Genomic DNA, 109,651 nt, shown 5'->3' with positions numbered 1-109,651 from the left:
TGGGTGGTCGGCTATGCGGCCGGAGGGGGCTCGGACATCGTGGCCCGCACCATCGCAGAGTCCATGGGTGCCAGCCTGGGCCGCCCCGTCATCATCAACAACAAGCCCGGCGCGGGCACCAACATCGCGGCCGACTATGCCGCGCGCAACAAGGATTTCGGCAACCTGATCTTCTCGGCCGATTTCGCCACGCTGGCGGCCAACCCCTTCCTGTTCAGCAAGCTGAGCTACAACGCCGAGAAAGACTTCCAGCCCGTGGGCCTGCTGGTGCGTTTTCCGATGTTCCTCGTGGTCTCGAACAACGTGCCCGCCAAGAACCTCAAGGAGTTCATGGCCTGGGCCAAGGGCAACGCCGATGGCGTGAACTGGGCGTCGGCCGGCCCCGGCAGCCCGCACCACCTGGTGGGCGAGCTGTTCCGCGAGCAAAGCGGGCTCAAGCTCACCCATGTACCCTACCGCGGCGCGGCACCGGCCATCCAGGACGTGATCGGCGGCCAGGTGCCCGCGATGTGGATCGACAGCGCCACGGTCTACCCCTTCCTTGCCACGAACAAGGTGCGCGCCATCGGCGTGGCCAGCCCGCAGCGCGTGGCGACCATGCCCGACGTGGCCACCATCCAGGAGCAGGGGCTGCAGGGATTCGAAGGCTATGCATGGCAAGGGCTGGTGGCCCCCACGGGCACTTCGGCCGAGGCCGTGGCCCAGTTCAGCAAGGCGCTGCAGACCGCCCTGGCCGATACGCGCACGCGCGCGCGCCTGCAGGCCCTGGGTGTGGAGCCCCTGCCCGGCACCCCGGCCCAGATGGGCAGCTATGCGCGCGCCGAGCGCGAAAAGTGGGGCCGCGTGATTGCCAAGGTCGGCGTCAAGCTCGATTGAGCCACAGGCTCAGGCCTGGTCGCGCAGGGCGCGGGCACGCTGCCGGCGGCGCCCGCGTTGCAGCACGGGCGCGAGCCACAGGGCCTGCACCGCTGCATAACCCAGTACGGCGAGGACCAAGCCCAGCACCGGCAGGCCGACCAGCAGCGGCGTGCCCAGCGCCTGCATCCACTCGGCCAGCGCCTGCACGCTGAAGGCGCCTGCCGGGCCGGCCGCATTGAAGGCCGGCAGCGACTGCTCGCCGGGCAGCACCAGCGAGCCCACCTGGAAGGCCAGCACATACAGCGGCACGGTGGTCAAGGGGTTCGTATAGAAGGTGGTGACGCCGCCGGCCACCACGTTGCCGCGCAGCCAGGCGCAGGCGCCGACCGCGCCCACCAATTGCAGCGGGCCGGGAATGAGCCCGCAGAACAGGCCGGCGGCGACCCCGCGTGCCAGCGGCTCGCGCTGGAAGCGGAACAGCGCACGCTGCTCCATCCACGGCACGGCACGGGCCAATGCCGTGCGTGCCAACTGGTCTCGCACACTCGGCTCCAGGTGGCGCAGCTTGCGGCGCAGGGTGCTCAGCATCCGCATGGGCGGGCCGTCACCAGCTGAAGGCCGCTGCGGTGGCCAGGCCCCACAGCGTGGCCAGGGCCGTGAGCAGGCCCACGTCGCGCCGGTCGTTGCCCAGGCGCCAGGCCATCAGGGCCGTGCCCGCCAGGGCCACCATCAGGGTGAGCATCACCGATTCGATCATGTCCATGGCCGGTCTCCTTCAAGGCTTGGGAGGCTCAGCAGCCGGTGGGCTGCCGGCCGAGCTGCGCAGCGACAGGACGATGGAGCCGGCAATCAGGCCCGCGGTGACCAGCAGAGCGTAGCCGATCGGGATCTTCACCAGGTCGATGAGCAGCATCTTGCCGCCGATGAACACCAGCACCAGGGCCAGGCCATAGGCCAGCAGGTGGAAGCGGTCGGCCAGGTCGGCCAGCAGGAAGTACAGCGCACGCAGGCCCAGGATGGCGAAGATGTTGGCCGTGAGCACGATGAACGGGTCGCTGGTGATCGCGAAGATGGCCGGGATGCTGTCCACCGCGAAGATGATGTCCGTGGTGCCGATCAGGATCAGCACCACGAACAGCGGCGTGTAGTGCTTGACGCCGTTGATGCTGGTGGTCAGCTTCTCGCCGTCGAACACGTCGGCGATGCGGATGCGCTTGCGCAGGAAGCGCAGCACCGGGTTGGTCGCGATGTCGGGCTCCTGGCCGGCGGCGAACCACATCTTGGCACCCGTGAACACCAGGAAGGCGCCGAACACGTAGAGCAGCCAGTGGAACGAGGCCAGCAGCCAGGCGCCTGCCAGGATCAGCAGCGTGCGCAGTACGATGGCGCCGATGATGCCTATGATCAGCGCGCGCTTCTGGTGCTGTGGAGGTACCGCAAAGTAGCTGAACAGCATCAGGAAGACGAAGATGTTGTCGATGGACAGGCTCTTTTCCACCAGGTAGCCGGTGATGAACTGCATCGACACGGTGTTGGCCACCTCGCGGCCCTGGCTGCCGTCCAGGTACCACCACAGGCCGGCCACGAACACGAAGGCCAGCGAGAACCACAGGGCGCTCCACTTCAGGGCCTCCTTGGTCGTGACCTTGTGCGCGCCCTGGCGCTCCATGACCAACAGGTCGATGCCGATGGCCACCACCACAAAGACGGCAAACCCCGCCCACATCCACCAGGTTCCGATTGTTTCCATGATGTTCTGATCCTTCGCGCGATGGCGTCAGCGCCGCGAACGCGGCAGGGGTGGCAGGCCCGGGGTCGGGGTGGACAGGGGACGGGGGGCGGTGTGGCGCATGGGCTCTCTCCGGTGCGGTCAGTTGGGAATTTCAGGGCAAGCCCGCACTGTAGGGATGCTTTTGCATCTTAAAAACCTGTCTTCACGGTACTATGGGTTCGGTTTTTACGAACCAAATATTCTCCACGCCCATACCCCTTCAGCCTGTTGGGATACGCAACACCATGAGCCAGAGCTTCAACTACCGCCACCTGTATTACTTCTGGGTGGTCGCCAAGGAGGGCGGTATCGCGCGCGCCGCCGAGCGGCTGGACATGGCCGTGCAGACCATCAGCGCGCAGGTGCGCCTGCTGGAGCAGGCCTTGGGCACCAGCCTGCTGCGCACCGAGGGGCGCAGCCTGGTGCTCACCGAGGCGGGCGTGGCCGCGCTGCACGAGGCCGACCAGATCTTTGCGCTGGGCGAGCAGTTGACCCACCGCGTGCGCGAGGCCGCCAGCGGCCGGACGCTGCGGCTGAACCTGGGCATCTCCGACGGCATCGCCAAGCTGGCCATGCACCGGCTGCTGACGCCGGTGCTCGACGAGCCGCACCTGCGCCTGCTGTGCCACGAGGGGGAATTCCAGCCGCTGCTCGGCGAGCTCGCGCTGCACAAGCTCGACGCGGTGCTGGCCGACCGCGCCGCGCCGCCGAACCCGGCCCTCAAAACCACCAGCCAACTGCTGGGCACGAGTGCCGTGGCCTGGTACGCGCCGCCTGTGTGGGCCGAAGCGGCGGCCCGGCAGTTTCCGCAAAGCCTGGCCGTGGTGCCAGTGCTGCTGCCCACCGACCACGCCGCCATGCGCGCGCGCATCGACCACTGGCTGGAGCGCGAACGCATCCGCCCGCGCATTGCCGGCGAGTTCGAGGACAGCGCCCTGCTGAGCACCTTTGCCGCCACGGGCATGGGCGTGATGCCGGCCCCCGTGACAGTGGGCGCACACCTGCTCAAGACCCACGGCCTGGTGCAGGTGGGCTCCACGCCCGACGTGCAGGAGCAGTTCCACTTGATCTACAACGCGCGCAAGGTCATGCACCCGCTGCTCACGCGGCTGCTGGAGGCTGCAGAGGGAGGAGCACTGCTCACCTCCTGAGCAGCGCGCCCCGCCTCGGAGCGGCTCAAAAACTCAGCGAAGCGGTTCTGGCTAGGCGCTGCGTCGCAGGCAGTCGGAGCCCGTCAACGGCCTTTTACGGGGTTGCGTTGCCTCCTCCGGGAGGATCAGGCAAGGCGCCCACCGCTGATGGACGCATGTCCATCAAGGATGGGCAACGCAGCATGGGCCTGCCGGAGGTGGCAACCCGAAGGGCATGCAGCCTACGCCCCGCCCCTCGTCGTTGCCCACCTTGCCCATGCCACCGGCATGGGCAGCGGCGCGCGCCTAGACAGGCGCGCCGTGGACTGCATGCGCATCCCCGTAAAAGGCCGTGGACAGGCTCCAGTACGACAAGACGCAGCAACGACGCCAGAAGAGTTTTTGAGTCGCTCCTACTTCGTGAACCGACCATCGCGCCCCATCATCAACAGGTCAACGAACTTGCCCGAGCTGTGCTGCGTGGCCGACAGCTCCACGGGGTAGCCGCCCAGGTTCACGCTCTTCATCGACTCCATGGCCTGCACCAGGCTGGCGCGCGTGGGCTTGGCGCCGGCGCGCTGCAGCGCCTCGACCAGGAAGCGGGCGGAGATGAAGCCTTCCATCTGGCTGAAGGTGTACTCGGTGATGCCCTTGGCCTTGGCCAGGGTCTGGAACTCGCGCGAGATCGGCATGCTCTGGTTCCACGGCGAGGGCACGACCTGCGAGACCACGATGCCCCGCGCGCGTTCTCCGAGGGCCTTGACCAGTTGCGCGTTGCTGATCACCGAGAGCATGTAGAACGTGGTGCGGTGGCCGGCCGCCAGGTAGGCATCGACGAAATCCACGCTGGGCTTGCCGGCGCTGATGACGATGATGGCCTGGGGCGTGGCCTTGGCGACCGCAGCCACGGCGTCGGCCATCTTCGAGCCGTCTACCTCCAGCGGGGCCTGGGCCACGAGTTCCACCTTGTGGCTCTTGACCGACTTCTCGACCGAGGCCAGGCCACCCGTACCGAAGGGGTTATTGAGGTAGACCGCCGCGATGCGCGCGATGCCCACCGAGGCCAGTTGCCTGACCGTGGCATCGAGCTCGGCGGCATAGCCGGCCTTGATGTTGAAGACGTAGCGGCTGCCAGCCTGTCGCAGGCCGTCAGAGCCCGTGAACGGCGCGATGAAGGGCACGCCGCGCTCCTCGGCAATCGGCAAGGCGGCCAGGGCCGGCGGCGTGCCGGCGTACTGGAACAGCGCGAGCACCTTGTCCTCGTCGATCAGCTTCTTCGTGTTCTCGGCCGCCTTCTTGGGGTCGTAGGCGTCGTCGATGGCGACCACACGGATCTTGCGGCCGCGCACGCCGCCCGAGGCATTGACGTGGTCGAAATACAGGGCCGAGCCCTGGCGCACCTCGCTGGTCAGGGCCGCGAGCGGGCCGCTCAACTGGCACGACTGGCCGATGACGATCTCGCCGTCGGTCACGCCCGCGCTGTCCTGGGCCCAGGCCGTGCCTGTGGCCCAGGCGAGGGCCATTGCAAGTGCGGTGCGTCGGCGGGCGGCACCCGCGCGTGAGAGGGGTTGAGCTCCTGCTGCTGCCATGTTGTCTTGTCTCCTGTCGTCTTTATGGTTTTTCATCACAACGCAAAAACCTTCCGGTGCCAGGCCTGGCATGCGGAAGGGTAGGAAAGCGGGGCTGCCGCCGCGTCACGCGACAGCCCTGGGAGCGCGCTGGCGCTCCCCGAAAGAAATCTCAGGCTACCTCGGCCGGGGCGTGCGCTGCGCCGCCCATGCCCAGGTAGGTATCGATGATGCGGCGGTCGTTGAGCAGGTCCTGCGCGGCCCCCGTGAGCGCGACGGCGCCCATTTCGAGCACGTAGGCCCGGTCGGCCACGCGCAATGCGGCGCGCGCGTTCTGTTCCACGAGCAACACCGACACGCCATGCGCCCGCAGCGAGGACACCACCTGCAGCACCTCGCGCACGATGAGAGGGGCCAGACCGAGCGAGGGCTCGTCGAGCATCAACAGGCGTGGGCGCGCCATCAGCGCACGGCCGATGGCCAGCATCTGCCGCTCGCCGCCCGAGAGCGTGGAGGCCAGCTGCGGGCGGCGCTCGCGCAGGCGCGGGAAGATCTCGAACACCTCGTCCATGCGCTGCGCCTGGTCGCGCTGGCCACGGCGCCAGCGCGAGAAACCGCCCAGGAGCAGGTTGTCCTCCACCGACATCTCACCGAAGAGCTCGCGCTTTTCGGGCACCAGGGCCACACCGCGCGCCACCATGGCCTCCACGCTGGGGCGCACGATGCGCTCGCCGGCCAGGGTGATGGAGCCGGTGGCCGGCAACAGGCCCATGGCCGCGCACAGCAAGGTGGTCTTGCCGGCGCCGTTGGGGCCGATCACGGTGACGATCTCGCCCTCGTTCACGTCCAGGTGCACCTGGTGGACGGCCTCCACCTGGCCGTACGACACGGAGAGGTCCTGCAGTTGCAGCAAGGCGGTCATGCGGTGGCTCCTTCGGTGGCAGTGGCAGCGGCAGCAGGCAGGTCGTCGTCGGCCCCGCCCAGGTAGGCATCGAGTACGCGCTGGTTGCTCTGCACCTGTGCGGGCGTGCCCTCGGCGATCACGGTGCCGAACTCCAGCACCGTGATGCGGTCGGCCAGGTTCATCACGAACTCCATGTCGTGCTCGACCACCAGGATGCCCAGGCCCTCGGCGCGCAGCTGGCGCAGCAGGTCGGCCAGGGCGCGCTTTTCCAGGTGGCGCAGGCCGGCGGCGGGCTCGTCGAGCAGCAGGATGGCCGGCTGGCCGGCCAGGGCGCGTGCGATCTCGACGATGCGCTGCTGCCCCAGGGCCAGCGAGGCGGCGGGCGCATCGGCATGGGCTCCCAGGCCGCAGCGCTCGATCTGGCGGCGCGCCTCGGCCAGCAGGGCGGCCTCTTCGGCGCGGTCCAGCCGCAGCATCGAGGCCAGCCAGCCGCGGTGGGCGCGCTGGTGCGCGCCCAGGGCGACGTTCTCGACCACGCTGCGCTGGCCCAGCAGACGCACATGCTGGAAGGTGCGCGCCATGCCCAGGCGGGCAAAGGCGCGCGAGGGGCGGCGCAGCATGGCCTGGTCCACCAGGCGCACCTCGCCCTCGGTGGCGTCATCCACGCCCGAGATCATGTTGAAGAAGGTGCTCTTGCCGGCACCGTTGGGGCCGATCAGCGCGTGCACCTCGCCGGCCTTCACGTCCATGGAGACATTGTTGTTGGCGACCAGGCCGCCGAAGCGCTTGGTCACGTTGCGCGCCTGCAGCAGCACGGTGCCGGCCATGGGCAGCGTGCGCTGCGCCAGTTCGGTGGCCTGGCCCACCGTGCGCGGCGCCTCGCGGCGCAGCCAGCGCTCGCCCAGGCGGTTCAGCGTGGGCCACAGGCCGTCGGCAAAGCGCTGCAGCACGAAGACCATGAGCAGTCCGAAGACGATGACCTCGAAGTTGCCGCTGGTGCCCAGCAGCGAGGGCAGCAGGTCCTGCAGCTTCTCCTTGAGCAGGGTGATCAGCGTGGCACCCAGCACCGCGCCCCAGAGGTGGCCGGCACCGCCGACCACGGCCATGAACAGGTATTCGATGCCGATGTTGAGGTTGAACGGCGTGGGGCTGACAAAGCGCTGCAGGTGCGCATACAGCCAGCCCGAGATGGCAGCCAGCAGCGCCGCCAGCACGAAGAGCTTGATGCGGTAGTGCGCCGTGTCCACCCCCATGGACTCGGCCATCACCCGCCCGCCCTTCAGAGCACGGATAGCGCGGCCCTCGCGCGAATCGAGCAGGTTGTGCAGCAGCCACAGCGACACCAGCAGCACCGCCCAGATCAGTACGCCGATGGCGCGTGGCGAGGCCAGCGAGAAGCCCGCCACCACCATTGGCGGCACGCCGGTGATGCCGGTCTGCCCGCCGAGGAACTCCATGTTGCCGAACAGGTAGTACAGCGACAGGCCCCAGGCGATGGTGCACAGCGGCAGGTAGTGGCCCGAGAGCTTGAGCGTGACCGAGCCCAGGCCCCAGGCCAGCGCGAAGGTGATCAGCAGGCCGAGCACCAGCCCCACCCAGGGCAGGCCGGCCATGCCGACCAGGCCCGAGAGCGCCTGCACCGACGCGGGCGCCGTGCAGACCCAGGCCGTGGCATAGGCCCCGACGCCCACGAAGGCCGCCTGGCCGAAGGAGGTCATGCCGCCCACGCCGGTGAGCATCACCAGGCCCGCCGCGACGATGGCGTACAGGCCGATGTAGCTGAGCACGACCACGGTGAAATCGGGCAGGAAGCCCCAGCACAGGGCCAGCAGCGCCACGGCGGCGAGCGTGAGCTGGGTGCGCGTGACCAGGCCGCGCGATGTGCCTGCATCTTGTGCGCTGGCGGCCGTATCGGTCTTGACGGGCGCGGTCATTCCTCATCCTCCACATGGCGGCTGTTGAGCGAGCGCCACCACAGCACGGGCACGATCAGGGTGAACACGAGGACCTCCTTGTAGGCACTGGCCCAGAACGATGCAAAGGCCTCCAGCTGGCCCACGATCAGCGCGCCGAGCAGCGCCATGGGGTAGCTGCCCAGGCCGCCCACGATGGCCGCGACGAAGCCCTTGAGGCCGATCAGGAACCCTGTGTCGTAGTACACGGTGGTGAGCGGGGCGATCAACAGGCCCGAGACCGCGCCGATCAGCGCGGCCAGGGCGAAGCTCACGTCGCCCGAGAGCTCGGTGGGAATGCCCATGAGGCGCGCCCCCACGCGGTTGAGGGCCGTGGCGCGCAACGCCTTGCCGACCATGGAGCGGCCGAAGAACAGGAACAGCAGCATCACCAGCGCCAGCGTGACGCCCAGCACCACCAGCGACTGGCCCGAGACGGGGATGCCGCCGAGGTCGAAGCGCGCCTCCGAGAACGGTGGCGTGCGCGAGCCTTCGGCGCCGAAGAACAGCAGGCCCAGGCCCACCAGCACGCCATGCAGCGCTACCGAGACAATAAGCAGCATCAGCACCGTGGCATCGGCCAGCGGACGATACGCCAGGCGGTACAGCAGCGGCCCCATGGGCGTGATCAGGATCAGCGTGGTGAGCGCCTGCATGCCCAGCGAAGTCGGACGCAGCCCGAGGATCAGTGCTGTGGCCAGCAGCGGCAGCACCAGGCACCAGACCACGGTGGCAGGCCAGTTCACGGGGCTGCCGCGCTGAAAGCGCACCACCTCGACCACCAGCACCACCGCGGCCATGCCCACCAACAGCCACAGCGTGGCAGGAATGCGCCCGCCCTGCATCATGGCCATGGTCAGCGCCCCGAAGGCCACGAACTCGCCCTGCGGGATGAAGATCACCCGGGTCACGGAAAAAACCAGCACCAGCGCCAGCGCCATCAGTCCATAGATGGCGCCGTTGACAATGCCGTCCTGCCCCAGCAGCAGGGCGATCTGCAAATCCATATTCGGCTTTCTGTCTATTGAAGGCAGGTATGCCGCAGGGCTGCGCAGGCAGCGGGCACTTCGTCAGCCCGCCGCCCTCGCATCTGCGCCATCAGACCTCGCTCTGCTCGGTCAGGGCTGGTACTTCCAGGTGCCGTTCTCGATCTTGACCATCACGCGGGCGCGCTGGTCCAGACCGAGGTGGTCGTTTTCGGACATGTTGAAGATGCCATGCGCGCCAGGCACTTCCTTGATCTGCTCCAGCGCATCGCGCAGGGCGGTACGGAACTCGACGGTGCCGGGCTTGGCCTTCTTGAGTGCGACGGGCACGGCGGCGGCCATCAGCACGCCGGCATCCCAGCCGTGGGCGCCGAAGGTGGAGACGCTTTCCTTGCCGTGGGCGGCCTCATAGGCGGCCACATAGGCGCTGGCCGACTTCTTCACCGGGTGCGAAGCAGGCAGTTGCGAGGCCACGAGCACGGGACCGGAGGGCAGGAAGGTGCCTTCCACGTCCTTGCCACCCACGCGCAGGAAGTCGGCATTGGCCACGCCGTGGGTCTGGTAGACCTTGCCGGTGAAGCCACGCTCCTTGAGCGCCTTCTGCGGCAGCGCGGCCGGCGTGCCGGAGCCGGCGATCAGCACGGCATCGGGCTTGGCCGAGATCATCTTCAGGGTCTGGCCGGTCACCGAGGTGTCGGTGCGCGCATAGCGCTCGTTGGCCACGATCTGGATCTTCTTGATGGCGGCGGCCTTGCCGAACTCCTGGTACCAGCCTTCGCCGTAGGCATCGGCAAAACCGATGAAGGCCACGGTCTTGATGCCGGCGTTGGCCATGTGGTCGACGATGGCCAGCGACATCATGATGTCGTTCTGCGGGGTCTTGAAGACCCACTTCTTCTTGGCGTCCATGGGCTCGACGATGCGCGCCGAGGCGGCCATGGAGATCATGGGCGTCTGCGCCTCGGCCACCACGTCGATCATGGCCAGCGAGTTGGGCGTGGTGCTCGAGCCCAGGATGATGTCGACCTTGCTTTCGCTGATCAGCTTGCGCGTGTTGCCCACGGCCGTGGTCGTGTCCGACGCGTCGTCGAGCACGATGTAGTTGACCTTCTGGCCGCCGATGGTGCGCGGCATCAGGGCGATGGTGTTCTTCTCGGGAATGCCCAGCGATGCGGCGGGGCCGGTGGCCGACACCGTGACGCCGACGGTGATGTCGGCCAGGGCAGCGCCGCAGGCCATGGCGGCAGCAGCAGCCACCAGCGCGAGTTGTGCAAAACGGAATTTCATGCTTTGTCTCCTGTGGATCATTGTGAAAGAAAGAGGTCAGCGCCGAGCATGGCTCCGGCGCTCAGCTGGCTCTTGGTGGCCGCTTGGGAATACACGACATGCGTGGTGCACGCATTGTCATGGACGGGGAGGCCTTTCGGCCAGTGGCGGGGGCATGCGCACGGCAGGAAACCCGCCAAAGAACAGGTCGGCCACGATGGGCGCCATGGTCTCGTAGTCAAGCTCGCCATCGGGCTTGAGCCAGGTGAACATCCAGTTGATCATGCCGAACAGCAGCATGGTCAGCGCCTTGGTCAGGCCTGCGGCATCGGTGTCGGGACGCATCTGCGCCAGCGCCTGGGCAAAAACGGCCACCACGGCGCGCTCCTTGCCGAGGATGCGCTCACTGTCCTCGGGCTGCAGAAAGCGCACGTCTTCGGTCAGCACACGGTGGGCATGCTGGGCCTCGGCGTATTCCTCGACGAAGCGGTGGATCAGCTCGCGCAGCCGCGGCTCGGGTTCGAGCTGCTTGCCCTGCACCTCGTCGACCAGGGCCTGCAGGCGCGAGACATGGCCGTCGGCGATGTGCACGAGCAGGTTGTACTTGTCACGAAAGTAGTGGTACAGCGTGGGCTTGGACAGGCCGCAGGCCTCTGCCACCTCGTTCATCGAGGTGGCAGGGTAGCCGCGGCGTGCAAACAGTTCGGCGGCATGGCGGAGGATCATTTCGCGCTGGTCGTCGTATCCGGGGGATCGTCCTCGGGCCATGGGCAGTTTTCCTTTGCATCCGGTAGTGAAGGGCCGCCATCTTGCCGCATGCCGACGCACAGGGGGCACGCTGGCGCCCATTCTCCCCAGGGAGAAGGCGCTGTACGGCACTTCGGCAGCCGGGTTCATCACCGCTCGTCGAACGACAGCACCACGCTGTCGGTCAGGGGCCGGCACTGGCAGGTGAGGACGAAGCCGGCGGCCACGTCGGCCTTGTCGAGCGCGAAGTTGCGCTCCATGCGCACCTCGCCCTCCACGCACTTGGCACGGCAGGTGCCGCACACGCCGGAGGTGCACGAGAAAGGCACCTCCAGCCCGGCCGCCGACGCGGCATCGAGGATGCTCGCCTGCCCGTCGGAGAATGGGAACTCGCGCCTGAGGCCGTCGCGCACGATGGCGATGCGTGCGGTCTTGGCATCGCCGGGAAGTGCCTCGTGCACCACGGCCCCCACCTGCCCGCCTGCGGGCAGGGCCACGCCGAAGCGCTCCACGTGGATGCGCTCGGCCGGCACGCCGCCCGCCAGCAGCGCGGCCTCGGCCTCGTCGTTCATCTGGAAGGGGCCGCAGATGAAGGCCTCGTCGATCTTCTGCGCGGGGACCAGAGCCTTGAGGAACTCGGCGAGCTTCTCGCGGTTGACGAAGCCCATGTTCAGCGGCGCATCGGTCTGCTCGGCCGAGAACACATGGTGCAGCACCAGGCGCGTGAGGTAGCGGTTCTTGAGGTCTTCGATCTCCTCCTTGAACATGGTGGACTGCAGCGTGCGGTTGCCGTAGATCAGCGTGAAGCGGCTGCCAGGCTCGCGCGCCAGCACGGTCTTCATGATGGACAGGATGGGCGTGATGCCGCTGCCACCCGCGATGCCCAGGTAGTTGCGCTGCGCCGCAGGCTGGATGGGTACGAAAAAGCGGCCCTGCGGTGCCATGACCTGCAGGGTGTCGCCCACCTGCAGTTGCGCATTGATCCAGTTGGAGAACACGCCGCCGTTGACCTTGCGCACGCCCACGCGCAGCTCGGCATCGTCGACGCCGGCGCAGATGGAGTACGAGCGGCGCAGGTCCTGGCCGCCGATGTCGGTGCGCAGCGTGAGGTACTGGCCCTGGGTGAAGCCGAACACCTCACGCAGCTCGGGCGGCACGTCGAAGGAGACGATGACGGCCTCGGCCGTGTCGGGCTCGATGGCGCGCACGCGCAGGGGATGGAAGATGACGCTCATGTCGGTGTCTTGTATGGGGGCGTGAAAAGGGTCTTCAAAGCGGCTTGAAGTGCTCGAAGGGCTCGCGGCAGGCCATGCAGCGGTACAGCGCCTTGCAGGCCGTGGAGCCGAAGGCCGAGAGCCGCTCGGTCTGCAGGCTGGCGCAGCGCGGGCAGGCCAGCGACGGCGCAGCGGCATGCGTGCGCGGCATGAAGCGCAGCGGCACCTCGGTGCCCGGCGGCAGCGGGCCCGGCGGCGCGATGCCATAGGCCAGCAGGCGCGCACGCCCCTGCTCGGTGATCCAGTCGGTGGTCCAGGCGGGTGCGCGCTGCAGGGTGGCGTGGGCCGGGCCCAGGCCGGCGGCGTCGATGGCTGCGAGCACGTCGTGCTCGATCACCTCGGTGGCCGGGCAGCCCGAATAGGTGGGGGTGAGCACGATCTCCAGGCCCTCGCCCGCCAGACGCACGTCGCGCACGATGCCCAGGTCGCACACGGAGACCGCGGGCACCTCGGGATCGGGCACGCCGGCCAGCACCTCCCACGCGCGCGCGATGCGTGCGTCGGTGGCTTGCGGGCGAGCAATGGCCTCGGCCATTATCACCACACGCCTCCGGGAAAGCTGCGCTGCAGGTGCTGCATCTCAGCCAGAATGAAACCCATGTGCTCGCTGTGCACGCCCTGCTTGCCGGTGCTGCGAAACGCCGACTCCTTGGGCGTGGCCAGGCTGGCGGCGGCGAGGACCTGCGCCATCTCGTCCGTCCAGGCGCCCTGCAGGTCGGCCCAGCGCGGGCCCAGGCCCGCGGCATGGGCAGCGTCCTCGACCGCGTCGGAGGCGAACAGCTCGGGCGTATAGCGCCACAGCGAAGCCAGGGCGGCCTCGGTGCGGCGGCGCGACTCGGCCGTGCCATCGCCCAGGCGCACCACCCAGTCGGCGCAGTGCTGCTGGTGGTAGCGCGCCTCCTTGAGGGCCTTGCCGGCGATGGCGGCCAGCTCGGTGTCGCTGGAGCTGGCCAGCCGCTCCCACAGCAGCTTGAGCAGGGTGGCGACCATGGTGTTGCGCACCATGGTGAAGGCGAAGTCGCCGCGCGGCAGTTCCACCAGGGTCACGTTCACGTAGTCGCGCTCGTCGCGCAGGAAGGCCAGCTGGTCTTCATCGTGGCCGCGGCCTTCGATCTGGCCGGCCCGCGTGAGCAGCGCGCGCGCCTGGCCCACGAGGTCCAGCGCCATGTTCGCCAGGGCGATGTCTTCTTCGAGCACGGGGCCGTGGCCGCACCATTCGGACAGGCGCTGGCCCAGGATCAGGCAGGTGTCGCCGATGCGCAGCAGGTACTGCACGGCCGGGTCCTGGCTGGTGTGGATGCTGGTGGCTTGCATGGCGGGCGCTCTCACATGTGGTCCACGGACGCGGGCAGCACGTAGAAGGTGGGGTGGCGGTAGACCTTGTCCTGCGCGGGGTCGAAGTACATGGCCTTCTCGCCCGGGTCGCTGGCCACGATCTGGTCGGAGCGCACCACCCAGACGCTGGTGCCTTCCTGGCGGCGGGTGTAGACGTCGCGCGCCAGCTGGATGGCCATGCGCGGGTCGGCGGCGTGAAGGCTGCCGCAGTGCTTGTGGTCCAGGCCTGCCTTGCTGCGCACGAACACTTCCCACAGTGGCCATTCGGTGGCCATGGCGGGATCGGCAACGGGGGTGGAGGGGGAGGATGGGGTCGTCATGGGGTCTCTTGAATGGGGAAGGCTCAGGCTGCAGCGCGAACCGGGGCGTGCTTGGCGGCATGGGCCAGGGCGGCTTCGCGCACCCAGGCGCCGTCGTCCCAGGCCTTGACGCGGGCGCCCAGGCGCTCTTCGTTGCAGGGGCCGTCGCCGCCGATCACGCGCCAGAACTCGCTCCAGTCGATGGCGCCGTAGTCATGCGCCTGGCGCTCTTCGTTCCATTGCAGGTCGGGATCGGGCAGGGTCACGCCCAGCAGTTGGGCCTGCTCGACGGTGGCATCGATGAACTTCTGGCGCAGCGTGTCGTTGGAGATGCGCTTGATGCCCCAGCGCATGGATTGGGCGGAGTTGGGCGACTGGTCGTCCGGGGGGCCAAACATCATGATGGACGGCCACCACCAGCGGTTCACCGCATCCTGCACCATGGCGCGCTGGGCGTCGGTGCCCTGCTGCATCATGGTGAGCAGTGCATCGTAGCCTTGGCGCTGGTGAAAACTCTCTTCACGGCAGATGCGCACCATGGCACGCGCATACGGCGCGTACGAGCAGCGGCAGATCGGCACCTGGTTCATGATGGCCGCACCGTCCACCAGCCAGCCGATGGTGCCCATGTCGGCCCAGGTCAGCGTGGGGTAGTTGAAGATGGAGCTGTACTTGGCGCGCCCGGTGTGCAGCGCGTCGATCATCTGGTCGCGCGAGGTGCCCAGGGTCTCGGCTGCGGCATACAGGTACAGGCCGTGCCCGCCCTCGTCCTGTACCTTGGCCAGCAGGATGGCCTTGCGCTTGAGCGTGGGCGCGCGGGATATCCAGTTGCCCTCGGGCAGCATGCCGACGATTTCCGAATGCGCATGCTGGCTGATCTGGCGCAGCAGGGTCTTGCGGTAGTGGTCGGGCATCCAGTCCTTGGCCTCGATGAATTCGCCGGCGTCGATGCGCGCATCGAAGGCTTCTTGGCGCTGCATCTCTTCGGCGCTGCGCAGGGCCTTGGCGTCGCCGCCGTCCTTGCCCATGGTGTCCATGGCCTGGGTGTACATGGTGGTGTCCTTTCGTGGGGGGTGCCGCTCAACGGGCGCGCTGGTCGATCACGCGGCGGGCCTTGCCCACCAGCGTGCGTTCGATGGAATCGGTGGCCAGCACTTCGACCTGGCAGGTGATGCCCACCAGGGTCTTGATGCGGTGCTGCACCCAACCGGTAAGGTCCGGGCGCTCGCCGTCGGCCACGCCGGGCTGCAGCTCGCAGCGCACGGTCACCTGGTCGAGGTTGCCGTCGCGCGCCACGAGGATCTGGTACTGACCCGACAGCTTCTCGTTCTGCAGCACGATCTCTTCGATCTGCGTGGGGAACACGTTCACCCCGCGGATGATGAGCATGTCGTCCGAACGGCCGACGATCTTGCCCATGCGCCGAAACGCGCGCGAGGTGGGCGGCAAGAGGCGCGTGAGGTCGCGCGTGCGGTAGCGGATCATGGGCAGCGCCTCCTTGCTCAGCGAGGTGAAGACGAGCTCGCCCTCCTGGCCGTCAGGCAGCACCTCGCCGGTTTCGGGGTCGACGATCTCGGGGTAGAAATGGTCTTCCCAGACGACCGGGCCGTCCTTGCTCTCGATGCACTCGCTGGCCACGCCCGGGCCCATCACCTCGGACAGGCCGTAGATGTCCACCGCGTCGATGCCCGACTTGGTTTCGATCTCGCGGCGCATGGCCTCGGTCCAGGGCTCGGCGCCAAAGATGCCGATCTTGAGCGAGCTTTCGCGCGGATCGAGCCCCTGGCGCACGAACTCTTCGTTGATGACCTGCATGTAGGAGGGGGTCACCATGATGATGCTGGGCGCGAAGTCGCGGATCAGCTGAACCTGCTTTTCGGTCTGGCCGCCCGACATGGGGATCACCGTGCAGCCGGCGCGCTCGGCGCCGTAGTGCGCGCCCAGCCCGCCCGTGAACAGGCCGTAGCCGTACGCCACGTGGATCAGGTCGCCGGCGCGCCCACCCGCGGCGCGAATGGAGCGCGCCACCAGGTCGGCCCAGGTGTCGATGTCCTTGCGCGTGTAGCCCACCACCGTGGGCTTGCCCGTGGTGCCCGAGGAGGCATGGATGCGCGACACCTGCTCGCGCGGCACGGCGAACATGCCGAAAGGGTAGTTGTCGCGCAGGTCCTTCTTGACGGTGAAGGGAAACTTCGACAGGTCGGACAGCTGCTTCAGATCGGACGGGTGCACGCCCTTGGCATCGAAGGAGCGCTTGTAGTGCGCCACGTTGTCGTAGGCATGCTGCAGCGTCCAGCGCAGGCGCTGCAGCTGCAGGGCCTGGACTTCGTCGCGGCTGGCGGTTTCGATGGGCTCCAGGTCGCCTGGGGCAGGTTGGCGCACGGCCATGGATGTCTCCTGTGGGTCTAGGTAGGGGGGTCAGCGGCCGGCGGCATCCAGCGGCACGGTGGGCTTGCCCTTCATGCAGTACGAGCGGCCGCGGAACACGGCGATCGCTTCGCCGCGCTGGTTGTGCACGTTCACGTCGTACACGCCGGTGCGGCCGGCGAGCGAGACCTCGGTGGCCACGGCCGTGAGGCGGTCGCCCTCGCGTGCGGGTGCCAGGAAGTCGATGGACAGGCCCGAGGCCACGGTCATCTCGTTGCGCGCATTGCACGAGAAGGCAAACGCCGAGTCGGCCAGCGTGGTGATGAAGCCGCCGTGGCAGATGTCGAAGCCATTGAGCATGTCGGCGCGCACCGTCATCTCGAGCGTGGCCTGCCCCGGGCCGATGGACGTGATGGCGATGCCCAGGCCCTGCGTGGCGCGGTCGTTGGCCAGCATGCCGCTGCGCACATGCTCGGCGATGGCCTGGGGTTCGAGCGTGGAAGTGGTGGAATCCATGGGGTACTCAGCGGTCTTTGAACACGGGAGCGCGCTTGCCGATGAAGGCTTCGACGCCCTCGCGGTAGTCGGCGGAAGCCCCCAGCGTGCGCTGCAGTGCAGCCTCGTGCGCCAGGGCCTGGCCGAAGTCCATCTGCGCAGCGGCATCCATGGCTTTGCGCGTGGCCACCAGGGCCTTCACGGGCATGGCGGCCAGGCGCTGGGCCAGGGCCTGGGCCTCGTCCTGCAGGGCCGCGTCGTCCACGCATCGCCAGATCAGGCCCAGGCGCTCGGCATCGGCCGCGGGCAGCTTGTCGCCCAGCAGCGCCAGGCCCAGGGCCTGGGCGCGGCCGACCAGACGTGGCAGCAGCCAGGTGCCGCCGGTGTCGGGCACCAGGCCGATCTTGGTGAAGGCCTGGATGAAGCTGGCCGAGCGCGCGGCCAGCACCACGTCGCAGCCCAGGGCCAGGTTGGCCCCGGCGCCCGCAGCCACTCCGTTGACGGCGGCGATGACCGGGATGGGCATGCTGCGGATGCGCTGGCACAGAGGGCCGTAGAACTTGTCGATCACCTCGCCCAGGTCCTTGGCCGGTGCACCGGGCGTGAGGTCGGGCGCCACGGCGGGGTCGGCCAGGTCCTGGCCGGCGCAGAAGGCCCGGCCCGTGCCCGTGAGTACAACGCAGCGCACCTCGGCGTTGGCCGCAGCGGCATCCAGGGCTGCCAGCAGCTGCGCATGCAAATCGGCGGTGAAGCTGTTCAGCGCGGCCGGCCGGTTGAGCGCCAGTGTTTGCACGGCGCCCGACTGCGTTACGAGGACCAGGGGTTCGGACATGGATGCTCCTGCCTGCCAGGGGTGAGGGAAAGTGGTCTTGACCGATCGTAAACATTATTGACCGACCGTTCGGTAGAGAATAAACTTTCCACAACCCTGATGCAAGTCAAACCCCTCAGGGCAAACCCTAAACGGAGACAAATACATGCCCCTGTTCGATACCCACCGCGCCCTGCTCGACGGTGCCCTTGGCGCCCTGGCCACGCGCGGCCACTGGACGCCCTTCCCCGAAGCGCCCTCGCCCAAGGTCTATGGCGAGACTGGCCAGGCCGATGGCCAGGCGGCGGTGAATGCCCTGCTGGGCAAGGACTTCCCGCTGCAGCAGCCCGGCGAACAGGGCCGTTTGGCCACGGAGCGCTCTCCTTATGGCGTAACGCTCGACGTGCGCTACCCCGATTGCGACGTGCACGCGCTGCTGGCCGCAGCCCAGGCCGCCGAACCGGCCTGGCAGGCGCTGGGTGCACGGGGCCGCGTGGGCGTACTGCTGGAGGCGCTCACGCGCATCCACCGCCGCAGCCACGAGATCGCGCATGCCGTGATGCTGACCACCGGCCAGGGCCCGATGATGGCCTTCCAGGCCGGCGGCCCGCATGCGCAGGACCGCGCGCTCGAAGCTATTGCCTACGCCTGGAAGGCCATGGCCGACGTGCCCGGCGAGGCGCTCTGGGACAAGCCCCAGGGCAAGAACCCCTCACTGGTGATGCAAAAGCACTACGAGATCGTGGGCCGCGGCGTGGCCCTGGTGATCGGTTGCGCCACCTTCCCGACCTGGAACACCTACCCCGGCCTGTTCGCGGCGCTGGCCACGGGCAACCCGGTCATCGTCAAGCCCCACCCCAACGCCGTGCTGCCGGCCGCGATCTCGGTGAACATCCTGCGCGAGGTGCTGGCCGAGCAGGGGCTGGACCCGAACACCGTGACGCTGGCCCTGAGCCCCCGCGCCGAAGACACGCAGGCCTTGGCCACGCACAGCGCGGTGGCCAGCATCGATTTCACGGGCAGCAACCAGTTCGGCCACTGGCTCATCGACAACGCCCGCCAGGCGCGCGTGTATGCCGAGATGGCCGGCGTGAACACCGTCATCATCGAATCCACCGACCAATACGCGGCCCTGCTGCGCAACCTGGCGTTCACACTGTCGCTGTACAGCGGCCAGATGTGCACCACCACGCAGAACATTCTGGTGCCGCGTGGCGGCATTGCCACCGACGATGGGCCCAAGAGCTTCGAGCAGGTGGGCGAAGACCTGGCCGCTGCGGTGACCGAACTGGCCTCGAACCCGCGCGTGGCCACCTCGGTGCTGGGCGCCGTGGGCTCGCCCGAGACCGTGGCGCGCATGCAGCAGGCGAGCAGCCAGGGCCGCCTGGTGCTGGCTTCGCGCGCCCTGCCCCACCCCGAGTTCGCCAGCGCGCAGATCCACACGCCGGTGATCGTGGCGCTGGAGCAGGCCGACAGCGCCATCTACGGCCAGGAATGCTTCGGCCCCGTGTCCTACCTGGTGGCCACCGATTCGGGCGCCGCCAGCCTGCAGGTGGCCGAGGCCACGCTGCGCACGCACGGTGCGCTGACCCTGGGCGTGTACTCCACGGACCGCGCCTACATCGATGCGGCCGTGGCCCTGGGCCGGCGCGCGCGCGTGGCCCTGTCCATCAACCTCACGCAGGGGGTGTTCGTGAACCAGTCGGCCTCGTTCTCGGACTACCACGCCACGGGCGGCAACCCGGCCGCCAACGCCAGCTACACCAACCTGGCCTTCGTGGCCGACCGCTTCGTGATCGTGCAGCGGCGCGAGCATGTGGCTGCGCCGGCCGCGCAGTAAGCGGCTTCAGCGCTGGGGCATGTCCTTGACGGAGTAGCCCAGGCTGACGGTCGCGTCTTCCGGTATGGCCGGCATGGTGGCGTTCCACGCCTCCCATGCCGTGCGCATGGCGGCCAGGCGCCCGGGGTCCACCTGGGCGCGGTTGGCGCGCTCGCGCTCGTCATCGGCCAGGTTGAAGAGGTAGTCGTTGCCGTCCACGCGCAGGTACTTCCACTCGCCTTCGCGCATGGCGCGCTGGCCGCGGTGGTTCATGCGCCAGAACAGCGGGCGCTCGCATTCCCAGTCGGCATCGCGCAGCAATGGCATCAGCGAGGTGCCGTCGAGCGGGTACTTCGCATCGGCGGCCACGCCGGCCGCGTCGAGCATCGTTGCGGACCAGTCCATGGTCATGCAGCTGTGCACGCTCTCGCCGCCCGGCGCGATCACGGCAGGCCAGTGGGCGATCCACGGAACGCGGATGCCGCCCTCGGTCAGGTCCATCTTGCCGCCCACCAGGGGCCAGTTGTCCGAGAAGCGTTCACCGCCGTTGTCGCTGGTGAAGACCACCAGCGTGTCGCGGTCGATGCCGTGGCGGGCCAGCGATTCCATGATGCGGCCGATGCCCTCGTCCATGTGGTGGATCATGCGGCGGTAGGTCTCGATGTTGCCGCCGTGCAGGTGGAACAGGTTGCCGCGCACCTCCTCGGCCAGCGCGGCATCGTCGCGTGTTTCCCAGGGCCAGTGCGGCGCCGTGTAGTGCAGGCTCAGGAAGAACGGCGTGCCCGCCTGGGCGCCCGGCGCCATGCGCTCCACGAAGTCCAGCGCATGGTCGGTGATCAGGTCGGTGAGGTAGCCGTCCTGCTGCGCCTCCTCCTCGCCCAGGTACAGGTCGTGCTGTCCTGCAGAGCTGCAGTGCGTGAAGTAATCCACCCCGCCCGACATGGGGCCGAAGAATTCCTCGTAGCCCGACTGCAGCGGCCCGAAGGCCGGCGGGTAGCCCAGGTGCCACTTGCCCATGAGCGCCGTGCGGTAGCCGCCCGCGCGCAGCAGCGAGGGCAGCGTGGGGTGCGATGGCGGCAGGCCCAGCGTGGTGCTGCCCCGGCTCTTGCTGTTGATGGGCTCCTCGGCCGCGCCGCGCAGCCGGTACTGGTAGCGCGCGGTCATCAGCGCAAAGCGCGTGGGCGAGCACACCGGCGAGTTGGAGTAGCCCTGGGTGAGCTTCAGGCCCTGCGCGGCCAGGCCGTCGAGCACAGGCGAGACCGGGCCGAAGGCGGCCTCGCGCCCGCCGTAGCAGCCCAGGTCGGCATAGCCCAGGTCGTCGGCGACGATGAAGAGGATGTTGGGACGTTGCTGCTGCATGGCGATCAGGGCTTGAAGCCGGAGCGCTGCACCACGGGTGCCCATTGCGCACGGTAGGCCTTGAGCATGGCCTCGGTCTGCGCCATGGTGCTGGCCACGGGCTCCATCTTGGCGGCCTCGAACTTGCGGCGGGTGTCGGGGTCCTTCATCACTTCGTATATCAGGCCGGACAGGCGCTCTGCCTGGGCCTTGGGCATGCTCATCGGCGCGAAGAAGGTGTTCCAGCCCGTGGCGGCCAAGTCCATGCCGCCTTCCTTGAAGGTCGGGATCTTGGGGTCCAGCGGGCTGCGCTTGGCGCTCGATACCGCGAGGATGCGGATCTTGCCTGCCTCGTGCTGGGGCAGCAGGGTGTCGAAGGTGTCGAAGGCCACGGGCACCTGGCCACCGATCAGGTCGTTGAGCAGGGGCGCCGAGCCGCGGTAGCCGATCACCTCGGCATTGACCTTGGCGGCATCGCCCACCATGAGGCCGAAGAAGTGCGGCAGGCTGCCGGTGGCGGGCACGCCGAAGTTGGCCTTGTCGGGGTTGGCACGCAGCCAGGCGATCAGGTGTGGCAGCTCGCGCACGGGCACGGCGCTGGAGACGGCCACGCCGAACTCGTAGCTGTTGACGTGGCTCACGGGGCGGAAGTCGCGCTCGGCGTCATAGCCCGCATCGGGGAAGACCAGCGGCGCCACCAGCATCACGGCCGGGTTGGCCAGCAGCAGCGCGGGCTGGTTGGCCGGCGCGCTCTTGACGGCCTGGGCCGAGAGGCGGCCACCGGCGCCGGTACGGTTCTCCACGATCACGGGCGAACCGAGCTTGGTCTGCAGCTTGTCGGCCACGATGCGGGCGACCCTGTCGCTGGAGCCGCCGGGCGCATAGCCGACGATGATGCGCAACGGGGCCTCCTGCGCATGGGCGACCAGGCTGGCCGACAGCGCGAGCGCGGCGGTGAATACTACGGAGGCAAGGGGTTTCCACATGGCGACGCTCCCGAATAACGATAGACGAAATGGCGCACTGTATCGGGCCCACAATGGATTGATCTAAACAACCATTGCCCGGACATACCCTCATGCCCGCACCCGCCACCCCTCCCCGGCTGGCCGACCCAGAAGCGGCCCAACACCTCCTGATGTACCGCCTGAACCGTCTTCTGGCCGTGGCCGGCAGCCTGGTGGTGCGCCTGTGCGAGGGCGGCTACGGCATCACGCGCCGCGAGTGGGGCCTGTTGATGTGGCTGGCCGAGCGCCCGGGCATGCCGCCGGCCGAGCTGGCCCTGCGCCTGGGGCTGGACCGTGCGCGCACTTCGCGCGCCATCACCTCGCTGCTGGCCAAGAAACTCATCACCCGCGATGCCATGCCGGGCGACCGGCGCCAGGCCGTGCTTTCGCTCACCCCGGCGGGCCTGGCGGTGCACGATGCGCTGTTTCCGCAGATCAAGGCGCTCAACCAGGGCCTGCTGGCCGGGCTGGATGCGGGCGCGGTCGAGGCGCTGGATGCCAGCCTGGCCCACCTGCAGCGCCAGGCCGAGGCCCTGGTGGCCACCCGCACCGATGTGCCGCGCACCTACCGGCTCAGGGGCGGGCGGCACATCGAGTAGGCCAATTCATTGGCCGATGTACAGGCAATCAAAGGGTTGTGCCACGCCAAAGGCGGCTGGTAACGCTATCCTGTGGCCACAGGTGCAGCGCGCACCTCCTCTCTACATATAAGAATCCACTCCGCATCCATGTCCACATCCACCTCGCTCTGGAGCCCCCTGCGCCAACCTGCATTCAGGGGCCTGTGGCTGTGCGGCGGGGTGTTCTTCATCGGCAGCGGCATGCAGACCATGGCGGCCGCCTGGCTGATGGTGGAGCTCACGGGCTCCTCTTTCCTGGCCGCGCTGGTGCAGACCGCGGTGTTCATGCCCATGTTCCTGCTGGCCCTGCCAGCGGGTGTGCTGGCCGACACCACGGATCGGCGCCGGCTGATCTCCGGCGCGCTGCTGGCGCAGATCGGCGCCTGCAGCCTGCTGGCCCTGCTGGTGCTGATGGGCTGGGGCGGGCCGGCCTCAGTGCTGTTCCTGGTGTTCGTGTGCGGCTGCTGCACAGCCGTGCTCACGCCGGCCTGGAACTCCTCGGTCATCGACCCGGTGCCGCGCGAGGAATGGCCGCAGGCCATCACCGCCGTGAGCATCGCCTACAACGCAGCGCGCGCCGTGGGCCCCACGCTGGCCGGGCTGGTGTTCGCACAGCTGGGGGCTAGCTGGGTGTTCGCCGTGGCGGCGTGCACCACCGTGGTGATGTGGGAATCCATCCGCCGCTGGCCCCCGCGCCCGCATGCCCCGACGCGGCTGCCGGCCGAGCGCCTGTGGGGCGGCACCCTGAGCGGCCTGCGCTTTGCCTGGCATTCGCGCATGATCCTGGCGCAGCTGGTGCGCGTGATGGCGTACAGCGCGGCGGGCTCGGCCCTCTGGGCGCTGCTGCCCGTGATCGCTCAGCGCCAGCTGGGCACGGGCGCCCAGGGCTTCGGGCTGCTCATGGGCTGCCTGGGCACCGGCGCCGTGGCGGTGGGCCTGGTCATCGGCAAGCTGCGCGCCCGTTTCAGCCTGGATGCCATCGTCAACGTGGCCTGCCTGGTGTTTGCCGGGGCGATGCTGGTGGCCGCGTTCTCGCACACCGCCTGGGTGGTGTACCTGGCCATGGTGCTGGGGGGCGCGGCCTGGATGTCGGCCATGTCCACCTTCAACACCGCTACCCAGGCCAGTGCCCCGCCCTGGGTGCGCTCGCGTGCGGTGGCCATGCACATGGTGGCGGCGCTGGGCGCCTTCGCCATGGGCTCGGCCTTCTGGGGTGCGGCCTCGGACATCGTGGGCCTCGCGCCCACCCTCTGCGTTGCTGCCGCCATCATGGGCGCCGGCCTGCTGCTGGCACGCCCCATGCCGCTGCGCATGGGTGCCCTGCACGAGGTGACGCAGGCAACCCCCTGGGATGAACTCTTCATCGAGGCCGAGCCCCTGCCCGAGGCCGGCCCGGTGGCCGTGGAGGTGGGCTACCGCATCGCGCCGGGCAACGACGCCGACTTCCTCGATACCATCAGCCGCATGAAGGCGCCGCGCCGGCGCGACGGCGCCACCTTCTGGCGCGTGTACAAGGACCTGGGCGAGCCCTCGCGCTATGTGGAGCGCTTCATCGTCGAGTCATGGGCCGACTACCTGCACCAGCGCGCCCGCGCCACCATGGCCGACCAGGCACTGGAGACCGAGGTGCGCGCCTACCTGGCGCCCGGCGAAGTGGCACGCATGTCGCATTACATCGCTGAACGGTAGCCTTCCACGCGCCCTGCGACAATCGGGGGATGAGCTTCGCCCCCCTCTCCAACGACACCTTCCTGCGCGCCTGCCGCCGCCAGGCCACCGATTACACCCCCCTGTGGCTGATGCGCCAGGCGGGCCGCTACCTGCCCGAGTACAAGGCCACCCGCGCCAAGGCCGGCAGCTTCATGGGCCTGGCCACCAATGTGGACTACGCGACGGAGGTGACGCTGCAGCCTTTGGCCCGCTTCCCGCTCGACGCGGCCATCCTGTTCAGCGACATCCTCACCGTGCCCGACGCCATGGGCCTGGGCCTGTCGTTCGCCGAGGGCGAGGGCCCCCGCTTTGCAAGGCAAGTGCGTGACGAAGCCGCCGTGGCCGCGCTGGCTGTGCCCGACATGGACAAGCTGCGCTATGTGTTCGACGCCGTCACCAGCATCCGCAAGGCACTGAACGGCCGCGTGCCGCTGATCGGTTTTTCAGGCAGCCCCTGGACGCTGGCCTGCTACATGGTCGAGGGCAAGGGCAGCGACGACTACCGCATGGTCAAGAGCCTGATGTACGCCCGCCCTGACCTGATGCACCGCATCCTGGCCACCAATGCCGATGCCGTGGCCGCCTATCTGAATGCACAGATCGACGCGGGAGCCCAGGCGGTGATGATTTTCGACAGCTGGGGTGGTGTTCTGGCCGACGGCGCCTTCCAGGAGTTCAGCCTGGCCTACACGGCGCGTGTGCTGGCGCAGCTCAAACGTACCGGCGTGGACGGTACGGACGTGCCGCGCCTGGTCTTCACCAAAGGCGGCGCCCTGTGGCTGGAAAACATGAAGCCGCTGGACTGCGAGGTGCTGGGCCTGGACTGGACGGCGAACCTGGCGCGCGCGCGTGCCCTGGTGGGGGGCGCCGTGGGCGGCCCGGGCAAGGCGCTGCAGGGCAATATCGACCCCAATGTGCTGTTTGCCCCGCCCGAGCAGATCGCCGTGCAGGCGCGCCGGGTGCTCGACAGCTTTGGCACGCCGCACACCGACCGCAGCAGCACCGGGCCCACGCACATCTTCAACCTGGGGCATGGCATCAGCCAGTTCACCCCGCCCGAGCATGTGGCGGCGCTGGTCGAGACCGTGCACCAGTATTCCCGCAGCCAGCGCGCAGGCTAAAAAAACCGCCCTCCAGCGCCAGGAATAGCCTGGGTTGTGCACACCAGCGGTGCATCTGCGAAAAAATCAATCGGGCCGTCTGCGTGACGGCCCTTTTTTTTCGCACTGCTGCAAGTGCTTGATTTGTATAGGTATTCACCGGGTGCACTTTTGCTGGGCAATCTACCGAAAGCACGGTTTTGCAAGGGTCGGCGGGCCAAACACCGGGGATATCAACAAAGTTATCCACAGAATTTCTGGATTTCTTGTGAAAACCCCGTGAAATCAAGCACTTGCAGCCGAAATGACATAAAACACTGGATATCGCCCCGCAGCACTAGCATAAAAACCAGGGCCAACCGCCCCTTGACGAACCGGGCCCACTGCACTTATGCACACAAAACGTGATGCGGCGCAGCAAAAGCCGCAGGCGTTGCCCTAGCACAAGAAAGCGCTGTAAAAATTCTCAGATGATTGATTCATATGGATTTTTTGACCCTGCCACTTTGACAGGCATTCTGTTGGAGCCCAGCACCCATGCGGCTTGCGGAGCCATGGAGACAGGATGTCAACAAAGTTATCCACAAAATCCTGGGATGACTTGGCAGAGTGCGGCGGAACCGACGGCCGGGTGATCCGCTCCGCCCCTGCGCCTGCACCGTGGGGTGCACCGGCCGAAAATGCAGCTGGCCCCCCCGGGCCCACTGATTTGGGTAAAAAAACGGTCAGAAAAGCCATCCCAGCACCAGGAATAGCCAGGGTTGTGCACACCGACAGCCCATCCTTGAAAAATTCTATCGCGCGGTTTCCACGGCAGCACTTTATTTTCACCATGTCGCAAGTGCTTGATTTGTATAGGCATCCACCGGTTGCACTTTTGGCAGGCAACCTAGCGAAAGCGCGGTCCTTCAAGGGCTGGCGGTCTGCGCACGGGAGATATCAACAAAGTTATCCACAGATTTCCTGAACTTCTCGGGAAACCCTTGATAAATCAAGCACTTGCGTGCGATATCGCAGAAATCAGTGGACATCTCGCCTTGCCGGCTAGCACAGAACGCACGCCCAATGTCCTCTTGACGAACCTAGCCAACTGCACTTATGCACACAAAACGTGATGCGGCGCAGCAAAAATTGGGTTGATGCCGCTAACACAAAAAATCGCCCAAAAAATCTTCAGATGATTGATTCATATGGATTTTTTGGCGCTGCCGGATTAACAGGCAATCTGTTCAGGCCCAGTATCCATGCGGCCTGTGCCGTGGTGAAGACAGGATGTCAACAAAGTTATCCACAGAATTGTGGGATGACTGGAAAAACGCAGCGCGATCATGCACTTGGCGCCCACATCGCCACAGGACATGAACTAGCGCACGCAAGCTGCGCAGGCCGCCCCGTGCGTCCGGCGACCTGGAGGATTCGCGTACGATTCCCGGTTGCCTTGCCGCTCCTGCGCGGTCGCCGCCCACCCCTGATTCCTTGACCTTGCCCCCCACCACCACCACCACCATCGTCCATGTGGCCCTGCACGCGCCCTCGCACAGCGGCGTGGGGGAGCTGCTGAGCTACGCCAGCCCCGAGGCCCTGCCGCCGGGCACGCTGGTGCGGGTGCCATTTGGCACGCGCGAGGTGCTGGGCGTGGTCTGGGACAGCGACGAAGCCACGGGCGAGCTGCCCGAGGGCGCCACCATGCGCGCCGTTGCCGGGGTGCTGGCCGGCGTGGCGCCGCTCGATGCACCCTGGCGCCGCCTGGTGGGGTTTGCGGCACGCTACTACCAGCGCTCGCTGGGCGAGGTGGCCCTGGCGGCCCTGCCGCCGCAGCTGCGCGACCTGGGACCGGAGCAACTGGCCCGGCGCCTGCGCCGCCCGGCCGCGCCCGTGGGTGACACCAGCCAGGACCTGCCCACCGTGGCCCTGACGCCCGAGCAGGAAAGCGCGCGCGCGCAGATCGCCGCCGAAAAAGGCCCGTTCGTGCTGTTCGGCAGCACCGGCAGCGGCAAGACCGAGGTCTACCTGCGCTGCGTGCAGGAGGTGCTGGACGCCGACCCCAGCACCCAGGCCCTGGTGATGGTGCCCGAGATCAACCTCACCCCCCAGCTCGAAGAGCGCTTCACCGCCCGTTTCGCGCCCCGTTTCGGCGCCCAGGCCGTGGTCTCGCTGCACAGCGGCATGACCAACCCGCAGCGCCTCAAGAGCTGGCTGGCCGCGCACAGCGGCACTGCGCGCATCGTGCTGGGCACGCGCATGGCGGTGTTCGCCAGCCTGCCCGGGCTGCGCCTGATCATCGTGGACGAGGAGCATGACCCGAGCTACAAGCAGCAGGAAGGTGCCCGCTACTCCGCACGCGACCTGGCCATATGGCGCGGGCGCGAGCAGGGAGCCAAGGTGCTGCTGGGTTCGGCCACGCCCTCACTGGAAAGCTGGTACGCCAGCCGCCCGCCTACGCCCGAAGACCCGGAGGGCGGCCGCTACCTGCGCCTGCACATGCCCAGCCGCATCGGCGCGGGCCAACTGCCGCGCGTGCGCCGGGTGGACATGAACCAGCAGCCCCGGCGCGCCGTGTTCACCGCCCCCTTGCTGGCCGCCATCACCGAGCGGGTGCAGCGCGGTGAGCAGAGCATGATTTTGCTCAACCGCCGCGGCTACGCCCCCGTGCTGCACTGCGCCGACTGCGGCTGGAAGAGCGACTGCCCCCACTGCAGCGCGCACCAGGTGTTCCACAAGACCGACCGCACCCTGCGCTGCCACCACTGCGGTTACACCGTGCGCGTGCCGCGCCACTGCCCTACCTGCGGTAGCCCCGACATCTTGTCCATGGGCCGGGGCACCGAGCAGCTGGAGGAGCAACTGGGCGGCCTGCTGTCCGAGGTGCTGCGCCCCGACGGCTCGCCCGCGCGCATCGCCCGCATCGACGCCGACACCACCAAGGCCAAGGGCGCACTCGAGAGCCAGCTGGCGCAGGTGCACTCGGGCGAGGTCGACGTGCTGGTGGGCACGCAGATGATCGCCAAGGGCCACGACTTTCGCCGCATCACCCTGGTGGCGGCGGTGCAGCCCGACGGCGCGCTGTTCTCCAGCGACTTTCGTGCGGCCGAGCGCCTGTTCGCCCTGCTGATGCAGGCCGGCGGGCGCGCCGGGCGCGACGCGGCCTACATGGCCGCCCAGGGCGGAGCCCCCTGCGAGATGTGGGTACAGAGCTTTCACCCCCAGCACGCGGTGTTCGAGGCGCTGCGCACGCACGACTACCCGGCCTTCGCCGCCCAGCAGCTCCAGGAGCGCCAGGAGGCGGGCATGCCGCCCTTCGCCTACCAGGCCCTGGTGCGCGCCGACGCCCGCACTCAGGAAGTGGCCCAGGGCTTCCTGACCGCCGCCAGTGCCGCCGCCCGGGAGCATGGCCTGCCGGGGCTGGACCATGTCACCCTGTACCCGCCGGTGCCGCTGACCATCCAGCGCATCGCCAACGTGGAGCGTGCCCAGATGCTGCTGGAAAGCCCGAGTCGGGCCGCCCTGCAGCGTTTTCTGGCCACCTGGCAGCCGGTGATGCAGGCAACGCGCAGCGATGCGGCCCACAAGGGGCTGATCCGCTGGCTGGTGGATGTGGACCCTCTGGCTATTTGATGCCCCCTGAGGCGCTTCGCGCCTTCCACCTCAGGAGGACGCCCCCAGCGCGGCGGGGCGGCCCTTGCGCGGGGGCACTGGCCTGGACTACCCCGCTTCATGGACCACAGGTGGCACCCGACACATTGACCCCCGGTACGATCAACCCCAAGCCCCTCCATTAACAGGAACTCGTCTTTGTTACGCGCCCCGGCACAAGCCCACCCATGCAGGGGGTGCCCCGGGAAAGGCGAACAAACTACAATGCCGGGTGGTGCCAGAACGCCCCCAGCCCGTGGCTGGACGGGTCGCGCAGCGCCCATGCCACAGGCCTCGGGCTGCTGGCAAACCCCTTTTCACCCCAAGTCCCCCGTGCCGAACCGGCCATTCCCATAGCAACTATGAGCAGTCTCCCCATCGGCACCGATGACGCCGGCAACCAGGAAGCAGAGCTTCTGGCCCAGTTCGCGCGCAACCTGAAGGTGCCGCTGCTCAACACCATGACGCATGCGCTGCAGGACGTGGCCCCCATCGAGGGGCTGTCGCCGGCCTTCCTGCGTTCCAACTCTCTGCTACCTTTCTCGGTGTCGGACGAGGTGGTGCACATCGCCTCCAGCGTGCCGGTGCAACTGGCGGCGCTGGATGCCCTGAAGCAGTTCTTCAGCGTGCCGACGCGCCTGCACCTGGCGCCACGCATGTGGATCCACTCTGGCCTGGACCAGATCTACCGGCCCGAAAACGCCAACCTCGCCGCCTTCGATGACGAGAACGCCTCGGGCTCCGACAACCAGGACGACGACCTCGAAACCCTGAAGGCCCTGGCCGAAGACGCCCCCGTGGTGCGCCTGGTGCAGTCGCTGCTGCTGCGCGCGGTGGAAAGCCGGGCGTCGGATTTGCACCTGGAAGTCTCGCAGCAGAAGTTTCGCGTGCGCTACCGCATCGACGGCGTGCTGTTCGACGCCGAATCGCCCCCCCGGCGCATGTACATGGCGTCCATCTCGCACCTGAAGCTGCGCGCCAAGATGAACATCGCCGAGCGCCGCCTGCCCCAGGACGGCCGCATGAAGATGGAAGTCGGCGGCCGCCAGATCGACATGCGCGTCTCCACCGTGCCCACGGTGTACGGCGAAAGCATGGTCATCCGCCTGCTGGACCAGGGCCCCGGCATGATGGGCATGGACTCGCTCGGCCTGAACGCCGAGGCGCTGGCCATGCTGGAGGCCGCCATCGTGCAGCCGCACGGCATGATCCTCGTGACCGGCCCCACCGGCAGCGGCAAGACCAGCACGCTGTACGCCTCGCTGGGCAAGGTGAACCTGCCGGGCAACAAGATCATCACTGTGGAAGACCCGGTCGAGTACCAGATCGACGGTATCAACCAGATCCAGGTCAAGTCGCAGATCGACCTGACGTTTGCGAGCGCGCTGCGCTCCATCGTGCGGCAGGACCCGGACATCATCATGGTCGGCGAAATCCGCGACCGCGAAACGGCCGAGATCTCGATCCAGTCCGCCCTCACGGGCCACCTGGTGTTCTCGACCCTGCACACCAACGATTCGTTCGGCGCACCCCACCGGCTCATGGAGATGGGGGTGGAGAGCTACCTCATCGCCTCCTCGGTGGTGCTCATCGTGGCACAGCGCCTGGTGCGCATGATCTGCCCGCACTGCCGGGAGGGCACCACGCCCACCTCGGCCGACCTCTTGTTCCTGGCCGAAGAAGGCGTGCAGGCGCACCAGGTGACCGAGCTGTTCCACGGCAAGGGCTGCCACCACTGCGGCCAGTCGGGCTACATCGGACGCACGGGCATCTATGAAATGCTGCCCATGACCACGGCGATCAAGGAAGCCATCATCCAGAAGCTGGCCGCCGAAGGCGTGCGCCGCAAGGCCATCGAGCAGGGTGTGCGCACCATGCGCGCCGACGGCATCAGCAAGGTGCTGGCCGGCGTGACCACGCTGGAAGAGCTGGCGCGCGTCACCCGCCAGGAGATGACGTGAGACCCCGCCCCAGTGCAGCGGGCGCCAGCCAGCCGCCCCTGGCCGATGCCGGCAGCCCGCTGCCTGCCGACACCGCCCAGCACCTGCCGCTCGCGGCCGACGCGAAGCCGGCCGCGTCCGGCATCTCCTGGACGGCCTCGCTCGGCGGCGGCAGCAAGCGCGTAGGCATCAAGCATGTGCTGGCCATGACGGAGCAACTGCTTACTTTGCTCGATGCCGGCCTGCCGCTGGACCGGGCGCTGCACATCTGCCAGAGCAGCATCGAGCAACCCTTCTTTCGCGGCGTGATGCAGGCCGTGGTGGTCGATGTGGAAAAAGGCAATTCGCTGGGCGATGCCTTCATGCGCCACCCCTCGGTGTTCCCGCGCCTGTACGTGAACATGGTGCGCGCGGGCGAGGAAGGCGGCGTGCTGCCCGTGGTGATGCAGCGGCTGGTGGAGTTCTATACACGCAGCATCGAGTTCCGCTCGTTCCTGGTCACCTCGTCCATCTACCCGGTGCTGCTGTTCTTCTTCGGCGTCAGCGCACTGCTCGGGCTCACGGTGTTCGTGCTGCCCAAATTCGGCCAGATCTTCACCGACATGCACCAGGAGCTGCCCATGGCGGCGGCCGTGCTGATCGGCACCGGCGAGTTCCTGAAGACCTACGGCCTGTACATCCTGGCGGTGATCGCGCTGGCCCTCACCGGCTTCGTGATGGCCCTGCGCGACGAGAAATGGCGCGAGCGCTGGCAACTGCTGCTGCTGCGCATGCCCGTGCTCGGCCCCCTGCTGCTCAAGATCCAGCTGGCCCATGTGTGCCGCACCTGGGGAACTCTATTGGCCAGCGGGGTTCCGATACTCACCGGCATGCGCATCGTGCGCGAGCTGACCGAGCACATCCCCCTGCGAAAGGCACTCGACCGGCTGGTGCGTGCCGTGCAGGAAGGCAAGGGCGTATCGGGCCCGGTCCGGGCGGACCCGTTCTTTCCCCGCCTGCTGGGCCAGCTGGCCGCGGTGGGCGAGGAATCGGGTGCGCTCGATGCCATGCTCGTGAAGGTGGCCGACCAGTATGAGAAAGACATCCAGAAGGCCACCCGCAACCTGGTGGCGCTGTTCGAGCCCATGATGATCCTGCTGATGGGCGGGCTGATCGGCACCATCGTGGTGTCGATGCTGACCGCCATCTTCTCGATCAACGACATGCCCCTGTGAATGAACAAGTGAAGTAGCAAGTAGGTTTTTTCAATGCATATCCCCTTCCAGATCCCTTCCCGCAAGCCCTCGCTGCGCCGCGCCGGCGGCTTCACGCTGATCGAGTTGCTGATCGTCATGGTCATCCTGGGCCTGCTGGCCTCGCTGGTCGGCCCACGCCTGTTCGGCCAGCTCGACGCCTCCAAGGTCAAGGCCGCGCGCACCCAGATCGAAATGCTGGGCGCCGCCATGGACACCTACCGCCTGGACATGTCGCGCTACCCGAACACCGACCAGGGCATCGCCGCCCTGTCGGACAAGCCGGCCGACGCGGCCGAGGCCGCCCGCTGGCGCGGCCCCTACCTCAAGAAGAAGGTGGACAAGGACCCCTGGGGCAACAGCTACGTCTACCGTTCGCCTGGCGAAAAGAGCGACTACGAGATCTCGTCCCTGGGCGCCGACGGCAAGGAAGGCGGCACGGGCGACGACGCCGACATCCGCAGCTGGGAATAAGCCATCCCGGAGCCAGTGCGGTTGCGCATGAAGAAAATAGTGCCCCCGCGCTCCGCCGCTGCGCGGGTCGCTGCCCCCCGAGGGGGTGGCTTTTCGCCTTGGGGCGGCCCGGCGGCGAAAGCATCCGCCGGTTTCACGCTGCTAGAACTGCTGCTGGTGCTGGTGCTCGTGGGCATCGGCACGGGCCTGGCCATGGTCTCGGTGGACCAGTTGGCCGGCCGCGCCGAGGAGCGCCGTTGGCTCGACCGCACGCAGCAGGAGCTCAAGCGCCTGCGCAACCGGGCCGTGCTCAGCGGCGCATCGGTCGAGGCCACGCTGTACTTCGACTCGGGGCGCATCGCCACAGCAGCCGGCAATGTGCTGGAGCTGCCCGGCAGCTACCGCTTCGTCGCCAGCCCCGACACCCGCCCGCGCACGGCTGCCACGGCCACCCGTGCCGAAGACGAAACATTGCAACTCCTGTTCTACCCCGATGGCACCGCACAGGAGGCGGCCTTCCTCGTGCGCACCCCCTCGGGCGTGCAGCAGCAGTTCCGCATGGCCCGCATCAGCGGGCGCATTGAAAGAAAAGATGCCGCGCCGACAGAGCAGTAAGCCCTTGCCGGCCCGGCCACGCCCCATGCAGCAGCAGCTCGGCTTCACGCTGCTGGAGGTGCTGGTGGCCATGGTGCTGATCGGCTTTGGCCTGGCGATCGCGTTCACCGCGATCTCGGGCACGGCGCGTCTGGACGACAAGATCAACGGCCACACGGCCGCCATGGCACTGGCCCAGGCCAAGCTTGACGAAGCGCTGGCGAGCCCCACCTTCAGCGTCGCCGACGACGCCGTGGACCAGGGCTATGCGGGCACCGATTTCGGCTACCGCATCCACCTGCGCCCGTTCGAGGCGCTCACGCGCGCCCAGCAGGAGCGGATTCCCGCCTTCCGGCAAAAGCTCGAAGAGGTGGAGGTCGAGGTCTTCTGGGGCCCCAAGGGCAACCAGCAGGTCTACCGGCTGAACAGCTACCGCCTGGCACCGCCCCCGCCGGGCGAGCGCGCGGCAGGCGGCGCGGCCCCCACGTCGTCGACCCCGCAGAACCCGCAAAACCCCGTGCGGCCCACGCCATGAGGAGCCAGCGCAGCCATCCCCTTGCAGGCACCCAGACCGGCTTTACGCTGCTGGAGTTGATGGTGGCGCTCGCCATCTCGGCCGTGGTGGCGGTGATCGGCGCATCGGCCATGTCCACCGCGCTCGACTTCTATGGTCGCAACAACGACCGCGCCCGCTCGCGCGAAGAAGTGCGCGGCGCCGAGCGCATCCTGCGCCATGAATGGACCACCCGTGGCATCGCCGTCAAGGGCAGCGCCACCACGCTGGAGTTCGACACCCTGCACCCGGTGATGGGCACGCCCGGGGCGGCTCCGGCCATTGCGCGTGTGGAATACGCCTGCGAAACCGCCGAAGGCGGCGGCACCATGGTGCTGGTGCACCGGGTCAAGACGCTGGCTGTGGCCACCACCAACAACAGGCAACCGGCCCCGACGCTGCTGGACACCAGCGTGCTGGCCTCGGGCCTGCGCATGTGCGCCTTCTCGTACCTGACCCGCATGCCCAACCGCGAAGGCAAGCCCATCCCGACCTGGCTGGCCAAGTGGGAACAACTGCGCCAGCCACCGGACCTGCTGCGCCTGGGGCTGTCGGGCGTGCGCGACGACATGCCGGCCCTGGTGTACAGCGCACGCGGCGAGGCGACTGCACCATGACCCCGCGCACCCTGCAACACATCAGGCACCTGCAGCGCCGCACCGGCCATGGCGCGGCCGAGCGCGGCTACATCCTGCTGTTTGCGCTGGGCCTGATGGCCGTGGTGACCACGGTGGTGCTGGGCGTCTCGGTCTCGCTGCGCCTGGACGCCCAGTTGCTCGCCCGCGAAAAAGAAGCACTGCAGGAAGGCTATGTGCTGCAGTCGGCCGCCGCGTACACCGCCCTGCAGCTGGGCGTTGCCTCGGCCGTGGCGGGCACCAACCCGCCCTTGCCCGAAGAAGTGCGCCGCAACTGGCCGCTTTGGCGCCTGCCCGAACCGGGTGCGCCGCCCGCCGCTGCACCGGGCACGGCCCCCTCATCCCGCGGCACGGCGGCAGCGGCCGCTGCCGGCACCACGCCCACGGCTCGCTACGAAGCCACGCTGGGCCGCCAGCCCTTCACGGCCGAGTTGCAGGACGCCAGCGGCCTGCCCGACGCCAACGACCTTACCGCACAGGAGTGGGAGCGGCTGTTTGCGCTGCTGGGCACGGCCCCGGAGCGTGCCCGCGAGCTGGCGCTGCTGACCATGGAGTTCAAGAACCGGGTGATGGATGCGCGCGGAACGACCGGATTTTCAAGCATGCGAGAATTGACGGATTGGAACGAGATACCGCGCTCCCTGGTGCGGGGCGGCACGACCCAGGTTCCCGTGGGTTTGCAGGACCTGCTGGTGGTAGGCACCAAGAACCGCAAGGTGCGGCTGGACACCACGCCCGTCGTGCTGCTGCGGACCCTGGGCAATCTCACGGACGACCACCTGCAGCGGCTGGCCACCATGCGCCGCTCGGGCACCCCCATCACGGCAGCGCTGGCCCAGCAGTGGACCGCCGGCACGGGCCTGATCGCGGCTGACATGGCGGGCCCGCCCACGGCCGCCAAGGCGCGGTTGCGCCTTGGGGGGCCCCGGCCCACGGGTGCGACCCTGGTGGCGACCCTGGTCCAGCAGGGTGGAAAGTACAGCGTGGTGGACTCCGTTGTCGATGTAAGCGCCCGCTGACCATTGCCGGCCCCGGGACCGACCGAACACCCGAAGGCAGCCCGAAAAGAACACCTCGATCAGATTGAAACCTCAACCGATGCGCAATTTTTCCCCCTCAGCCGGCTGGCGCCACCAGCTCGTGCTCTCCCTCTCACCGCACAGCCTGTGCATCCTGCATTTCTACCGCGGGCTGCTGGGCTGGAAGCGTGCGCATGAGCTCTCGGTGCCCCTGCCCGAGGGAGACGGGTTTTCGTCGCAACTGCAGCAGCAACTGGCCGACTGCGTGACGCGCTGGAAGATCCCGCCAGCCACGCGCACGCACTGGGTGCTGGCCGGTGACATCCTGGGCATCGTGCCGCCCAGCACGCAGGGCGCAGGCGCGCCGCCCTCGCTGCCCTTCCCGGCGAGCGACACGCGCACGCAGGTGGACGCCTTCGGCGGCGCCGAGGGCACCTCGCTGATGTGGATGCACAAGGACTGGGTGACCGAGATCGAGCGCATCAGCAGCGCCTGCCGCCTCGACCTGGTGGAGCTGTACGCCCGCGCCCAGCTGTTCCAGCGCATGGCGGCCAAACAACCCGCCTCGCTGCGCGCCGTGGTCGAGGCCGATGCCTCGGACCAGTACCTGCATGTGTACGGCGCCAACGGCACCATGCTGCGCACCCGCGTGCTTGACGCGGGCGACACCAACGAACACCTGGCCCAGACCCTGCAGGTGGAACTGGCCGCCCTGGGCGCGCCGGCCTACACCGCACCCGGCCGCCCGGTGCAACTGACCACGCCCAAGGGCTACGCCGCCGAGCCGCAGACCTGGGCCGACTACCAGCACCACGTACTGCCCGCGGCCTCCCACAGCGACCTGCTCGAAAAACTCTGGCGCTCGGACCAGGGCGGCATCATCGTGCGCCACACGCACAACGACATGGTGCAGGCGCTCAAGGTGCTCAGCGTGGGGCTGGGCGCCGCCGGCCTGGCGGGCCTGGCGCTCATGGTTTGGCACGACGGGCGCCTGGTGCGCCAGATCGAGGAAGGCCGCGACCGCGTGCGCAAGGACCTGCCCAAGGTCGAGGCAGCCAAGCTGCTCAAGGCCCGCACGCTGCGCATGGCCGACGCGGTCCAGGCCGTCAACACGGCGCGCGAAGCACCCTCCGCATTGGGCCCGTTCTCGCAATTGGTTGCGTATTTCCCGCCGCCTCCGGCCACTTTGCAGTACTTCAGCTCCGACAATGGCGTGGTCGCGCTGGCGGGCCAGGGCAATGAAGCGAGCGTGAAATGGCTGCAGGAGCGGCCGCTCGCAGGCTTTGGCGCCTGGACCGACTTCCCCGTGCCCGAATACCTGGCCGCCAGCACCCCGCAGATCCACCTGCAGTCGCGCAAGGAAGCGCCCAAACCCATTGTTCCCGCACCGGCACAGCCACCCGCATCGGGGGCCTCCCAACCATGATGAAGCGCGATCTCAAGCGGGTGCATGCCGCCCACGGCATCAAGTACTTTGCCTTTCCCGTCGTTGTGCTGCTGCTGATTGCCGCACTCGTGGACCAGCGCCTCACGGGCTACCTGGAGCACCGCGAGCAGGCCAGCGACCTGCAGACCCTGTTGGAAAGCAACCAGAACACCCTGGACCTGGACAAGAAGGTGCAGGCCAACGCCGAACAGGTGGGCGGCAGCTACACGCCCGTGCAGGCGCAGCTGTTCGTGGCCAATGACATCACCGACTCCGTCAACGCCATGCAGCAGCAGGTGACCAAGCTGCTGCAGGGGCTGTACTTCGACAACATCGACCTTTCGGACTTTTCGGATGCACCCAAGGGCAGCATCTCGCGCATGTCCCTCACGGCGCGCTTCAACGGCGTGCCCCAGCAGTTGCCGCGCCTGCAGATCGCCCTGGCGCAGTCGCCCACCCTGCTGGTCATGGACAAGGTCGAGATCAAGGTGGTGGACGACACCCAGCGTGGCGGTCAGCAACTGCACATCGTGGCCCGGTTTTCCGGCCTGCACATGAAGCCGCTGCCCGAGGCCGCCGCCCCTGCTGCGCCTGCAGCCGCTGCCCGAAAATAAATCGAAACCCAGCCGAACTGCTGAATTTCAGAGACTGCAATGAAAAAATCCATTCCTCCCATGCTGCGCAAACTGACCGCTGTGAGCATGCTCCTGCCCACACTGGCGGCCACGCAACTGGCGATGGCCCAGCAGGCACCGATCAACCCCTTCACCGGCCAGCCCATGCCTGCAGTGCCCAGCGGCAGCGGTACCCCCGTGCCCGGAGGCTTCAGCCTGCCCGGCATCACCATGCAGCCCCCGCAGGCGGGCGGTGCTGCTGCACCGGCCGCAACACCGGCAACGGCCCCTGCCGCCACGCCCGGTGCGGCAGCACCTGCCATGCCGGCCCCCATGGCCATGCCCGCCTCTGGAGTCGCCACAGCGCCTGCGGGCGGCAACCCCGGCGCGGTGCTGTCCAACACGCCCAACCCGGGCGTGACGCTCAAGTTCGACAATGCCGACATCTACGAAGTGATCCAGGTCGTGCTCGGCGAAGTGCTCAAGCTCGACTATGTGATCGACCCCACCGTGCAGGGCCGCGTCACGCTCAAGAGCACCGGCGCCATCAGCATGGCCGACATCTACAGCACGCTGGAGACGGCGCTCGCGGCAAGCAACATCTCCATCGTGCGCCAGGGCAAGGTCTACAAGGTGCTGCGCGACACCAATGCCGTGCGCGACAGCGGCATCGGCCAGGGCGTGGGCCCGGCCTCGTCGGTGATGCAGATCATTCCGCTGCAGTTCGTGCAGGCCAACCAGCTGGCCAACACCCTGCGCGGTTTCGTCGGCGCGCAGGCGGCCATCACCAACGACCCGTCCAACCGCTACCTCATCGTGGTCGACCGTGCGGCCAACGTCGAGAAGATCGTGGAGATGGTCAAGACCCTGGACTCCGACTACGTGAGCCAGGTGCAGATCAAGCTGTTCCCGCTGGCGCACAGCGAAGCGGCCGACGTGGCCAAGGAGCTTGACGCCATCTTCAAGACCTCGGGCATCTTCAACAAGGCCGGCACCGACGCCAATAAGACCTACTTCCTGCCCGTGGCGCGCATGAATGCGGTGATGGTGGCTGCTGCGAATCCGGCCCTGCTGCAGACGGCAGAGCAGTGGATCAAGACGCTGGACGCCGAGCCGCGCAATGGGCTGGGTTCGTTCGTGCATGTGTATCCGGTGGCCAATGGCAATGCGGCGAATCTGGCGAGCTTGGTGACGCAGATTTTTGGCGGGTCTGCTCCTACGCAGAACAATGCGAATACCGGCGCTTCGGGGTTGCCATCAGCATCAGGAACGGCCTTCGGTTCGGCTACGGGTGCAACCGGTAGCAGCACCGGCCTGGCAGGTGCAGCCGCCGGTGGCACCAACAACCAGAACAACAGCTCCGCAGCGCGAACCATCGAACGGGGCAACACGCCTTCGCAAGGCACAACGGGCACCGCCCCTGGCTTGGGTGGCTCGGTGCAGGTGATTGCCGACACCGAAACCAACACCCTAATCGTTCGCGCATCGCCACAGGACTACCAGCAAGTGCGGAAAGTGCTGGAACGACTGGATGCATCGCCGCGTCAGGTCTTGGTACAAGTGATGGTTGCCGAAGTCACCTTGACTGATGCATTGCAATACGGCGTGGAGTGGTGGATAAAATCTGCTTTGAGCACCGGAGGCAAAAGCTGGCCGGGCTTCTTTGGACTTGACGGCTCCCCTACTCCTTCAGCGGCAGGTGCGGTTTCCATTGCTGGCGCAACGCCGACAGTTACCGGTACCGGCTCTGGCCTGAATTACGCTGTTTTTGGCAGCGCTGGTCAAGTGATTGGTCTGCTCAACGTGCTCGCAAAAGACACCAACGTGAACGTGATGTCCACGCCACACGTGTTGGCGAGCGATGGAAAGATCGCCAAGATCGAGGTGGGCCGTGAAGTTCCAATCGTCACCCAAACTGTATCCACGCCTAGCAGCAGCTTGCTCGGCACTTCGAATTCCACCTCCAACTCCGTGCAATACCGCCCCACCGGCATCCTGTTGGAAGTCAAACCAAGCATTACATCCACAGGACGCATCACACTCAGCATCTCGCAAGAAGTGAGCAATCTGGGTGACCCGGTCAGGGCGGGCGGGGTCGACTATCCGAGCTTCCAGAAGCGCAAAGTCACGACGGATGCGACGATTGAAGATGGCAAAACCATCATGCTTGCCGGCCTGATTGAGCAGAGGCTTGAGAACACTGGCAACGGAATTCCTGTGCTCAAGGACATTCCAATGGTTGGTGGGTTATTCGGAAATACGAGCAAGAGCAAGAACAAGACTGAACTGCTGATCACGATTACCCCCTATATCATCAACAATCGTGAAGAGGCAGATCGTTTGGCGGGCAGCTTTCAGGAGAGCCTGCAAAAGCTCCGCGTGATGCTGCAGGACAAAGACAATGCGGGGATGGCTCCCAACCTAGGCCGCGACGCACCCGTACGCAGCCAGCAAAAACCTGCTGCCCTGCCAGCACCGCAGATCCAGAACAGCGAAGCCTTCGTCAACTGATCCCGCTGGTACCAAAAGCAAAACAGCCCACTTCGGTGGGCTGTTTTGCTTTGCAGGCCCTCAGGTCAACAAGGCCACCGCCCCTGAAAAGCTCAAAAACGCCAGCGCCGTAGACACCAGAATGATCCGCGCCACGCGCCCGTTGTTGGCGCCAAAGCGCTCGGCCAGCAGCGACACGTTGCTGGCGCTGGGCAGGGCCGCCACCAGCACCAGCACGGTAAGTGCAAACGGCGTGAGCGGCACGCCCATGGCCATGGCTACCGTGCCAGCGCCCCAGACCAGCACCGGGTGCACCAGCAGCTTGGCCAGTGCCACCGGCACGTACTCGCGCGCGGGCACCTGCTCGTGCTGGTTCATCTGCGAGCGGGCCAGCACCGCGCCGATGGTGAACAGTGCCACGGGCGAAGCCGCATCGGCCAGCATGGCCACGGTGCGGTCCACCGGGCCGGGGAGCTTGAAGCTGAGCGCCGATGCCAGCGCACCGAGGGCGATGGACCAGGGCATGGGATTCGCCACCATGCCCTTGAAGGCATTGCGCAGCGCCACGCCCACGCCATGCGTGCCCGCGCCGTCCAGGCGCGAGAGGGCGATGCACAGCGAGCTGGTGACCAGCATGTCCACCGCAATGGTCACGATGGCGGGCCCCGCGGCCTGCGCACCCAGCAGCGCCACCAGCAGCGGCACGCCCATGAAGCCGGTGTTGGGGAACGCAGCCACCAGCGCGCCGAAGGCCGCGTCGTTCCAGCCGATGCGCCCGCGGCGCGTGAACGCCACCGTTCCCACCACCATGACCAGCGCGCACAGCACATAGACACCGGCCACGGCCGGATCGAGCAGTTGCGCAATGGGCGTGCTGGCGCCAAAGCGGTACAGCATGCAGGGCAGCGCGAAGAACAGCACGAAGGCGTTGAGCCCCGGAATGGCCGGCTGCGGCAGCACGCCCCGCCGTGCGGCCAGGTAGCCACACAGCACCAGGGCAAAGAAGGGGAAGGTGATGAGAAGGACGGAGAGCACGGAAGATATTGTCGGGCGGCCCGGGGCATGCCGAACTGCACCGTCAGCGCAGAGTCAGGCGGGAGCCATCGCCTGTTGCGAGGCCGCGTGCGGAACCACTACCTACTGCTTGCGCTGGATGATGAGGTTGCGCTTGGCGTCTTCGGGGTAGGCAAACGTGATGGCGCCGTTCTTCACCGCGCCAATCACCAGCATGTTGCGCGTGATGGCGTCCTTGTCGGCGGTGCTGAAGGGCTTGTCGTAGGTGGCGACCACGCCGTAGTAGGTCTTCATCTTGCCCTCCAGCGATTCCTTGAGCGCCGGGCCATTGAGATTGCCGTCGCGGATGCCCAGGAAGGAGTACATGAGCAAATAGGTGGCATCGTAGGCATTGGCTGCCGCCATGGGCACGGCCAGCTTGCGCTGGAACTTGCGCGTGTAGCTCGACAGGAAGGAGGCGCGGCGCTCGTTGCTGGGCTCGGCGATGAAGGTCTGCACCATGAGGGCGCCCTCGGCCGCATCCCGCGCGCCATCGAGGAAGTACGGGAACGACAGGGTCCATGGCCCCACCTGCGGCGCCTTCCAGCCCAGGGTCTTCTTGCCGTTGGCGATGACGGCGTTCTCCTGCCCCACGGTGTAGCTGAAGACCACGTTGGCACCTGCCGTGCGCGCGGCGGCCAGCTCGGCGGTGAGGTCCTTCACCCCCAGGTCGAAGCGTGCCACGTGCACGGGTTTCAGGTTCTTGGCGGCCAGCGCGGCCACCACGTCGTTGTAGCCGCCTTCGCCATAGCCGGTCTTGTCGGCGAAGATGGCCACCTTGTCCCAGCCGCGCTTGACGATGTCTTCCACCATGAAGGGGGCCTGCAGTGCGTCGCGCCCCTGCACGCGAAAGATGTAGCTGTCGGCCGGCGGGTACTTGGCGGTGACGGCCGTGCCAGACGCGCAGGGCACGATGAGCGGCGATTTGGCGTCCTGGAACAGGTCGATGGCCTTCATCGCCACGCCGGTGTTGCAAAAGCCGATGGTGGCGACCACCTTCTCGGCCAGCAGGTCCTGCGAGACCTTGCGCCCCTGGTCGGGGTTGGCCGCATCGTCCTTGACCACCAGCTCGAGCGGCCGGCCCAGGTAGCCGCCGCCGGCATTGATCTCGTCCACCGCCATGCGGATACCGTTGAGCATGGGCACGCCGAAGTCGGCCGATGCCCCGGTGAACGGCCCCACCACGCCGATGCGCACCGGCGCCGTGTTGCCGATCTGCGCGCGGGCAGGTAGCGCAGCCAGGGCCATCGCCACACCGGCGCTCAGAATGAAAAACACCCCACCCCAGCTCGCGCGTTGCGGCGCGGCGGCGATGGGGCGCGATGGCGCGAGGCTCTTGGTCGGCATGGCACGGCCTTTCAGGCTTGTCTCGTTGGTCCGTGCAGTATCAAAGTGCCAACAGACCTGGGACAGCGGGGTTTCCCGCAGGAAGGCGCGTGCCAGCGCGTGCCGTCAGAATTCGATCAGCTTCTCGACGTCCTGCACCTTGCGACGGGCCAGGGCCAGGTTCGCGCGCGCCTTGTCGAGCACCATGTAGATGAAGATGCCTTCCTTGGTGGCCAGGGGGCGGATGATGTGGTACTGCTTGCCCAGCGTGATCAGGATGTCGTCGATGGTGTCCTGCAGGCCCAGCGCCTGCATGGTCTTGTTCTTGGCACGCACGACTTCGGTGTTGCCGGCGGCGGCCAGTTCCATGTCCACCCCCGTGCCGATGCTGCCCAGCAGCATGCCGCTGCCACTGTCCACGATGGCGGCGCACAGCGCACCTTCCACGGACTGCAGCTGGTTCAGGGATTCATTGAGAGTCGCCATTTTTTCGTTTCCTTGTCGTTCGTTCACACTGGCTGGAAAGGGGAGTGGGCGCAGGCTGCCAATGAACGCCCGCGCCCGGAAATCGGTTGAGCCTCAGAGGCTGGGAATTTTTTGGCCGTGTCCGAAGGGTGCGTCAAAACGCCTCGGATCTAGGCGCAAAGCACAGCCATAGCTCGGGCTATGGCGAGCATTTGCAACGACGAGCCGGGGTGTTTTGGCGTGCAAGGCGGGCATGGACGAAAGATTCTCAGCCTCTTAGGCCCGGGACATCTCCTGCACCACCTCACCCGCGGCCCACAGGGCGCGGCCGAGCAGGGCATCGCTGCCCAGCACCAGGCACAGGATGCAGGGCACCGGCGCATCGATGGACTGGAAGACCACGGTGCTGCCCTCGGCCTCGAAGGTCAGGCGCTTGCACTGGGGGCTCTGGATCTCGCGGCCCACCGCACGGGCCATGGCCATGAGCGAGCTGGCCATGGCCGACAGGCGGTTGGCCTGCAGGTCGCTGCGGTTGCGCAGGCAGGCGATCTCAAAGCCATCGGGTGTGGCCAGCAAGGCCAGCTGCAGGCCGCTGATGGGCGCGGCATGGGTGTCAAGAGCGCGCTGGGCCGTCTGGGCCAGTGCTTCGGAAATCAGGGGGGAACTGCTTTTCATGGGGACTCGCTGCGCAGGGACAACATCGACACCAGCACACCGAGCGCCTGCAGCACGTCGGCACGCTTTCTCACATCCACCTGCAGCACCGGCACCACGCCATGGCCGGCGGCCTGCAATCCATCGGCAAAGGCCTGCATGGTGGCGACAGATGCCGGGCGGGTGCTGAGCACCAGGGCCAGCGGCGGATGCTCAGCGGCAGCAGCCTCGGCCAGCAGGGCACCTGCGGCCTGCAAGGCATCGGGCGCATTGGCATCGACCATGACGAACACGCCCACCGAGGCGGACACGACCCACTGGCGCAGGAAGTCGAAGCGGTCCTGCCCGGGGCAGCCGCAGACCTGCACGAACTCGCCATCGCCCAGGTCGATCTGGCCGAACTCGGCGCCCACGGTGGTGAACTCCTTGGCATGGGCCTGGCGGTCCAGGTTCGGCACGTCGGAGGCGACCATGTCGTCGCCGCACAGCGCACGGATGGCCGTCGTCTTGCCCACGCCCATGGGGCCCATGAAGGCGATGCGCGGCATGGGGGCAGCGCTGGAATAGGTCTTTACCGAAGCATTCATGGGCGGTTGGCTCCTGTCAGCCAGTGGGACAGGCGGCGCACGAAGCCCTGGGACACGGCGCCGCCCGCGCGGGACGGCGAGGCCGCAGCGGGCACCGCCTGGGTGGGGGCAATCACCTGCAGCACCTTGCGGTGCGCAAGCTCCCGCAGCAGCACGGCCACCATGGCGGGCTCCAGGCCGCTGTGCGCCTGCAGCTGATGCGCCGTCACGGGCTGGCGGGCCAGCAGGGCCAGGGCGCTGACGTAGCCTGCACTGTCGAACGGCGCGCCCAGGAACACCCAGGAGCCCAGGCGGTAACGGCTGCCCTGCGCGGCGGCCATGGCGGCCGAACCCACGGCGGCAGGCGCTGCCGGCTGGATGGTGCTGTGGGCAAAGGATCGCGCTGGCTGTGCTGCAGGGGCAGGCGTGGGTGCCGGGGGTGCGGCCTGCACCGCCACGGCGATGGGGGCGGCATTCTGCCGCGCCTTCCAGTCGAGCAGAAAGACCGCCGCGCGGTCGAGGATGTCAATGAGGTCGGCCACCGTGTAGTCCTGCGGCAGGCGCCCCACCCAGGTCTGCGCAAAGCGGGCGCCCGGCTGTTCGTGGCCCACCCAGATCACGCACGGGGGCATCGGCTGCAGCCGCATCAGGTTGGACGATACGTCGAGCATGGCCACCTGCGCCTGGGCCAGGGGCGACTCGCGCCACGCGAACACCGATTTGCGGGCGGCCACGCCAAACAACTCTGAAAACCGCGTGCGCAGCGCGGGCGCCAGCAAGCTGGTTGCCAAATCCCCCCTCAGATTGGTCTTCACCCAAATACCCCGCAGTGCAGAAAGCAACTGATCAGTTTAAGTGAGCCCTCCATTCGCGACCAGTACAAAACCGTATCAGTCAGGTTTTGTGACAGTAGTTGACCTTTCTGTGGTCAATTGTTCACAACGGGGTGCGAGAGGTGCCCAAGGTATGATCCCCGGTCCCCTTGCTGAAAGCACGCCGCGCGCCCCTCCGGCGCTGTGCGCGTCACCCCCTCCCTGCCCGCTGCTTTCCCATGTCTTTCGGTCTCAACCTTGCCCAGCTCCAGGCTGTCCACTACACCGAGGGGCCCTGCCTCGTGCTGGCGGGTGCAGGGTCGGGCAAGACGCGGGTGATCACCCAGAAGATCGCGCACATGATCGAGCGCGGGCTCGATCCCAAGCGCATCGCCGCCATCACCTTCACGAACAAGGCTGCGTCTGAAATGCGCGAGCGCGCCAAGGGCCTCATCGGCCGGCGTGCCAAGGACGTGCTGATCTGCACCTTCCACGCCCTGGGGGTGCGCATGGTGCGCGAGGACGGCTCGGTGCTGGGCCTCAAGCCCCAGTTCAGCATCATGGATGCCGACGACGTGACCGGCATCCTCAAGGAAGCCGCCGGCGGCACGGTCGACATGGCCACCGCGCGCCAGTGGCAGTGGGTCATCAGCGCCTGGAAGAACAAGGGCCTCACTTCGGAGGAGGCGCTGGCGCAGGCGGCAGACGACAACGAGCGCAGCATCGCCGTGCTGATGGCGCGCTATGAGGAGCGCCTTGCGGCCTACCAGAGCGTGGACTTCGACGACCTGATCGGCATGCCGCTGCGCCTGCTGCGCGACTTCCCCGAGGTGCGCGCCAAGTGGCAGGCGCTGCTGGGCCACGTTCTGGTCGACGAGTACCAGGACACCAATTCCACGCAGTACGAGCTGCTCAAGCTGCTGGTGGGCGAACGCGCCCGCTTTACGGCGGTGGGGGACGATGACCAGTCCATCTACGGCTGGCGCGGCGCCACCCTGGACAACCTGCGCAAGCTGCCCATTGATTTCCCGACCCTGCAGGTCATCAAGCTGGAGCAGAACTACCGCTCCACCAGCGCCATCCTGCGTGCGGCGAACAACGTGATCGGGCCCAACCCCAAGCTGTTTCCCAAGACGCTGTTCAGCGAACTGGGCGAGGGTGAGCCCGTGCGCGTGATCGATGCCGACAGCGAGGAGCACGAGGCCGAGCGCGCCGTGGCGCGCATCATGAGCCTGCGCGCGGCCGCCAACCCGCCGCCGGACTGGAAGCAGTTCGCCATCCTGTACCGCGCCAACCACCAGGCCAAGCCCTTCGAGAAGGCGCTGCGCCGGCAGAACATTCCCTACAAGGTGTCGGGCGGCACGAGTTTCTTCGACCGCGCGGAGATCAAGGACCTGTGCGCCTGGTTCCGCCTGTGGATCAACAACGACGACGACCCGGCCTTCCTGCGCTCCATCACCAGCCCCAAACGCGGCATCGGGCACACCACGCTGGGCTCCCTGGGGGAGTTCTCCACCCAGCACAAGCAGAGCATGTTCGCCGCGCTGTTCAACGGCATGCTGCCGGCGGCCGTGCCCAAGCGCGCGCTTGATGGCCTGCACGAGTTCGGCCGCTACATCAACGACCTGGAACACCGCGCCCGGCACACGCACGGCGCCGAGGCCTCGCGTGCCTTCCTGGCCGACTGGCTCAAGGAAATCGGCTACGAGCAGCACCTGTACGACGGCGAGGACAGCGAGACCGTGGCCGCCGCGCGCTGGACCAACGTGCTCGAGTTCTGCGACTGGATGGCCCAGCGCGCCGGCGGCCAGATCGACGACACCTCGGGCACGCCCGTGGCTGCCGAGAGCAAGAGCCTGCTGGAGGTGTCGCAGACCATCGCCCTGTTGTCCACCATCTCGGAGCGCGAGAAGGAGCAGGACATGGTGGTGCTCTCGACCCTGCACGCCTCCAAGGGACTGGAGTGGCCGCACGTGATCCTGGTGGGCGTCACCGAGGGCATGCTGCCCTTCAAGCTCGATGACGACGAGGGCCGCCAGAAGGTGGTTGCCGAAGACACGCAGCAGCGCCTGCAGGAAGAGCGCCGCCTGATGTACGTGGGCATCACCCGTGCCCAGCGCACGCTGGCCGTGAGCTGGACCAAGCGGCGCAAGAAGGGCCGCGAGATGGTGCAGGCCCGCCCCAGCCGCTTCATCGCCGAGATGGGCCTGGACCGCACCACCACGCGCGAGGACCCGCGCGAGAAGCTCAGGGCCCTGCGCGCCGAATTCGCGGCGAAGGCCAAGGCCAGCAGCGACGCCGCATCACCATGAAATGACGCGCCCGCGCAACAGCAGCCTGCAGGTCGCGGTCGCCGCCGACAGTCGGCGGCCGCCTGATTCTGGAAGAATGGGCACCGACACGCAACCCAGCGATCTGGCCGGACAAGAACGTCCATGGCCATCGCGGCAATGAAATACCAGGCACATGCAACACGCTCACAGCACCCCTCTCCCGTCCCTTCGCCCCGCCCGAGCGCGCGCCACGGGCATGGCTGCGGCCCACCGCACGGCAGCCCTGGCCCTGGCGGTGCTGGCGCCGGCCGGCGCGGCTTTGGCGCAAGGGGCGCCCGCGCCCTCCATGGCCCCCGGCAGCACCAGCACGGGCGACCAGGCCGCCTGGCGCCGCTGCGCCGCGCTGCCCGACGACAACCAGGCGCGTCTGGCCTGTTTTGACCAATGGGCCGGCCAGCAGGCCTGGCAGTCGCCAGCCGCCACGGCCGAGGCGGCCAACGCCGTGCCGACTCCGGTGGACACCACGCTGCCCGCCACGCGCATCATCGAGGTGGCGCGCACCGAAGGCTGCCGCGACCCGCAGTACAGCGATCTCTCGCGCTTCTGGGAGCTGGAGTCGGGCAGCGACTGCGGCACCTTCAGCTTCCGTGGCTACCGCCCGATCACGGTATCGGTGGCGGCAGGCAGCAACGTGAACCGCATGCCCACGTCGACCGCAGAGGGCAGCTCGGCCACCGAATCCACCCCCTACCGCCGTACCGAGAACCGCATCCAGCTGTCGGTGCGCACCAAGGTGGCGCAGGGCCTGCTCACGCAGGGCCACCCCACGCTCAAGGATTCGATCTGGTTCGGCTACACGCAGCAGTCGTATTGGCAGCTGTTCACGCCCGAGCTGTCGCGCCCCTTCCGCACGACCGATCATGAGCCGGAAATGATGTACGTCTACCCCACCGACGCCAAACTGCCCTTCGGCTGGCGCTGGCGCTACAGCGGCATCGGCCTGGTGCACCAGTCCAACGGCCAGAGCAAGCCGCTGTCGCGCAGCTGGAACCGCGCCTACCTGATGACGGGGCTGGAGCTGGGCAACGACATCAACGTGCGCGCCCGCCTGTGGAAGCGCCTTTCCGAAAGCGCGAGCAGCGACGACAACCCTGGCATCAGCGACTACATGGGCCGTTTGGAACTGGCCGCCTTCTGGAACTACGACAAGGACAACACCCTGGGTGCCACGATGCGCCACTCGCTGGCCAACAGCGACCGGGGCTCGCTGCGGGTGGAATGGCTGCAGACCCTGGGCTCGGGCTTCCTGGGCAGCAAGAGCAACCTGCGCCTGCACACCCAGCTGTTCAGCGGCTATGGCGACAGCATGATCGACTACAACCGCAAGCGCACGGTGTTTAGCGTGGGCCTGAGCCTGGTAGATTTCTAAGCTCCCTCTGAGGCGCGGACGCGCGCTGGTGCGTCCGCCAGAGGCGGCCGCTCTTCGGGCACGCCCAAGTCTGCGCGGGCAGCCTGGGAGCCGCGGCCCTCAGCCCCCAGTGCGGCGGGCCGGCCCGTGCACGGGGGCAGGCCTTGGCCGCGCGCTTTTGACCATCGGCAGGCGATCTCAATCGCCGGTGAAAGTGGCTCGCCTCAGCCCCTCACAAACCGTTACTCAATTGCGGTCAAGTTTCATTTGCACATGCCGACGGGCCGCGCACAATGGCACGCGCACCGACTGGCATGGCTGCATGCGGACACGCTCCGATAAGAGCGGTTTTCCGGCCCCATTCCCTGCGATTGCCCTGTGGTGCGCCCTCGACAATGACCCCAGAGAGGAATCACCATGGACATGCAATACCAGCTCAAGGCCGGCAGCTACTACCTGTACGACATGCGCGATGAGCCCAGCGCCGTGACGGGTGAACGCAGGTTCAAGCTCAAGACCGATACGGTGGCCATCGCCTTCGATGCGCACACGGGCGAGGTGCACCAGCATGGCAGCCCCACGCGCATACAGTCCTGGGCCAACAACACGCGCCGCCGCCTGCGCGCAGCCGGGGCGCAGGACATGGCCAACGACATCGTGGTGGTGTCGGGCCCGCTGCCCGTGGATGAGCTCAACAAATGCCTGTGGGTCAACGGCTATGTACGGCGGATGTTCTCGCGCCTGGCCAGCCTGCCCCACGGCAAGCTGCAGCGCACGACTGAACCATTCCGCAAGGCGGCCTGACGGCCCCCTGCTGCATTCTCTCTGCCACAAGGGCCGCTCACGCGGCCCTTGGCACATGGAGATGTGCTTCAGGTCATGGCATCGGCCGTGCCGTCCTCCTGCTCAGGCTCCCCCTGCAGCGCCACGTCGGCATGCTTGACGATGGTCACGGGCACGAGGCTCGCGTGGGCCACCTCCTGCGACACCGAACCGAGCAGTGCGCTGCTGATGGCACCCTGCCCGCGCGCACCGATGACCACCAGGTCACAGCCGCTGCGCTCGATCATGTCCACCAGGGTGTGTGCCACGTCGCCCACGCCGATGTCGGTTTCGTAGGCAACGCCAGCGGCATCGAGCAGGGCACGGGCTGGGGCCATCAGGTGCTCGCCCGCTTCCAGGCTGGCGGCGGCAATCAGGTCCGCGTCGCGCGCCGTGACCATCTCATACAGAGTGGCGGGCTCCTGCACGTTGGCCAGCACGATGCTGGCCGACAGCCCCTGGCGCACGAGGCCCAGGGCATGGTGCACGCCGTCCAGGGAGAGGTCCGAGCCGTCCACGGCAATCAGGATCTTGAACATGGGGTTCTCCTTCCGTTGGTATGGGGTTCAGTGTACCGACACAGGGGCCTGACGGCACCCATGGCCTCATGCACCGCACGGTCTGGGACAATGCGGCCCATGCTGAAGTTTGACCTCCTCACCACCGACCCCGCCAGCCACGCGCGCCGGGGCACGCTCACGCTCAACCACGGCGTGGTGCAAACACCGATCTTCATGCCCGTGGGCACCTATGGCACCGTCAAGGGCGTGATGCCGCAGAGCCTGCACGACATGGGCGCGCAGATCATCCTCGGGAACACCTTCCACCTGTGGATGCGCCCGGGGCTCGACGTGATGGAGAGCTTTGGCGGCCTGCACGGCTTCGAGCAGTGGAACAAGCCCATCCTTACCGATTCGGGCGGTTTCCAGGTCTGGAGCCTGGGCGCCATGCGCAAGATCACCGAGGAGGGCGTGACCTTCGCGAGCCCCGTGAACGGCGACAAGCTGTTCATGTCGGCCGAGGTGAGCATGCAGATCCAGACCACGCTCAACAGCGACATCGTGATGCAGCTCGACGAGTGCACGCCCTACGAGACCAAGGGCCACTTGACCACCGAGCGCGAAGCGCGCCAGTCGATGGAGATGAGCCTGCGCTGGGCCAAGCGCAGCCAGGACGAGTTCCACCGGCTGAACAACCCCAACGCCCTGTTCGGCATCGTGCAGGGTGGCATGTACGAGAACCTGCGTGCCGAGTCGCTCTCGCGCCTGGTGGAGATGGACTTCCCCGGCTACGCCGTGGGCGGCGTGTCGGTGGGCGAGCCCAAGGACGAGATGCTGCGCATCATGGCGCACACGCCCCACCTGCTGCCGGCGCACAAGCCGCGCTACCTGATGGGCGTGGGCACGCCCGAGGACCTGGTGGAGGGCGTGGCCCAGGGCGTGGACATGTTCGATTGCGTGATGCCCACGCGCAATGCGCGCAACGGCACCATGTTCACGCGCTACGGCGACCTCAAGATCCGCAACGCGCGCCACAAGAGCGACCACCAGCCACTCGATACCAGCTGCACCTGCCACGCCTGCGCGGGCAAGAGCGGTGTCTCGTGGGAGGCCGGCGGCCGCGAGGGCTTCAGCCGCGCCTACCAGCACCACCTGGACCGCTGCGGCGAGATGCTGGGCCCCATGCTCACCAGCATCCACAACCTGCACTACTACCTGAACCTGATGCGCGAGGTGCGCGAGGCGCTGGACGCGGGCACCTTCGCCCAGTTTCGCGCCCAGTTCAAGGCCGACCGGGCGCGCGGCGTCTGACCTGACCCTGTCACGTCCACCGTGCCACCCATCCTGCGCAAGCTGTTGCTGTGGCCGTTGCGCCTGATCGCGGGCCTGGCCGGCTGGCTGCTGGCGCTGGTCATTGTCTTCGAGGAATGGGGCTGGGAACCGCTGCAGCGCGTGCTGGCGCGCATCGGCCGCTGGCCCGGGCTGCGCTGGATCGAGGGGGCCGTGCGCAGCCTGCCGCCCTGGGGCGCAGTGCTGGTGTTCGCCCTGCCCTCGCTGATGCTGCTGCCCATCAAGCTGCTGGCGCTGTGGACCATCGGCCAGGGGCATGTGCTGCTGGGCATGCTCATCATCGTGGCCGCCAAGCTGGTGGGCACGGCCGTGCTGGCGCGCCTGTTCACACTCACCCAGCCAGCCCTGCTGCAACTGCGCTGGTTTGCCTGGCTGTATGGCCACTGGACGCGCATCAAGGCCGTGCTGCTGGCCCGTGTACGTGCTTCCTGGCCCTGGCGCGTGGGCCGCGTGCTCAAGCGCCAATGGCGCCAGCGGTGGCAAGCATGGCGCGCCAGGTAGCCCGCAGCCACGTTCGGCCCGCCGGGAACCTACCCGCGCTGAAAGCGCAGCGGCCAGAGCAGCGTCACGGTGCCCCTCGATAATCGGCGCGCCACATCTGCGCACACGACTCCATGGACTTCCAGCTCGACCTGGCCACCGTTCTCCTTCTCTACAACACCTCTCTCATCGCCGGTGCCCTGAGCATCTTTCACATTCGCCGCCACTCGTGCCGACCGCAGGGCCTGGCGCCTCTGGCTACGGCCTATCTGATGCTGGCGGTGGGGGCGATCCTGGCCTGGCGCGGCGAGAGCGCAGCCCTGCCGATGTGGATGTGGACCCATGGCAGCCTGCTGCTGGGCACCGGCGGGTACGCCCTTTTCTGGGCGGGGGTGCGCGGCTTCAGCGGCCGCAGGCGGGTGCCCTGGCGGGCCGTGGTGCTGCTGCCGCTGGCATGCCTGGTGGCGGGCATTGCCACGGGCTTTCCCCTGCAGAACCTGCTGCGCGCAGGCGCCTTCCACGCCACGGCCACACTGGTGCTGGCCGCCTGCACATTCGAGATACTGTGCGACCGCCGCAGCGAGCCCCTGCCTTCACGTATGCTGATGGCCGCCTTTCTGGGGCTGAGCGGCAGCATCTATGCCTTGCGGCTCGCCTACATCCTCAGCGGCACGGCAGGCTCCACCGGCTTTGCCTGGGCGTTCTCCGTGCAGATGTTCTGCCACTTCGGCATGGCACTCATGGTGGCCGCACTGTCCAATGAACGCGCCGAGATCCGGCTGGAGCAGGCGGCCCACACCGACCCGCTGACCGGAACCGGCAACCGGCGCTGGCTGGAATCGCGGCTGCCCGCCCGGTTGCCACCCCAAAGCGCCATCGCCCAGCTGGACCTCGACCACTTCAAGCAGATCAATGACCGCTTCGGCCATGCCGTGGGTGACCGGGTGCTTGTGGAGTTTGCCCGGTGCCTGCAAGGGCAGTTGCGCAGCTCGGACCTGCTGGCGCGCATGGGAGGCGAGGAGTTCGTGGTCTACCTGCCGGCGGTGACGCAGGCGGAGGCCCAGGCGATTGCCGAGCGGCTGTGCGCCCAAGTCGCCCTGCTGCGCATCGAGGCACAGGGATCGCCGATTTCCGTCACGGTGAGCATAGGCCTGGCCTGGGTGCATGACACAGGCATCTCCGCGGACACATGGTTCAAAAGAGCTGACGATGCCCTGTACCAGGCCAAGCAATCGGGGCGCAACCAAGTCGTTCTGGCGGCAGGCACTGCCGCGCAGGCGGCCTGAGCGCCTGGAAATGTCCCACCCGGACACAATCTTCCACAGTTGCCGGCAGCGTTTGCTGCCGAGCCCCCTGGGGCGCTGAGAGATTTCGCGGCTACAGTGGGTCCAAATCGCCTTGGGCGCCCTGAACTTCAACGCATGCCGTCTTTGCTTCGTCCCCCTTCACCCGGCACCGCCGCTGGCCCGCTGACGGGCTGGGGCCTGTGCGCAGGCATCGGCCTGCTGGTCTTTGCCGCGTCGCTGTTGGGAATCGTGACCCGGCCGCTGGGGTTCATGGCTGCCTTCTGGCCCGCCAATGCCCTGCTGCTGGGTTTGCTGGTGCGCTACCCACGCCTGGCGGCATCGGGCACCTGGGCTGCGGCCACCCTGGGCTATGTGGCCGCGGACCTGGTGACCGGCACCGCCCCCCTGGCAACGCTTTGGCTGGCCAGCGCCAATCTTTGCGGCGTGGCCATGGGCTGGTGGCTGTTCGGCCAGGTGCCGGTGGCCACGCGCTTCCTCAAGCGGCAGATGTCGGCGGTGCTGATGTTCGGCATCTGCGTGGCCAGCAGTGCGGCGGCGGCGCTGGCGGGTTCGGGCACGGGCCCGCTGCTGTTCAACACCACCTGGCTGACGGCCCTGGGCATGTGGTTCTGCACGGAGCTGATCAACAGTGTGTTGATCCTCCCGGTGATCCTCAGTCTGCCGACCCCGCAGGAGGCGCGGCGCACGCTCAAGAAGCGCCGCTGGTCCCGGCGCCGCTGGAAGTACGCGGCGCCCCTGCTCGCGCTGGCGGCCAGCGAGGCGGCGGCTATCGCCATTGGCGGGCCCGGGGCGCTGGCGTTTCCGGTGCCGGCACTGCTCTGGTGCGCACTCACTTACGGCGTGTTTGCCACCAGCGTGCTGTCCATGCTGACCTGCTTTGGCCTGGCGATCGCGGCCGGCGCGGGCATGCTGGAGCTGGCGTTCGCGCCCAACCAGGCCTGGGCAGTGTTCTCGCTGCGCGTGGGGATCTCCTTGCTGGGGCTGGGCCCGCTTTCGGTGGCCACGGCCAAGGCGGCGAGCGTCGAGGCCATGCGCCGCCTGCACCGCGTGGCCAGCCACGACTTTTTGACCGATGCGCTGGCGCGCCGCGCCTTCATGGCCCAGGGCAGCAAGCTGCTGGCCCGCCTGGCGCGCGAGCGCAGCAGCGTGGCCGTGCTGATGCTGGACCTGGACCACTTCAAGCGCGTGAACGATACCCATGGCCATGCGCAGGGCGACAAGGTACTGCATGGCTTTGCCGCCACGGTCAGCGAGGCGCTGCGGCCCGGTGACCTGTTCGGCCGGCTGGGTGGCGAGGAGTTCGCCGTGGTGCTGCCTCGCATCCGCCAGGCCGATGCCATGGCGGTGGCGCGGCGCCTGTGCAAGCAGGTGCGCAACCATCCGTTCGCCGTGCCGGGGCAGCGCGACCCGCTGCACGCCACGGTCAGTATCGGCCTGGTCGTGTGCACCGGGGTGTCTCTGCAGGACTCGCTGGGCGCGCTAATGTCCGATGCCGATGCCGCGCTCTACGAAGCCAAGGCAGCCGGCCGTGACCGCGTGCAGCTGCATGAGCCCCGGCAGGCGCCGGGGCGCTGAAGGGGATCAGGACACACCGCCGGGCCCTGCAGGTACGGCAGGCGTGGACGCGATCACGGGCAGGATCTGCGGTGCCGGAGCGCCGCTCGCACCGGTTCCACAGGCGTGGCAAAAGCGGGCGAATGCGCTCTTGCGGGTGGTGCACACGCCGCAGTGGTCGAACAGGCCGATGCCGCAGTGCGGGCAGAAGTCGATCTTCTCGTTCTTGAGGTCCACCGGCCGCTCGCAGCCGGGGCACACGCTCTTGGCCAGGCGCGCCAGGGCCACGTCGTAGCTCAGCTCCTTGCGGCGCTCCTGGTCGGGCAGGGCCTCGGCCAGTTTCTGCCGCTCCAGGTAGCGGTTGAGGGCCACGATGGCATAGCGCCCCACCAACACCGTGATGCCGATGCCCACCACGTAGCGCACATAGCCACCGTAGCTGGGCAGGTAGGGCACCAGCTCCACAAAGAAGGCGAACAGCGCGAAGAAGATGAAGCCCCAGACGAAGGGCCAGTAGGTGCCCTTGCGCTTCTTGACGAACAGCCAGCCCGCAATGGCCAGCAGCGGCAGCGTGAGCGCCAGCCGGTACAGGAAGACGCGCAGCTCGAGCTTGCGCTGCTCGACGGACATGCGTGCATAGCCCTCGGACTCCATCTCGCTCTGGCGCTGCTGCGCGGCAGTGGCGCCCTGGTGCGCATCGAGCGAGGCCTGCTGCTGCGCCTCGACCGCCTGCTGGGTCTTGCGCTCTGCGAGCTTGAGCACGTCGAGCCGCTGCGTGCGCGCGATCACCTCGGGGTCCTGGTCGGCGCGCTGCGTGGCGCTGCGCGTGGCCAGCCAGTTGTTGAAGGTCTCGCGCTCGGCCGCGCTTTCGCTGCGCGCCTTGCTGCGCTGCAACTGGGCCTGCTGCAGCGCGGTCTCGGCGTCTTCCTCGGCCTTCTGCGCCGTGCGCACCTCGTTGCGCACCGCGTCGAAGGCGGCCTTGTCGACGAAGTCCTCGACCTGCAGGCGCTTTTCGACCTGGGGAAGGTCACCGACGAGGGTGCCGCCCAGCCCGATCAGGAAGCCCGCGAAGACGAAGGCCACCAGCCACAGGCCACGGCGGAACCATTTTTCGGACAGGCGCAGCGATTTGCTCATGGGCACATCTCCCTTGTGTTGGTGGCAGTCAAAGGCGTCTGGTGCGCAGACGCAGTCTCACGAAAACTTCAGTTCTTGAGTACCAGGGTGGCCGGCGCCGAGCCCAGCTGCGCACGCTGCAGCCACGCCAGCATCGAATCGACGGTCACGGTCTCGATGCGGTCCGAGTAGCGCTTGTCGTTGGGATGGTCGTCGAACGCGATGTTCGCCGAGCCCACGCGCCCACCCATGCGGGTCAGCGGCCCGATCTTGAGCGTGGTGGGCTCGTAGCCCTTGAACTTGAGCCAGGCCTGCGCCTGCTCGCGCGAGTTCACCGAGGTCGGCTCCATGGCGGCGGCCAGTGTCTCCAGCGCCCACTGGTTGGACTGCTGGTACTTGGTGCCCCAGGCGTAGCTGACCATGCTGTAGGCAGGCTGGTTCATGACCTTGGTGCGGCCCTTGTCCTGCAGCAGCACGAACAGGCGCTGCTGCACCTCGGGGCTGGGCACGGCCCATACGGCTTCGTAGCGCCACAGGTCATCGAGGAAGAACTCGCCCAGGCCCTGGCGGTAGACATGGCCCACGGCGGTGCCGCATTCGTTGAGCTTGTGCGCCACGCGCCAGGGGCCCTCGGGCGTCTTGTAGGCCCAGCCCAGGTGCGAGTAGCGCACGCCGTACTTGCCCAGGTCCTGGCCGGCGCGGCCCAGCATCACGACCTGGGCGCCCGTGGCGTCCAGCGCCTGGGAGGTGCGCTCGGCCAGCTGCATGCCGCGCTCCACACTCTTGGCCGATGGCGGCTTCTGGGCCTCGCACGAGCGGCCTGCATGGGCCTGGGTGGCCGTGAACACGGCGGCACCGGCAATGAGCGCTGCGCCCATGGCCCAGCGCATGGTCACGCGGCGCAAGGCGCTGCTGCTGCGGCGCGACGCGGGCTGCAGCGGCCACTGGATGGGCATCTGGATGGCGCGATGGAGGTTGGTTTGCATGGCGGCGGACCTCATCACAGGCGCTCGTTGTACAGCAGCGCGCGGCCGATGGCATTGGGCACGAAGGCCAGGGCCTCGCCGGCCACCGACAGCACCACACCCGAGCCGATCACCGTGCAGACCACGACCGTGCCGACGGCATGGGCCGAGGCGCCAACACCTTTGCCCACCACTTCGACGCTGACGCGGGCGCCGTCCGAGGCGCGCTCCAGCACGTACACCGTGCCGACGGCCGAAACTTCCACGGCCCGCACCGCCAGCACGGCACCGCCGACCGACAGGGCCGCAGGCAGGGCCACGATGGCACCCGCAGCCGCCGAGCCGACCGAAGCCGTGCCCACGACGGAGGCCACGGGCAGCAGAGACAGAGCGGCCGAGGCCTCGCTCTGCGCACGGGCGGGCAGGCTGGCCATGGCCGTGAGGAAGCTGGCGGCCAGCAGCATGCGGGCCAGGGTGCGTTGCAATGTCTTGTTCATCATGATGGATCACTCCTTCGGGTGGGGTGGGCCCGGCGCACACAGGCGACGGGCCAGGGATTCAAAAAGCCGGCGGCGCGGCTCAGCCGTTGTTGCCGGGCGCAACCTGGGCAGCTTCGCGGCGGCCTTGCAGGCGGGCATCGAGCAGGTCGGCCTCGTGGCGGTCGCGCAGCATCTTGGCCAGCGTGAAAGCGGTGGTGATCAGGTACAGCCAGCTCACACCGAGGAAGGCCTTGTAGGTCTGGTTGACCTCCATGCTGAACAGGCCCCAGCCCGTCAGGCCCATGGCGACCGCAAAGCCGCCCCACACCACCAGCTTCCACATGGGGGTGTCGCCAGCGCCACGGCGGCCAGCGCTTTCGTTGTCCCGCACGAACTTGGCCAGCACGAAGGCGGCCGAGAGGCAGAACACATAGCCCATCACCATGAACGCGCGCTCCAGCTGTTCTCCGGGCAGCCAGGCCAGGCCAACTGCGCACAGGAACACGGCAATGCCGAACGAGATCCAGACCTGGAGCTGCCAGGCACGGGTGTCACGCTGAACGACGAAAGGAGATGCTGACATATAGGCGGGTGGCCCTGGGGCCTTGGTTGAACACGGAACGAATAGTGGCAAAGCCCCATCCGGCTGTCCGCATTGAACCACCACAGTGGCATTGCGCAGGCTGCCGGGTATCGTTTTCCGGTACTTGGTCACACTTTGACACCCTTATCCAATCCGAAAGTTGCGCGCTGGAGCGTGCGCGGCAGAAGGCATCGAAGCGAAACGCCCGAAAACCGAGGATCGCTGGGTAGTACCTACAAGCCCAGGGTGGACCCCTGGGCGCCGGAGGTGATACCCGGCGAGACCGGTTTATCGGGCGTTGCAGCCGATGCTCCTTCTGCCGCACACGCTCCTGGTCACCCACCGAAGCGCCTGGGCGACAGCCGATGCCTTCCCCGTCTTCGACAATCCCGCCGATCACGGGCCCGCCCCGTACCCCCCGAATTTCCAGGAGCCCCCATGACCAAACCCTTTGACATCGTCGTCCACGGCGCCACCGGCTTCACCGGCCGGCTGGTGGTGGAGTACCTGCTGCAGCGCTACCCCGTCGGCAGCGGCCTGCGCTGGGCCATGGGCGGGCGCAGCGCCGACAAGCTGGCCGCCGTGCGCGACGAGCTGGGCGCCCCGGCCGATACACCCCTGGTGGTGACCGACAGCGCCAGCATGGAAAGCCTGCAGGCGCTGATGGCGCAGACCCGCCTGGTGCTGACCACCGTGGGCCCCTACCAGCTGTACGGCAACGAACTGGTGGCCGCCTGCGCTGCGGCCGGCGTGGACTATGTGGACCTGTGCGGCGAGCCCGCCTGGATGCGCCACATGATCGACGCGCACGAGGCCACGGCCCAGGCCAGCGGCGCGCGCATCGTGTTCTCGTGCGGCTTCGACTCGATCCCGTTCGACCTGGGGGTGTTCGTGCTGCAGCGCGAGATGAAGGCACGCTTCGGCCATCCCGCCAGCCGCGTGCGCGGCCGGGTGCGCAAGATGAAGGGGACCTTCTCGGGCGGCACGGCGGCGAGCCTGAAGGCCACCATGGCCGCCTCGGCCGCCGACCCCAAGGTGCTGGACCTGCTCAAGAACCCGTTCTCGCTCACGCCGGGCTTCGAGGGCCCGCGCCAGCCCACGGGCCACAAGCCCATGTTGGACGAAGCCCTGGGCATGTGGGTGGCGCCCTTCGTGATGGCCGCCATCAACACGCGCAACGTGCACCGCTCCAACTTCCTGCTGCAGCATGCCTGGGGCACGGATTTCGTCTACGACGAGATGCTGGTCACCGGCCCCGGAGAGAAGGGCGAGGCCATCGCCAATGCCGTGGCCGGCGACAAATCCATGGGCTCGGACAAGGGTCCCAAGCCGGGCGAAGGCCCTTCGCGCGAGGAGCGCGAGGCCGGGTTCTACGACGTGCTGTTCCTGGGCGATGATGGCCAGGGCAACACCCTGCGCGTGGGCGTCAAGGGCGACCGCGATCCGGGCTATGGCTCCACCTCGAAGATGATCGCCGAGGCCGCGGTCTGCCTGCTTCAGGAAGCCACCGGCACTCCCGGCGGCATCTGGACCACCGCGCCCGCCATGGGCGAGCCGCTGGTGGCGCGCCTGCAGGCAAATGCCGGGCTGACGTTCGCCGTCGAGACGGCTTGATCCCCGCTGCTGGTCACAAGGCCAGCGGCAGCTCCGTGGTGGACAGCACGTTGCGCAGCACCATGAAGGAGCGCACCTGCCGCACGCCCGGCAGGTAGATCAGTTGCTCGGCGTGCAGGCGGTTGAAGCTGTCGCTGTCGCGCGTGCGCACCAGCATGAAATAGTCGAACTCGCCCGTGACCACATGGCACTCCATGCAGCCCGAGATCTTCACGGCGGCCTTCTCGAAGGCCGCGAACGACTCGGGCGTGGAGCGGTCGAGCACCACGCCGATCATCACCAGCATGCCGGCCCCCACGGCCTTGGGGTTGAGCAGCGCCACCACCCCATCGATGAGCCCCAGGCGCCTGAGCCGCTCCACCCGGCGCAGGCAGGCGGGCGGGCTCAGGTGCACCTTCTCGGCCAGGGCCACATTGGACAGGGAGGCATCGCGCTGCAGCAGGCGCAGGATGGCCTTGTCGGTGCGGTCGAGCTCGTCCGTCATTCCAGCGCTGGCCGGCACGCTCTTGTCACGAACTTTTGTTGCGCACATGGTTGGTTTTGTGGAATCAATGAAAATCAATTTTCATTTTCACATACCAAAACTCTGAAATCCACTCCATTTTCACAACCACGTTAAACGCCGCTTTTCCTACGATGGAGGTACTGCAGGCAAGGCGCCACCGAAGCGCCCCTGCGAGTGATTCCTCACCCCTTCCATCGCACACGAGAGCCGCCATGAACCTGCAGAAATTCGCCCGCCACCCGCTGACCTTCGGGCCCTCGCCCATCACGCCGCTGCCGCGCCTGTCGGCCCACCTGGGTGGCAAGGTGCACCTGTATGCCAAGCGCGAGGACTGCAACAGCGGCCTGGCCTTTGGCGGCAACAAGACGCGCAAGCTCGAATACCTCATTCCCGAGGCGATTGCCGGCGGCTACGACACGCTGGTCTCCATCGGCGGCATCCAGTCCAACCAGACGCGCCAGGTGGCGGCCGTGGCGGCCCACCTGGGCATGAAGTGCGTGCTGGTGCAGGAGAACTGGGTCAACTACTCCGACGCGGTGTACGACCGCGTGGGCAACATCGAGATGTCGCGCATCATGGGTGCCGACGTGCGCCTGGACGCCGCAGGCTTCGACATCGGCATCCGCCCCAGCTGGGAGCAGGCCATGGACGACGTGAAGAAGGCCGGCGGCAAGCCCTTCCCCATCCCCGCTGGCTGCTCCGAGCACCCGTACGGCGGCCTGGGCTTCGTGGGCTTTGCCGAGGAAGTGCGCCAGCAGGAGAAGGAACTGGGCTTTGCGTTCGACTACATCGTCGTGTGCTCGGTCACGGGCAGCACGCAGGCCGGCATGGTGGTGGGCTTCGCAGCCGATGGCCGGGCGCGCAAGGTGATCGGCATCGACGCCTCGGCCAAGCCCGAGAAGACGCATGCCCAGGTGCTGCGCATCGCACAGAACACCGCCAAGCTCGTCGAGTTGGGCCAGGAGATCACCGCAGAGGACGTGGTGCTGGACACGCGCTACGGCGGCCCTGAGTACGGCCTGCCCAGCGAGGGCACGCTCGAAGCCATCCGCCTGTGCGCGCGCCAGGAAGGCATGCTCACCGACCCGGTGTACGAAGGCAAGTCCATGCACGGCATGATCGACATGGTGCGCAAGGGCGAATTCCCCGAAGGCTCCCGTGTCCTGTACGCGCACCTGGGAGGGGTGCCGGCGTTGAACGCCTACAGCTTTCTTTTTCGCAACGGCTGAAGCACCGCGCGATGAAACGGAGCAGCAGCGCCTGGGCCGACTGGCGGGCCTGTCGCTCATCTGAACCCCTCTGACTCCCACCATCGACCCGGGCATGCCCACGGGTCGCCGCCATGATCCCGTGCATCCACGGCCATGGCGGCTGCGCAAACATCTGCAGCAGCGACAGGCATGGCCGGTGCGAGACGAAGGCTGGTGCGCCCTGCCGCCTGTTCGCAGCCAACAACGGCCGGCCGACCAGCCCTCACCCGAAGGATCGCCAAATGAAGTGCTTGCATCTGAACCGACGCACAAGCGTCGCCGTGTTCGTGGTAGCCATTGCAGTGACAGGGCTGGGTGGAGGGGCCAAGGCACATGCCGATGGCTACCCCGTCAAACCGGTCCAGCTGGTTGTGCCCTTCCCGCCTGGCGGGGCCGTCGATATCGTGGGCCGCCTGATCAGCAAGAAGCTGGGCGAGCGCCTGGGCCAGCCGATCGTGGTCGAGAACAAGGCCGGGGCAGGCACCATCGTGGGCGCATCCTTCGTGGCCAATGCTCCTGCCGATGGCTACACGCTGCTGATCAGCTCCGGCTCCACCTTCACCGTCAACCCCGCGCTCAACAACAAGCTGCCTTACGATCCACTCAAAAGCTTCGAGCCGGTCGGCATGGTGGCGCGCGTGCCGCTGATCCTGCTGGCCCATCGCGATGTGCCTGTGGACAACCTCAAGCAGCTGATCACGGCAGCGCACCAGGCTCCCGACAAGTTCTCCTACGGCTCGTTCGGCAGCGGCACCACCGGCCATTTCGCCGCCGAGCTGATGTGTTCTGCCACAGGCATCAAGCTGCTGCACGTGCCCTACCGGGGAAGCGCGCCGGCCATGAGCGACCTGATGGGCGGGCAGATCCCGTTCACCATCGACACGGTGGCCGCGGCGCTGCCGCAGCTCAAGTCGGGCAAGATCAAGGCCATCGTCGTCACGGGCGCCGCGCGCGCCACGCGGTTGCCCGATGTACCGACGGTGGCGGAAAGCGGCTTTGCAGGTTTTGCTGCCGACTCGTGGCTGGCCGTTGTCGCGCCCCGCGGCCTGCCCGCCCAAGCAAAGGCCAGGTTGGAAAAGGCGCTGTCCGAAACCATGGCGGATGCCGAGATACGCGGCAAGCTCATCGCCAGTGGCCTGGAGCAGGCCTACGCCCCCGGCAACACCGTGCTCGCGCAGATCGAGGACGAACTACCGCGCATGCGGGCGATTGCCCAGCGCGCGAACATCCGCGCGGAGTGAACGCGGCCACGCAGCACCTGGGCAGCGTGCTCGAAAGCTGCTTTGCAGGTGGCGGGGTCTGCCTTGCAGGGCGTGATCGGGATGGCCTGGTCCAGGCTGAACAGCCAGCCACGAAGCGCAGCAGGCACTCGGGCACCAATGGGTATGAGCCCCCTGACCGAATCGGCAAGGCCCGGGTTCAGGAGCGCAGCCAGGCCATGAGGTGCGGATAGGGAGTGGCCCCTGCCGATGCCTGCGCGGGCGTGGCCGCCAGGCCCGCCGACACCAGCCCAGCGGCGCCCAAGTAGACGCCCAGCTCGAAGGTGGTGCGCAGGCCCTGGGACCGGCCATGGTAGCCACCGTCATGGAACAGCACCTCGGACGGCAACTGAAGGTGCCGCAGGGCCGCCCAGGCCCATGCCGTGGCCTCGATCTCGCCGCCATGCGGCACCGGGGGCAGTTCGGCGAGCGCGTCGTCCATGTGGGCACGCAAGGCTGCCGGCACCACGGCCAGGTGCCCGGCTTCGTGCAGCAGGTCACCCGGCCAGCGCAGCTGGTCCAGATCCACCTGGAGGCCGCCCTGCACGATGCGCAGACCCGGCAGGAAGCTCTCGAGAGGCACTGGCGCCTCGGTCACCGCCAGGCCGATCTCGCGCAGGAAAGACATGACCCGGCGCGCCAGCGCCACCCGCTCCTGCGCTTGCAGGCGGTAGGTATCCGGCATTCAGGTGCCCAGCAGATCGGCCACACGCGAGCGCAGCAACGCGGGCTGCACGTCCGACGACGCCACGGCGTGCCCCACGTTCAGGCCCACGCGGCTGTAGAAGCCGCGGCGGAAGGGGCGCACCATGGCCCCGCCCTGCTCGATGCGGCTGAAGTACGAGCCCCACAGGTTGGTCAGCGCCATGGGGATCACGGGGGCGTCGATGCCTTCTTCGCGCGCCCGCTCGATGATCTTCATGATGCCGCCCTTGAACTCCTGGAGTTTCCCGTCCTTGGTGATGCCGCCTTCGGGGAAGATGGCCAGCAGGTCGCCTTCGCGCAGCACCTGGGCCGCGCGCTCGAAGGCCGCGTCGTAGATGGCGGGGTCTTCCTTGTAGGGCGCGATCGGGATGGCCTTGGCCAGGCGGAACAGCCAGCCGAGCACCGGCACGCGGAAGATGCGGTGGTCCATCACGAAGTAGATGGGCCGGGGGCTGGCGGCCATGAGCAGCACCGCGTCGATGAAGCTCACGTGGTTGCAGGCCAGGATGGCAGCGCCCGTGGTGGGCAGGTTCTCATCGCCCTGCACCTTGAAGCGGTAGACGAAGCGCGAGGACACCCAGGCCACGAAGCGCAGCAGGTACTCGGGCACCAGCATGAAGATGTAGAACGCCACCACCGCATTCGCCAGGCCGGTGAACAGAAAGATCTGCGGCACGGTGAAACCGGCACCCAGAAGCGCGCCGGCGATCAGCGAGCTGGCGATCATGAACAGCGCATTCAGGATGTTGTTGGCGGCGATGATGCGCGCGCGGTGCGTGGGCTGGCTGCGCATCTGGATCAGTGCGTACATGGGCACGCTGTACAGGCCGGCGAACAGGCTCAGCAGCGCCAGGTCAAGCATCACGCGCCAGTGCTGGCTTTGCGCGAGGAAGGCCCCAAGGCCCATGATCTCCGACGGCGGCAGGCTGCGCGCGGCAAAGTACAAATCGATGGAGAACACGCTCATGCCGATGGCGCCCAGGGGCACCAGGCCGATCTCCACATGGCGGCGCGAGAGCACCTCGCACAGCAGCGAGCCGATGCCGATGCCCACCGAGAACACCACCAGCAGCAGCGAGGCCACCTGTTCGTTGCCGTGCAGCACCTCCTTGGCCAGGCTCGGGAACTGCGACAGGAACACCGCGCCGAAAAACCACATCCAGCTGATGCCCAGCAGCGAGCGGAAGACCACCATGTTGCCATGCGCGAGCTTGAGGTTGCGCCAGGTTTCGGTGACGGGGTTCCAGTTGATGACCAGGCCCGGATCGGTGGCCGGGGCCGAGGGAATGGCCTGCGCCACCACCCGTCCGACCAGTGCCAGCGCCACGCAGGCGATGGCCACCGTGGTGTGGCCGATGCCCGGCAGCGCCACCAGCAGGCCGCCGGCCACGTTGCCCAGCAGGATGGCGACGAAGGTGCCCATCTCCACCATGCCGTTGCCGCCGGTGAGCTCGCGCTCGGTCAGCACCTGGGGCAGGTAGGCGAACTTCACCGGGCCGAACAGCGTGGAGTGCATCCCCATGAGGAAGGTGCACAGGAGCAGGATCGCCACGTTGCCCGCGACGAAACCGACAGCCGCCACCAGCATGATGGCGATCTCCAGGTTCTTCACGAAGCGGATCATGCGCGTCTTGTCGTACTTGTCCGTGAGCTGGCCCGAGGTGGCCGAAAACAGCAAGAATGGCAGGATGAACAGCGCCCCGATCACCAGCCCCGCCATGGCCGGCGGCAGCCAGTCCACGCTGAGCTGGTAGGTCACCATCACCGTGAAGGCGAACTTGAACAGGTTGTCGTTGGCAGCGCCCGAGAACTGCGTCCAGAAAAAGGGCGCAAACCGGCGCTGGCGCAGCAGGGCGAACTGGTTGGGGTCCTCATGGCCGCCGTGGCTGCCCTGAACGCCGGGGCTGCCGTGCAGGGGGCTCGCGCCCGCAGAAGGGGTCTCGGTGCTCATGCGTCTCTCCTCGTTGGCATCTTGGTGTGTAAGAACGACATCTCTCAGGCGCCCTGGCGGCGTGCATTGCGCGCCGTGGTCGACCGGCTTTGCGTCCGGTGCTGGCCGCCATTCTGCCCGGTTGCGACGACAGTGCGAGGGGCATTCGTGCGTTGCAGCAACGCTGCCAGCGCAGACAGCACGGGCAAGGCAGCGCCGGCCGCGATCAGGTGCTTGAGGCTGTGGCCCGACACCCACTGCCCCGTGGCCTCCAGGATCGCATGGTCGGCGGCCTCGAACAGCTTGGCCACGCCGTAGAAGGCGATCACTGCGCCCAGGTGCACCGCCAGGGAACCCGCGCGACGGGGCAGCACGGCCAGCGCCAGCACCACCAGCATGCCCCCCAGCTGCACCACCGCCCAGGGCAGCACGTTGCCGGACAGCGCCCACCACAGCACGGCTGAGGTGCCGCCCAGCAGCACGGCCCCCGCCGTGGCGATGCCGGCGCGCCCGCTGACGCGGCCCGCGGCCGCCAGCCCCAGCAGGCCTGCGAACGGCAGCACCATGCCCAGCCGGTCCCAGAACAGGCCGAAGTCGCTGGGACGCCAGTGGTAGAAGGACGAACCCACCGAAGTGCACACCAGCCCGGCCAGGAACAGGGCAACGAGGGCGCGGGATACCCCGTCCATCGCGGCATGCGGCAAGCGCACCAGCCAGGCCAGGCCCAGAATGCCCGCGATGGCAAACGGAAGGTTGCTCAGCACGTCGAGCGCACAAGGAATGCCCAGCAGCGTGCGCTGGTCGGCAAACCCGTGCTGGTGGGCGCTGTCCAGCATGGCTGGCCCGAACAGGGCCATGCCCAGCAAGGCACAGGCGCCAACCAGAAGGCCTGCTTCTGGCCGGGACAGGCCCGTGGTGGAAGGAGCAGAGGGCAGTGGCATGGTGCGGCGTCTCGGGAGTGGTTGATGCAGCGCAGTGTCGGCATGCCCCAGTCCAAACCAGTACCGAAATCAGTGCAAAGGGCTACCCAGAACACCGCAGGTACTGATAATCGATACCCATGAGCACTACCGCCGACCTCGTCACCGCCCTCAAGAAGGAACTCAAGACCGCGCAGATGACCTACGCCGACCTGGCGCAGCAGCTGGGCATGGCGGAGTCCAGCGTCAAGCGCATGCTGGCCAAGGGAGACATGCCGCTGTCGCGCATCGACGCCATCTGCCGCGCGCTGGCCCTGGACTTCGCCGACCTGGCACGCCGCGTGGCCGACAGCCAGCCCCTGCTCAAGGAGCTGACGCAGGAGCAGGAAAAAGCCGTGGTGGCCGACAAGCGGCTGCTCTTGATGGCCATCTGCGTGCTCAGCCAGTGGACGCTGGAGCAGGTGACGGGCACTTACCGCCTCTCGGAGGCCGAAGGCATCAAGTACCTGGCGCAACTCGACCGCATCGGCATCATCGAGCTGCGGCCGCTCAACCGCTACCGGCTCAAGCTGGCCAAGACCTTCCGCTGGCGGCCCCATGGCCCGGTGATGAACTACTTTCGCGAGCATGCGCTGCTCGACTACTTTGCCGGCGGCTTCGATGGCGCGGGCGAGGGCGTGCTGCTGGTGCACGGCACCATCAGCCGCAGTCTGGCCCCGGCCTTCATGGAGCGCATGCAGCGCGTGGCCCAGGACTTTGCGCAGCAGCACTTGGCCGACCAGAAACTGCCAGCCCGTGAGCTGGAGGGCTATACCTTGCTGCTCGCGTTGCGCAGTTGGGAGTTCGAAGCCTTCACGGGCATGCGGCGCTGAGCAGAACCGCTACTTCCGACAGCAAGAACACCTCGCCAAACTGCCTGGATATGCAGGCGGATCGGCGGATGTTGCCTGCGCGCTCCGAACTCGCTTGACGGATTAAACCGAATTAACTATTCTTTAAATACTAATTTCATGGGATTTAAAGAAAATGAAAACCACTCGCCAACAGCAGGACGCTACGCGCCGCCAGATCGTGGCCAGCGCGGTCGATCTGATGACGCGCCAGGGCTTCGACGGCACGACGATGAAGGACATCGCGCGCGCGGCCGGCATTGGCGATGCGACGATCTACAAGTATTTCCCGACCAAGGACCGCATCGTGCTGGGCTATCTGGACGAAGCGGTGCGCAGCGCCCTGGCCGATACGCTGGCCACACCGGGCCTGGCGGACTACGGCCTGCAGGAAAAGCTGCAACGCCTGACCGACGCCGTGCTCGAGCGCCTGCTGCCCGACCGCGAGTTCGTGGCCGGGGTGCGCACCCTGGCCAGGCGCTCGCCGCTGTCCATGCTGGCCGAGCCGCTGGCGGCACGCCAGGCCTTGCGCGAGGCGGTGACAGGTTTCATCGAAGCCGCCGAATCCCAGGGCGAGATCGAGCCCTGCGATTTCAAGGGTGTGGCCAGCGGCCTGTACGGCGACTACCTGGCGGGCGTGGTGGCCTACTGGCTGGCCGACGAATCGGACGAGTTCGCGGACACCACGCAACTGGTGGACCTGTCGCTGGGCGTGCTGGTGCTGGCGCTGCGCGCGGGCCTGGTGAACCGCGTGCTGCAGCTGGGCGGCTTCATGCTGCGCAGCCAGATGGCGCGCTTCATGCAGCACGGCAGCGGCTTGGTGGGCGTGCTGCGCATGGCCAAAAGCGCACTGGGGGACACGATGGCGCCCCCGGTGAATACGCCGCCGCGCACGCCGCGCGCGCGCCCGGCGGCCCCGCCCCCCGAGGCCGATGCGCCCAAGCCCGCTCGCAAACCCCGTGCCCGCAAGGCCGCGCCATGAGCCCCGCCCGCACCGTCCGCGCCACCGCACTGCCCCAGGGCAGCGTGATCGCATCGCGACTGCCCGGCGCACAGTTCGCCGACTGCTTCGAAGCGGCCGACCCCACACCCGACAGCAGCGCGCTGCAGACCTGGCTCGACATGGTGAAACAAACGCCGGGCTGGACACGCGCGCTCATGGCCCTGCGCAACCGCCTGGTGCGCATGGTGGGCCTCAAGGCTGTGGGGCAATTGCATGACGGCACCCGCCAGACTGAGGCGGGCTACCGCGTGGGCGATCTGGTGGGTTTCTTCGAGATCCGCCACCTGGGCGAGCGGGAGGTGGTGATGGGCGTGGACGACCGCCACCTGAACGTGCAGGTGTCGCTGCACAAGCGCATGCAGGACGGGCAGGCCGTGCTGGCTCTTTCCTCCGTGGTGCACATCCACAACGCGCTGGGCCACACCTACATGGCCGTGATCGCGCCGTTCCACCGGCGCATCGTGCGGACCCTGCTGGCCCGGGCACAAGGCCTGGCTTCGGCAGGCACATTGGCGCAGCCCCGCGCATGACAGGCGCCAAGCCACCCCGCACCGGCACGCTCGCGCGCGGCACCATCACCGGCATCACGGCCGCGCGCCTGGGCCTGGCACAACTGGGCCAGCGCATGCGGCCCGTCCACACCGACGAAGTGGCACAGGCCGATGCCCAGGCCCGCCACGAGGCGGCCATGGGCCGTATCCTGTTCCAGGCCATGGGGCAGTTGCGCGGCACGGCGCTCAAGGTGTCGCAGATCCTGAGCATGGACACCAGTTTTTTGCCCGAGGGCGTGCGGCGCGAGCTGGCGCGCGCCTGCCACCAGGCCACGCCGCTCAACCGCGCGCTGGTGGGCCGGGTGTTCCGCCAGGCCTTCGGGCAGGAGCCCGAGGCCCTGTTCACCCGCTTCGAGCCCCAGGCCTTTGCCGCCGCCAGCCTCGGCCAGGTGCACCGCGCCGAGCTGGCCGGGCATGGCGCCGTGGCGGTCAAGGTGCAGTACCCGGGCATTGCCTCGACCATCGCCTCGGACATGCGCCTGTTGCGCACCACCCTGCGTGCCCTGGCGCACAGCGACCTGCCGCTGCCCGGCGATGTGGTGGTGGAACGGGTGATGCAGGAGATCGAGCGCACGCTGCTGCACGAGGTGGACTACCTGCACGAGGCCCGGCAGCTGCAGTGGTTTGCCGAACATGCGGCGCTGCCGGGCATCGTGGTGCCGCAGCCCATCGCCTCGCACACCCGCTCGCAGGTGCTCACCCAGCAGTACCTGCCAGGCGTGCACCTGGGTGAATGGTTGCGCAGCGAGCCCACGCAGGCCGCACGCAACCAGGCCGGCCAACTGCTCTGGGACTGGTTCATGCACTGCACCTTCGGCCTTGGGCACATGCATGCGGACCTGCACCCGGGCAACTTTCTGTTCCTGCCGGACGGACAGCTCGGCGTGCTCGATTTCGGCTGCACGCGCGAGCTGTCGCCGGCCTTTCGCACCGGGGTCCTGCAGGCCTGGCGCGCGCTGCTGCAGCCTGCGTCGCCGGCCCACGCCCAAGGCGTGCTGCAAGCCTACGTGGCGCTGGGGCTGGTCGATGCGGCGATGGATGTCACCACCTTCACCGACGAGCTGATGCCCGCCCTCTCGATCATGCAGGCCTGGCAGACCGAGCCCTTCACAGAGCCGGTCTTCGACTTCGCAGGCAAGAGCCGGCCGCCCGCCCCCGTGGCGGCGCAGCAAAAAGTGCTGGCCAGGCACCTGGCCGGCGTACCGCCAGAACTGCCGGCTTTCGAGCGCGCCTGGCTCGGGCTCATGCACCTGCTGACCGAAATCCGGGCGCAGGTACGCACGCAGGCCGACCGCTGGATCGGCTGACCGCCGCCCCACCCACAAGGAGAACTCCATGCACAGCCTCGCCCCGACCCTTGCCATGCTGGCCGCCCGCCCCTGGAAAGGCCGCTGGCTGCTGGCGGTGGCACTGCTGCACACGCTGGTGGCCGCCGTGCTGTTCGCGCCCCAGTGGCAGGCCTTGTGGCAGCGCGGCGTGTTCAATGCAGTGGCGGGCGATGTCCATATGGGCAACGCCATCTGGTTCCTGCTGTTCGGTGCCGTGCTCGCCCTGCTGGCCTGGGAGGTGATGGCGCTCGAGCGCAGCCAGCCGGCCGTGGCACTGCGCCCCATGGGCTGGTGCCTGCTGGCCCTGGTATTGGCCGGCGTGGTGCTGATGCCGGTGTCCGGCTGCTGGCTGGTGCTGCCGCCGGTCCTGGCCTTGCTGGTACGCTGATGTGACATAAATCACGCTTTGGGCGCGCAAGCCGCGCCGCAGCAACACCCGCTTACAACTCTTCGCACGAGCACTACACCGGCTTGACGCAAAACGCCCACGATCAAGGCTCCGGTTCCGCAAGGAATCATTTCCAAGGAGACCTTCATGGCCCGCATCGCCCTCGCCGTCGCTTCCCTGGCCTTGCTGTCGCTGGGTGCCGTTGCCCCGGCGCTGGCATCCCCCAGCGCCACCGTCGTCATCCAGACCGGCAACCCTTACTACCAGCATCCCGTGCAGCGCCCCGCCCTGGCGCCGCTGCAGGTCACCCCGGTGCAGTACCACGCGCCACCCCCACCCCGCTACGAAGCGCCACCCCACGCGCGCCGTGGCATGGCCTGGGTGCCCGGCCATTGGGAATGGCGCGGCGGCCGCCACGTGTGGATCCAGGGCTACTGGGTCAAGGCCCGCCCCGGCTACCACTACCGTGAACCGCGCTGGGAAGAGCGCGATGGCCGCCACCACATGCGCCCCGGCGGCTGGGACCGCGATGGTGACGGTGTGCCCAACCGCCACGACCGCCGTCCAGACAACCCGTACCGCAACTGATGGCGGCATGCTGGCCGCCCCTCGCGCCCGGCCCCGCTCGCCTACAGGGGGCAAGGCGCAGCGCCTACAGACGTGGCGTTGCTGCCTGCCCACCATATAAAGGCGACACAACAACATTGAAGAAGGAGTCATCCATGGCTTACAAAACCACTTACGCAGCCCTCATTGCAACCACCCTGGCCCTGGCAAGCCTCTCGTCCGTGGCCACGGCCCAGCCGGTGCACCAAGGTACCGTGGTGATCCAGTCGGGCCCTCAGGGGTACCAGGTGATCCCCGCCCCTCCACCACCCCGCCGTGAAGCCGTGCCACGCCCGCGCCGTGGCCAGGTCTGGGAACAAGGCCACTGGGACTGGCGTGGCGGCCGCCACGTCTGGGTCGCCGGCCATTGGGTCAAGGCCCGCCCGGGCTATGCCTACCGCCAGCCCACCTGGCAGGAGCGCGATGGCCGCTGGGAAATGCGCCGTGGTGGCTGGGACCGCGACGGTGATGGCGTTGCCAACCGCAACGACCGGGACCGCGATGGCGATGGCGTGCCGAACCGCCGCGACAGCAACCCTGACAATCCCCGCCGCAACTGACACCTGACCGGGCCCAGGCCCGGTCTTGTATCAGCAACGAACGCCGCACATTAGCTGCGGCGTTCGCTTTTGTGCGCTGGCACCGTCCTAGAATGGCCTTCGCAGGAGAGCAAGCGGCACCGCCCGCTTCACCGAAGGCGCAAACTCCCATGCACGCTCAGGTTCCGTACTGCACCATTCATCAAGGCCGTCTGGAGAGCCGCTACGCCATGTAGCGCACCGAAGGAGCAAGCCGCAGCCCATGAGGGGCAGCGGTGAATCTCTCAGGTACCAAGGACAGGGGGAGCGGCAGCCGGGCCTTGACGTGCCCGCTGCGCGCTATTGGTAACCAATAACCCGCAGTGGTAGCACGGACCAGCCTGGCGATTGCCCTTCCAAAAGGCTTTCAAAATGCGTGTGATCGTTCTTGGCGCCGGCCTGCTCGGCGTGACTTCGGCCTATTTCCTGCAGCAACTCGGCCACGAGGTGACCGTCATCGACCGCCAGGGTGCGCCCGGCGCGGAAACCAGCTTTGCCAACGGCGGCCAGATCTCGGTGAGCCATGCCGAACCCTGGGCCAACCCCAGCGCGCCGCTCAAGGTGCTGCAATGGCTGGGCAAGGAAGATGCGCCCCTGCTGTTCCGCATCCGCGCCGACATGCGCCAGTGGCTCTGGGGCCTGTCGTTCCTGCGCAACTGCACGCCGGCGCGCACGCGGCACAACATCGAGCAGATCGTGCGCCTCGGCACCTACAGCCGCGACACCTTGCAGCAGCTGCGCGCCGCCACCGGCATCGCCTACGACCAGCGCACGCAGGGCATCCTGCACTTCTATACCGACCAGAAGGAGTTCGATGGCGCCCTGGCCCCGGCCGAGCAGATGCGCCAGCTCGGCTGCGAGCGCCAGGTCATCAGCGCCGACGAGGCCGTACGCATCGAACCGGCCCTGGCGCACATCCGCCCGCAACTGGCCGGTGCCACCTACACCGCCGAGGACGAATCCGGTGACGCCAACACCTTCACCCGCGAGCTGGCGCGCCTGTGCGAGGCTGCGGGCGTGCAGTTCCGCCTGGGCCACCACATCACGGCACTGCGCGAGGCGGGCGGGCGCATCGACCATGTGGAGGTGACCACCGCCGAAGGGCGCTTCGAGCGCGTGCACGGCGATGCCTTCGTGCTGGCCATGGGCTCGTTCAGCCCGCTGCTGGCACAGCCCCTGGGCATCCGCCTGCCCATTTACCCGGCCAAGGGCTACTCGGTGACCATGCCGGTCAAGGATGCATCGATGGCGCACCAAGTGAGCCTGACGGACGATGAGTACAAGCTGGTCTTCTCGCGCTACACCAGCGAGCGCGGTGACCGCCTGCGCATTGCCGGCACGGCCGAACTCAACGGCTACCACCGCGACCTCAACCAGGTGCGCTGCGACGCCATCGTGCGCCGAGTGGAGCAGTTGTTTCCCGGCGCGGGCGATGCCAGCCGGGCCCAGTTCTGGACCGGCCTGCGCCCCGCCACTCCGAGCAACGTGCCGCTGATCGGCAAGACGAAACTGAACAACCTGTTCCTCAACACCGGCCACGGCACGCTCGGCTGGACGCATGCCTGCGGCTCGGGCAAGTCGCTGGCGCGCATCGTGAGCGGCCTGGCGCCCGAGCTGGACTTTGCCTTCACGGGCATGCCCCACAGCGCAGCACCCAGCCGGCTGCCCACAGCAGCGGCCCACAAGGCCTGACGCTCAGGGAGCAGCGCCGCTGGCCTGCGCCACGAAGTGCGCCAAGGCCCGCATGTCCTTGTCGCTGAGCTTGTCGGCATAGGAGGGCATGACGCCAATGCCCGCACGCAGTGCGCGCAGCACGCGCTCGGCGTTGGGCTTGAGCTCATCGAGCACGGGGCCAACCTGGCCTTCTGCGCCCGCTGCCTGCAGCGTATGGCACACCGCGCAGGCCGGCTGGATCTTGCCGAACAGCTCCTTGCCCCGCGCCAGTTCGCCGGCATCTGCGGCCCAGGCGCCGCTGCTGATCAGCGCCAGCAGCCAGGCCGCGGCTGCGGTGCGCAAGATGCGCACCGCTTCAAGCGACCACCACGGTCACACCGTGGTCGCGCCAGCTCGTGTTGTTGTAGCCGCCCAGGTTTTCCTCGCGCTGCTCGGGCTGCACGTTGCCTGCCGTGTCGGTGGCGCGGCTGAGCAGTTCATGTGACCCTGCGGCCAGGCGTGCGGGCAGCACGAACTGGCGCCACGCAAAGCGGCCCAGGTCAGGCCCGATGAGCTGGGCCACCTGCCAGGTCTTGCCCCCGTCCACCGACACCTCCACGCCCTTCACGCCGCGCGTGCCGCCAAACGCCACGCCATGCACCTGCACCATGCCGGCCTTGAGCGTGCCCTGTTCGGGCAGGGGGCCGTTGATCCAGGACTTGGTCGTCATCTCCCACACCGAGGGCTGCTCGGGGCCCGCCTTGGTGCCGGGTGGCGACATGCGGTAGCCGTGCGACATGATGCGTGCCTGCGACTGCTCGGCACCGAAGGCCACGCGCTTGACGTACTTGATGTTGTTCACCCCCTGGTAGCCCGGCACGATCAGGCGCAGCGGCCCCCCATGGGCCAGCGGCATGGGCTCGCCGTTCATCTCCCAGGCCAGGATGGCATTCTCCAGCGCCTGGATGGGCACCGAGCGCTCGACCACCACCGAGAGCGGGTCCACGCCCTCGGGCAATTTCTCGCCGCCCGTGCCCGTGAGGTAGGCAGCACCGCCCGCCAGCCCACCCAGGGCGGCCACCACGTTGCGCAGCGGCACCCCGCTCCAGACCACGCAGCCTGCCGCGCCCACCGTCCACGGCGTGCCGCTGGGCTTGCTGGGGAAGAAGCCGCGCCCGTTGCCCGAGCATTGCAGCACTGTGGTCACGGTCTCGATGCCCAGGGTTCTGAGCTCAGCCACGGTCAGTGCGCGTGGCGCCTTCACCCCCTCGATGGACACAGTCCATGCATCGCGCTCGGCCACGATGGCGGCATCAGGCGCAGGCAGGTTGTTGCGGATGTACAGTTGGCTCGACGGCGTGACCACCCCCGTGCCGAAAGCGCCCCGGCGCGTTTCCAGGGTGCTGCTGCTGTGCACGATCAGGCTGCCAGGGTTCTTCCACCCAACGTAGGGGGGCAGCGGCTTGGCCGCCGCCGCAGGCGCAGCCTGGGCATGCGCGCCGCGGGTCCATGCAGCCAGCCCCAGGGCGCTGAGTGCGGCAGCGCTGCCAGTGAGCAGGTGCCGGCGCGGCAGGGTCACGGGATTTTTCATGGAACGGTCCTCCGGAGGTGGGTAAGGCAGATGTTTCCGCAGTCGGCACCGGCCGCAGACGGCCGCCAGCATGCGGGGCATATCCCATTCTGGTATGACCGCCCCGATTTGCCCTGGGGGTTTGTGAGAGCAGGTGTAAAAAATGGCAACAACACCCTCAAGGACGTGTGCCCGGTAGCGCCCTGGTGCATATTTGACATCGGCTGACAGACTCCGAAGGAGACACCATGTATCGCAAAACACGCCCTGCCTTGCTGTCCCTGTTGCTGCTGTTGCTCAGTCCCTTCGCCCATGCCCAGCTCACGGCCATCGTGGCCGTGGAGCCCACGGCCAAGAAGGCCGCGCACAGCATTCTGCGCAGCGCGTTCGAGTCAGGCCTGTCCAAGGCCGCCGGTCAAGCTGCCACCGTGGTCACCAGCGAAGACCTGGCCGATGTCATGCGCGCCACGCGCAGCGCGGGCTACGATGTGTTCATCGGCCCGGCCCAGGTGGCGGCCTCCGCGCTGCAGCGCGGGTACGAGCTGGTGGGCGCCACGCAGAAATCGGACCTGTACCTGCTCGTGGGCTCTGCCCAGGTGGCGAACGTGGCGGCGATGAAAGGCCAGCGCCTGTACCTGCCCCAGCAGGATTCGATCTACACCTACATGGCACGCGGCATGCTCAACGAAGCAGGCCTGTCGTTCCAGGATCTCAAGTCGGTACTGCACGAAAAGCACCCGCAGGCGGGGCTCAGCGCTTTGGTGCTCGGCAGCACCGATGCCACCGTGGTGCGGGCGGACGACTGGGCCGAATGGTCGGCCACCCACAAGGGCGACGCACGGGTGCTGGCGACCTCGCAGCCGGTACCGGGCGGCTTCTCGATCGCCGTGAAGAAGGATCTGCCTGCCGACGTCAAGGCACGCCTGGCCCAGTGGTTCGCCTCGGGCTCCGGGACCACAGGGCTGAGCCCGGTGGCCCTGCGCCCTGAAGCGCAGGAGTACCGCCGCGTGGCAGAGCTTGGACTCTTCACCCCCAACAGCCTGCCCGGCGTGAACCGCATCACCGCACGCGAGGCGCAAAAGCTGCAGGCGCAGGGGGCGGTGGTGGTCGATACACGCACCGAGAAGGAGTTCAAGGCCAAGCGTATCCGCGGCGCCGTCTTCGCGGCCTACGTGGAAAAAAGCCTCAAGGACGTGGCCTTCAACGCCACGCAGGATGACTTCCAGGCACTGGAGAAGGTGGACCGCAGCAAGCCCGTGATCTTTGCCTGCAACGGGGCCGAATGCTGGAAGTCCTACAAGGCGGCCAAGGTGGCGGCCAGCAAGGGCTACAAGACGGTGTACTGGTTGCGCGGCGGCCTGCCCGAGTGGGATGCCGACGGGCTGCCCACCGAAAGCAGTTGATGCATTGGCTGCAGCTCAGGTGAAGACCGTGAGCACGCCCGTGTAGCCGTACAGGTGGTGGTGCGCGATCTCGCCGCCGGCGAAGAAGCCGGTCAGCGGCACGTCGCCCAGTGCATGGCGCACGATCTGCAGCTCTGCGCTGGGCCCGCCGAAATGCGGACCCCCACGGCCTGAGCAGCTCACGTAGATGGCGCCGCGAATGCGCCGGCCGTGGTGCCCGGCGGCAGGGCCCTGCGCCGCCGTTCCGGGCGCCGGGGCCATGGCGCGGCCCGTGTGGTCCTGCGACTCCAGTGGCGCAGGCTCCAGTTCCTCGGGTTCCAGCTCTTCGCGGATCTCGGCGCAGATGCGCATCAGGTCGGCGCGCGCCGCCGCCACGTTGCGCTGGCAGAAGGCCAGGCGCATGCCGGGCTCCACCCGGTCGCCCAGGGCCACGCCCCGGCGCGCACCGTCCAGGCCCACGATGTGGCGCACGCGCGTATCGGTGCCGAAGTGGCCCGTGCGCTGCTGGCCCCGGGGCTGCTCTCCGGCATCCACCAGCCCGGCCAGCGTGGCGCGCACCTTGCGCAGCGCAGGCTGCGGATCGCCGTCGAGTGAGACCTCCAGCGTGTCGAGCAGCACGTCGAGCGCCGGCTCGCCGTCGAGCTGCAGCACCACGTTCTCATGCGCAGCGGTCACGCTGCGCAGCGGCCCCACGGGCTGGCAGCCCTGGGTGACGCGCGAAACCAGGACCACCTCGGTACCAAAGGCCACGCCCGACAGGCCGCCATCGAAGACACCGCTGGCACCGCCCTGCCCGGCAATATTGCCGTCACCGGCGACCGCGAACTGCACGCCCGCGCCCCGGCTGGCGCTCAGGCCGCCAAACAGGTAGCCGGTCTCGGTGCGCGCAGCCATTTCGGCCAGCAACTCGGCCAGCTCGGGCGTGTGGCCGTCGGCGTGCACCAGCGCCGTGTGGGCCACGAAGCCGCTGGCCGGTTGGCGCGGCAGCGGGGCCACGCCCGAGAACACGCGGTACTGGTCGGGCGATACGTCCAGCAGCATCACGGACAGTGCAGGCTCGTCGAAATACTCGGCATTGTTGGCGGCCACGCCCACGCCCACGGTGCCACTCCAGTCGGTCACGCCGGGCAATTCGCTGGCCAGGTGGTCGAGCAGGGCCTGGGCATCGCCCGCATAGTGGTCGGTGATGTAGAGCAGGCCCAGCGTGGGGGCACTCGCGTACTGGGGCAGCGCCATCTGCGCGCGCAGTTGCGCCAGCGCCAGGGCCGCAGCCATGCGCCACTGGGGGTGGGTCGCATGGCCGGAGGGAAAGAGTGTCATGGTGTGTGTCTTCTCGCAGGCGGTTGCGCGGCGCCCACCCGCGCGGGACGCACAGGCCAGGGTCAGCCAGCGCTCTTGCGCGGCGCGCGCTTGGCCGCAGCCGTTGTCTTCTTCCCGGCCGGCCTGGCCTTGGCGGCGGGCTTGGCTACGGCCTTTTTGGCGGCGGGCTTGCGCTCGCCTGACATGCTCTTCATGCCTTTGGCAGCAAACTGGCTGGCCATGCCGGTGGCCGTCTTGATGGCCTCCTTGGCCAGGCCGGTGGCCATGTTCTTGGTGGTGTCGAGGGCGGTCTGCTTGGCCGCATCCTTCATGGCGTTGGCGGCGATCTGCTGGAACTGGCCGGTGAGCGCGCCCCACCACTGCAGCGGGTCCACCACGGAGGCGTCCGGTGCCGAGGCCGCGGGTTTGACCTTGCTGGCCTTGCCGGGCGCCTGCACCTCGGGCTCGGCCTGCACCTCAGGCCCTTCTTCCTTGGCGCGGCCGGTGACGCGGGCAGCCGCACCGGCGACGGCCCCGGCCGCACCACTCACCGTGTCAGCAGCCTTTTGCACGCCGCTCATCACCGTATCGGCAGTCTTCAGTTTGAAGGCATTGGCCACGTCCCCCATGCTGAAGTTCATGCCTTTGAGGGTGGCCAGGGTCATCTTCTGCACCTCCAGCGCCTGGATGGTAGCGGCCAGCGCGCGGGAGTTCTGCTCCAGCCAGAATTGCACGGCCTTGAGTTCGTCGATGCGCTTGTCCAGTTCTTCGACGCTGATGGTCGGTGCCACCCAGTTCGAGAGGTTGGGCAGTTGCGGAATGCTGGTCGACGCACCCTTGGCCAGGCTCTGCAGAAAATCGAAACCGGGGACGAATTTGCCGAAACCAAAGTTGGATGTGTCGCTCATGGCTGCTCCGCAAGAAGGGGGTTGGAACCTGTCTTGACAGCTTACCCCAATGAGTGGCGGCTGGCGATGGCCTGCACAGGCCCCTGGCTCAGTGTTTGTGCCCATGCGCCGGGGCTGCCGCCCCAGGCTGTGCACTCGGCGCGCTGGCCGCCACGGGCACGGTCAGCTCAAGTTTGCTTTCCACGCCCTTGGCGTCCTTGAACGTCAGCGTGAGGGGCACGGTGCTGTCCTTGGCCAGGGGGGCCTTGAGGTCCAGCAGCATGATGTGAAAGCCACCGGGCTTGAGCTCCACGGCCTTGCCTGCGGGCAGATCGAGCACCGGTACGGCGCGCATGCGCATCACGTCGCCATTGAGCTTCATCTCATGCACCTCGGTCACGCCAGCGGCGGGGGATGAAGCGCTGACCAGGCGCGCGCCCTGCGGTGCTGTGAGCTTCATGAAAGCACCGGTGCCCTTCTGGCCTGGCACGCTGGCGCGGGCCCAGGCGCCCTCGACCTTCACGTCGGAAACCTGGGCCAGCGCGGGGGCGGCCAGCAGGGCGCACAGGGTGAGGCCGGTGAGGGTGCGGGAGAAAATCATGCAAAAGGCTCCTGGAGAACGGTGGCGGCGCGGATGGCGGGGCCAGGGCGGCCGCTCCTGAGAATGGAAGGGATTGCGCAGCAAGCGCGTGCTCCCTCATTGTAGGGAGGGCCCCCTGGCACGCCGCCGCGCGTCATCTGCGCGACGCGCCCGGCCCCGGCCAGCCCCTAGCATGGCGGCTGGCGCACACCAATGGCCCCCAAGGCAATACAGGAGACACCCCATGCTCACACTCTGCGGCTTTTCGGCCAGCAACTACTACAACAAGGTCAAGCTCGCGCTGCTCGAAAAGGGCGTGCCCTTCACCGAGGAACTGGCCTGGATCGGCGAAACCGACCGCAGTGCCAGCCCGCTGGGCAAAGTGCCCTACCTGCGCACCCCGGGCGGCACGCTGTGCGAGTCGGCCGTGATCGCCGACTACATCGAGTCGGCCTACCCCGCGCATCCGCTGATCCCGGCCGACCCGTTGGCCGCCGCCAAGGTGCGCGAGCTGATCACCTTCATGGAACTGCACCTGGAACTGGTGGCGCGCAATCTGTACCCGCAGGCCTTTTTCGGCGGCACGGTGAGCGAGGCCGCGCGCGAAAAAGTCGGCGCCCAACTGGCCAAGAACGTCGCGGCATTCGCCCAGCTCACGAAGTTCAGCCCATTCATCGGCGGCGACACGTTCACGGCGGCGGACTGCGCGGCCATCGTGCACCTGCCCCTGGTGTCCTCGGCCACCAAGATCATCTACGGCCGCGACTTCTTGGCCGACCTGCCGGTGCGTGAATACCTGGCCCGCATGAATGAGCGCCCCCATGTGGCGCGCGTGAACGCCGACCGCAAGACCAACACCGCTGAAATGCTGGCCCGCCCCAAAGGCTGACGTCGCAAGGGGGTGCGCATCGGCTGCTATCCTGCGCCGATGCACAGTCTTTTCCACCTTGCCTTCAACGTCACCGACCTCGACGCAGCCCGCCGCTTCTACGGCGGCGTGCTGGGCTGCCGCGAAGGCCGCAGCACCGACACCTGGGTCGATTTCGACTTCTTCGGCCACCAGATCTCATTGCACCTGGGCACGCCGTTCGCCAGCGCCGCCACCGGCCATGTGGGCGAGCACTTGGTGCCCATGCCGCACTTCGGCGCCATCCTCGAATTGCCCGCCTGGAAGGCCGTGGCCGAGCGGCTGCGCGCGGCCGGCACGCCCTTCGTGCTCGCGCCCCAGGTGCGCTTCGAGGGCGAGCCCGGCGAGCAGTGGACGATGTTCTTCCGCGACCCGAGCGGCAACCCGATCGAGATGAAGGGTTTCAAATCCATGGAGCAGGTGTACGCCGCCTGAGAGGCTGAGCCGCCCCCTGCCCTGAAAAAATCGGGCGCAGGGGGTGGCCCCCCCTGGCGCGCTTCAGCGCCGTTGCATCAGCGGCATGGTGCCCAGCGCGAACACCGAGTTGGGCACCCCCACCCCCGCCATGCGCGGCTTGGGCTTGCTCGTTGGTACGGCACGGGCACGCTGCTGCGGCTCGGCGGCATCCACCACCACGCCGCGTTCGATCTCCTGGGCTACCAGTTCCGCCAGGCTCACGGACTGCAGGTAGTCCATCACGCGGCTGTTGAAGGTGATCCACAGCTCACCCGTCATGGCCGTCATCTGCGCGGCCTGGCCCTGGCCCAGCCCCTGGGTGTCATCGCCCTTGAGGTTCTCCACCGCCAGGATGATCTCTGCCACGGACACCTGCTCGGCGCGGCGCGCCAGGGTGTAGCCGCCGCCGGGGCCGCGCGTGCTGTCCACCAGCCCGGCGCGCCGCAGCGCGCTGAACAGCTGCTCCAGGTAGGACAGCGAGGTGCCCTGGCGTGCACTGATGGTCGACAGTGCCACAGGACGCATCTGCTGGCGCAGTGCGAGATCGGTCATGGCCGACACGGCAAGTTGCCCTCGGGTAGTGATACGCATCTTTGACTCCTTGTGAACGTTGTATGGCCAGGGTTCGGTGCCCGAAGGGGCGTTCCGCGATCTGTCCATGTACGTACTGTAGGGATCTTGACACTTCGCGTATATTCGATTTATTGAGATTTTTACTTCGATTTTTGCGAAGTATCAAGGAGATGGCATGAACTTCAAGCACCTGCGCTACTTCTGGACCACGGCCAAGGCGGGCGGCATCATGCGCGCCGGCGAGCAGCTCAACACCACTCCGCAGACGCTGTCGGGCCAGATCAAGCAGTTGGAGGAGTGGCTGGGCCACGACCTGTTCAGGAAGCGCGGCCGGGGGCTGGAGCTGACCGCCGAGGGCCGGGTGGCCCTGGGCTATGCGGAGCAGATCTTTACCCTGGGCGACGAGCTCGAAAAATCCATCCGCCTGGCACGCGGGCAGTCGCGCCCGATCACCTTCCGGGTGGGCGTGGCGGATTCGGTGGCCAAGTCGGTGGCTTACCACCTGCTGGAGCCGGCTCTCGGCCTGGCCGAGCAGGTGCACATGACCTGCCACGAAGGCAAGTTTCCAGAGCTGGTGGCGCAGTTGAGCCTGAACCGGCTGGACCTGGTGCTGGCGGACGAGCCGGTCTCCAAGAAGATCGGCGTCAAGGCCTTCAACCACGGCCTGGGCACCAGCTCGATGAGCTTCTTTTGCGCGCCGGCCCTGCGCAGCCAGCTGCAAGGCCCGTTCCCCAAGTGCCTGCACGGTGCGCCGATGCTGATCCAGGGGCCCATGTCGTCGGTGCGCCAGCAGCTCGACCACTGGTTCAACAAGCACCAGCTGCAGCCACGCCTGGTGGGGGAATTCGACGACAGCGCGCTGATGAACGCCTTTGGGCGCGAGGGCCGCGGGGTGTTCACCTCGCCCACCGTGCTGGAAGAGGAGACCCAGGCCCAGTTCGGGGTGGAGGTGATCGGCCGTTCCACCGAGCTGGTGGAGGAATTCTTCGCGATCTCTGTGGAGCGGCGCATCAGCCACCCCTGCGTGGCCGCCATCACCAAGGCGGCGCGGTCGGACCTGTTCGCGGCATGACATGGGCAGGTGCCGACGGCCATGCCCCGCCGGTTCACGCCACCGCTGTCTGCACCTGGCGCGCGTACGGCAGCGGCGCGACGGCGCCATAGCCCTGCACGGCCAGTGCGGCTGCCGCGTTGGCATAGCGCGCCGCAGCAAACACGTCGTCGCTCTGGGCCAGGCGGGCCAGCAGGTTGCCGCAGAAGCAATCGCCCGCGCCCGTGGCATCCACAGGGGTAACGCGCAGGCCTGCGATCCGCTCCCTGCGCTGGCCGTTGCTGGCCAGTGCCCCCTCGGCCCCGAGCTTGAGCACCACGGTGGCCGCGCCCCGGGCATGGCCCCAGTCGACGATGGCGTCCGGGTCGGACAGGCCCGTCAGGGCCTGCATGTCCTCCAGGCTGGGCAGGAAGATGTCGCACAGCGCCACGGCCTGCGCGATGCAGGCCTGGGCCCGCGCCAGCGGCCAGAGCTTGAGGCGCAGGTTGGAGTCGAAGGCCACCAGCGTGCCGGCCTCGCGCGCCAGGCGCATGGCCTCGAAGGCGGTGTCGCAGGCCTGGGGCGAGATGGCCAGCGAAATGCCCGACAGGTGCAGAATGTGCGCGGCCTGCAGCACGGCGGTGGGCTCGCCGGCCAGCCATTGCGGCGACATGCGGCTCGCGGCCGAACCCGCGCGCAGGTAGCTGAACTCGTGCCCGGCATCCCCGTGCGAGACGAAGTAGATGCCCGTGGGGTGTTCGCCATCGCCCTGCACCGCACGGGTGTCCACCCCCTCGGTACGCCACAGCGCGGTGAGCGCCTGGCCAAAGCTGTCCTGCCCGATGCGCGTGAGGTAGGCGACGCGCGCGCCGGCCCGCGCCGCCGCAATGGCGGCATTGCTGGTATCGCCGCCAAAGCCGCGCAGGTACTGCGGCTGGCCGGGATGGATCTGGTTGAACTCGACCATGGCCTCACCCAGCGCGGCCACGTCGAAGCTCTTGCCCTTGGAGGTGTTGGCGCGCTCAGGCACGGGGCTTGTAGGCGGTGACGTCGATCTCGACCTTGGCGTCGATCATGAGGCGCGACTCGACGGTGGAGCGTGCGGGCCGGTGCTCGCCGAAGCATTCCATGTAGACGCGGTTGAAGCTGCCGAAATCGCGCGCATCGGCCAGCCAGACGCTGACCTTGGCCACGTCGGCCAGGGTGCAGTCGGCCAGCGCCAGGGCATCCTTGACGCGCTGGAACACCTGGCGCGTCTGCGCCTCGATGCCGCCGACGATGACCTGGCCCTGGTCGTCCGTGGGCACCTGGCCCGAGACGAAGACGAAGTCGCCGGCGCGCGTGGCGGGCGACAGGGGCCGCGCCTGGCGGTCGGAGGCGATGGGGGACTGGCCCAGCAGTTCTACATGGCTCATGCAAGCTCCTTGTGTAATGAATTTACATAAATCATCGAAAAAAACCCGTTTGACTTTCACAAACGAGTCATCTACGATTAAAAATGTAATGTTATTACTTATGGAGCCACGATGCAATCCTCATCCATCCGTGATCGGTTGACGCTCGCAGTGCCTGTGCAAACCGCACGGCGCCGTGTTCTTGGCCTGGCGGCAGCCACTGCCGCCATGGTCGTGGCCCTCGGCTCGAGCCTGCCGGCCCAGGCGGCCCCTGCCAAGGGGGGCGCCGCCAACCTGGCGATGGTCGGCGAGCCCCAGGGGCTGGACCCCATGGTCAGCACGGCCGACCTGGTCGGCACCATCATGCAGCACGTCTACGAGCCGCTGTACACCTTCGACGCGAACTGGGCCGTGGCGCCCATGCTGGCCGAAGGCCTGCCTACCGTGTCCAAGGACGGGCTGACCTACACCATCGCCCTGCGCAAGGAAGTCAAGCTGCACAACGGGCGCGACCTGAACGCCGACGACGTGGTGGCCTCGCTGCAGCGCTGGATGGAACTGTCGCCGCGCGGCAAGGCAGTGGCCAAGGAGGTGGCCTCGCTCACCGCCAAGGGCCCGCTGTCGGTGGAGCTCACGCTCAAGGCGCCCTATGCACCGCTGCTGGCCCAGCTGGCGTTGCCCAGCGGCATGGCCGCCATCATGGCCAAGGAAAGCATTGCGCCGCAACTCAAGGACTTCATCGGCACCGGCCCCTACAAGTTCAAGGAGCGCCGTCCCGACCAGTTCACGGTGCTGGTGCGCCACGACAGCTACAGCGCCCGCAAGGAGGCGCCGAGCGGCTATGCCGGCCGCCGCGAGGCCCTGCTCGACGAGCTGCGCTTCGTGCCCGTGCCCAATGCCAACACCCGCGTGGAAGGCGCCCTGTCGGGCCAGTTCCAGTACGCCGACCTGCTGCCCGTGGAAGCGGCCGGCCGCATCGACAAGGGCGCCCCGGCCGTGGTGCCCATCGTGACGAAGAACTTCGGCTTCCCCTACATCGTCTTCAACACCAAGGAAGGCGTGCTGGCCGCGCAGCCGCTGCGCCGCGCGGTGCAGACCGCCGTGGGTTCGGGCGAACTGCTGGCCGCAGGCTTTGGCGACAACCGATTCTTCGTGGTGGAGCCCAACTTCTTCCCCAAGGGCACGCCCTACTACTCGGACGCGGGCGGCAAGCTGTACAACGAGCGCAATCCGCAGGCCGCCAAGGACCAGGCCGCCAAGGCCGGCTACAACGGCCAGCCGGTGCGCATCATGGCCAGCCGCCAGTACGAGTTCCACTACAACATGGCGCTGGTGATGGCCGAGCAGCTCAAGAAGGCCGGCTTCAAGACCGAGCTGCAGGTGGTGGACTGGGCCACCCTGGTGCAGCGGCGCAACGACGCCAAGCTGTGGGACGTGTACTTCACGCACTCGGGCCTGTTCCCTGAGCCCATGCTCTCGCCGCCGCAGCTCGGTGAAGGCGCACCGGGCTGGTGGGACTCGCCGGCCAAGAAGGCCACGCTCACCGCCTTCAACCAGGAGACCAACATCGCCAAACGCGGCCCGCTGTGGGGCGCCGTGCAGCAGGTGGTGTACGACGAAGTGCCCTTCATCGAGGTGGGCAAGTTCAACGGCCTCTCGGCGCGCTCGGCCAAGCTTGAGGGCTACACGCCGGCGATCTGGCCGTTCTTCTGGAACACGGGCCTGGCCAAGTAAGCCCACCGCACAAGGTTCGTTGCCATGCGTTTTCTGATGACCCGCCTGGGCGGTGCCCTGGTGGTGCTGGCCCTCGTCGCGGTGCTGGTGTTCGCGCTCACGCGCCTGGCCTCGGGCGACCCGGTGGCGCTGCTGCTGGGCGAGCAGGCCACGGCCGAGGACATCGCCGCGGCGCGCGTGCAGTACGGGCTCGACAAGCCCCTGCCCACGCAGTTCGTGCTGTGGATCGGCGAGTTGCTGCAGGGCAACCTGGGGCAGTCGATCTTCCTGCAGCGCCCGGTGGCGCAGGCCCTGCTCGAACGCGCTGAGCCCACGCTGTTCCTGGCGCTGTTCGCCGTGGGCATCGCCGCACTCATCGGCATCCCCTGCGGCATGGCCGCAGCCATCTGGCGCGGGAGCCCCGGTGACCAGGCGCTGAGCGGCGTGGCCATGCTCGGGGCCAGCGTGCCCAGCTTCTGGCTCGGGCTGATCCTGATCCAGCTGTTCGCGGTCAAGCTCGGCTGGTTCCCGGCCTCGGGTTATGGGAATCCGGAGTCGCCGCTTGCGGAACGATTGACCCACCTGCTGTTGCCGGCGCTGGTGCTGGGCCTGCTGAACTCGGCACTGATCATCCGCTTCACGCGCGCCTCGATGCTCGACATCCTGGGCGAGGACTATGTGCGCACCGCGCGCGCCAAGGGCCTGGCCGAGGGCACGGTGATGGTCAAGCACGTGCTGCGCAATGCGCTGGTGCCCATCGTCACGGTGCTGGGCCTGACGCTGGCGCTGATGATCGGCGGCACCGTGGTGACCGAAACCGTGTTCAACCTGCCCGGGGTGGGCAACCTGGTGGTGCGCGCCGTGCTGCGCCGCGACTACCCGGTGATCCAGGGCACGCTGCTGGTGATCGCAGCGATCTACGTGTTCATCAACCTGGCCATCGACTTCCTGTACACGCTGGTCGATCCACGCATCCGGCTGGAGGGCCAATGACATGGTGCAACGCCTGATTCGCAATCTCACGGACTACTGGCTGCCACTGGCACGCCGCCTGTTCTCGCGCAAGGTGGTGCTGGCCTCGGCCATCCTGCTGGCGCTGGTGGTGGCCGTGGCCACCGTGTTCCCCTGGGTGTCGGATGCCGACCCCAACGCCATCTCGATCAGCGAGCGCCTGAACGCGCCCTCGGCCGCGCACTGGGCCGGCACCGACGAGCTGGGGCGCGACGTGATGCTGCGCATCGTGCATGGCGCGCGCTATTCGCTGCTGATCGGCGGGCTCACCGCTGCGGGTGCCGTGCTGTTCGGCACGCTGCTGGGCATGTTCGCGGGCTTCTTTCGCCGGCTCGATGCGCCGCTGATGCGCGTGGTGGACGCGATGATGTCCTTCCCCGACATCCTGCTGGGCATCGCCCTGGTGTCCATCCTGGGCGCCTCGCTGTGGAACGTGATGCTGGCGCTGGTGATCGTCTACACGCCGCGCGTGGCGCGGGTGGTGCGGGCCAGCACGCTGGTGCTGCGCGAGCTGCTGTTCGTCGATGCAGCACGCGCCCTGGGCGTGCGCACGCCGCTCATCTTGCTGCGGCACATCCTGCCCAATCTGGTCTCGCCCATCCTGGTGCAGGTGACCTTCATCTTCGCCTACGCCATCCTGGCCGAGGCGGGCCTGTCCTTCCTGGGTGTGGGCGTGCCGCCGGACATCCCCACCTGGGGCACCATGATCGCGGGCAGCCTGGAGTCGGCCGACCGCGCGTTCTGGACCATTCTTTACCCGGGCCTGGCCATCGTGCTCACCGCCCTGTCGCTGCAGATGCTGGGCGACGGCGTGCGCGACCTGCTCGACCCCAAGCTCAAGAAAGCCTCGTGAGCCCCGCTTTCGCCCCACCCACGCAAGCGCCCGCCCGCGGGCGCGCTACGAAGGTATCTCCATGACCACCCACACGGCTGCCATGGCCGCCCCGCGGCTCGAAGTGCAGGGCCTGTCCACCTCGTTCGCCACCGACGCCGGCCGCATCCAGAGCGTGGCCGACGTGTCCTTTGCCATCCACCCGGGCCAGACGCTGGCGCTGGTCGGCGAATCGGGCTCGGGCAAGTCCGTCACCAGCCTCACGCTGATGGGCCTGCACGCCAAGACCTCGCAGGCGCAGGTGACCGGCCAGGCTTGGTTCACCCGGCGCGATGGCCGGCGTGTGGACCTGCTGGCCCTGCCCGAGGCCGAGCGCCGCGCGCTGCGCGGCAACGAGATCGCGATGGTCTTCCAGGAGCCCATGACCAGCCTGAACCCGGTGCTGACCGTGGGCGAGCAGATCGCCGAATCGGTGCGCCTGCACCTCAAGCTCGACCGCAAGGCCGCCATGGCCCACGCCCAGCGCATGCTGGAGCTGGTGGAGATACCGGCGGCGAAGCAGCGCGTGCACGAGTACCCGCACCAGTTGTCGGGCGGCATGCGCCAGCGCGTGATGATTGCGCTGGCCATGGCCTGCAGCCCGACACTGTTGATCGCCGACGAGCCCACCACCGCGCTGGACGTGACCATCCAGGCGCAGATCCTGGCACTCATGGGCCGGCTGCAGAAGGAGACGGGCATGAGCATGCTGTTCGTCACCCACAACCTGGGCGTGGTGGCGCAGTACGCCGATGCGGTGGCCGTGATGTATGCAGGGCGCATCGTCGAGTCGGCCCCCGTGCACGACCTCTTCGCGCAGCCCGAGCACCCCTACACGCGCGGCCTGCTGGCCTGCCTGCCCGGCGTGGCCAGGCGCCATGCCGTGGCGGTGGCCGGGCAACGGCCGCGCCTGGTGGCCATACCGGGCCAGGTGTCGAGCCCGCTCGCGCTGCCGCCGGGTTGCGCCTTTGCGCCGCGCTGCGAGCGCCGCATCGCGGCCTGCGATGCGCGCATGCCGGCCCTGTCCGACGAGGGCAGCGCAGGAAGCAGCCGCCGGGTGCGCTGCATCCGTGTGAATGAGCAGCCCATTGAAGAGGTGGCTGCATGAACGCCGTGTCCATGGCCCCGACCCCGGGCGACAACCTCATCGAAGTGCGCGGCCTGCGCAAGTACTTTGGCAGCGGCCCGCACCCGGTGCGCGCGGTGGACGATGTGAGCTTTGCCATCCGGCGCGGCGAAACGCTGGGCCTGGTGGGCGAATCAGGCTCGGGCAAAAGCACTATCGGCCGCCTGCTCACCCGCCTGGTGGACCCCACGGCGGGCCAGATGCTGTACCACGGCGAGGGCGCGAGTGGGCAGGACTTGGCCGGAATGAGCCAGGGCCAGTTCCGCCCGCTGCGCTCGAAGATCCAGATCATCTTCCAGGACCCGTACGCCAGCCTGAACCCGCGCATGCGCATTCGCGAGGTGCTGGGCGAGGCGCTCGATACGCACAAACAGGCGCGCGGTGCGGCACGCCTGCCGCGCATCCACGAGCTGCTCACGCAGGTGGGCCTCAGGCCCGAGCATGCGGAGCGCTTTCCGCACGAGTTCTCGGGCGGGCAGCGCCAGCGCATCGGCATTGCGCGCGCGCTGGCCGTGCAGCCGAACTTCATCGTGGCGGACGAGCCGCTGTCGGCACTCGACGTGTCGATCCAGGCCCAGGTGGTGAACCTGCTGGGCGACCTCAAGGAGCAGCTGGGCCTGACCTTGCTGTTCATCTCGCACGACCTCGATGTGGTGGAGTACCTGTGCGACCGCGTGGTGGTGCTCTACCTGGGCCGGGTGATGGAGATCGCGCCCACCAGCGCGCTGTATGCGCAGCCCGCGCATCCCTACACGCGCGCCCTGCTCGCGGCCGCGCCCATCCCCGACCCCGCGCAGCGGCGTACCATCCCCCTGCTGCAGGGCGACCTGCCCAGCCCCGCCAATCCGCCCTCGGGCTGCGTGTTCCGCACACGCTGCCCGCATGCGGTGGCCGAATGCGCCAGCGCCGACATGGCCCTGCGCCCCGTGGGGGCGGACCACTGGAAGGCCTGCTGGCGCGACGACATCTGACCGGCGCAGCCCCGCTGCGCCCCACCAACATGACGAAACCACATGACCACCACCACTGACTTCACGCTGGACGCCACCAGCAAGAGCTTTCCCATCGCGGCAGCGCCCTGCCGCGCCAGCGAGATCGGCGCACGCGGCTGGAACGTGCTGGCCGACGACCTGGCGTTCCCCCTGGCGGTGCTCCGCCGCACGGCGCTGGCGCACAACCTGGCCTGGATGCAGGACTTCGCGCAGCGCAAAGGCATCGCCCTGGCACCGCACGGCAAGACCACCATGTCGCCCCAGCTCTTCGCACAGCAGCTGGCGGCCGGCGCCTGGGGCCTGACCTTCGCCACGGCCTTCCAGGTCGCGGTGGGGGTGGAGGCCGGTGCGCGCCGCGCCATCATCGCCAACCAGGTGGTCTGCGATGCCGACCTGGACGCGCTCGACGCGCTGCTGGCCCGCCATGCCGACCTCACCGTGTGGTTCCTCGTCGATTCGCTCGCGCAGCTCACGCTGGTCGAGGACTGGAAGCAGCGCCGTGGCAGTGCCCGCGTGTTCAACGTGCTGCTGGAGATGGGCATCCCCGGCCAGCGCACGGGCTGCCGCACGCTGGACGAGGCACTGGCGCTGGCGCGCGCGCTGGCGGCGTCGAAGGCCGTGCAGTTCGACGGCATCGAATGCTATGAAGGCGGCGTGGCGCGCTGCGACAACGAGCACGACGCCCGCGAAGTGACCGCCCTGGTGCGCCGCGTGATGGACGTGGCGCGGGCCTGCGACACCGAGCACCTGTTCGCACGCGACCGCATCCTGCTCACGGCCGGCGGCTCGGCCGTGTTCGACCTGGTGGTGCCGCTGCTGCAGGCCCAGGGCCTGTCGCGCCCGGTGGAAGGCGTGCTGCGCTCGGGCTGCTATGTGACGCACGACCATGGCAACTACGCGCGCTTTCTGAAGAACGTGGAGCAGCGCGAAGGGCTCGACGCCTCGCTGCGCCCGGCGCTCACGGTCTGGGCCATGGTGCAGTCGGTGCCCGAGCCGGGCCTTGCCCTGCTGACCTGCGGGCGCCGCGACATCTCCTACGACCTGGAGATGCCCATCCCCGTGCAACTGGCGCGGCGTGGCGAGCGCACGGCAGCTGCCGTGCCCGCCGGCTGGAGCGTGAGCGCACTCAACGACCAGCATGCCTACCTGCGCTTCGATGCCGCAGCGGGCGTAGGCAGCGCGCCCCAGGTGGGAGACCGCGTGGCGCTGGGCATTTCGCACCCCTGCACCACCTTCGACAAATGGCGCTGGATGCCGCTGGTAGAAGACGATGGCGCCATCACGGGTGCCATCAGCACGCGGTTCTGAGGCCGGAGAAGCGCATGAACAGCAGCCTGCCTCCGTCACCATCGTCCACCGTGCCGCCCAGCCCCACGCCCGGACTGCTGCAGCAGTTGCGCGAACGGCAGGACAGCCTGCCTGAAGCGCAGCGCAGCGTGGTGCGCGCCGTGCTCGAAGACCCGCGCGCCGCCGTGGCCGCCACGGTGGAGCAACTGGCACAGCAGGCCGGCGTGTCCATGCCGACCATCGTGCGCACCTGCCGCAGCTTTGGCTACGACTCGGTGCGCGAATTCATGCTGGCGCTGGCCCAGGACCTGGCCGTCTCGGGCTCGTACCTGCACCGCAGCGTGTTGGCCGAAGACTCGGCGCAGGACGTCTCCAGCAAGATCATCCACGCGGCCGTCGCCTCGCTGACCGAGCTGGGCCGGCGCATCGACGTGGACGTGATCGACCAAGTGGCCGCCAGGCTCGCCAAGGCGCGGCGCATCGACTGCTATTCGGTGGGTGCGGCGTCGACCTTCACGGCCAGCGAGCTGCAGAGCCGGCTGTTCCGCCTGGGCCTCACGGCGAATGCGATCTTCGATGCGCACCAGCAGTTGGTATCCGCCAGCACGCTGGGCCCCGAGGGCGTGGCCTTCGTGGTCTCGCACGTGGGGCGCATGCCCTACACGGTGGAAGCCGCCCGGTTTGCGCGCTCGCAGGGTGCCACGGTGATCGCCTTGACCCAGCCAGGCACGCCGCTGGCAGAAACGGCCGACCTGGTGCTGGCCGTGTCGGTGCCGCAGGACGCGGTGATGCGCGTGGGCACCGAGGCCTACCTGGCCCACCTGGTGGTGATCGAGATCCTGATGGTGCGCCTGGCGCAGCAGCTGGGACCGGTGGCCACGCGCGGCCTGCAGCAGTTCAAGCAGCTTTTGCACAAACACGGATTCGACAGCGCCGAGTATTCGGGCGCCATGGACCCCGGCCCGGGCCTGCACAAGCCGGGCCAGAAAGACAATTGATGGCAGCAACGCAAGCGACCCTGCTGAAGAACGGAACCATCATCGAAGGCACCGACCGCCCCGGATGGGTGGGCGACCTGCTGCTGGCGGGCGAGCGCATCCTGGCCCTGGCCGCTCCCGGCGCCATCGACCCCGCCTTGTTCGCCGGCATGGCCGTCGAGACCATCGACTGCACGGACCGCGTGATCGCGCCCGGTTTCATCGACGTGCACACGCACGACGACGCCGCCGCCATCGACGCGCCCGACATGCTGCCCAAGCTGTCGCAGGGCGTGACCACCGTGATCGTGGGCAACTGCGGCATCTCGCTGGCGCCCATGGTGACCGATGCGCCGGCGGCGCCGCTGTCGCTGCTGGGCAAGCACCAGTTCCGCCACGCCAGCATGGCCGCCTATGCGCGCGCCGTCGATGCCGCGCAGCCCGGCGTGAACGTGGCGGCGCTGCTGGGCCACACGGCGCTGCGCATGCGCCACCTGCCCGAGCTGGGCCGCGCCGCCACGGCCAGCGAGCGCGCCGCCATGGCAGCCGACATGCAGGAGGCCATGGACGCGGGCGCACTGGGCCTGTCGTCCGGCGTGTTCTACAAGGAGGCCTATGCGGCCGACATCACCGAGCTGACCGAGCTGGCCAGCGTGGCCGCGCGCAACGGCGGCGTCTACGCCACCCATATCCGCGATGAGCTCGCAGGCATTCTGCCGGCGCTGCAGGAGGCTGCGCTCACGGCGCGGCAGGCCGGCCTGCCGCTGGTGCTGTCGCACCACAAGTGCGCAGGGGCCGCCAACTGGGGCCGCACGCGCGAGACGCTGCCGCTGATCGAGTCGCTGGCCCAGGGCCAGCCCATCAGCCTGGACGTGTATCCCTACACCGCCGGCTCCACGGTGCTGCGCACCGATCTGGTGGACGGTGTGATCGACATCCTGATCACCGGCAGCCAGCCCCACCCGGAGATGGTGGGCCGCTACCTCAAGGATATCGCCCGCGAATGGGATGTGAGCGAGCAGGCGGCGTGCGACCGGCTGCAGCCCGGCGGCGCCTGCTACTTCCAGATGCGCGAAGACGATGTGGAGCGTGTGATCACCCACCCGCTGGCCATGATCGGATCGGACGGGCTGCCGCATGACGAGCGCCCGCACCCGCGGCTGTGGGGTGCGTTTCCGCGCGTGCTGGCCTGCTACTGGCGCGAAAAAGGACTGCTGCGTCTGGAAGAGGCCATCCACAAGATGACCGGCCTGTCGGCCCAGCGCTTTCGCATCGGCGAGCGTGGGCGCCTGGCAGCCGGCTGCATGGCCGACGTGGTGGTGTTCGACCCGCTGCGTGTGCGCGATACCGCCAGCTACGAACAACCCGTGCAGTTCAGCGAGGGCATCGAGCAGGTGTGGGTGAACGGTGTGCTGAGCTATACCGCTGCCGGCCGGGCCACCGGGGCGCGCGCCGGGCGCTTCATCCGCAGGCAGGCAACGGCCTGACCCGGGCCGGCGGCCAGGAGGTGCCGGACGGCATCTCTTGGCCCCGCCCGGCCCGCCTCGACTGAGAATTGGTTCTCAATAGTATGATTCGCATCCACCATGCGGATCTCGCGCCCCCTCCTCTGGCTCTTGCTGCTCACGCTGTGCCTGCACCTGACGGCAGGCATGGGCCTGCACGCCGCAGAGCACCTGGGGAGCCAGCGCGCGGCGGTAGCGCAGGCCATGGCGTCCGACGAAGACAGCGAGGCTGGGCAGCCCGGCAAGACCTCTGTCGAGGCAGGTGTGTGCGCCTGGTGCCTGGCCCACGCCCAGCAGGCGGCCGACCTGGCCACGGCCCCGCCCGTGCATGGCGCTGCGCAGGCCTGGGCCCGGGTGCGGCCGGTGCCAGATGCCGTGGCCTTCATCCCGCATCCCGGCCATTGGCCGTTCGCGTCACGCGACCCTCCCGCCGCACAGGCCTGACCCTGCGCGCTGCGTTGGGCTGAACGTCCCATCCCCATCGACCTTTCGGCTGCGCCCGGCGCCTGCCGCAGGCCGGTGCATTTCTTCCTGGTCCGCGCCACCGCGTTACCGCACCTGCACGCAGCAGGCATGCGCGCGAGACCCTGCCCCTTTGAATGCCTTTCATGACCACCGCCACGCTTCGCACGGGTATTTCCGTGCCCGTTTCCCTCCACCTGCGCCCACACCCTTTGGCATGGGCCATTGCTTGCGCGCTGGTTGCTCCGGTCTTCGCGCAGACTACACCGCCCCCCGTGGCCCAGGCGCCTGGACAGCTGTCCACCATCGAGATCGTGGGCCGCACAGAGTCCGGGGCCTACCACGCCGATGAAGCGGCCGGAGCCAAGTCGGACCTGCCGCTGCGCGAGCTGCCCCAGTCGGTACGCATCGTGACGCGCCAGGCCATCGACGACCTGGGCGCCACCAAGCTCGACGACGTGCTCGACTATGTTGGCGGCGTATCGCGGCAGAACAACTTTGGCGGGCTGTGGGACAACATCGCCATCCGCGGCCTGCCGGGCAACGAGAACACCGGCATGGCGACGCTGCTCAACGGCTTCTCGTCCAACCGCGGCTTCAACGCACCGCGCGACCTGGCGGGGGTGGAGCGCATCGAGTTCCTCAAGGGCACTGCTGCCGCGCTGTACGGCAGCAGCGAGCCGGGCGGCACGCTCAACATCGTCTCCAAGCGTCCGCTGTGGAAGGCGGCCCACTCCGTGGAAGGCTACGTGGGCAGCCATGGGCTCAAGCGTGGCGCCTTCGACAGCACGGGCCCCCTCGGCGAGAACTTCGCCTACCGCCTCAACGTGGCGGTGGAAGACCGTGACAGTTTTCGCGACCATGTGACGGCGCGGCGCGAAGTGGTGGCGCCCGCCTTCACCTGGAAGCTGGGTCGCGACACGGTGCTGGAATATGCCGGTGAGGTGCTGCGCCAGGCCACGCCCCTCGACCGCGGCGTGGTCGCGGTGAACAACCAACTGGGCGCCATTCCCCGCAGCCGCTTCCTGGGCGAACCGGCCGACGGCAAGGTGACGGTGGAGAACCAGACACACCAGTTCATCCTGTCGCACGAGTGGAACCCCACCTGGCGCAGCCGGTTCGGCCTGTCGTACCGCGAGACCTCGGTGACTGGTTTCTCCACCGAAGCCACCGTCTTGCAGGCCAATGGCAGTTTGACGCGACAGCGCCGCTTTCGCGATTTCGAGTCTGACGACATCGCGCTCCAGGCAGAGTTGCAAGGCAATCTGAAAACAGGGGCCATCGAGCACGAACTGCTGCTGGGGGTGGAGAGCTTTCGCTTCCACATGGATTCGCTGATGCTGCGGGCCAATCCGACCACCGCTGCGCCGTATGCGGTCAACATCTACAACCCGGTCTACGGCCAGGCCCAGCCCACGCCGGCGGCCAATACCGACACGCTGGAGCACCAGCGCAATACGGCGTTCTATCTGCAGGATGCGATCAGGCTGGCGCCAGACTGGCGGCTGGTGGCGGGCGTGCGCATGGACAACTACCGCCAGTCCCTGGAGAACCGCCGGACCCGCGCCACGGCGAGCCAGGAACCCTCGTCCACCTCACCGCGTGTCGGCCTGAGCTGGTTGCCAACACCCCAGTGGACGGTCTATGCCAATGCGGGCCGCTCCTTCCGCCCGAACGTCGGCTCGGACGTGGCGACCCGCGCATTCGAACCGGAAACGGGCCGGGCGCTGGAACTGGGCACCAAGTGGGAAAGCGCGGACAAGCGCATGGGCGCCACTGCGGCGCTGTTCGATATCCGCAAGCGCAACGTGCTCACGGCCGACCCGGGCAACAGCGGCTTTTCGACCGCTGCTGGCGAGGTCCGCAGCCGGGGCCTGGAATTTGACCTGGCGGGCCAGGTGACGACGCACTGGCGGGTCAACGCGAGCATGGTGTTCAACGACGTGGAGATCACCAAGGACAACACCCTGGAAGTGGGTGGCCGCCTGCTCAACGTGCCCAAGGTCAACGGCAGCGTGCTGGCGGTGTACGAGAACATGCTGGGCAATGGGCAGCGCTACGGCGTGGGCGGCGGCGTTACCCACGTGGGCCAGCGCCTGGGCCAGGCGCGCACGCAAGGCGAGGCCACCGCAGGCACGCCGGCCTTCGACCTGCCCGCCTACACCACGGCCAAGCTGGTCGCGTACTGGCGCCTGTCGCCCACGCTGCGGCTGACGCTGGACGTGGACAACCTTTTTGACAAGACCTACTACACCAGCTCCTACAGCCGCGTGTGGGTGACCCCGGGCACAGCCCGCACGGTCACCATGGGCCTGCAGGCGAAGTTCTGAACACGATGGGCATGACGACCATGGCAGACCACCATCTCCCAGAACCTGTACTGCAGGCCCGCGCCGTCACGGCCGGCTACGGCGGCCGCACCATCCTGCAGGGCCTGGACCTGCAGGTGAACCGGGGTGAAATCTACGCCCTGCTGGGCTCCAACGGTGCGGGCAAGACGACCACGCTGAGCCTGTTCCTGGGCTTTCTTGCGCCCACTGCGGGCAGCCTGCGCGTGCACGGCACCGACCCGGTGGCCGACCCGGACGGGGCGCGCAGGCAACTGGCCTACATCCCCGAGAACGTCGCACTCTACGAGCACCTGAGCGCCCGCGAGAACGTGGCCTACCTGCTGGACCTGGCGGGCCAGCCTGAGGGCGCGCAGGCCATTGACCAGGCGCTGCGGGCCGCCGGGCTGGCCGCTGCGGCCCACGGCCAGCGCGTGGCGGGTTTTTCCAAAGGCATGCGCCAGAAGGTGGCGATTGCACTGGCATTGGCACGCAAGGTGCCGGCGCTGCTGCTGGACGAGCCCACCTCGGGCCTGGACCCGCAGGCCACTGCCGAGTTCAACCGGTTGCTGGCGCTGCTGCGCTCGCAGGGCGTGGCGGTGCTGATGGTGACGCACGACCTGCTGAGCGCAGCCGACGTGGCCGATCGCATCGGCTTCATCGATGCCGGGCGCCTGGTCGAGGAAGTGGCGGCCAGTGGCGACGAGCGCTTTGACGTGCGCGCCCTGCACCGGCGCTACGCCACGCCGGGAGCCACGGCATGAGCCGCGCCGTCACCCGCATCGCGCGCGAGGAGTGGCGCCTGATGCTGCGCGACCGCGTGGCCGTGCTGGGCCTGGCGCTGCTCACGGTGCTGACCCTGGTGGCCTCGCTCACGGCCTGGGAATCGCGCCGCGCAGCCGATGCCGAGCGCGCCCGCTACCAGGCGCAGGCCAACCAGGAGTTCGAGGCCCAGCCCGACCGCCACCCGCACCGCATGGTGCACTACGGACACTTCGTGTTCCGGCCGCTGAACCCGCTGGCGGCATTCGACGCGGGCATCGATGCCTACACCGGGCACACGCTGTTCCTGGAGGGTCACCGCCAGAACAGCGCCAACTTCGGCGACGTGCGCCAGTCGTCCCTGCTGCTGCGCTTCGGCCAGCTCACGCCGGCCTTCGTGCTGCAGGTGCTGGCGCCGCTGCTGCTGGTGTTCCTCGGGCACGCATCCCTGGCACGCGAGCGCGAGTCGGGCACCTTGCGCATCTTGCTGGCGCAGGGCGTGCGGGCGGGCCAGATTGTGCGCGGCAAGCTGCTGGCACTGGCCGGCGCGGCGGCCCTGGCCCTGCTGCCCGCCGCTCTGGCGCTGGTCTGGATGGGTGCGCTCTCGCAGCCCTTGCGCTCGGCAGCGCTGTTGGCGGGCCATGCGCTCTGGCTGCTGCTGTGGGCGCTGGCGGTGGTGGGGCTTTCCGCGCTGTTTGCGCGGCGGCGCGATGCCTTGCTGTGCCTGCTTGCCCTGTGGACGGTCACCGTGATCCTGGTGCCGCGGCTGGCGGCCGATACGGCCGCCTATGCCCACGGGCTGCCCACTCGCCTGGAGAGCGACATTGCCGTGGCGCGCGACCTCGCCGCCATGGGTGACAGCCACAACCCCGACGATCCGTACTTCGCGGGCTTCCGCCAAAAGGTGCTGGCGCAGTATGGCGTCGCCAGGGTCGAGGACCTGCCCGTCAACTACAAGGGCCTGCTCGGCATGGAAGGCGAACGCATGACCAGTGAGCTCTTCAACCGCTATGCCGCCGATTCCTTCGACCAGCAGGGGCGGCAGAGCGCCTGGATGGACCGCGCCGGCCTGATCAGCCCACTGCTGGCCCTGCGGCGTTTATCGATGGCCACGGCGGGCACCGACCTGGCCAGCTACCGGCGCTTTCTGGAGCAGGGGGAGCACTACCGCTACACGCTGATCCAGTCGCTCAACCGCCTGCAGGCGCAGAAGATCCGCTATGCCGATGACCGCAACCCCACCCGGCAGAACCGCGTGGACCGCACGCATTGGCACGACACTGCGCATTTCCAGTACCTGCCGGCCACACCGGCGGCCGTTTTGCAGTCGGTGCTGCCGGCCGCAGCCACGCTGCTGGCCTGGCTGGCAGCACTGCTGGCGCTGCTGGCCTTCAGCGCGCGGCGCCTGGGCAGGAGCACCCGATGATGCGCTGGCTTGCCCATGAATGGCGCCTGGTCTGCCGCTCACGCCTGTGCCTGTGGGCCCTGGTGCTGCTGTGCCTGCTGTCCGCCGTGTCCCTGGTATCGGGCGCGCGCGAGGTGGCACGCCAGCAGGCCCACATCACACGCCTGGCTGCGCTGCACGAGCGGGACGTGCAGGCCGTGGCCAGCCGCTTTGCCAAAGGCGGCGATGCGGGTTACGCTGCCTACTACACATTCTACGACACGCAGGACCCGCCTTCGAGCGCAGCCTTCCTGGCCCTGGGCCTGCGCGACGTGGCGCCCTATGTGCTGCGCGTGCGCGCCCTGGGGCTGCAGGCCCAGCTGTACGAGGGGGAGACCTTCAACCCCGAACTCGCGCTCGCAGGGCGTTTCGACTTCGCGTTCGTGCTGATCTACCTGGCGCCGCTGTTCATCATTGCGCTGCTGCATGACCTGGTGTCGGGCGAGCGCCAGTCGGGCCGGTTGCGCACGCTGCTGGCCATGCCGGGGGCGGGTACGCGGCTGTGGCTGCGCCGCGCGGGCCTGCGCACGGCGCTGGCCATCGCCAGCCTGGCCCTGCCGCTGCTGGCAGCCGCAGCCGTGCTGCCCATCGGCATGGCGGCCCTGGCAGGAGCGCTGGCCGTGGTGGTGGTCTACGCGGCCTTCTGGGGCACCGTGTGCGTGCTGGTGGCCGCCCGGCCCTGGAGCTCCACCGCGCATGCCACCGCGCTGATAGGCTGCTGGGTGGTGCTCACCCTGGTGTTGCCCACGCTGGCGCAGATGGCCATCACGCGCAGCATTCCCGTGGGCCAGGGCGTGGACCTGATGCTCGCGCAACGCCAGAACGTGCACGGCGCCTGGGACCAGCCGCGCGATGCCACGATGCACAAGTTCTTCAAGACCCACCCCGAGTGGAAGGACACAGCCGCCCTGCCGGTGCAGTTCCACTGGAAGTGGTACTACGCTTTCCAGCAACTGGGCGACGAGAGCGTGGCCGGCGAGGTCAGTGCCTACCGCAGCGGGCTCACGCGCCGCCAGCATTGGACGGAACGCCTGGGCTGGCTGCTGCCCGGTGTGGCGGCCCAGGGCGCACTGCACGGACTGGCGCGCAGCGACCTGCCAGCCCAGCTGCGCTACCAGGAGCGCATAGAAACCTTCCACAGGGAAGTGCGGGAGTTCTACTACCCCTATGTCTTCAACGAGCGCCCGTTCGGCCCCGCAGACTTTGCCCGCCGGCCCCGCTTCTCGGCCGTGGCGCTCGCCCCCTCAATGCCGCTGGCGCCGCTGGTGGCCATGCTGGCCTGGGTGCTGTGCCTGGGTGGCCTGTGCGCCCGCGCATTGAAGCGGGTACAGGCATCGGCCTGAACATCGGCGGGGTGGCTTTGCACGCGCTGCAAAGCCGCTTCCCGCGGGCCGCCGTGTCCGAAAACAGGGCCGAAAACTACAGTGGAGGCACCAACAACCCGCCACCACTGACCAGGAGTTTTCCACCATGCCCATCATCAACGTCAAGGTCTCTGCCGAACGCTCGGCCGCCCTTTCGCAGCGCATCTCGGACACGCTGCTCGAATTGTCCACCCGCATCCTGGGCAAGAACCCCAAGATCACGGCGGTCACCGTCTCCTACGTGCATCCCGAGGACTGGATCGTGGGCGGCAGCAGCCTCGCAGCACAGGGCAAGCGCAGCGTGTACCTGGACATCAAGGTGGTCGACGAGACCAACACCAAGGCCGAGAAGGCGCGCTACATCGCCGAAGTGTTCGCCGCATTCCAGGGGCTGCTGGGCGAATTGCACGAAGAAAGCTACATCTACGTGCAGGACGTGCGCGCCACGGCCTATGGCTATGGCGGCAAGACACAGGAGTTTCGCCACCAGCATCCCCAGTGACCGCCTGCGGATGGCCAGCCAGGGGGCTTTCAAGGATGGAAGCCCCGACAAAACCGGCCCAGAAACAAAAAAGCCCACTATCAAGTGGGCTTTTTTTGAAGCGGCTAACCGCTATATTGGTTGCGGGAGGAGGATTTGAACCTCCGACCTTTGGGTTATGAGCCCAACGAGCTACCAGACTGCTCCATCCCGCGGCAAGATTGAATTATATACCTTATTCTGCGGCTGCGGCCGAAGAATTTTCAGTTTTTTCATCGCCACGGTCGACCAATTCAACCAGGGCCATGGGCGCATTGTCGCCAACGCGGAAACCCATCTTCAGGATGCGGGTGTAACCACCGGGACGCGCGTTGAAGCGGGGGCCCAGGTCGTTGAACAGCTTGGTGACGCTGTCACGGTCGCGCAGGCGGTTGAAAGCCAGGCGGCGGTTGGCGACGGTGTCGACCTTGGCCAGGGTGATCATGGGCTCGATCACGCGGCGCAGTTCCTTGGCCTTGGGAACGGTGGTCTTGATGACTTCGTGCTCGATGATCGAGTTCATCATGTTCTGCAGCATCGCAAGGCGGTGCGAGCTGGTGCGATTGAGTTTGCGGAGTCCGTGTCCGTGGCGCATGGTGCTTTCCTTCTACTGTCTATGTAATTAAATCGGGCAGCCGTATCAGGTACTGCGCGAGGCACTGTTGTTCCCTCGGGGGGGAACGAAAAGTCCCCCTTACGGCAAGACCGCGGGGGACTCTGGAAACCAGGGTCCCTCTTTCGGGGAACCCGGGATTATAGCGGTTTTGATTAACGCTTGTCCAGACCGGCTGGTGGCCAGTTCTCAAGCTTCATGCCAAGCGTGAGACCACGCGATGCGAGCACTTCCTTGATTTCGTTGAGCGACTTGCGGCCCAGGTTAGGCGTCTTGAGCAGCTCGTTCTCGGTGCGCTGGATCAGGTCACCGATGTAATAGATGTTCTCGGCCTTCAGGCAGTTGGCAGAACGCACGGTCAGCTCCAGCTCGTCCACAGGGCGCAGCAGGATCGGATCGAACGTGGCATTGCCGCGTGGGCCTGCAGGTGCGTCGAACGCAGCCAGCTCGCCACCTTCCAGCTGTGCGAACACAGCCAGCTGCTCCACCAGGATCTTGGCCGATGCACGCACTGCGTCTTCGGCAGTGATGGCACCGTTGGTCTCGATCTCGACGACCAGCTTGTCCAGGTCGGTACGCTGCTCCACACGGGCGCTTTCCACGGTGTAGCTCACACGCTTCACAGGGGAGAACGAGGCGTCCAGCACGATGCGGCCAATCGACTTGGTCGATTCGTCGGCATAGCGGCGCAGGTTGCCCGGCACGTAGCCACGGCCCTTTTCCACCTTGATCTGCATGTCCAGCTTGCCACCGGCCGACAGCGTGGCAATCACGTGGTCGGGGTTGACGATCTCGACGTCATGGGGCGTCTGGATGTCGCGCGCGGTCACCACGCCTTCACCATCCTTGCGCAGGCTCAGCGTGACTTCGTCACGGTTGTGCAGCTTGAACACCACGCCCTTGAGGTTCAGCAGGATGTTGACCACATCTTCCTGAACGCCGTCAATGGACGAGTACTCATGCAGAACGCCTGCAATGGTGACTTCCGTCGCTGCGTAACCCACCATGGACGAGAGCAGGACGCGCCGAATGGCGTTGCCCAGCGTATGGCCGTAGCCACGCTCGAACGGCTCCAGCGCGACCTTGGCACGGTTGTGGCCAAGCTGCTCGACATTGATCGCCTTGGGTTTCAGCAAATTGGTTTGCATTCAGACTTCCTCTCAATACCCCCAGCTCGTTACACCGGTAAGGCTGGTGAAGCGCCTAAACCGCGATGCCTCGCGGTTCAGGTACGGTTTTCTCGAAATGTGATTCGAACTAGCGATTAGCGCGAATACAACTCAACGATCAGCGATTCGTTGATGTCGGCGCCGAACTCGTCGCGGTCAGGCACCTTCTTGAACACGCCTTCTGCCTTCTCGGCATTGACGTCCACCCAGGCGGGCATGCCGACCTGTGCAGCCAGTTGCAGTGCTTCGACGATGCGGTTCTGCTTCTTGGACTTTTCGCGCACGGCCACGACATCGCCGACCTTGACCAGGTACGAGGGGATGTTGACGGGCTTGCCGTTCACGGTGATGGCGCAATGCGACACCAGCTGACGGGCTTCTGCACGCGTGGAGCCAAAGCCCATGCGGTACACGACGTTGTCCAGACGCGATTCCAGCAGGAACAGCAGGTTGGCGCCGGTGTTGCCCTTGCGGCCATCAGCGGTCTCGAAGTAGCGGCGGAACTGCTTTTCCAGAATGCCGTACATGCGCTTGACCTTCTGCTTTTCGCGCAGTTGCAGGCCATAGTCGGACGTGCGGGCACCGGAGGTGCGGCCGTGCTGACCAGGCTTGGAGTCGAACTTGCACTTGTCCGCAATGGAGCGACGTGCGCTCTTGAGGAACAGGTCGGTGCCTTCACGGCGGGAGAGTTTGGCCTTGGGGCCGAGGTAACGTGCCACTTGAACTTCCTTTTTGTCATCTACCGCAAACCATTGCGGGAGCCGCCTGTGTCGCTCTCGCGTACGCAGGCGGCGGTGGGCTTGTGAAAATTAGATACGACGGCGCTTTTGAGGGCGGCAGCCGTTGTGCGGGACTGGCGTCACGTCGGAGATCGACGTGATGCGGATGCCCAGGGCACCCAGTGCGCGCACCGAGGATTCGCGACCAGGACCTGGGCCCTTGATCTCGACGTCCAGGTTCTTGATGCCTTGGTCAATGGCGGCGCGGCCAGCCACTTCCGAAGCCACCTGGGCAGCGAAAGGCGTGGATTTGCGCGAGCCCTTGAAGCCCTGGCCACCCGACGAGGCCCACGACAGGGCATTGCCCTGGCGGTCCGTGATCGTGATGATCGTGTTGTTGAACGACGCATGCACGTGGGCAATGCCGTCCGACACGTTCTTGCGAACCTTCTTGCGAACGCGCTGTGCTGCGTTATTGGCTGGAGACTTGGCCATATTGATCTTTCAATCTCTTTATTTCTTCAGTGCAGCAGCACCCTTGCGCGGACCCTTGCGGGTGCGGGCATTGGTGCGGGTACGCTGACCACGCATCGGCAGACCACGACGATGGCGGAAACCACGGTAGCAGCCAATGTCCATCAAGCGCTTGATGTTCATGGTGGTTTCGCGGCGCAGATCACCTTCAATGGTGAATTGCTCGATCTGCTCACGAATTTTTTCCAGGTCGCCGTCCGTCAGATCCTTGATCTTCTTGGAGTAAGCGATTCCGGTTGCTTCGCAAATCTTGCGAGCGCGAGTCCGACCAATGCCAAAAATGGCGGTCAGACCGATTTCCGCGTGCTTGTGGGGCGGAATGTTAATGCCAGCGATACGTGCCATATGCGTCCTCTAATACTTTCCAATCAACCCTGGCGCTGCTTGTGACGCAGTTCCGTGCAGATCACGCGCACCACACCTTTGCGGCGGATGATCTTGCAGTTGCGGCAGATTTTTTTGACCGAAGCCGAAACTCTCATTGCATTCTCCTAAAACTTTTGCATCCGTCCCGGCATCTTGCACGGAACACAATTTGTGCCCGCGACAAACATCGTGGGGCGCCAACTAAACCAAACCTTGCATTCAGGAAACCAACCGCAGAAAGCGCCTGGCCACCGTCACCCGTCAACCGCCCTGATTGCCTTTGAAATTGGCTTTCTTGAGCAGCGACTCATACTGTTGCGACATCATGTAGTTCTGGACCTGGGCCATGAAGTCCATGGTCACCACCACAATGATCAACAGCGAAGTTCCACCAAAGTAAAACGGTACGTTGTACTTCAGAATCAAGAACTCGGGCAGCAGGCAGACGAAGGTGATGTAAACCGCCCCCGCCAGTGTCAGTCGCACAAGAATCTTGTCGATATAGCGGGCCGTCTGCTCACCAGGACGAATCCCGGGAATGAACGCACCGCTCTTCTTCAGGTTGTCTGCCGTTTCACGGCTGTTGAAGACCAGCGCCGTGTAGAAGAAGCAGAAGAAGATGATCGCAGCAGCATAGAACATCACATACACCGGCTGACCAGGCGTCAGGGCAGAAGAGATGTCGCGCAACCAGCGCATCGACTCACCGGCACTGAACCAGTTCACCACGGTGGCTGGCAGCAGGATGATGGACGACGCGAAGATGGGAGGAATCACACCTGCCATGTTCAGCTTCAAGGGCAGGTGCGACGATTGTCCACCATACACCTTGTTCCCCACCTGCCGGCGCGCATAGTTCACCAGGATCTTGCGCTGACCACGTTCCACGAACACCACGAAGTAAGTCACCGCAGCGACCACCAGCACGATGAAGATAGCTGCCAGAATGCTCATCGCACCTGTGCGCACCAGCTCCAGCAGGCCACCGATGGAGCTTGGCAGACCGGCCGCGATACCTGCAAAGATCAGGATCGAGATACCGTTGCCAAGACCACGTTCCGTGATCTGCTCACCGAGCCACATCAGGAACATGGTGCCTGCCGTCAGGCTGACCATGGCCGTGATGCGAAAACCCATGCCAGGGCTCAGCACCAAGCCGGCCGAGCTCTCCAGCGCCACGGCAATGCCGAGCGACTGGAAAATGGCCAAGCCCAGCGTGCCGTAGCGCGTGTACTGGGTGATCTTCCTGCGGCCGGACTCGCCTTCCTTCTTGAGCTGTTCAAACGTCGGGACCACGTAGGTCATCAGTTGCATGATGATCGATGCCGAGATGTACGGCATGATCCCCAGTGCAAAGACGGTAAAGCGCGAGAGCGCTCCACCCGAGAACATGTTGAACAGGTTCAGGATGCCGCCTTGCTGGCCGCTGAATAACTGCTGAAGTTGGGCTGGGTCGATACCAGGCACCGGGATATGAGCCCCGATGCGGTAAACGATCAGCGCAAGCAACAGAAAAACCAGGCGACGACGCAGGTCGCCGAACTTGCCGGTTTTTGCAATTTGAGCCGCGCTAGTTGCCACAGGTGCCTTCTTTCAGAACCAAAATCAGGCCAGGCTGCCGCCAGCAGCTTCGATAGCCGCCTTGGCACCCGCTGTAGCGCCAACACCCGTCAGCTTGACAGCCTTGGTGAGCGTACCGGTCTTGATGACCTTGACCACCTTGGCCAGCTCGCCGATCAGGCCGGCTTGCTTCAAGGCAAGCACGTCCACTTCGGCCAGGCCCAGCTTTTCCAGGTCGGTCAGGTTGACTTCGGCATTGAACTGCAGCAGGTGCGACTTGAAGCCGCGCTTTGGCAGGCGACGTTGCAAAGGCATTTGACCGCCTTCGAAACCCACCTTGTGGTAGCCGCCTGCGCGGGACTTCTGACCCTTGTGACCACGGCCAGCGGTCTTGCCCAGACCGGAGCCGATACCGCGGCCTACACGGCGCTTGGCATGCTTGGCGCCGTCTGCGGGCTTGATGCTATTGAGTTCCATGATCTATCTCTCAGAGGACTTTGACCAGATAGCTGATCTTGTTAATCATGCCGCGCACTTCGGGCGAGTCCTGCAGTTCGCTGACGCTGTTCAGCTTGCGCAGACCCAGGCCACGGACGGTGGCGCGGTGCGATTCCTTGGTGCCGATAGGGCTGCGCACCAGTTGAATCTTGACGGTTTGTTGCGTAGTCATTTACAGCTTCCAATCAGGCGAAGATGTCTTCGACCGTTTTGCCGCGCTTGGCTGCCACTTGCGAAGGCGTCGTGGAGTTCACCAGTGCGTCAAAAGTAGCGCGGACCATGTTGTAGGGGTTGGACGAACCATGGCTCTTGGCCACGATGTCGGTCACGCCCAACACTTCGAAGACAGCGCGCATGGGGCCGCCAGCGATGATGCCGGTACCCTTGGGGGCCGGTGCCATCATCACATGTGCAGCGCCGTGGTGGCCAGTCACCTGGTGGAAGATCGTGCCGTGCTTCAGCGTGACCTTCACCATGTTGCGACGGGCTTCTTCCATCGCCTTTTGCACGGCAGCAGGCACTTCCTTGGACTTGCCCTTGCCCATGCCCACGCGGCCGTCACCGTCGCCGACCACAGTCAGTGCGGCGAAACCGAGGATACGGCCACCCTTCACGACTTTGGTGACGCGGTTGACCGCGATCATTTTTTCGCGCAGACCGTCGTCACGACCTTCGTCTTGCACTTTGGGTTGAAATTTAGCCATTTTGTATTCCGCTCCGCTTAGAACTGCAGGCCAGCTTCACGGGCTGCGTCGGCCAGAGCCTTGACGCGACCGTGGTAGGCAAAGCCTGAGCGATCAAATGCAACCTTCTCAACGCCAGCAGCCTTTGCCTTTTCAGCAATGCGCTTGCCGATGGCCGTGGCTGCAGCGGCATTGCCGCCCTTGCCCGAACCACCGAGTTCCTTGCGGACGTCGGCTTCTGCGGTGGAGGCGCTTGCCAACACCTTGCTGCCGTCGCCGGAAATGACGCTGGCATAAATATGGAGATTCGTGCGGTTCACGGTCAGACGGGCCACGCCTTGCTGTGCAATGCGGATACGGGTCTGGCGCGAACGACGAAGACGCTGCTCTTTCTTGGTCAACATGTTGCAGCTCCTTACTTCTTCTTGGTCTCTTTGATCGTGATCTTCTCGTCCGCATAGCGGATGCCCTTGCCCTTGTAGGGCTCGGGTGGACGAACAGCACGGATCTCAGCAGCAATTTGGCCAACGCGTTGGCGGTCGGCACCCTTCACAACCACTTCCGTGGGGGTGGGGGTGGCCACCGTGATGCCAGCGGGCATCTCGATGTTGACCGGGTGCGAATAACCGACAGCCAGGTTGAGCTTGGCGCCGGAGGCGGCGGCCTTGTAGCCCACGCCGATCAGGGTCAGCTTCTTCTCGAAACCCTTGCTCACGCCCACAACCATGTTGTTGACGAGTTGGCGGATCGTGCCGCTCATGGCATTGGCTTCGCGAGAATCGTTGACAGGCTCAAAGCTGAGCTTGCCGTCGTTGCTCGACACCTTCACCAGCACGTTTTGCGCCAGCGACAGAACACCACCAGTACCCTTGACAGAGATCTGGTCGGCTTTAACGGACACATCCACGCCAGCGGGGATGGTCACGGGCATTTTTCCTACTCGGGACATTTCAGTTTCTCCTCAATGTCGCGGGTTAGGCCACGTAGCAGAGCACTTCGCCACCGACACCGGTAGCGCGCGCCTTGCGATCGGTCATCACGCCCTTGGGGGTGGTGACAATTGCCACACCAAGACCGTTCTGGACTTGCGGGATGGAATCGTAGCCTTTGTAGACACGCAGGCCAGGGCGGCTGACGCGCTCGATGCGCTCAATCACCGGGCGACCTGCGTAGTACTTCAGGGCGATTTCGAGTTCGGACTTGCCGGATTCGGTCTTGACCTGGAATCCGTCGATATAACCCTCGTCCTTCAGCACCTGGGCGATGGCAATCTTCACTTTGGAAGAAGGCACCAGAACCGTGGCTTTGGCGACCATCTGTGCATTACGGATGCGGGTCAGCAAGTCAGCGATAGGATCACTCATGCTCATGTTGTAATTCTCCTGCCTGCTTACCAGCTGGCCTTGGTGACACCGGGGATGTCGCCTGCAAAAGCCAGTTCACGGATCTTGGCGCGGGCCAGACCGAATTGACGGAAGGTACCGCGCGGACGACCGGTGATTTCGCAACGGTTGCGCTGGCGCGTGGGGTTCGCATTGCGGGGAAGCTTCTGCAGGCCCAGGCGGGCTGCATCACGCTCTTCGTCGCTGCGCTTGGCGTCACCGGCAATCGCCTTCAGTTCCGCATACTTCGTTGCGTACTTGGCGGCCAGTTTTTCGCGCTTCAGTTCGCGCTGGATCAAAGCTACTTTAGCCATACCCTGCCTCAGTTCTTGAACGGGAAACGGAAACCAGCGAGAAGAGCCTTGGCTTCTTCGTCGGACGTGGCCGTCGTGGTGATGCTGATATTGAGACCACGCAAGGCGTCAACCTTGTCGTATTCAATTTCAGGGAAAATGATCTGTTCCTTGACGCCGATGTTGTAGTTGCCACGGCCGTCGAAAGCGCGACCGGAGATACCACGGAAGTCACGAACGCGGGGCAGAGCCACGGTCACGAAACGGTCCAGGAACTCATACATCTGCACGCCACGCAGCGTGACCATGCAACCGATGGCCTGGCCTTCGCGGATCTTGAAACCGGCGATAGCTTTCTTGGCCTTGGTGACCACGGGCTTTTGACCAGCGATCTTGGTCAGGTCCGCCACGGCGTTGTCCATCACCTTCTTGTCCGAGACTGCCTCGCTCACACCCATGTTGAGCGTGATCTTGGTCAGACGGGGAACCTGCATGGGCGAGGTGTAGCCGAACTGTTTGATCAGTTCGGGAGCGATCTTGTCGCGGTAGATTTCTTGGAGTCGTGCCATGTTTGCCCCTTAGGCCACCTTGATTTCAGCGCCGCTGGACTTGTACACGCGAATGCGTGCGCCGTCTGCCTGCACCTTGATGCCCACACGATCAGCCTTGCCGGTAGCCGCATTGAAGATGGCTACGTTGGACTGGTGAATAGGCATGGACTTTTCAACGATGCCGCCCGTCGTACCCTTCATGGGGTTCGGCTTGGCGTGCTTCTTGACGACGTTGATACCGTCGATCAGCACATAGGAATCGTCCTTGCGCGACGACACCGTGCCGCGCTTGCCCTTGTCGCGCCCTGTCAGCACGATGATTTCGTCGCCCTTGCGAATCTTGTTCATGGCGCGTCCTTAGAGAACTTCAGGAGCCAGGGACACGATCTTCATGAACTTTTCGTTACGCAGTTCACGCGTCACGGGTCCAAAGATGCGGGTGCCGATAGGCTCCAACTTTGCATTCAGCAACACTGCTGCGTTGCCGTCGAATTTGACGAGCGAGCCATCACCGCGGCGGATACCCTTTGCGGTGCGAACGACCACTGCGCTGTAAACCTCGCCTTTTTTGACGCGGCCACGCGGAGCGGCTTCTTTGATGCTCACTTTGATGATGTCGCCAACGCTTGCATAGCGACGCTTCGAGCCACCCAGCACCTTGATGCAAAGGACGGACTTGGCGCCGGTATTGTCGGCAACCTCTAACCGAGATTCTGTCTGGATCATTTCAATATTCCCAACTTGCACCAGAAGACCACGGCCCCAGAGAACTTCTCAAGGGCTGCAGATCAGCCAGTCAGTCTTGGGCCCGTCGTCCGCACCGCAAACCATTTGCAGCACTTCCCGCTGGGCAGAAACTTCACGTAGGAAACGCGAAGCCCTCGATTATTGCCAAAGCACAAGGCGAAGTCAAGTGCCTATCACACTGGCGCGTGCAAATATTGCTCGGCAAGTGACAAAAACGCATCCAGTTGTGGATCGGCGCCCAGCTCCTCCTGCAGGAGGGCCGCCACCGCAGGGGCGCTGGCGATGGCCTGGCGGGCGTCCAGGAACAGCATGCGCGAGCGGCGGGCCAGCACATCTTCGACCGTGCAGGCGTACTCGAAGCGTGCGGCAAAGCGCACCATGGCCTCGGTCAGGCCGCCACCCAGGTCCACCCCTGGACCCGGCAGCGCCTGCACGCACGAGGCCTCACCCCCGTAGGAATGCAAGCCCTGGGCGTCGCTGATGCGGTGGCGCACCGGCTCGGCGGGCGTGCCCACCAGGGGCAGGCGGTTGGTGACGCCAGCGGCCGTCTCCGGCAGCAGGCCTACGGTGAAGCATTTTTGCAACACGTCCTCGGCCATGGCGCGGTAGGTCGTCCATTTGCCACCGGTCACGGTCACCAGGCCGCTCTTGCTGGCCAGCACGGTGTGCTCGCGGCTGATCTTCTTGGTGTTGTCGCCGTCGTCGTCCTGCGGCTTGACCAGGGGGCGCAGGCCCACCCAGATGCTGCGGATGTCGGCCACCTTGGGGGCCCGGGTGAGGTAGCGGGCCGCCTCGTCGAGGATGAAGGCCACCTCTTCCTTGAAGGCCAGGGGCTCGCGCACCACGTCCTGGCGCGGGCTGTCGGTGGTGCCCAAAATGAGCTTGCCCAGCCACGGCACGGCAAAAAGCACCCGGCCGTCGGCCGTCTTGGGCACCATCAGGGCATGGTCGGAGGGCAGAAATTCGCGGTCCACCACGATGTGCACGCCCTGGCTGGGCGCCACGATGGGCTTGACAGGGCGGCCGATGGCGTCGCCATCCATCTGGCGCAGGGCATCCACCCAGACACCGGTGGCGTTGACCACGGCCTTGGCGCGCACGGTGAACTGGCGGCCGCTGGCGCTGTCTTCGCAGACGAAGCCGGCCACCTTGCCGTTGTCATGGACCAGCGAGGTCGCCGGGCAGTAATTGACCAGCAGCGCACCCTTGGCGGCCGCCGTGCGGGCCAGGGCCAGCG

General features: G+C 67.2%; 113 protein-coding genes, 1 tRNA gene and 1 riboswitch (2 of these 115 cut by a window edge). Of the genes, 53 read left to right on the top strand and 61 right to left on the bottom strand.

What is annotated here, in order from left to right:
* Positions 1-876, top strand: partial view of a Bug family tripartite tricarboxylate transporter substrate binding protein gene (locus ACSQ9E_RS32060; protein ID WP_057268625.1) — the 3' portion only. 90 nt of this gene lie to the left of the window's left edge; the window shows 876 of its 966 coding nt (coding positions 91-966); its start codon lies beyond the left edge, outside the window; its stop codon occupies positions 874-876.
* 9 nt (positions 877-885) lie between these two features.
* Here ACSQ9E_RS32060 and ACSQ9E_RS32055 read toward each other — a convergent pair whose 3' ends face one another.
* From ACSQ9E_RS32055 to ACSQ9E_RS32045, 3 genes are read right to left on the bottom strand one after another with little or no spacing between them, the layout of a single operon-like run.
* The gene (locus ACSQ9E_RS32055) at positions 886-1,452 is read right to left on the bottom strand and encodes a DUF2062 domain-containing protein (RefSeq protein ID WP_235514726.1); all 567 of its coding nucleotides are present in this window, start codon (positions 1,450-1,452) and stop codon (positions 886-888) included.
* A gap of 10 nt (positions 1,453-1,462) precedes the next feature.
* Complete coding sequence (locus ACSQ9E_RS32050; RefSeq protein ID WP_164470727.1) at positions 1,463-1,621, bottom strand: hypothetical protein; 159 nt, start codon at positions 1,619-1,621, stop codon at positions 1,463-1,465.
* 12 nt (positions 1,622-1,633) lie between these two features.
* Positions 1,634-2,608 (bottom strand): TerC family protein, encoded by a 975-nt coding sequence (locus ACSQ9E_RS32045; protein WP_057204049.1) that lies wholly within the window; start codon positions 2,606-2,608, stop codon positions 1,634-1,636.
* 266 nt (positions 2,609-2,874) lie between these two features.
* Between ACSQ9E_RS32045 and ACSQ9E_RS32040 the strand changes: the two genes are divergently transcribed.
* Positions 2,875-3,780 (top strand): LysR substrate-binding domain-containing protein, encoded by a 906-nt coding sequence (locus ACSQ9E_RS32040; protein WP_436220119.1) that lies wholly within the window; start codon positions 2,875-2,877, stop codon positions 3,778-3,780.
* Between the two features lie 392 nt (positions 3,781-4,172).
* Here the strand turns inward: ACSQ9E_RS32040 and ACSQ9E_RS32035 are convergent, their stop codons facing one another.
* The 14 genes from ACSQ9E_RS32035 to ACSQ9E_RS31970 all read right to left on the bottom strand — a co-directional run bounded on the left by ACSQ9E_RS32035 (position 4,173) and on the right by ACSQ9E_RS31970 (position 17,784).
* Positions 4,173-5,282 carry an ABC transporter substrate-binding protein gene (locus tag ACSQ9E_RS32035; protein ID WP_436220118.1) on the bottom strand — a complete coding sequence of 370 codons (1,110 nt, stop codon included), beginning with the start codon at positions 5,280-5,282 and terminating at the stop codon, positions 4,173-4,175.
* Between the two features lie 217 nt (positions 5,283-5,499).
* The gene (locus ACSQ9E_RS32030) at positions 5,500-6,249 is read right to left on the bottom strand and encodes an ABC transporter ATP-binding protein (RefSeq protein ID WP_436220117.1); all 750 of its coding nucleotides are present in this window, start codon (positions 6,247-6,249) and stop codon (positions 5,500-5,502) included.
* Positions 6,246-8,165, bottom strand: a complete 1,920-nt coding sequence (locus ACSQ9E_RS32025) for a branched-chain amino acid ABC transporter ATP-binding protein/permease (protein WP_436220116.1) — start codon at positions 8,163-8,165, stop codon at positions 6,246-6,248. The genes ACSQ9E_RS32030 and ACSQ9E_RS32025 overlap by 4 nt, the downstream gene beginning before the upstream one ends.
* Positions 8,162-9,190 (bottom strand): branched-chain amino acid ABC transporter permease, encoded by a 1,029-nt coding sequence (locus tag ACSQ9E_RS32020; protein ID WP_145697155.1) that lies wholly within the window; start codon positions 9,188-9,190, stop codon positions 8,162-8,164. Before ACSQ9E_RS32020 ends, ACSQ9E_RS32025 begins: the two co-directional genes overlap by 4 nt.
* Before the next feature lie 111 nt (positions 9,191-9,301).
* A complete protein-coding gene (locus ACSQ9E_RS32015; RefSeq protein ID WP_436220115.1) occupies positions 9,302-10,456 on the bottom strand; it encodes an ABC transporter substrate-binding protein in 1,155 nt (384 codons plus the stop codon).
* A 117-nt stretch (positions 10,457-10,573) separates the two neighbouring features.
* Positions 10,574-11,203, bottom strand: a complete 630-nt coding sequence (locus tag ACSQ9E_RS32010) for a TetR family transcriptional regulator (protein ID WP_179683241.1) — start codon at positions 11,201-11,203, stop codon at positions 10,574-10,576.
* A 128-nt stretch (positions 11,204-11,331) separates the two neighbouring features.
* Positions 11,332-12,417: a 1,2-phenylacetyl-CoA epoxidase subunit PaaE gene (paaE, locus tag ACSQ9E_RS32005; protein WP_179683240.1), complete on the bottom strand. Its 1,086-nt coding sequence runs from the start codon at positions 12,415-12,417 to the stop codon at positions 11,332-11,334.
* A gap of 34 nt (positions 12,418-12,451) precedes the next feature.
* Positions 12,452-12,991 (bottom strand): 1,2-phenylacetyl-CoA epoxidase subunit PaaD, encoded by a 540-nt coding sequence (paaD, locus tag ACSQ9E_RS32000; RefSeq protein WP_179683239.1) that lies wholly within the window; start codon positions 12,989-12,991, stop codon positions 12,452-12,454.
* A 2-nt stretch (positions 12,992-12,993) separates the two neighbouring features.
* Entirely contained in the window at positions 12,994-13,770 is a 777-nt protein-coding gene (gene paaC / locus ACSQ9E_RS31995) for a 1,2-phenylacetyl-CoA epoxidase subunit PaaC (protein ID WP_057204039.1), read from the bottom strand.
* Between the two features lie 11 nt (positions 13,771-13,781).
* Positions 13,782-14,111 carry a 1,2-phenylacetyl-CoA epoxidase subunit PaaB gene (gene paaB, locus ACSQ9E_RS31990; RefSeq protein WP_436220114.1) on the bottom strand — a complete coding sequence of 110 codons (330 nt, stop codon included), beginning with the start codon at positions 14,109-14,111 and terminating at the stop codon, positions 13,782-13,784.
* Positions 14,112-14,134: 23 nt separating this feature from the next.
* The gene (paaA, locus tag ACSQ9E_RS31985; protein WP_436220113.1) at positions 14,135-15,142 is read right to left on the bottom strand and encodes a 1,2-phenylacetyl-CoA epoxidase subunit PaaA; all 1,008 of its coding nucleotides are present in this window, start codon (positions 15,140-15,142) and stop codon (positions 14,135-14,137) included.
* Positions 15,143-15,170: 28 nt separating this feature from the next.
* Positions 15,171-16,478, bottom strand: coding sequence for a phenylacetate--CoA ligase PaaK (gene paaK, locus ACSQ9E_RS31980; RefSeq protein WP_179683237.1), 1,308 nt, complete (start codon positions 16,476-16,478; stop codon positions 15,171-15,173).
* Between the two features lie 30 nt (positions 16,479-16,508).
* Positions 16,509-16,973 (bottom strand): hydroxyphenylacetyl-CoA thioesterase PaaI, encoded by a 465-nt coding sequence (gene paaI / locus ACSQ9E_RS31975; protein ID WP_179683236.1) that lies wholly within the window; start codon positions 16,971-16,973, stop codon positions 16,509-16,511.
* A 7-nt stretch (positions 16,974-16,980) separates the two neighbouring features.
* Complete coding sequence (locus ACSQ9E_RS31970) at positions 16,981-17,784, bottom strand: enoyl-CoA hydratase-related protein (protein ID WP_436220112.1); 804 nt, start codon at positions 17,782-17,784, stop codon at positions 16,981-16,983.
* 145 nt (positions 17,785-17,929) lie between these two features.
* Here ACSQ9E_RS31970 and paaN point away from each other — a divergent pair, with 145 nt between their 5' ends.
* A complete protein-coding gene (paaN, locus tag ACSQ9E_RS31965) occupies positions 17,930-19,603 on the top strand; it encodes a phenylacetic acid degradation protein PaaN (RefSeq protein WP_179683234.1) in 1,674 nt (557 codons plus the stop codon).
* 6 nt (positions 19,604-19,609) lie between these two features.
* On the opposite strand, the gene ACSQ9E_RS31960 is transcribed toward paaN, so the two are convergent.
* Together ACSQ9E_RS31960 and ACSQ9E_RS31955 are read right to left on the bottom strand one after the other, a co-directional pair.
* Positions 19,610-20,941 (bottom strand): sulfatase family protein, encoded by a 1,332-nt coding sequence (locus tag ACSQ9E_RS31960; protein ID WP_436220111.1) that lies wholly within the window; start codon positions 20,939-20,941, stop codon positions 19,610-19,612.
* A 5-nt stretch (positions 20,942-20,946) separates the two neighbouring features.
* The gene (locus tag ACSQ9E_RS31955; protein WP_179683232.1) at positions 20,947-21,906 is read right to left on the bottom strand and encodes a tripartite tricarboxylate transporter substrate-binding protein; all 960 of its coding nucleotides are present in this window, start codon (positions 21,904-21,906) and stop codon (positions 20,947-20,949) included.
* A 92-nt stretch (positions 21,907-21,998) separates the two neighbouring features.
* On the opposite strand from ACSQ9E_RS31955, the gene ACSQ9E_RS31950 reads away from it, so the two are divergent.
* The 14 genes from ACSQ9E_RS31950 (at position 21,999) to gspD (ending at position 39,967) form a co-directional block, all read left to right on the top strand.
* The gene (locus tag ACSQ9E_RS31950) at positions 21,999-22,526 is read left to right on the top strand and encodes a MarR family transcriptional regulator (protein WP_179683231.1); all 528 of its coding nucleotides are present in this window, start codon (positions 21,999-22,001) and stop codon (positions 22,524-22,526) included.
* A 129-nt stretch (positions 22,527-22,655) separates the two neighbouring features.
* Positions 22,656-24,236 (top strand): MFS transporter, encoded by a 1,581-nt coding sequence (locus ACSQ9E_RS31945; protein ID WP_436220110.1) that lies wholly within the window; start codon positions 22,656-22,658, stop codon positions 24,234-24,236.
* A 29-nt stretch (positions 24,237-24,265) separates the two neighbouring features.
* Complete coding sequence (hemE, locus tag ACSQ9E_RS31940) at positions 24,266-25,378, top strand: uroporphyrinogen decarboxylase (protein WP_179683229.1); 1,113 nt, start codon at positions 24,266-24,268, stop codon at positions 25,376-25,378.
* A gap of 1,455 nt (positions 25,379-26,833) precedes the next feature.
* Positions 26,834-28,972 carry a replication restart helicase PriA gene (gene priA / locus ACSQ9E_RS31935; protein ID WP_436220109.1) on the top strand — a complete coding sequence of 713 codons (2,139 nt, stop codon included), beginning with the start codon at positions 26,834-26,836 and terminating at the stop codon, positions 28,970-28,972.
* Between the two features lie 380 nt (positions 28,973-29,352).
* Positions 29,353-30,951, top strand: coding sequence for a GspE/PulE family protein (locus ACSQ9E_RS31930; protein ID WP_436220108.1), 1,599 nt, complete (start codon positions 29,353-29,355; stop codon positions 30,949-30,951).
* Entirely contained in the window at positions 30,948-32,144 is a 1,197-nt protein-coding gene (locus ACSQ9E_RS31925; RefSeq protein ID WP_436220107.1) for a type II secretion system F family protein, read from the top strand. The genes ACSQ9E_RS31930 and ACSQ9E_RS31925 overlap by 4 nt, the downstream gene beginning before the upstream one ends.
* Positions 32,145-32,177: 33 nt before the next feature.
* Positions 32,178-32,636: a type II secretion system major pseudopilin GspG gene (gene gspG, locus ACSQ9E_RS31920; protein ID WP_057204025.1), complete on the top strand. Its 459-nt coding sequence runs from the start codon at positions 32,178-32,180 to the stop codon at positions 32,634-32,636.
* A gap of 39 nt (positions 32,637-32,675) precedes the next feature.
* Positions 32,676-33,230 (top strand): prepilin-type N-terminal cleavage/methylation domain-containing protein, encoded by a 555-nt coding sequence (locus ACSQ9E_RS31915; protein WP_057268605.1) that lies wholly within the window; start codon positions 32,676-32,678, stop codon positions 33,228-33,230.
* Between the two features lie 25 nt (positions 33,231-33,255).
* Positions 33,256-33,744 (top strand): type IV pilus modification PilV family protein, encoded by a 489-nt coding sequence (locus ACSQ9E_RS31910; protein ID WP_436220106.1) that lies wholly within the window; start codon positions 33,256-33,258, stop codon positions 33,742-33,744.
* Positions 33,741-34,379 carry a PulJ/GspJ family protein gene (locus ACSQ9E_RS31905; RefSeq protein ID WP_436220105.1) on the top strand — a complete coding sequence of 213 codons (639 nt, stop codon included), beginning with the start codon at positions 33,741-33,743 and terminating at the stop codon, positions 34,377-34,379. Before ACSQ9E_RS31910 ends, ACSQ9E_RS31905 begins: the two co-directional genes overlap by 4 nt.
* Positions 34,376-35,416, top strand: coding sequence for a hypothetical protein (locus tag ACSQ9E_RS31900; RefSeq protein WP_436220104.1), 1,041 nt, complete (start codon positions 34,376-34,378; stop codon positions 35,414-35,416). The genes ACSQ9E_RS31905 and ACSQ9E_RS31900 overlap by 4 nt, the downstream gene beginning before the upstream one ends.
* A gap of 79 nt (positions 35,417-35,495) precedes the next feature.
* Positions 35,496-36,842 carry a hypothetical protein gene (locus ACSQ9E_RS31895; protein ID WP_436220103.1) on the top strand — a complete coding sequence of 449 codons (1,347 nt, stop codon included), beginning with the start codon at positions 35,496-35,498 and terminating at the stop codon, positions 36,840-36,842.
* A complete protein-coding gene (locus ACSQ9E_RS31890) occupies positions 36,839-37,456 on the top strand; it encodes a hypothetical protein (RefSeq protein WP_157422090.1) in 618 nt (205 codons plus the stop codon). Before ACSQ9E_RS31895 ends, ACSQ9E_RS31890 begins: the two co-directional genes overlap by 4 nt.
* Positions 37,457-37,495: 39 nt before the next feature.
* A complete protein-coding gene (gene gspD / locus ACSQ9E_RS31885; RefSeq protein ID WP_436220102.1) occupies positions 37,496-39,967 on the top strand; it encodes a type II secretion system secretin GspD in 2,472 nt (823 codons plus the stop codon).
* 60 nt (positions 39,968-40,027) lie between these two features.
* Here gspD and ACSQ9E_RS31880 read toward each other — a convergent pair whose 3' ends face one another.
* The 6 genes from ACSQ9E_RS31880 to ACSQ9E_RS31855 all read right to left on the bottom strand — a co-directional run bounded on the left by ACSQ9E_RS31880 (position 40,028) and on the right by ACSQ9E_RS31855 (position 44,801).
* Positions 40,028-40,981 carry an AEC family transporter gene (locus ACSQ9E_RS31880; protein ID WP_057268598.1) on the bottom strand — a complete coding sequence of 318 codons (954 nt, stop codon included), beginning with the start codon at positions 40,979-40,981 and terminating at the stop codon, positions 40,028-40,030.
* Between the two features lie 102 nt (positions 40,982-41,083).
* Positions 41,084-42,346, bottom strand: coding sequence for an ABC transporter substrate-binding protein (locus ACSQ9E_RS31875; RefSeq protein ID WP_436220101.1), 1,263 nt, complete (start codon positions 42,344-42,346; stop codon positions 41,084-41,086).
* 105 nt (positions 42,347-42,451) lie between these two features.
* Complete coding sequence (locus ACSQ9E_RS31870; RefSeq protein ID WP_428003313.1) at positions 42,452-42,811, bottom strand: hypothetical protein; 360 nt, start codon at positions 42,809-42,811, stop codon at positions 42,452-42,454.
* 255 nt (positions 42,812-43,066) lie between these two features.
* Complete coding sequence (locus ACSQ9E_RS31865) at positions 43,067-43,465, bottom strand: roadblock/LC7 domain-containing protein (RefSeq protein ID WP_057204015.1); 399 nt, start codon at positions 43,463-43,465, stop codon at positions 43,067-43,069.
* The gene (locus tag ACSQ9E_RS31860; protein WP_436220100.1) at positions 43,462-44,031 is read right to left on the bottom strand and encodes a GTP-binding protein; all 570 of its coding nucleotides are present in this window, start codon (positions 44,029-44,031) and stop codon (positions 43,462-43,464) included. The genes ACSQ9E_RS31865 and ACSQ9E_RS31860 overlap by 4 nt, the downstream gene beginning before the upstream one ends.
* Positions 44,028-44,801, bottom strand: coding sequence for a hypothetical protein (locus ACSQ9E_RS31855; RefSeq protein ID WP_157412609.1), 774 nt, complete (start codon positions 44,799-44,801; stop codon positions 44,028-44,030). The genes ACSQ9E_RS31860 and ACSQ9E_RS31855 overlap by 4 nt, the downstream gene beginning before the upstream one ends.
* 260 nt (positions 44,802-45,061) lie before the next feature.
* Between ACSQ9E_RS31855 and ACSQ9E_RS31850 the strand changes: the two genes are divergently transcribed.
* The 3 genes from ACSQ9E_RS31850 (at position 45,062) to ACSQ9E_RS31840 (ending at position 49,307) form a co-directional block, all read left to right on the top strand.
* Positions 45,062-47,134 (top strand): ATP-dependent helicase, encoded by a 2,073-nt coding sequence (locus ACSQ9E_RS31850; RefSeq protein ID WP_057204012.1) that lies wholly within the window; start codon positions 45,062-45,064, stop codon positions 47,132-47,134.
* A gap of 217 nt (positions 47,135-47,351) precedes the next feature.
* Positions 47,352-48,524, top strand: a complete 1,173-nt coding sequence (locus tag ACSQ9E_RS31845) for a phospholipase A (protein WP_057204011.1) — start codon at positions 47,352-47,354, stop codon at positions 48,522-48,524.
* Positions 48,525-48,920: 396 nt separating this feature from the next.
* The gene (locus ACSQ9E_RS31840) at positions 48,921-49,307 is read left to right on the top strand and encodes a hypothetical protein (protein ID WP_436220099.1); all 387 of its coding nucleotides are present in this window, start codon (positions 48,921-48,923) and stop codon (positions 49,305-49,307) included.
* A gap of 68 nt (positions 49,308-49,375) precedes the next feature.
* On the opposite strand, the gene ACSQ9E_RS31835 is transcribed toward ACSQ9E_RS31840, so the two are convergent.
* The gene (locus ACSQ9E_RS31835; protein ID WP_436220098.1) at positions 49,376-49,864 is read right to left on the bottom strand and encodes a universal stress protein; all 489 of its coding nucleotides are present in this window, start codon (positions 49,862-49,864) and stop codon (positions 49,376-49,378) included.
* Positions 49,865-49,963: 99 nt separating this feature from the next.
* On the opposite strand from ACSQ9E_RS31835, the gene tgt reads away from it, so the two are divergent.
* The 4 genes from tgt to ACSQ9E_RS31815 all read left to right on the top strand — a co-directional run bounded on the left by tgt (position 49,964) and on the right by ACSQ9E_RS31815 (position 54,537).
* The gene (tgt, locus tag ACSQ9E_RS31830) at positions 49,964-51,136 is read left to right on the top strand and encodes a tRNA guanosine(34) transglycosylase Tgt (RefSeq protein WP_436220097.1); all 1,173 of its coding nucleotides are present in this window, start codon (positions 49,964-49,966) and stop codon (positions 51,134-51,136) included.
* A gap of 21 nt (positions 51,137-51,157) precedes the next feature.
* On the top strand, positions 51,158-51,676 hold the full coding sequence (locus ACSQ9E_RS31825; RefSeq protein WP_235516196.1) for a hypothetical protein: 519 nt from the start codon (positions 51,158-51,160) through the stop codon (positions 51,674-51,676).
* A 113-nt stretch (positions 51,677-51,789) separates the two neighbouring features.
* A complete protein-coding gene (locus ACSQ9E_RS31820; RefSeq protein ID WP_436220096.1) occupies positions 51,790-52,941 on the top strand; it encodes a GGDEF domain-containing protein in 1,152 nt (383 codons plus the stop codon).
* Positions 52,942-53,076: 135 nt separating this feature from the next.
* Complete coding sequence (locus ACSQ9E_RS31815; RefSeq protein WP_436220095.1) at positions 53,077-54,537, top strand: diguanylate cyclase; 1,461 nt, start codon at positions 53,077-53,079, stop codon at positions 54,535-54,537.
* 6 nt (positions 54,538-54,543) lie between these two features.
* Here the strand turns inward: ACSQ9E_RS31815 and ACSQ9E_RS31810 are convergent, their stop codons facing one another.
* The 4 genes from ACSQ9E_RS31810 to ACSQ9E_RS31795 all read right to left on the bottom strand — a co-directional run bounded on the left by ACSQ9E_RS31810 (position 54,544) and on the right by ACSQ9E_RS31795 (position 57,659).
* Positions 54,544-55,653 (bottom strand): serine endopeptidase, encoded by a 1,110-nt coding sequence (locus tag ACSQ9E_RS31810; protein WP_436220094.1) that lies wholly within the window; start codon positions 55,651-55,653, stop codon positions 54,544-54,546.
* A 68-nt stretch (positions 55,654-55,721) separates the two neighbouring features.
* On the bottom strand, positions 55,722-56,510 hold the full coding sequence (locus tag ACSQ9E_RS31805; RefSeq protein ID WP_436220284.1) for a DUF2145 domain-containing protein: 789 nt from the start codon (positions 56,508-56,510) through the stop codon (positions 55,722-55,724).
* A gap of 122 nt (positions 56,511-56,632) precedes the next feature.
* On the bottom strand, positions 56,633-57,094 hold the full coding sequence (locus ACSQ9E_RS31800) for a hypothetical protein (RefSeq protein WP_436220093.1): 462 nt from the start codon (positions 57,092-57,094) through the stop codon (positions 56,633-56,635).
* Between the two features lie 82 nt (positions 57,095-57,176).
* Positions 57,177-57,659 carry a YiaA/YiaB family inner membrane protein gene (locus ACSQ9E_RS31795; RefSeq protein WP_057204004.1) on the bottom strand — a complete coding sequence of 161 codons (483 nt, stop codon included), beginning with the start codon at positions 57,657-57,659 and terminating at the stop codon, positions 57,177-57,179.
* Positions 57,660-58,097: 438 nt separating this feature from the next.
* On the opposite strand from ACSQ9E_RS31795, the gene ACSQ9E_RS31790 reads away from it, so the two are divergent.
* Entirely contained in the window at positions 58,098-59,273 is a 1,176-nt protein-coding gene (locus ACSQ9E_RS31790) for a saccharopine dehydrogenase family protein (RefSeq protein ID WP_057204003.1), read from the top strand.
* 13 nt (positions 59,274-59,286) lie between these two features.
* Here the strand turns inward: ACSQ9E_RS31790 and ACSQ9E_RS31785 are convergent, their stop codons facing one another.
* Entirely contained in the window at positions 59,287-59,805 is a 519-nt protein-coding gene (locus ACSQ9E_RS31785) for an Lrp/AsnC family transcriptional regulator (RefSeq protein WP_057204002.1), read from the bottom strand.
* 185 nt (positions 59,806-59,990) lie between these two features.
* On the opposite strand from ACSQ9E_RS31785, the gene ACSQ9E_RS31780 reads away from it, so the two are divergent.
* Both ACSQ9E_RS31780 and ACSQ9E_RS31775 read left to right on the top strand, forming a co-directional pair.
* Positions 59,991-61,007 carry a 1-aminocyclopropane-1-carboxylate deaminase gene (locus tag ACSQ9E_RS31780; protein WP_057204001.1) on the top strand — a complete coding sequence of 339 codons (1,017 nt, stop codon included), beginning with the start codon at positions 59,991-59,993 and terminating at the stop codon, positions 61,005-61,007.
* Between the two features lie 263 nt (positions 61,008-61,270).
* On the top strand, positions 61,271-62,269 hold the full coding sequence (locus tag ACSQ9E_RS31775; protein WP_436220092.1) for a Bug family tripartite tricarboxylate transporter substrate binding protein: 999 nt from the start codon (positions 61,271-61,273) through the stop codon (positions 62,267-62,269).
* 178 nt (positions 62,270-62,447) lie between these two features.
* On the opposite strand, the gene ACSQ9E_RS31770 is transcribed toward ACSQ9E_RS31775, so the two are convergent.
* From ACSQ9E_RS31770 to ACSQ9E_RS31760, 3 genes are read right to left on the bottom strand one after another with little or no spacing between them, the layout of a single operon-like run.
* Positions 62,448-62,972, bottom strand: a complete 525-nt coding sequence (locus ACSQ9E_RS31770; RefSeq protein ID WP_436220091.1) for a hypothetical protein — start codon at positions 62,970-62,972, stop codon at positions 62,448-62,450.
* Positions 62,973-64,943, bottom strand: a complete 1,971-nt coding sequence (locus ACSQ9E_RS31765; RefSeq protein WP_436220090.1) for an MFS transporter — start codon at positions 64,941-64,943, stop codon at positions 62,973-62,975.
* 44 nt (positions 64,944-64,987) lie between these two features.
* The gene (locus ACSQ9E_RS31760) at positions 64,988-65,863 is read right to left on the bottom strand and encodes a hypothetical protein (protein WP_436220089.1); all 876 of its coding nucleotides are present in this window, start codon (positions 65,861-65,863) and stop codon (positions 64,988-64,990) included.
* Positions 65,864-65,982: 119 nt separating this feature from the next.
* Here ACSQ9E_RS31760 and ACSQ9E_RS31755 point away from each other — a divergent pair, with 119 nt between their 5' ends.
* The 8 genes from ACSQ9E_RS31755 (at position 65,983) to ACSQ9E_RS31720 (ending at position 72,878) form a co-directional block, all read left to right on the top strand.
* Positions 65,983-66,714, top strand: coding sequence for a helix-turn-helix domain-containing protein (locus ACSQ9E_RS31755; RefSeq protein ID WP_057203997.1), 732 nt, complete (start codon positions 65,983-65,985; stop codon positions 66,712-66,714).
* A gap of 154 nt (positions 66,715-66,868) precedes the next feature.
* Positions 66,869-67,714 (top strand): TetR family transcriptional regulator, encoded by an 846-nt coding sequence (locus tag ACSQ9E_RS31750; protein WP_436220088.1) that lies wholly within the window; start codon positions 66,869-66,871, stop codon positions 67,712-67,714.
* A complete protein-coding gene (locus tag ACSQ9E_RS31745) occupies positions 67,711-68,265 on the top strand; it encodes a DUF2867 domain-containing protein (protein ID WP_436220087.1) in 555 nt (184 codons plus the stop codon). Before ACSQ9E_RS31750 ends, ACSQ9E_RS31745 begins: the two co-directional genes overlap by 4 nt.
* Positions 68,262-69,593 carry an ABC1 kinase family protein gene (locus ACSQ9E_RS31740; protein ID WP_436220086.1) on the top strand — a complete coding sequence of 444 codons (1,332 nt, stop codon included), beginning with the start codon at positions 68,262-68,264 and terminating at the stop codon, positions 69,591-69,593. Before ACSQ9E_RS31745 ends, ACSQ9E_RS31740 begins: the two co-directional genes overlap by 4 nt.
* A gap of 28 nt (positions 69,594-69,621) precedes the next feature.
* Positions 69,622-70,002 carry a DUF6463 family protein gene (locus ACSQ9E_RS31735; protein ID WP_436220085.1) on the top strand — a complete coding sequence of 127 codons (381 nt, stop codon included), beginning with the start codon at positions 69,622-69,624 and terminating at the stop codon, positions 70,000-70,002.
* Positions 70,003-70,149: 147 nt separating this feature from the next.
* Positions 70,150-70,590 (top strand): YXWGXW repeat-containing protein, encoded by a 441-nt coding sequence (locus tag ACSQ9E_RS31730; RefSeq protein ID WP_436220084.1) that lies wholly within the window; start codon positions 70,150-70,152, stop codon positions 70,588-70,590.
* 134 nt (positions 70,591-70,724) lie between these two features.
* Positions 70,725-71,168: a YXWGXW repeat-containing protein gene (locus ACSQ9E_RS31725; RefSeq protein WP_436220083.1), complete on the top strand. Its 444-nt coding sequence runs from the start codon at positions 70,725-70,727 to the stop codon at positions 71,166-71,168.
* Between the two features lie 181 nt (positions 71,169-71,349).
* Positions 71,350-71,458, top strand: a riboswitch (glycine riboswitch).
* A 100-nt stretch (positions 71,459-71,558) separates the two neighbouring features.
* Positions 71,559-72,878, top strand: coding sequence for a D-amino acid dehydrogenase (locus tag ACSQ9E_RS31720; RefSeq protein ID WP_436220082.1), 1,320 nt, complete (start codon positions 71,559-71,561; stop codon positions 72,876-72,878).
* A 3-nt stretch (positions 72,879-72,881) separates the two neighbouring features.
* On the opposite strand, the gene ACSQ9E_RS31715 is transcribed toward ACSQ9E_RS31720, so the two are convergent.
* Entirely contained in the window at positions 72,882-73,202 is a 321-nt protein-coding gene (locus tag ACSQ9E_RS31715; RefSeq protein ID WP_082608214.1) for a c-type cytochrome, read from the bottom strand.
* A gap of 13 nt (positions 73,203-73,215) precedes the next feature.
* Positions 73,216-74,430: a sulfite oxidase gene (locus ACSQ9E_RS31710; protein WP_436220081.1), complete on the bottom strand. Its 1,215-nt coding sequence runs from the start codon at positions 74,428-74,430 to the stop codon at positions 73,216-73,218.
* Between the two features lie 227 nt (positions 74,431-74,657).
* Here ACSQ9E_RS31710 and ACSQ9E_RS31705 point away from each other — a divergent pair, with 227 nt between their 5' ends.
* A complete protein-coding gene (locus ACSQ9E_RS31705) occupies positions 74,658-75,812 on the top strand; it encodes a rhodanese-like domain-containing protein (protein ID WP_436220080.1) in 1,155 nt (384 codons plus the stop codon).
* A 15-nt stretch (positions 75,813-75,827) separates the two neighbouring features.
* On the opposite strand, the gene ACSQ9E_RS31700 is transcribed toward ACSQ9E_RS31705, so the two are convergent.
* The 3 genes from ACSQ9E_RS31700 to ACSQ9E_RS31690 form a co-directional block, all read right to left on the bottom strand.
* Complete coding sequence (locus ACSQ9E_RS31700) at positions 75,828-77,132, bottom strand: FIST signal transduction protein (protein WP_436220079.1); 1,305 nt, start codon at positions 77,130-77,132, stop codon at positions 75,828-75,830.
* A 62-nt stretch (positions 77,133-77,194) separates the two neighbouring features.
* On the bottom strand, positions 77,195-78,019 hold the full coding sequence (locus ACSQ9E_RS31695) for a PhaM family polyhydroxyalkanoate granule multifunctional regulatory protein (RefSeq protein ID WP_436220078.1): 825 nt from the start codon (positions 78,017-78,019) through the stop codon (positions 77,195-77,197).
* Between the two features lie 88 nt (positions 78,020-78,107).
* Positions 78,108-78,599: a copper chaperone PCu(A)C gene (locus tag ACSQ9E_RS31690; protein WP_436179968.1), complete on the bottom strand. Its 492-nt coding sequence runs from the start codon at positions 78,597-78,599 to the stop codon at positions 78,108-78,110.
* Positions 78,600-78,822: 223 nt separating this feature from the next.
* On the opposite strand from ACSQ9E_RS31690, the gene ACSQ9E_RS31685 reads away from it, so the two are divergent.
* The gene (locus ACSQ9E_RS31685) at positions 78,823-79,467 is read left to right on the top strand and encodes a glutathione S-transferase (protein ID WP_436220077.1); all 645 of its coding nucleotides are present in this window, start codon (positions 78,823-78,825) and stop codon (positions 79,465-79,467) included.
* Positions 79,468-79,506: 39 nt separating this feature from the next.
* Positions 79,507-79,920, top strand: a complete 414-nt coding sequence (locus ACSQ9E_RS31680; protein ID WP_057204134.1) for a VOC family protein — start codon at positions 79,507-79,509, stop codon at positions 79,918-79,920.
* Between the two features lie 63 nt (positions 79,921-79,983).
* Here ACSQ9E_RS31680 and ACSQ9E_RS31675 read toward each other — a convergent pair whose 3' ends face one another.
* On the bottom strand, positions 79,984-80,532 hold the full coding sequence (locus tag ACSQ9E_RS31675; RefSeq protein WP_057268572.1) for an Rrf2 family transcriptional regulator: 549 nt from the start codon (positions 80,530-80,532) through the stop codon (positions 79,984-79,986).
* Positions 80,533-80,689: 157 nt separating this feature from the next.
* Here ACSQ9E_RS31675 and nhaR point away from each other — a divergent pair, with 157 nt between their 5' ends.
* On the top strand, positions 80,690-81,586 hold the full coding sequence (gene nhaR, locus ACSQ9E_RS31670) for a transcriptional activator NhaR (protein ID WP_179683188.1): 897 nt from the start codon (positions 80,690-80,692) through the stop codon (positions 81,584-81,586).
* A gap of 34 nt (positions 81,587-81,620) precedes the next feature.
* Here nhaR and ACSQ9E_RS31665 read toward each other — a convergent pair whose 3' ends face one another.
* Positions 81,621-82,574 (bottom strand): sugar kinase, encoded by a 954-nt coding sequence (locus tag ACSQ9E_RS31665; protein ID WP_436179970.1) that lies wholly within the window; start codon positions 82,572-82,574, stop codon positions 81,621-81,623.
* The gene (locus ACSQ9E_RS31660) at positions 82,567-82,959 is read right to left on the bottom strand and encodes a RidA family protein (RefSeq protein WP_007849612.1); all 393 of its coding nucleotides are present in this window, start codon (positions 82,957-82,959) and stop codon (positions 82,567-82,569) included. The genes ACSQ9E_RS31665 and ACSQ9E_RS31660 overlap by 8 nt, the downstream gene beginning before the upstream one ends.
* Before the next feature lie 111 nt (positions 82,960-83,070).
* Between ACSQ9E_RS31660 and ACSQ9E_RS31655 the strand changes: the two genes are divergently transcribed.
* The 14 genes from ACSQ9E_RS31655 (at position 83,071) to ACSQ9E_RS31590 (ending at position 99,281) form a co-directional block, all read left to right on the top strand.
* On the top strand, positions 83,071-84,672 hold the full coding sequence (locus ACSQ9E_RS31655; protein WP_436179971.1) for an ABC transporter substrate-binding protein: 1,602 nt from the start codon (positions 83,071-83,073) through the stop codon (positions 84,670-84,672).
* Positions 84,673-84,696: 24 nt separating this feature from the next.
* On the top strand, positions 84,697-85,644 hold the full coding sequence (locus ACSQ9E_RS31650; protein WP_057203980.1) for an ABC transporter permease: 948 nt from the start codon (positions 84,697-84,699) through the stop codon (positions 85,642-85,644).
* Between the two features lies 1 nt (position 85,645).
* Positions 85,646-86,515, top strand: a complete 870-nt coding sequence (locus tag ACSQ9E_RS31645; protein ID WP_057203979.1) for an ABC transporter permease — start codon at positions 85,646-85,648, stop codon at positions 86,513-86,515.
* 61 nt (positions 86,516-86,576) lie between these two features.
* Positions 86,577-87,641, top strand: a complete 1,065-nt coding sequence (locus ACSQ9E_RS31640; RefSeq protein ID WP_436220076.1) for an ABC transporter ATP-binding protein — start codon at positions 86,577-86,579, stop codon at positions 87,639-87,641.
* Positions 87,638-88,630: an ABC transporter ATP-binding protein gene (locus tag ACSQ9E_RS31635; protein ID WP_436220075.1), complete on the top strand. Its 993-nt coding sequence runs from the start codon at positions 87,638-87,640 to the stop codon at positions 88,628-88,630. Before ACSQ9E_RS31640 ends, ACSQ9E_RS31635 begins: the two co-directional genes overlap by 4 nt.
* Before the next feature lie 42 nt (positions 88,631-88,672).
* A complete protein-coding gene (locus ACSQ9E_RS31630; protein WP_057203976.1) occupies positions 88,673-89,959 on the top strand; it encodes an amino acid deaminase in 1,287 nt (428 codons plus the stop codon).
* Positions 89,960-89,973: 14 nt separating this feature from the next.
* Positions 89,974-90,936 carry a MurR/RpiR family transcriptional regulator gene (locus tag ACSQ9E_RS31625; protein WP_057203975.1) on the top strand — a complete coding sequence of 321 codons (963 nt, stop codon included), beginning with the start codon at positions 89,974-89,976 and terminating at the stop codon, positions 90,934-90,936.
* Entirely contained in the window at positions 90,936-92,402 is a 1,467-nt protein-coding gene (locus tag ACSQ9E_RS31620) for an N-acyl-D-amino-acid deacylase family protein (protein ID WP_436220074.1), read from the top strand. Before ACSQ9E_RS31625 ends, ACSQ9E_RS31620 begins: the two co-directional genes overlap by 1 nt.
* Before the next feature lie 99 nt (positions 92,403-92,501).
* Positions 92,502-92,864 (top strand): hypothetical protein, encoded by a 363-nt coding sequence (locus ACSQ9E_RS31615; protein ID WP_436179977.1) that lies wholly within the window; start codon positions 92,502-92,504, stop codon positions 92,862-92,864.
* Positions 92,865-93,028: 164 nt separating this feature from the next.
* On the top strand, positions 93,029-95,212 hold the full coding sequence (locus tag ACSQ9E_RS31610; RefSeq protein ID WP_436220073.1) for a TonB-dependent siderophore receptor: 2,184 nt from the start codon (positions 93,029-93,031) through the stop codon (positions 95,210-95,212).
* Between the two features lie 11 nt (positions 95,213-95,223).
* Positions 95,224-95,973, top strand: coding sequence for an ABC transporter ATP-binding protein (locus tag ACSQ9E_RS31605; protein ID WP_436179979.1), 750 nt, complete (start codon positions 95,224-95,226; stop codon positions 95,971-95,973).
* On the top strand, positions 95,970-97,397 hold the full coding sequence (locus ACSQ9E_RS31600; protein ID WP_436220072.1) for a DUF3526 domain-containing protein: 1,428 nt from the start codon (positions 95,970-95,972) through the stop codon (positions 97,395-97,397). The genes ACSQ9E_RS31605 and ACSQ9E_RS31600 overlap by 4 nt, the downstream gene beginning before the upstream one ends.
* The gene (locus ACSQ9E_RS31595) at positions 97,394-98,758 is read left to right on the top strand and encodes a DUF3526 domain-containing protein (RefSeq protein ID WP_436220071.1); all 1,365 of its coding nucleotides are present in this window, start codon (positions 97,394-97,396) and stop codon (positions 98,756-98,758) included. Before ACSQ9E_RS31600 ends, ACSQ9E_RS31595 begins: the two co-directional genes overlap by 4 nt.
* A gap of 127 nt (positions 98,759-98,885) precedes the next feature.
* Positions 98,886-99,281, top strand: coding sequence for a tautomerase family protein (locus ACSQ9E_RS31590; protein WP_436220070.1), 396 nt, complete (start codon positions 98,886-98,888; stop codon positions 99,279-99,281).
* Between the two features lie 117 nt (positions 99,282-99,398).
* On the opposite strand, the gene ACSQ9E_RS31585 is transcribed toward ACSQ9E_RS31590, so the two are convergent.
* The 19 genes from ACSQ9E_RS31585 to ACSQ9E_RS31495 all read right to left on the bottom strand — a co-directional run.
* Positions 99,399-99,475, bottom strand: a tRNA-Met gene (locus ACSQ9E_RS31585).
* A gap of 20 nt (positions 99,476-99,495) precedes the next feature.
* Positions 99,496-99,894, bottom strand: coding sequence for a 50S ribosomal protein L17 (gene rplQ, locus ACSQ9E_RS31580; protein WP_057203970.1), 399 nt, complete (start codon positions 99,892-99,894; stop codon positions 99,496-99,498).
* 173 nt (positions 99,895-100,067) lie between these two features.
* Positions 100,068-101,060 carry a DNA-directed RNA polymerase subunit alpha gene (locus ACSQ9E_RS31575; protein WP_007861735.1) on the bottom strand — a complete coding sequence of 331 codons (993 nt, stop codon included), beginning with the start codon at positions 101,058-101,060 and terminating at the stop codon, positions 100,068-100,070.
* Positions 101,061-101,176: 116 nt separating this feature from the next.
* Positions 101,177-101,800 carry a 30S ribosomal protein S4 gene (gene rpsD, locus ACSQ9E_RS31570; protein ID WP_057203969.1) on the bottom strand — a complete coding sequence of 208 codons (624 nt, stop codon included), beginning with the start codon at positions 101,798-101,800 and terminating at the stop codon, positions 101,177-101,179.
* Between the two features lie 90 nt (positions 101,801-101,890).
* Entirely contained in the window at positions 101,891-102,295 is a 405-nt protein-coding gene (gene rpsK / locus ACSQ9E_RS31565; protein WP_005793662.1) for a 30S ribosomal protein S11, read from the bottom strand.
* An 18-nt stretch (positions 102,296-102,313) separates the two neighbouring features.
* Positions 102,314-102,679 (bottom strand): 30S ribosomal protein S13, encoded by a 366-nt coding sequence (gene rpsM / locus ACSQ9E_RS31560; protein ID WP_008906516.1) that lies wholly within the window; start codon positions 102,677-102,679, stop codon positions 102,314-102,316.
* A 23-nt stretch (positions 102,680-102,702) separates the two neighbouring features.
* Positions 102,703-102,816 (bottom strand): 50S ribosomal protein L36, encoded by a 114-nt coding sequence (gene rpmJ / locus ACSQ9E_RS31555; protein WP_057203968.1) that lies wholly within the window; start codon positions 102,814-102,816, stop codon positions 102,703-102,705.
* 145 nt (positions 102,817-102,961) lie between these two features.
* Positions 102,962-104,281 carry a preprotein translocase subunit SecY gene (gene secY, locus ACSQ9E_RS31550; protein WP_057203967.1) on the bottom strand — a complete coding sequence of 440 codons (1,320 nt, stop codon included), beginning with the start codon at positions 104,279-104,281 and terminating at the stop codon, positions 102,962-102,964.
* A 24-nt stretch (positions 104,282-104,305) separates the two neighbouring features.
* Positions 104,306-104,737 (bottom strand): 50S ribosomal protein L15, encoded by a 432-nt coding sequence (rplO, locus tag ACSQ9E_RS31545; RefSeq protein WP_057203966.1) that lies wholly within the window; start codon positions 104,735-104,737, stop codon positions 104,306-104,308.
* Between the two features lie 10 nt (positions 104,738-104,747).
* On the bottom strand, positions 104,748-104,930 hold the full coding sequence (rpmD, locus tag ACSQ9E_RS31540; protein WP_007861725.1) for a 50S ribosomal protein L30: 183 nt from the start codon (positions 104,928-104,930) through the stop codon (positions 104,748-104,750).
* A 13-nt stretch (positions 104,931-104,943) separates the two neighbouring features.
* The gene (rpsE, locus tag ACSQ9E_RS31535; RefSeq protein ID WP_057203965.1) at positions 104,944-105,462 is read right to left on the bottom strand and encodes a 30S ribosomal protein S5; all 519 of its coding nucleotides are present in this window, start codon (positions 105,460-105,462) and stop codon (positions 104,944-104,946) included.
* Between the two features lie 17 nt (positions 105,463-105,479).
* Positions 105,480-105,845 (bottom strand): 50S ribosomal protein L18, encoded by a 366-nt coding sequence (gene rplR / locus ACSQ9E_RS31530; protein ID WP_007861721.1) that lies wholly within the window; start codon positions 105,843-105,845, stop codon positions 105,480-105,482.
* An 11-nt stretch (positions 105,846-105,856) separates the two neighbouring features.
* Positions 105,857-106,390, bottom strand: a complete 534-nt coding sequence (gene rplF / locus ACSQ9E_RS31525) for a 50S ribosomal protein L6 (protein WP_057203964.1) — start codon at positions 106,388-106,390, stop codon at positions 105,857-105,859.
* 25 nt (positions 106,391-106,415) lie between these two features.
* Positions 106,416-106,811 (bottom strand): 30S ribosomal protein S8, encoded by a 396-nt coding sequence (gene rpsH, locus ACSQ9E_RS31520; RefSeq protein WP_057203963.1) that lies wholly within the window; start codon positions 106,809-106,811, stop codon positions 106,416-106,418.
* Positions 106,812-106,831: 20 nt separating this feature from the next.
* On the bottom strand, positions 106,832-107,137 hold the full coding sequence (gene rpsN, locus ACSQ9E_RS31515; protein WP_007861712.1) for a 30S ribosomal protein S14: 306 nt from the start codon (positions 107,135-107,137) through the stop codon (positions 106,832-106,834).
* An 8-nt stretch (positions 107,138-107,145) separates the two neighbouring features.
* Entirely contained in the window at positions 107,146-107,685 is a 540-nt protein-coding gene (gene rplE / locus ACSQ9E_RS31510) for a 50S ribosomal protein L5 (RefSeq protein ID WP_057203962.1), read from the bottom strand.
* 9 nt (positions 107,686-107,694) lie between these two features.
* Positions 107,695-108,015, bottom strand: coding sequence for a 50S ribosomal protein L24 (gene rplX / locus ACSQ9E_RS31505; RefSeq protein ID WP_057203961.1), 321 nt, complete (start codon positions 108,013-108,015; stop codon positions 107,695-107,697).
* 9 nt (positions 108,016-108,024) lie between these two features.
* A complete protein-coding gene (rplN, locus tag ACSQ9E_RS31500) occupies positions 108,025-108,393 on the bottom strand; it encodes a 50S ribosomal protein L14 (RefSeq protein WP_057203960.1) in 369 nt (122 codons plus the stop codon).
* Positions 108,394-108,587: 194 nt separating this feature from the next.
* Positions 108,588-109,651, bottom strand: the 3' portion of a protein-coding gene (locus tag ACSQ9E_RS31495) for an FAD-dependent oxidoreductase (RefSeq protein ID WP_436220069.1). 529 nt of this gene lie beyond the right edge of the window; only the last 1,064 of its 1,593 coding nucleotides appear in the window; the start codon falls outside the window, past its right edge; it ends in the stop codon at positions 108,588-108,590.

The organism is Acidovorax sp. LjRoot118 (assembly GCF_964253575.1).
In the GTDB taxonomy this organism is placed as follows: Bacteria; Pseudomonadota; Gammaproteobacteria; order Burkholderiales; family Burkholderiaceae_C; genus Acidovorax.
Note: the sequence above shows the minus strand (reverse complement) of the source record. Positions and strands in the feature narration are given on the sequence as shown.

What these genes read in the sequence shown, in the direction of transcription:
- ACSQ9E_RS31900 (WP_436220104.1), top strand. Translation starts at nt 34,376, where the DNA reads ATGACCCCGCGCACCCTGCAACACATCAGGCACCTGCAGCGCCGCACC.
- ACSQ9E_RS31790 (WP_057204003.1), top strand. Translation starts at nt 58,098, where the DNA reads ATGACCAAACCCTTTGACATCGTCGTCCACGGCGCCACCGGCTTCACC.
- ACSQ9E_RS31945 (WP_436220110.1), top strand. Translation starts at nt 22,656, where the DNA reads ATGTCCACATCCACCTCGCTCTGGAGCCCCCTGCGCCAACCTGCATTC.
- rplE (WP_057203962.1), bottom strand. Translation starts at nt 107,685, where the DNA reads ATGGCACGACTCCAAGAAATCTACCGCGACAAGATCGCTCCCGAACTG.
- gspD (WP_436220102.1), top strand. Translation starts at nt 37,496, where the DNA reads ATGAAAAAATCCATTCCTCCCATGCTGCGCAAACTGACCGCTGTGAGC.
- ACSQ9E_RS31645 (WP_057203979.1), top strand. Translation starts at nt 85,646, where the DNA reads ATGGTGCAACGCCTGATTCGCAATCTCACGGACTACTGGCTGCCACTG.
- ACSQ9E_RS32015 (WP_436220115.1), bottom strand. Translation starts at nt 10,456, where the DNA reads ATGAAATTCCGTTTTGCACAACTCGCGCTGGTGGCTGCTGCTGCCGCC.
- ACSQ9E_RS31640 (WP_436220076.1), top strand. Translation starts at nt 86,577, where the DNA reads ATGACCACCCACACGGCTGCCATGGCCGCCCCGCGGCTCGAAGTGCAG.
- ACSQ9E_RS31710 (WP_436220081.1), bottom strand. Translation starts at nt 74,430, where the DNA reads ATGAAAAATCCCGTGACCCTGCCGCGCCGGCACCTGCTCACTGGCAGC.
- ACSQ9E_RS32045 (WP_057204049.1), bottom strand. Translation starts at nt 2,608, where the DNA reads ATGGAAACAATCGGAACCTGGTGGATGTGGGCGGGGTTTGCCGTCTTT.
- paaB (WP_436220114.1), bottom strand. Translation starts at nt 14,111, where the DNA reads ATGACGACCCCATCCTCCCCCTCCACCCCCGTTGCCGATCCCGCCATG.
- ACSQ9E_RS31720 (WP_436220082.1), top strand. Translation starts at nt 71,559, where the DNA reads ATGCGTGTGATCGTTCTTGGCGCCGGCCTGCTCGGCGTGACTTCGGCC.
- ACSQ9E_RS31760 (WP_436220089.1), bottom strand. Translation starts at nt 65,863, where the DNA reads ATGCCACTGCCCTCTGCTCCTTCCACCACGGGCCTGTCCCGGCCAGAA.
- ACSQ9E_RS31890 (WP_157422090.1), top strand. Translation starts at nt 36,839, where the DNA reads ATGATGAAGCGCGATCTCAAGCGGGTGCATGCCGCCCACGGCATCAAG.
- ACSQ9E_RS31970 (WP_436220112.1), bottom strand. Translation starts at nt 17,784, where the DNA reads ATGTCCGAACCCCTGGTCCTCGTAACGCAGTCGGGCGCCGTGCAAACA.
- ACSQ9E_RS31630 (WP_057203976.1), top strand. Translation starts at nt 88,673, where the DNA reads ATGACCACCACCACTGACTTCACGCTGGACGCCACCAGCAAGAGCTTT.
- ACSQ9E_RS31650 (WP_057203980.1), top strand. Translation starts at nt 84,697, where the DNA reads ATGCGTTTTCTGATGACCCGCCTGGGCGGTGCCCTGGTGGTGCTGGCC.
- ACSQ9E_RS31895 (WP_436220103.1), top strand. Translation starts at nt 35,496, where the DNA reads ATGCGCAATTTTTCCCCCTCAGCCGGCTGGCGCCACCAGCTCGTGCTC.
- ACSQ9E_RS31595 (WP_436220071.1), top strand. Translation starts at nt 97,394, where the DNA reads ATGATGCGCTGGCTTGCCCATGAATGGCGCCTGGTCTGCCGCTCACGC.
- ACSQ9E_RS31765 (WP_436220090.1), bottom strand. Translation starts at nt 64,943, where the DNA reads ATGAGCACCGAGACCCCTTCTGCGGGCGCGAGCCCCCTGCACGGCAGC.
- ACSQ9E_RS31725 (WP_436220083.1), top strand. Translation starts at nt 70,725, where the DNA reads ATGGCTTACAAAACCACTTACGCAGCCCTCATTGCAACCACCCTGGCC.
- ACSQ9E_RS31955 (WP_179683232.1), bottom strand. Translation starts at nt 21,906, where the DNA reads ATGTGGAAACCCCTTGCCTCCGTAGTATTCACCGCCGCGCTCGCGCTG.
- ACSQ9E_RS31610 (WP_436220073.1), top strand. Translation starts at nt 93,029, where the DNA reads ATGACCACCGCCACGCTTCGCACGGGTATTTCCGTGCCCGTTTCCCTC.
- hemE (WP_179683229.1), top strand. Translation starts at nt 24,266, where the DNA reads ATGAGCTTCGCCCCCCTCTCCAACGACACCTTCCTGCGCGCCTGCCGC.
- ACSQ9E_RS31770 (WP_436220091.1), bottom strand. Translation starts at nt 62,972, where the DNA reads ATGCCGGATACCTACCGCCTGCAAGCGCAGGAGCGGGTGGCGCTGGCG.
- ACSQ9E_RS31695 (WP_436220078.1), bottom strand. Translation starts at nt 78,019, where the DNA reads ATGAGCGACACATCCAACTTTGGTTTCGGCAAATTCGTCCCCGGTTTC.
- ACSQ9E_RS31910 (WP_436220106.1), top strand. Translation starts at nt 33,256, where the DNA reads ATGCAGCAGCAGCTCGGCTTCACGCTGCTGGAGGTGCTGGTGGCCATG.
- rplQ (WP_057203970.1), bottom strand. Translation starts at nt 99,894, where the DNA reads ATGCGCCACGGACACGGACTCCGCAAACTCAATCGCACCAGCTCGCAC.
- ACSQ9E_RS31795 (WP_057204004.1), bottom strand. Translation starts at nt 57,659, where the DNA reads ATGTCAGCATCTCCTTTCGTCGTTCAGCGTGACACCCGTGCCTGGCAG.
- rplN (WP_057203960.1), bottom strand. Translation starts at nt 108,393, where the DNA reads ATGATCCAGACAGAATCTCGGTTAGAGGTTGCCGACAATACCGGCGCC.
- ACSQ9E_RS31600 (WP_436220072.1), top strand. Translation starts at nt 95,970, where the DNA reads ATGAGCCGCGCCGTCACCCGCATCGCGCGCGAGGAGTGGCGCCTGATG.
- ACSQ9E_RS31775 (WP_436220092.1), top strand. Translation starts at nt 61,271, where the DNA reads ATGAAGTGCTTGCATCTGAACCGACGCACAAGCGTCGCCGTGTTCGTG.
- ACSQ9E_RS32050 (WP_164470727.1), bottom strand. Translation starts at nt 1,621, where the DNA reads ATGGACATGATCGAATCGGTGATGCTCACCCTGATGGTGGCCCTGGCG.
- tgt (WP_436220097.1), top strand. Translation starts at nt 49,964, where the DNA reads ATGCTGAAGTTTGACCTCCTCACCACCGACCCCGCCAGCCACGCGCGC.
- ACSQ9E_RS31730 (WP_436220084.1), top strand. Translation starts at nt 70,150, where the DNA reads ATGGCCCGCATCGCCCTCGCCGTCGCTTCCCTGGCCTTGCTGTCGCTG.
- ACSQ9E_RS31750 (WP_436220088.1), top strand. Translation starts at nt 66,869, where the DNA reads ATGAAAACCACTCGCCAACAGCAGGACGCTACGCGCCGCCAGATCGTG.
- ACSQ9E_RS31620 (WP_436220074.1), top strand. Translation starts at nt 90,936, where the DNA reads ATGGCAGCAACGCAAGCGACCCTGCTGAAGAACGGAACCATCATCGAA.
- ACSQ9E_RS31805 (WP_436220284.1), bottom strand. Translation starts at nt 56,510, where the DNA reads ATGGGCGCAGCGCTCATTGCCGGTGCCGCCGTGTTCACGGCCACCCAG.
- rpmD (WP_007861725.1), bottom strand. Translation starts at nt 104,930, where the DNA reads ATGACTACGCAACAAACCGTCAAGATTCAACTGGTGCGCAGCCCTATC.
- paaC (WP_057204039.1), bottom strand. Translation starts at nt 13,770, where the DNA reads ATGCAAGCCACCAGCATCCACACCAGCCAGGACCCGGCCGTGCAGTAC.
- ACSQ9E_RS31625 (WP_057203975.1), top strand. Translation starts at nt 89,974, where the DNA reads ATGAACAGCAGCCTGCCTCCGTCACCATCGTCCACCGTGCCGCCCAGC.
- ACSQ9E_RS31755 (WP_057203997.1), top strand. Translation starts at nt 65,983, where the DNA reads ATGAGCACTACCGCCGACCTCGTCACCGCCCTCAAGAAGGAACTCAAG.
- ACSQ9E_RS31700 (WP_436220079.1), bottom strand. Translation starts at nt 77,132, where the DNA reads ATGACACTCTTTCCCTCCGGCCATGCGACCCACCCCCAGTGGCGCATG.
- ACSQ9E_RS31870 (WP_428003313.1), bottom strand. Translation starts at nt 42,811, where the DNA reads ATGGCGACTCTCAATGAATCCCTGAACCAGCTGCAGTCCGTGGAAGGT.
- paaN (WP_179683234.1), top strand. Translation starts at nt 17,930, where the DNA reads ATGCCCCTGTTCGATACCCACCGCGCCCTGCTCGACGGTGCCCTTGGC.
- ACSQ9E_RS31635 (WP_436220075.1), top strand. Translation starts at nt 87,638, where the DNA reads ATGAACGCCGTGTCCATGGCCCCGACCCCGGGCGACAACCTCATCGAA.
- paaE (WP_179683240.1), bottom strand. Translation starts at nt 12,417, where the DNA reads ATGAGCGTCATCTTCCATCCCCTGCGCGTGCGCGCCATCGAGCCCGAC.
- ACSQ9E_RS32025 (WP_436220116.1), bottom strand. Translation starts at nt 8,165, where the DNA reads ATGACCGCGCCCGTCAAGACCGATACGGCCGCCAGCGCACAAGATGCA.
- ACSQ9E_RS31820 (WP_436220096.1), top strand. Translation starts at nt 51,790, where the DNA reads ATGGACTTCCAGCTCGACCTGGCCACCGTTCTCCTTCTCTACAACACC.
- ACSQ9E_RS31815 (WP_436220095.1), top strand. Translation starts at nt 53,077, where the DNA reads ATGCCGTCTTTGCTTCGTCCCCCTTCACCCGGCACCGCCGCTGGCCCG.
- ACSQ9E_RS31905 (WP_436220105.1), top strand. Translation starts at nt 33,741, where the DNA reads ATGAGGAGCCAGCGCAGCCATCCCCTTGCAGGCACCCAGACCGGCTTT.
- ACSQ9E_RS31850 (WP_057204012.1), top strand. Translation starts at nt 45,062, where the DNA reads ATGTCTTTCGGTCTCAACCTTGCCCAGCTCCAGGCTGTCCACTACACC.
- ACSQ9E_RS31840 (WP_436220099.1), top strand. Translation starts at nt 48,921, where the DNA reads ATGGACATGCAATACCAGCTCAAGGCCGGCAGCTACTACCTGTACGAC.
- ACSQ9E_RS32040 (WP_436220119.1), top strand. Translation starts at nt 2,875, where the DNA reads ATGAGCCAGAGCTTCAACTACCGCCACCTGTATTACTTCTGGGTGGTC.
- ACSQ9E_RS31740 (WP_436220086.1), top strand. Translation starts at nt 68,262, where the DNA reads ATGACAGGCGCCAAGCCACCCCGCACCGGCACGCTCGCGCGCGGCACC.
- paaD (WP_179683239.1), bottom strand. Translation starts at nt 12,991, where the DNA reads ATGGCCGAGGCCATTGCTCGCCCGCAAGCCACCGACGCACGCATCGCG.
- ACSQ9E_RS32020 (WP_145697155.1), bottom strand. Translation starts at nt 9,190, where the DNA reads ATGGATTTGCAGATCGCCCTGCTGCTGGGGCAGGACGGCATTGTCAAC.
- ACSQ9E_RS31810 (WP_436220094.1), bottom strand. Translation starts at nt 55,653, where the DNA reads ATGAGCAAATCGCTGCGCCTGTCCGAAAAATGGTTCCGCCGTGGCCTG.
- ACSQ9E_RS31865 (WP_057204015.1), bottom strand. Translation starts at nt 43,465, where the DNA reads ATGAAAAGCAGTTCCCCCCTGATTTCCGAAGCACTGGCCCAGACGGCC.
- ACSQ9E_RS31655 (WP_436179971.1), top strand. Translation starts at nt 83,071, where the DNA reads ATGCAATCCTCATCCATCCGTGATCGGTTGACGCTCGCAGTGCCTGTG.
- ACSQ9E_RS31875 (WP_436220101.1), bottom strand. Translation starts at nt 42,346, where the DNA reads ATGCCGACCAAGAGCCTCGCGCCATCGCGCCCCATCGCCGCCGCGCCG.
- rpsK (WP_005793662.1), bottom strand. Translation starts at nt 102,295, where the DNA reads ATGGCCAAGTCTCCAGCCAATAACGCAGCACAGCGCGTTCGCAAGAAG.
- rplF (WP_057203964.1), bottom strand. Translation starts at nt 106,390, where the DNA reads ATGTCCCGAGTAGGAAAAATGCCCGTGACCATCCCCGCTGGCGTGGAT.
- ACSQ9E_RS31615 (WP_436179977.1), top strand. Translation starts at nt 92,502, where the DNA reads ATGCGGATCTCGCGCCCCCTCCTCTGGCTCTTGCTGCTCACGCTGTGC.
- ACSQ9E_RS31590 (WP_436220070.1), top strand. Translation starts at nt 98,886, where the DNA reads ATGCCCATCATCAACGTCAAGGTCTCTGCCGAACGCTCGGCCGCCCTT.
- nhaR (WP_179683188.1), top strand. Translation starts at nt 80,690, where the DNA reads ATGAACTTCAAGCACCTGCGCTACTTCTGGACCACGGCCAAGGCGGGC.
- ACSQ9E_RS31860 (WP_436220100.1), bottom strand. Translation starts at nt 44,031, where the DNA reads ATGAATGCTTCGGTAAAGACCTATTCCAGCGCTGCCCCCATGCCGCGC.
- rplO (WP_057203966.1), bottom strand. Translation starts at nt 104,737, where the DNA reads ATGGAACTCAATAGCATCAAGCCCGCAGACGGCGCCAAGCATGCCAAG.
- ACSQ9E_RS31950 (WP_179683231.1), top strand. Translation starts at nt 21,999, where the DNA reads ATGCCCGCACCCGCCACCCCTCCCCGGCTGGCCGACCCAGAAGCGGCC.
- ACSQ9E_RS31780 (WP_057204001.1), top strand. Translation starts at nt 59,991, where the DNA reads ATGAACCTGCAGAAATTCGCCCGCCACCCGCTGACCTTCGGGCCCTCG.
- ACSQ9E_RS32035 (WP_436220118.1), bottom strand. Translation starts at nt 5,282, where the DNA reads ATGGCCCTCGCCTGGGCCACAGGCACGGCCTGGGCCCAGGACAGCGCG.
- ACSQ9E_RS32055 (WP_235514726.1), bottom strand. Translation starts at nt 1,452, where the DNA reads ATGCGGATGCTGAGCACCCTGCGCCGCAAGCTGCGCCACCTGGAGCCG.
- ACSQ9E_RS31835 (WP_436220098.1), bottom strand. Translation starts at nt 49,864, where the DNA reads ATGTTCAAGATCCTGATTGCCGTGGACGGCTCGGACCTCTCCCTGGAC.
- rpmJ (WP_057203968.1), bottom strand. Translation starts at nt 102,816, where the DNA reads ATGAGAGTTTCGGCTTCGGTCAAAAAAATCTGCCGCAACTGCAAGATC.
- rpsH (WP_057203963.1), bottom strand. Translation starts at nt 106,811, where the DNA reads ATGAGCATGAGTGATCCTATCGCTGACTTGCTGACCCGCATCCGTAAT.
- ACSQ9E_RS31800 (WP_436220093.1), bottom strand. Translation starts at nt 57,094, where the DNA reads ATGAACAAGACATTGCAACGCACCCTGGCCCGCATGCTGCTGGCCGCC.
- paaI (WP_179683236.1), bottom strand. Translation starts at nt 16,973, where the DNA reads ATGGATTCCACCACTTCCACGCTCGAACCCCAGGCCATCGCCGAGCAT.
- rpsM (WP_008906516.1), bottom strand. Translation starts at nt 102,679, where the DNA reads ATGGCACGTATCGCTGGCATTAACATTCCGCCCCACAAGCACGCGGAA.
- ACSQ9E_RS31685 (WP_436220077.1), top strand. Translation starts at nt 78,823, where the DNA reads ATGCTCACACTCTGCGGCTTTTCGGCCAGCAACTACTACAACAAGGTC.
- rpsN (WP_007861712.1), bottom strand. Translation starts at nt 107,137, where the DNA reads ATGGCTAAAGTAGCTTTGATCCAGCGCGAACTGAAGCGCGAAAAACTG.
- ACSQ9E_RS31960 (WP_436220111.1), bottom strand. Translation starts at nt 20,941, where the DNA reads ATGCAGCAGCAACGTCCCAACATCCTCTTCATCGTCGCCGACGACCTG.
- ACSQ9E_RS32030 (WP_436220117.1), bottom strand. Translation starts at nt 6,249, where the DNA reads ATGACCGCCTTGCTGCAACTGCAGGACCTCTCCGTGTCGTACGGCCAG.
- ACSQ9E_RS31605 (WP_436179979.1), top strand. Translation starts at nt 95,224, where the DNA reads ATGACGACCATGGCAGACCACCATCTCCCAGAACCTGTACTGCAGGCC.
- ACSQ9E_RS31845 (WP_057204011.1), top strand. Translation starts at nt 47,352, where the DNA reads ATGGCTGCGGCCCACCGCACGGCAGCCCTGGCCCTGGCGGTGCTGGCG.
- ACSQ9E_RS31675 (WP_057268572.1), bottom strand. Translation starts at nt 80,532, where the DNA reads ATGCGTATCACTACCCGAGGGCAACTTGCCGTGTCGGCCATGACCGAT.
- gspG (WP_057204025.1), top strand. Translation starts at nt 32,178, where the DNA reads ATGCATATCCCCTTCCAGATCCCTTCCCGCAAGCCCTCGCTGCGCCGC.
- ACSQ9E_RS31705 (WP_436220080.1), top strand. Translation starts at nt 74,658, where the DNA reads ATGTATCGCAAAACACGCCCTGCCTTGCTGTCCCTGTTGCTGCTGTTG.
- ACSQ9E_RS31680 (WP_057204134.1), top strand. Translation starts at nt 79,507, where the DNA reads ATGCACAGTCTTTTCCACCTTGCCTTCAACGTCACCGACCTCGACGCA.
- ACSQ9E_RS31930 (WP_436220108.1), top strand. Translation starts at nt 29,353, where the DNA reads ATGAGCAGTCTCCCCATCGGCACCGATGACGCCGGCAACCAGGAAGCA.
- ACSQ9E_RS31660 (WP_007849612.1), bottom strand. Translation starts at nt 82,959, where the DNA reads ATGAGCCATGTAGAACTGCTGGGCCAGTCCCCCATCGCCTCCGACCGC.
- ACSQ9E_RS31575 (WP_007861735.1), bottom strand. Translation starts at nt 101,060, where the DNA reads ATGCAAACCAATTTGCTGAAACCCAAGGCGATCAATGTCGAGCAGCTT.
- ACSQ9E_RS31690 (WP_436179968.1), bottom strand. Translation starts at nt 78,599, where the DNA reads ATGATTTTCTCCCGCACCCTCACCGGCCTCACCCTGTGCGCCCTGCTG.
- paaA (WP_436220113.1), bottom strand. Translation starts at nt 15,142, where the DNA reads ATGTACACCCAGGCCATGGACACCATGGGCAAGGACGGCGGCGACGCC.
- rplR (WP_007861721.1), bottom strand. Translation starts at nt 105,845, where the DNA reads ATGTTGACCAAGAAAGAGCAGCGTCTTCGTCGTTCGCGCCAGACCCGT.
- ACSQ9E_RS32010 (WP_179683241.1), bottom strand. Translation starts at nt 11,203, where the DNA reads ATGGCCCGAGGACGATCCCCCGGATACGACGACCAGCGCGAAATGATC.
- ACSQ9E_RS31785 (WP_057204002.1), bottom strand. Translation starts at nt 59,805, where the DNA reads ATGTGCGCAACAAAAGTTCGTGACAAGAGCGTGCCGGCCAGCGCTGGA.
- ACSQ9E_RS31745 (WP_436220087.1), top strand. Translation starts at nt 67,711, where the DNA reads ATGAGCCCCGCCCGCACCGTCCGCGCCACCGCACTGCCCCAGGGCAGC.
- paaK (WP_179683237.1), bottom strand. Translation starts at nt 16,478, where the DNA reads ATGGCCGTGCGCCAACCTGCCCCAGGCGACCTGGAGCCCATCGAAACC.
- rpsE (WP_057203965.1), bottom strand. Translation starts at nt 105,462, where the DNA reads ATGGCTAAATTTCAACCCAAAGTGCAAGACGAAGGTCGTGACGACGGT.
- ACSQ9E_RS31735 (WP_436220085.1), top strand. Translation starts at nt 69,622, where the DNA reads ATGCACAGCCTCGCCCCGACCCTTGCCATGCTGGCCGCCCGCCCCTGG.
- rplX (WP_057203961.1), bottom strand. Translation starts at nt 108,015, where the DNA reads ATGAACAAGATTCGCAAGGGCGACGAAATCATCGTGCTGACAGGGCGC.